General features: G+C 70.0%; 102 protein-coding genes, 1 other RNA gene and 3 pseudogenes (2 of these 106 running past the window's edge). 61 read left to right on the top strand and 45 right to left on the bottom strand.

What is annotated here, in order from left to right:
- The 3 genes in view from AB0B64_RS24835 to AB0B64_RS24845 are tightly spaced (at most 57 nt apart) and all read left to right on the top strand, a layout consistent with a single transcriptional unit that may run on beyond the window.
- On the top strand, positions 1 to 84 hold the final stretch of the coding sequence (locus tag AB0B64_RS24835) for a LysR substrate-binding domain-containing protein (RefSeq protein WP_358179878.1). 834 nt of this gene lie to the left of the window's left edge; only the last 84 of its 918 coding nucleotides appear in the window; the start codon falls outside the window, past its left edge; the stop codon is at positions 82 to 84.
- Positions 81 to 938 (top strand): serine hydrolase, encoded by an 858-nt coding sequence (locus AB0B64_RS24840; RefSeq protein ID WP_358179881.1) that lies wholly within the window; start codon positions 81 to 83, stop codon positions 936 to 938. Before AB0B64_RS24835 ends, AB0B64_RS24840 begins: the two co-directional genes overlap by 4 nt.
- Before the next feature lie 57 nt (positions 939 to 995).
- Positions 996 to 2957, top strand: a complete 1962-nt coding sequence (locus AB0B64_RS24845) for an acetoacetate--CoA ligase (RefSeq protein WP_357949154.1) — start codon at positions 996 to 998, stop codon at positions 2955 to 2957.
- Positions 2958 to 2982: 25 nt separating this feature from the next.
- Here the strand turns inward: AB0B64_RS24845 and AB0B64_RS24850 are convergent, their stop codons facing one another.
- Both AB0B64_RS24850 and AB0B64_RS24855 read right to left on the bottom strand, forming a co-directional pair.
- A complete protein-coding gene (locus AB0B64_RS24850; protein ID WP_357949156.1) occupies positions 2983 to 3543 on the bottom strand; it encodes an NAD(P)H-dependent oxidoreductase in 561 nt (186 codons plus the stop codon).
- Positions 3543 to 4460, bottom strand: a complete 918-nt coding sequence (locus AB0B64_RS24855) for an NADP-dependent oxidoreductase (protein WP_358179884.1) — start codon at positions 4458 to 4460, stop codon at positions 3543 to 3545. Before AB0B64_RS24855 ends, AB0B64_RS24850 begins: the two co-directional genes overlap by 1 nt.
- A gap of 90 nt (positions 4461 to 4550) precedes the next feature.
- Here AB0B64_RS24855 and AB0B64_RS24860 point away from each other — a divergent pair, with 90 nt between their 5' ends.
- The 3 genes from AB0B64_RS24860 (at position 4551) to AB0B64_RS24870 (ending at position 9247) form a co-directional block, all read left to right on the top strand.
- Positions 4551 to 5504, top strand: coding sequence for an AraC family transcriptional regulator (locus tag AB0B64_RS24860; protein WP_358179887.1), 954 nt, complete (start codon positions 4551 to 4553; stop codon positions 5502 to 5504).
- Between the two features lie 90 nt (positions 5505 to 5594).
- A complete protein-coding gene (locus tag AB0B64_RS24865) occupies positions 5595 to 7616 on the top strand; it encodes a hydantoinase/oxoprolinase family protein (RefSeq protein WP_358179890.1) in 2022 nt (673 codons plus the stop codon).
- Entirely contained in the window at positions 7613 to 9247 is a 1635-nt protein-coding gene (locus tag AB0B64_RS24870) for a hydantoinase B/oxoprolinase family protein (protein ID WP_358179893.1), read from the top strand. The genes AB0B64_RS24865 and AB0B64_RS24870 overlap by 4 nt, the downstream gene beginning before the upstream one ends.
- Here AB0B64_RS24870 and AB0B64_RS24875 read toward each other — a convergent pair.
- The 6 genes from AB0B64_RS24875 to AB0B64_RS24900 form a co-directional block, all read right to left on the bottom strand.
- Positions 9244 to 9873 carry a GNAT family protein gene (locus AB0B64_RS24875; RefSeq protein WP_357949170.1) on the bottom strand — a complete coding sequence of 210 codons (630 nt, stop codon included), beginning with the start codon at positions 9871 to 9873 and terminating at the stop codon, positions 9244 to 9246. The genes AB0B64_RS24870 and AB0B64_RS24875 overlap by 4 nt on opposite strands.
- A 42-nt stretch (positions 9874 to 9915) precedes the next feature.
- Positions 9916 to 11352 (bottom strand): FAD-binding oxidoreductase, encoded by a 1437-nt coding sequence (locus AB0B64_RS24880; protein ID WP_357949173.1) that lies wholly within the window; start codon positions 11350 to 11352, stop codon positions 9916 to 9918.
- A gap of 173 nt (positions 11353 to 11525) precedes the next feature.
- Positions 11526 to 13004, bottom strand: a complete 1479-nt coding sequence (locus AB0B64_RS24885) for a ferredoxin (RefSeq protein ID WP_357949175.1) — start codon at positions 13002 to 13004, stop codon at positions 11526 to 11528.
- Between the two features lie 55 nt (positions 13005 to 13059).
- Entirely contained in the window at positions 13060 to 13839 is a 780-nt protein-coding gene (locus AB0B64_RS24890) for a hypothetical protein (protein WP_357949178.1), read from the bottom strand.
- A 54-nt stretch (positions 13840 to 13893) separates the two neighbouring features.
- Complete coding sequence (locus tag AB0B64_RS24895; protein WP_358179896.1) at positions 13894 to 15345, bottom strand: DUF1996 domain-containing protein; 1452 nt, start codon at positions 15343 to 15345, stop codon at positions 13894 to 13896.
- 29 nt (positions 15346 to 15374) lie between these two features.
- Positions 15375 to 16016 carry a DUF4142 domain-containing protein gene (locus AB0B64_RS24900; protein WP_357949186.1) on the bottom strand — a complete coding sequence of 214 codons (642 nt, stop codon included), beginning with the start codon at positions 16014 to 16016 and terminating at the stop codon, positions 15375 to 15377.
- Positions 16017 to 16125: 109 nt separating this feature from the next.
- Between AB0B64_RS24900 and AB0B64_RS24905 the strand changes: the two genes are divergently transcribed.
- The 4 genes from AB0B64_RS24905 to AB0B64_RS24920 all read left to right on the top strand — a co-directional run bounded on the left by AB0B64_RS24905 (position 16126) and on the right by AB0B64_RS24920 (position 22675).
- Positions 16126 to 16680 carry a sigma-70 family RNA polymerase sigma factor gene (locus AB0B64_RS24905; protein ID WP_357949189.1) on the top strand — a complete coding sequence of 185 codons (555 nt, stop codon included), beginning with the start codon at positions 16126 to 16128 and terminating at the stop codon, positions 16678 to 16680.
- The gene (locus tag AB0B64_RS24910) at positions 16680 to 16877 is read left to right on the top strand and encodes a zf-HC2 domain-containing protein (RefSeq protein ID WP_225295840.1); all 198 of its coding nucleotides are present in this window, start codon (positions 16680 to 16682) and stop codon (positions 16875 to 16877) included. The genes AB0B64_RS24905 and AB0B64_RS24910 overlap by 1 nt, the downstream gene beginning before the upstream one ends.
- An 84-nt stretch (positions 16878 to 16961) precedes the next feature.
- Entirely contained in the window at positions 16962 to 17765 is an 804-nt protein-coding gene (locus AB0B64_RS24915) for a tryptophan 2,3-dioxygenase family protein (RefSeq protein WP_357949193.1), read from the top strand.
- A 38-nt stretch (positions 17766 to 17803) separates the two neighbouring features.
- Positions 17804 to 22675 (top strand): NAD-glutamate dehydrogenase, encoded by a 4872-nt coding sequence (locus AB0B64_RS24920; protein WP_358179899.1) that lies wholly within the window; start codon positions 17804 to 17806, stop codon positions 22673 to 22675.
- A gap of 287 nt (positions 22676 to 22962) precedes the next feature.
- Here the strand turns inward: AB0B64_RS24920 and AB0B64_RS24925 are convergent, their stop codons facing one another.
- On the bottom strand, positions 22963 to 23787 hold the full coding sequence (locus AB0B64_RS24925; protein WP_358179902.1) for an NAD(P)H-binding protein: 825 nt from the start codon (positions 23785 to 23787) through the stop codon (positions 22963 to 22965).
- Positions 23788 to 23885: 98 nt separating this feature from the next.
- Here AB0B64_RS24925 and AB0B64_RS24930 point away from each other — a divergent pair, with 98 nt between their 5' ends.
- On the top strand, positions 23886 to 24689 hold the full coding sequence (locus AB0B64_RS24930; RefSeq protein WP_357949201.1) for a helix-turn-helix transcriptional regulator: 804 nt from the start codon (positions 23886 to 23888) through the stop codon (positions 24687 to 24689).
- A gap of 238 nt (positions 24690 to 24927) precedes the next feature.
- Here the strand turns inward: AB0B64_RS24930 and AB0B64_RS24935 are convergent, their stop codons facing one another.
- Positions 24928 to 25956, bottom strand: coding sequence for a hypothetical protein (locus AB0B64_RS24935; RefSeq protein WP_358179905.1), 1029 nt, complete (start codon positions 25954 to 25956; stop codon positions 24928 to 24930).
- A gap of 47 nt (positions 25957 to 26003) precedes the next feature.
- Here AB0B64_RS24935 and prfB point away from each other — a divergent pair, with 47 nt between their 5' ends.
- Complete coding sequence (gene prfB / locus AB0B64_RS24940; RefSeq protein WP_357949206.1) at positions 26004 to 27119, top strand: peptide chain release factor 2; 1116 nt, start codon at positions 26004 to 26006, stop codon at positions 27117 to 27119.
- Here the strand turns inward: prfB and AB0B64_RS24945 are convergent.
- Positions 27105 to 27296 (bottom strand): hypothetical protein, encoded by a 192-nt coding sequence (locus tag AB0B64_RS24945; protein ID WP_225295827.1) that lies wholly within the window; start codon positions 27294 to 27296, stop codon positions 27105 to 27107. The genes prfB and AB0B64_RS24945 overlap by 15 nt on opposite strands.
- Positions 27297 to 27499: 203 nt before the next feature.
- Here AB0B64_RS24945 and ftsE point away from each other — a divergent pair, with 203 nt between their 5' ends.
- The 5 genes from ftsE to ssrA all read left to right on the top strand — a co-directional run bounded on the left by ftsE (position 27500) and on the right by ssrA (position 32142).
- Complete coding sequence (ftsE, locus tag AB0B64_RS24950; RefSeq protein ID WP_049564761.1) at positions 27500 to 28189, top strand: cell division ATP-binding protein FtsE; 690 nt, start codon at positions 27500 to 27502, stop codon at positions 28187 to 28189.
- 20 nt (positions 28190 to 28209) lie between these two features.
- Positions 28210 to 29115 (top strand): permease-like cell division protein FtsX, encoded by a 906-nt coding sequence (gene ftsX / locus AB0B64_RS24955; RefSeq protein WP_357949209.1) that lies wholly within the window; start codon positions 28210 to 28212, stop codon positions 29113 to 29115.
- A gap of 23 nt (positions 29116 to 29138) precedes the next feature.
- Positions 29139 to 29606: an SsrA-binding protein SmpB gene (gene smpB, locus AB0B64_RS24960; protein WP_357949212.1), complete on the top strand. Its 468-nt coding sequence runs from the start codon at positions 29139 to 29141 to the stop codon at positions 29604 to 29606.
- Positions 29603 to 31477: a penicillin-binding transpeptidase domain-containing protein gene (locus tag AB0B64_RS24965; RefSeq protein ID WP_357949215.1), complete on the top strand. Its 1875-nt coding sequence runs from the start codon at positions 29603 to 29605 to the stop codon at positions 31475 to 31477. Before smpB ends, AB0B64_RS24965 begins: the two co-directional genes overlap by 4 nt.
- A gap of 281 nt (positions 31478 to 31758) precedes the next feature.
- Positions 31759 to 32142: a transfer-messenger RNA gene (gene ssrA / locus AB0B64_RS24970) on the top strand.
- Between the two features lie 389 nt (positions 32143 to 32531).
- Here ssrA and AB0B64_RS24975 read toward each other — a convergent pair.
- The 3 genes from AB0B64_RS24975 to AB0B64_RS24985 all read right to left on the bottom strand — a co-directional run bounded on the left by AB0B64_RS24975 (position 32532) and on the right by AB0B64_RS24985 (position 34802).
- A complete protein-coding gene (locus AB0B64_RS24975) occupies positions 32532 to 33107 on the bottom strand; it encodes a hypothetical protein (protein ID WP_358179908.1) in 576 nt (191 codons plus the stop codon).
- Positions 33104 to 33478 (bottom strand): hypothetical protein, encoded by a 375-nt coding sequence (locus tag AB0B64_RS24980; RefSeq protein WP_358179911.1) that lies wholly within the window; start codon positions 33476 to 33478, stop codon positions 33104 to 33106. The genes AB0B64_RS24975 and AB0B64_RS24980 overlap by 4 nt, the downstream gene beginning before the upstream one ends.
- Before the next feature lie 235 nt (positions 33479 to 33713).
- Positions 33714 to 34802, bottom strand: coding sequence for an FAD-dependent monooxygenase (locus AB0B64_RS24985; RefSeq protein WP_358179914.1), 1089 nt, complete (start codon positions 34800 to 34802; stop codon positions 33714 to 33716).
- 55 nt (positions 34803 to 34857) lie between these two features.
- Here AB0B64_RS24985 and AB0B64_RS24990 point away from each other — a divergent pair, with 55 nt between their 5' ends.
- The gene (locus tag AB0B64_RS24990) at positions 34858 to 35376 is read left to right on the top strand and encodes a TetR family transcriptional regulator (protein WP_358179917.1); all 519 of its coding nucleotides are present in this window, start codon (positions 34858 to 34860) and stop codon (positions 35374 to 35376) included.
- 23 nt (positions 35377 to 35399) lie between these two features.
- On the opposite strand, the gene AB0B64_RS24995 is transcribed toward AB0B64_RS24990, so the two are convergent.
- Positions 35400 to 36014, bottom strand: coding sequence for a M55 family metallopeptidase (locus AB0B64_RS24995; RefSeq protein ID WP_358179920.1), 615 nt, complete (start codon positions 36012 to 36014; stop codon positions 35400 to 35402).
- Positions 36015 to 36177: 163 nt separating this feature from the next.
- Here AB0B64_RS24995 and AB0B64_RS25000 point away from each other — a divergent pair, with 163 nt between their 5' ends.
- Together AB0B64_RS25000 and AB0B64_RS25005 are read left to right on the top strand one after the other, a co-directional pair.
- A complete protein-coding gene (locus AB0B64_RS25000; protein ID WP_358179923.1) occupies positions 36178 to 36429 on the top strand; it encodes a hypothetical protein in 252 nt (83 codons plus the stop codon).
- Positions 36426 to 36854, top strand: coding sequence for a type II toxin-antitoxin system VapC family toxin (locus AB0B64_RS25005; protein WP_357949229.1), 429 nt, complete (start codon positions 36426 to 36428; stop codon positions 36852 to 36854). The genes AB0B64_RS25000 and AB0B64_RS25005 overlap by 4 nt, the downstream gene beginning before the upstream one ends.
- 189 nt (positions 36855 to 37043) lie before the next feature.
- Here AB0B64_RS25005 and AB0B64_RS25010 read toward each other — a convergent pair whose 3' ends face one another.
- Both AB0B64_RS25010 and AB0B64_RS25015 read right to left on the bottom strand, forming a co-directional pair.
- Entirely contained in the window at positions 37044 to 37178 is a 135-nt protein-coding gene (locus AB0B64_RS25010; protein ID WP_357949232.1) for a hypothetical protein, read from the bottom strand.
- 495 nt (positions 37179 to 37673) lie between these two features.
- Complete coding sequence (locus AB0B64_RS25015) at positions 37674 to 38204, bottom strand: alpha/beta hydrolase fold domain-containing protein (protein WP_358179925.1); 531 nt, start codon at positions 38202 to 38204, stop codon at positions 37674 to 37676.
- 85 nt (positions 38205 to 38289) lie between these two features.
- On the opposite strand from AB0B64_RS25015, the gene AB0B64_RS25020 reads away from it, so the two are divergent.
- On the top strand, positions 38290 to 38577 hold the full coding sequence (locus tag AB0B64_RS25020) for a TetR-like C-terminal domain-containing protein (protein WP_358180074.1): 288 nt from the start codon (positions 38290 to 38292) through the stop codon (positions 38575 to 38577).
- A gap of 10 nt (positions 38578 to 38587) precedes the next feature.
- On the opposite strand, the gene AB0B64_RS25025 is transcribed toward AB0B64_RS25020, so the two are convergent.
- Positions 38588 to 38839 carry a hypothetical protein gene (locus tag AB0B64_RS25025; protein ID WP_357949241.1) on the bottom strand — a complete coding sequence of 84 codons (252 nt, stop codon included), beginning with the start codon at positions 38837 to 38839 and terminating at the stop codon, positions 38588 to 38590.
- A 249-nt stretch (positions 38840 to 39088) separates the two neighbouring features.
- Here AB0B64_RS25025 and AB0B64_RS25030 point away from each other — a divergent pair.
- The 3 genes and pseudogenes from AB0B64_RS25030 to AB0B64_RS25040 all read left to right on the top strand — a co-directional run.
- Positions 39089 to 39451, top strand: a pseudogene (locus AB0B64_RS25030) (MOSC domain-containing protein); the annotation flags it as partial.
- 43 nt (positions 39452 to 39494) lie between these two features.
- Positions 39495 to 39563 (top strand): annotated as a pseudogene (locus AB0B64_RS25035) (hypothetical protein); the annotation flags it as partial.
- A gap of 39 nt (positions 39564 to 39602) precedes the next feature.
- Positions 39603 to 40859, top strand: a complete 1257-nt coding sequence (locus AB0B64_RS25040; protein WP_358180077.1) for a 2Fe-2S iron-sulfur cluster-binding protein — start codon at positions 39603 to 39605, stop codon at positions 40857 to 40859.
- Positions 40860 to 40885: 26 nt separating this feature from the next.
- Here AB0B64_RS25040 and AB0B64_RS25045 read toward each other — a convergent pair whose 3' ends face one another.
- Positions 40886 to 41404 (bottom strand): DUF4142 domain-containing protein, encoded by a 519-nt coding sequence (locus tag AB0B64_RS25045; protein WP_357949245.1) that lies wholly within the window; start codon positions 41402 to 41404, stop codon positions 40886 to 40888.
- Between the two features lie 218 nt (positions 41405 to 41622).
- Between AB0B64_RS25045 and AB0B64_RS25050 the strand changes: the two genes are divergently transcribed.
- Both AB0B64_RS25050 and AB0B64_RS25055 read left to right on the top strand, forming a co-directional pair.
- Positions 41623 to 42354: an ABC transporter ATP-binding protein gene (locus tag AB0B64_RS25050; protein ID WP_357949499.1), complete on the top strand. Its 732-nt coding sequence runs from the start codon at positions 41623 to 41625 to the stop codon at positions 42352 to 42354.
- On the top strand, positions 42348 to 44741 hold the full coding sequence (locus AB0B64_RS25055; RefSeq protein ID WP_358179928.1) for an ABC transporter permease: 2394 nt from the start codon (positions 42348 to 42350) through the stop codon (positions 44739 to 44741). The genes AB0B64_RS25050 and AB0B64_RS25055 overlap by 7 nt, the downstream gene beginning before the upstream one ends.
- Here the strand turns inward: AB0B64_RS25055 and AB0B64_RS25060 are convergent.
- Both AB0B64_RS25060 and AB0B64_RS25065 read right to left on the bottom strand, forming a co-directional pair.
- A complete protein-coding gene (locus AB0B64_RS25060) occupies positions 44727 to 47423 on the bottom strand; it encodes a LuxR family transcriptional regulator (RefSeq protein WP_358179931.1) in 2697 nt (898 codons plus the stop codon). The two genes, AB0B64_RS25055 and AB0B64_RS25060, sit on opposite strands and share 15 nt — an antisense overlap.
- Before the next feature lie 64 nt (positions 47424 to 47487).
- A complete protein-coding gene (locus AB0B64_RS25065) occupies positions 47488 to 48141 on the bottom strand; it encodes a DUF6069 family protein (RefSeq protein WP_357949252.1) in 654 nt (217 codons plus the stop codon).
- Between the two features lie 224 nt (positions 48142 to 48365).
- On the opposite strand from AB0B64_RS25065, the gene AB0B64_RS25070 reads away from it, so the two are divergent.
- Positions 48366 to 48629, top strand: coding sequence for a cell division protein CrgA (locus tag AB0B64_RS25070; RefSeq protein ID WP_358179934.1), 264 nt, complete (start codon positions 48366 to 48368; stop codon positions 48627 to 48629).
- A gap of 46 nt (positions 48630 to 48675) precedes the next feature.
- Here AB0B64_RS25070 and AB0B64_RS25075 read toward each other — a convergent pair whose 3' ends face one another.
- Positions 48676 to 50139: an alpha/beta hydrolase gene (locus tag AB0B64_RS25075; RefSeq protein WP_358179936.1), complete on the bottom strand. Its 1464-nt coding sequence runs from the start codon at positions 50137 to 50139 to the stop codon at positions 48676 to 48678.
- Between the two features lie 152 nt (positions 50140 to 50291).
- Here AB0B64_RS25075 and AB0B64_RS25080 point away from each other — a divergent pair, with 152 nt between their 5' ends.
- A complete protein-coding gene (locus AB0B64_RS25080; protein WP_358179939.1) occupies positions 50292 to 52424 on the top strand; it encodes a histidine kinase in 2133 nt (710 codons plus the stop codon).
- Here AB0B64_RS25080 and AB0B64_RS25085 read toward each other — a convergent pair.
- Positions 52421 to 53029, bottom strand: coding sequence for a response regulator transcription factor (locus tag AB0B64_RS25085; protein ID WP_357949262.1), 609 nt, complete (start codon positions 53027 to 53029; stop codon positions 52421 to 52423). The two genes, AB0B64_RS25080 and AB0B64_RS25085, sit on opposite strands and share 4 nt — an antisense overlap.
- Positions 53030 to 53127: 98 nt before the next feature.
- On the opposite strand from AB0B64_RS25085, the gene AB0B64_RS25090 reads away from it, so the two are divergent.
- Positions 53128 to 53862 (top strand): ABC transporter ATP-binding protein, encoded by a 735-nt coding sequence (locus tag AB0B64_RS25090; RefSeq protein WP_358179942.1) that lies wholly within the window; start codon positions 53128 to 53130, stop codon positions 53860 to 53862.
- A gap of 5 nt (positions 53863 to 53867) precedes the next feature.
- A complete protein-coding gene (locus tag AB0B64_RS25095; protein WP_358179945.1) occupies positions 53868 to 56291 on the top strand; it encodes an FtsX-like permease family protein in 2424 nt (807 codons plus the stop codon).
- 429 nt (positions 56292 to 56720) lie between these two features.
- Here the strand turns inward: AB0B64_RS25095 and fusA are convergent, their stop codons facing one another.
- A complete protein-coding gene (fusA, locus tag AB0B64_RS25100) occupies positions 56721 to 58778 on the bottom strand; it encodes an elongation factor G (protein WP_357949270.1) in 2058 nt (685 codons plus the stop codon).
- Between the two features lie 95 nt (positions 58779 to 58873).
- Positions 58874 to 58999 (bottom strand): hypothetical protein, encoded by a 126-nt coding sequence (locus AB0B64_RS25105; RefSeq protein WP_357949273.1) that lies wholly within the window; start codon positions 58997 to 58999, stop codon positions 58874 to 58876.
- Positions 59000 to 59089: 90 nt separating this feature from the next.
- Between AB0B64_RS25105 and AB0B64_RS25110 the strand changes: the two are divergent.
- From AB0B64_RS25110 to AB0B64_RS25145, 8 genes and pseudogenes are all read left to right on the top strand, one after another.
- A pseudogene (locus AB0B64_RS25110) lies at positions 59090 to 59605 on the top strand (protein kinase); the annotation flags it as partial.
- Positions 59606 to 59681: 76 nt separating this feature from the next.
- Positions 59682 to 60566, top strand: coding sequence for a hypothetical protein (locus tag AB0B64_RS25115; protein ID WP_357949510.1), 885 nt, complete (start codon positions 59682 to 59684; stop codon positions 60564 to 60566).
- 150 nt (positions 60567 to 60716) lie between these two features.
- The gene (locus AB0B64_RS25120; protein ID WP_357949276.1) at positions 60717 to 60857 is read left to right on the top strand and encodes a hypothetical protein; all 141 of its coding nucleotides are present in this window, start codon (positions 60717 to 60719) and stop codon (positions 60855 to 60857) included.
- A 60-nt stretch (positions 60858 to 60917) separates the two neighbouring features.
- A complete protein-coding gene (locus AB0B64_RS25125) occupies positions 60918 to 61316 on the top strand; it encodes a hypothetical protein (RefSeq protein WP_358179948.1) in 399 nt (132 codons plus the stop codon).
- Entirely contained in the window at positions 61313 to 61651 is a 339-nt protein-coding gene (locus tag AB0B64_RS25130; RefSeq protein WP_358179951.1) for a hypothetical protein, read from the top strand. Before AB0B64_RS25125 ends, AB0B64_RS25130 begins: the two co-directional genes overlap by 4 nt.
- Positions 61652 to 61729: 78 nt before the next feature.
- Positions 61730 to 64678: a BTAD domain-containing putative transcriptional regulator gene (locus tag AB0B64_RS25135; RefSeq protein WP_358180078.1), complete on the top strand. Its 2949-nt coding sequence runs from the start codon at positions 61730 to 61732 to the stop codon at positions 64676 to 64678.
- A gap of 80 nt (positions 64679 to 64758) precedes the next feature.
- The gene (locus tag AB0B64_RS25140; protein ID WP_358179954.1) at positions 64759 to 65349 is read left to right on the top strand and encodes a hypothetical protein; all 591 of its coding nucleotides are present in this window, start codon (positions 64759 to 64761) and stop codon (positions 65347 to 65349) included.
- A complete protein-coding gene (locus AB0B64_RS25145; protein WP_358179957.1) occupies positions 65333 to 65869 on the top strand; it encodes an OmpA family protein in 537 nt (178 codons plus the stop codon). The genes AB0B64_RS25140 and AB0B64_RS25145 overlap by 17 nt, the downstream gene beginning before the upstream one ends.
- A 55-nt stretch (positions 65870 to 65924) precedes the next feature.
- On the opposite strand, the gene AB0B64_RS25150 is transcribed toward AB0B64_RS25145, so the two are convergent.
- Genes AB0B64_RS25150 through AB0B64_RS25160 form a run of 3 tightly spaced genes read right to left on the bottom strand, consistent with a single transcriptional unit; the run spans position 65925 to position 69442 of the window.
- The gene (locus tag AB0B64_RS25150; protein WP_357949289.1) at positions 65925 to 66887 is read right to left on the bottom strand and encodes a winged helix-turn-helix domain-containing protein; all 963 of its coding nucleotides are present in this window, start codon (positions 66885 to 66887) and stop codon (positions 65925 to 65927) included.
- A 44-nt stretch (positions 66888 to 66931) separates the two neighbouring features.
- A complete protein-coding gene (locus AB0B64_RS25155; protein WP_357949291.1) occupies positions 66932 to 67996 on the bottom strand; it encodes a trypsin-like peptidase domain-containing protein in 1065 nt (354 codons plus the stop codon).
- Positions 67997 to 68014: 18 nt separating this feature from the next.
- Positions 68015 to 69442 carry an AMP-binding protein gene (locus AB0B64_RS25160; RefSeq protein WP_358179960.1) on the bottom strand — a complete coding sequence of 476 codons (1428 nt, stop codon included), beginning with the start codon at positions 69440 to 69442 and terminating at the stop codon, positions 68015 to 68017.
- Between the two features lie 79 nt (positions 69443 to 69521).
- Between AB0B64_RS25160 and AB0B64_RS25165 the strand changes: the two genes are divergently transcribed.
- Both AB0B64_RS25165 and AB0B64_RS25170 read left to right on the top strand, forming a co-directional pair.
- Positions 69522 to 70541: a hypothetical protein gene (locus AB0B64_RS25165; protein WP_358179963.1), complete on the top strand. Its 1020-nt coding sequence runs from the start codon at positions 69522 to 69524 to the stop codon at positions 70539 to 70541.
- Positions 70542 to 70603: 62 nt separating this feature from the next.
- Positions 70604 to 72781 (top strand): acyl-CoA dehydrogenase, encoded by a 2178-nt coding sequence (locus tag AB0B64_RS25170; protein ID WP_358179966.1) that lies wholly within the window; start codon positions 70604 to 70606, stop codon positions 72779 to 72781.
- 58 nt (positions 72782 to 72839) lie between these two features.
- On the opposite strand, the gene AB0B64_RS25175 is transcribed toward AB0B64_RS25170, so the two are convergent.
- Positions 72840 to 74684, bottom strand: coding sequence for a hypothetical protein (locus AB0B64_RS25175; RefSeq protein ID WP_358179969.1), 1845 nt, complete (start codon positions 74682 to 74684; stop codon positions 72840 to 72842).
- Positions 74685 to 74782: 98 nt separating this feature from the next.
- Between AB0B64_RS25175 and AB0B64_RS25180 the strand changes: the two genes are divergently transcribed.
- The 5 genes from AB0B64_RS25180 (at position 74783) to AB0B64_RS25200 (ending at position 82629) form a co-directional block, all read left to right on the top strand.
- On the top strand, positions 74783 to 76426 hold the full coding sequence (locus tag AB0B64_RS25180) for a hypothetical protein (protein ID WP_358179972.1): 1644 nt from the start codon (positions 74783 to 74785) through the stop codon (positions 76424 to 76426).
- Positions 76427 to 76527: 101 nt separating this feature from the next.
- Positions 76528 to 76662 (top strand): hypothetical protein, encoded by a 135-nt coding sequence (locus tag AB0B64_RS25185; protein ID WP_263655675.1) that lies wholly within the window; start codon positions 76528 to 76530, stop codon positions 76660 to 76662.
- 11 nt (positions 76663 to 76673) lie between these two features.
- On the top strand, positions 76674 to 77477 hold the full coding sequence (locus AB0B64_RS25190; RefSeq protein WP_357949306.1) for a glycosyltransferase: 804 nt from the start codon (positions 76674 to 76676) through the stop codon (positions 77475 to 77477).
- On the top strand, positions 77474 to 78577 hold the full coding sequence (locus AB0B64_RS25195; protein ID WP_358179975.1) for a glycosyltransferase family 4 protein: 1104 nt from the start codon (positions 77474 to 77476) through the stop codon (positions 78575 to 78577). Before AB0B64_RS25190 ends, AB0B64_RS25195 begins: the two co-directional genes overlap by 4 nt.
- Positions 78574 to 82629, top strand: a complete 4056-nt coding sequence (locus AB0B64_RS25200; RefSeq protein WP_358179978.1) for an alpha-(1->3)-arabinofuranosyltransferase family protein — start codon at positions 78574 to 78576, stop codon at positions 82627 to 82629. The genes AB0B64_RS25195 and AB0B64_RS25200 overlap by 4 nt, the downstream gene beginning before the upstream one ends.
- On the opposite strand, the gene AB0B64_RS25205 is transcribed toward AB0B64_RS25200, so the two are convergent.
- The gene (locus AB0B64_RS25205; protein WP_358179981.1) at positions 82547 to 83728 is read right to left on the bottom strand and encodes an acyltransferase; all 1182 of its coding nucleotides are present in this window, start codon (positions 83726 to 83728) and stop codon (positions 82547 to 82549) included. The two genes, AB0B64_RS25200 and AB0B64_RS25205, sit on opposite strands and share 83 nt — an antisense overlap.
- An 80-nt stretch (positions 83729 to 83808) precedes the next feature.
- On the bottom strand, positions 83809 to 84528 hold the full coding sequence (locus tag AB0B64_RS25210) for a class I SAM-dependent methyltransferase (protein ID WP_357949317.1): 720 nt from the start codon (positions 84526 to 84528) through the stop codon (positions 83809 to 83811).
- Positions 84529 to 84808: 280 nt separating this feature from the next.
- Between AB0B64_RS25210 and AB0B64_RS25215 the strand changes: the two genes are divergently transcribed.
- On the top strand, positions 84809 to 85726 hold the full coding sequence (locus tag AB0B64_RS25215; protein WP_357949320.1) for a DUF3068 domain-containing protein: 918 nt from the start codon (positions 84809 to 84811) through the stop codon (positions 85724 to 85726).
- Positions 85727 to 85863: 137 nt separating this feature from the next.
- On the top strand, positions 85864 to 86970 hold the full coding sequence (locus AB0B64_RS25220) for a nitronate monooxygenase family protein (protein WP_225295762.1): 1107 nt from the start codon (positions 85864 to 85866) through the stop codon (positions 86968 to 86970).
- A gap of 51 nt (positions 86971 to 87021) precedes the next feature.
- Here the strand turns inward: AB0B64_RS25220 and AB0B64_RS25225 are convergent, their stop codons facing one another.
- Entirely contained in the window at positions 87022 to 87831 is an 810-nt protein-coding gene (locus AB0B64_RS25225; protein ID WP_358179984.1) for a crotonase/enoyl-CoA hydratase family protein, read from the bottom strand.
- A 192-nt stretch (positions 87832 to 88023) separates the two neighbouring features.
- Between AB0B64_RS25225 and AB0B64_RS25230 the strand changes: the two genes are divergently transcribed.
- Genes AB0B64_RS25230 through AB0B64_RS25250 form a run of 5 tightly spaced genes read left to right on the top strand, consistent with a single transcriptional unit; the run spans position 88024 to position 94219 of the window.
- Entirely contained in the window at positions 88024 to 89574 is a 1551-nt protein-coding gene (locus AB0B64_RS25230; protein WP_357949326.1) for an acyl-CoA synthetase, read from the top strand.
- The gene (locus tag AB0B64_RS25235) at positions 89564 to 90460 is read left to right on the top strand and encodes an OB-fold domain-containing protein (RefSeq protein WP_358179987.1); all 897 of its coding nucleotides are present in this window, start codon (positions 89564 to 89566) and stop codon (positions 90458 to 90460) included. Before AB0B64_RS25230 ends, AB0B64_RS25235 begins: the two co-directional genes overlap by 11 nt.
- Positions 90460 to 91479 carry a thiolase domain-containing protein gene (locus tag AB0B64_RS25240; protein ID WP_357949332.1) on the top strand — a complete coding sequence of 340 codons (1020 nt, stop codon included), beginning with the start codon at positions 90460 to 90462 and terminating at the stop codon, positions 91477 to 91479. The genes AB0B64_RS25235 and AB0B64_RS25240 overlap by 1 nt, the downstream gene beginning before the upstream one ends.
- Positions 91480 to 91481: 2 nt before the next feature.
- Positions 91482 to 92630, top strand: coding sequence for a thiolase domain-containing protein (locus AB0B64_RS25245; RefSeq protein WP_357949334.1), 1149 nt, complete (start codon positions 91482 to 91484; stop codon positions 92628 to 92630).
- Entirely contained in the window at positions 92630 to 94219 is a 1590-nt protein-coding gene (locus AB0B64_RS25250; protein ID WP_358179990.1) for an acyl-CoA synthetase, read from the top strand. The genes AB0B64_RS25245 and AB0B64_RS25250 overlap by 1 nt, the downstream gene beginning before the upstream one ends.
- Here the strand turns inward: AB0B64_RS25250 and AB0B64_RS25255 are convergent.
- The 3 genes from AB0B64_RS25255 to AB0B64_RS25265 all read right to left on the bottom strand — a co-directional run bounded on the left by AB0B64_RS25255 (position 94177) and on the right by AB0B64_RS25265 (position 97994).
- On the bottom strand, positions 94177 to 96207 hold the full coding sequence (locus tag AB0B64_RS25255; RefSeq protein ID WP_358179993.1) for a hypothetical protein: 2031 nt from the start codon (positions 96205 to 96207) through the stop codon (positions 94177 to 94179). The two genes, AB0B64_RS25250 and AB0B64_RS25255, sit on opposite strands and share 43 nt — an antisense overlap.
- Before the next feature lie 173 nt (positions 96208 to 96380).
- Positions 96381 to 97013, bottom strand: a complete 633-nt coding sequence (locus AB0B64_RS25260) for a LysE family translocator (RefSeq protein ID WP_357949343.1) — start codon at positions 97011 to 97013, stop codon at positions 96381 to 96383.
- 120 nt (positions 97014 to 97133) lie between these two features.
- Positions 97134 to 97994 carry a LysR family transcriptional regulator gene (locus AB0B64_RS25265; protein WP_358179996.1) on the bottom strand — a complete coding sequence of 287 codons (861 nt, stop codon included), beginning with the start codon at positions 97992 to 97994 and terminating at the stop codon, positions 97134 to 97136.
- A gap of 92 nt (positions 97995 to 98086) precedes the next feature.
- On the opposite strand from AB0B64_RS25265, the gene AB0B64_RS25270 reads away from it, so the two are divergent.
- The 5 genes from AB0B64_RS25270 (at position 98087) to AB0B64_RS25290 (ending at position 101335) form a co-directional block, all read left to right on the top strand.
- The gene (locus tag AB0B64_RS25270) at positions 98087 to 98617 is read left to right on the top strand and encodes a cysteine dioxygenase family protein (protein WP_357949348.1); all 531 of its coding nucleotides are present in this window, start codon (positions 98087 to 98089) and stop codon (positions 98615 to 98617) included.
- 75 nt (positions 98618 to 98692) lie between these two features.
- On the top strand, positions 98693 to 99202 hold the full coding sequence (locus AB0B64_RS25275) for a pyridoxamine 5'-phosphate oxidase family protein (protein ID WP_357949350.1): 510 nt from the start codon (positions 98693 to 98695) through the stop codon (positions 99200 to 99202).
- Positions 99203 to 99243: 41 nt separating this feature from the next.
- On the top strand, positions 99244 to 99786 hold the full coding sequence (locus AB0B64_RS25280) for a helix-turn-helix domain-containing protein (RefSeq protein ID WP_357949353.1): 543 nt from the start codon (positions 99244 to 99246) through the stop codon (positions 99784 to 99786).
- A gap of 161 nt (positions 99787 to 99947) precedes the next feature.
- Complete coding sequence (locus AB0B64_RS25285) at positions 99948 to 100658, top strand: sulfotransferase family protein (RefSeq protein ID WP_357949356.1); 711 nt, start codon at positions 99948 to 99950, stop codon at positions 100656 to 100658.
- Positions 100659 to 100741: 83 nt separating this feature from the next.
- The gene (locus AB0B64_RS25290; RefSeq protein ID WP_357949358.1) at positions 100742 to 101335 is read left to right on the top strand and encodes a TetR family transcriptional regulator; all 594 of its coding nucleotides are present in this window, start codon (positions 100742 to 100744) and stop codon (positions 101333 to 101335) included.
- Positions 101336 to 101337: 2 nt separating this feature from the next.
- On the opposite strand, the gene AB0B64_RS25295 is transcribed toward AB0B64_RS25290, so the two are convergent.
- On the bottom strand, positions 101338 to 101931 hold the full coding sequence (locus AB0B64_RS25295) for a hypothetical protein (protein WP_357949362.1): 594 nt from the start codon (positions 101929 to 101931) through the stop codon (positions 101338 to 101340).
- A gap of 89 nt (positions 101932 to 102020) precedes the next feature.
- Entirely contained in the window at positions 102021 to 102845 is an 825-nt protein-coding gene (locus AB0B64_RS25300) for an NAD(P)H-binding protein (RefSeq protein WP_357949364.1), read from the bottom strand.
- 85 nt (positions 102846 to 102930) lie between these two features.
- Here AB0B64_RS25300 and AB0B64_RS25305 point away from each other — a divergent pair, with 85 nt between their 5' ends.
- The gene (locus AB0B64_RS25305) at positions 102931 to 103881 is read left to right on the top strand and encodes an Lrp/AsnC family transcriptional regulator (protein ID WP_357949367.1); all 951 of its coding nucleotides are present in this window, start codon (positions 102931 to 102933) and stop codon (positions 103879 to 103881) included.
- Positions 103882 to 103919: 38 nt separating this feature from the next.
- On the opposite strand, the gene AB0B64_RS25310 is transcribed toward AB0B64_RS25305, so the two are convergent.
- Positions 103920 to 105275, bottom strand: a complete 1356-nt coding sequence (locus AB0B64_RS25310) for a dipeptidase (RefSeq protein ID WP_357949370.1) — start codon at positions 105273 to 105275, stop codon at positions 103920 to 103922.
- A 231-nt stretch (positions 105276 to 105506) separates the two neighbouring features.
- Between AB0B64_RS25310 and AB0B64_RS25315 the strand changes: the two genes are divergently transcribed.
- Together AB0B64_RS25315 and ald are read left to right on the top strand one after the other, a co-directional pair.
- Complete coding sequence (locus AB0B64_RS25315) at positions 105507 to 106889, top strand: aspartate aminotransferase family protein (protein ID WP_357949373.1); 1383 nt, start codon at positions 105507 to 105509, stop codon at positions 106887 to 106889.
- 29 nt (positions 106890 to 106918) lie between these two features.
- Positions 106919 to 108034: an alanine dehydrogenase gene (gene ald / locus AB0B64_RS25320; protein WP_357949376.1), complete on the top strand. Its 1116-nt coding sequence runs from the start codon at positions 106919 to 106921 to the stop codon at positions 108032 to 108034.
- Positions 108035 to 108061: 27 nt separating this feature from the next.
- Here the strand turns inward: ald and AB0B64_RS25325 are convergent, their stop codons facing one another.
- From AB0B64_RS25325 to AB0B64_RS25355, 7 genes are all read right to left on the bottom strand, one after another.
- A complete protein-coding gene (locus tag AB0B64_RS25325) occupies positions 108062 to 109450 on the bottom strand; it encodes a tetratricopeptide repeat protein (RefSeq protein ID WP_357949378.1) in 1389 nt (462 codons plus the stop codon).
- A 52-nt stretch (positions 109451 to 109502) separates the two neighbouring features.
- Positions 109503 to 110525, bottom strand: coding sequence for a sulfite exporter TauE/SafE family protein (locus AB0B64_RS25330; RefSeq protein ID WP_358179999.1), 1023 nt, complete (start codon positions 110523 to 110525; stop codon positions 109503 to 109505).
- A gap of 2 nt (positions 110526 to 110527) precedes the next feature.
- Complete coding sequence (locus tag AB0B64_RS25335) at positions 110528 to 110728, bottom strand: hypothetical protein (protein ID WP_358180002.1); 201 nt, start codon at positions 110726 to 110728, stop codon at positions 110528 to 110530.
- Positions 110729 to 110842: 114 nt separating this feature from the next.
- Complete coding sequence (locus AB0B64_RS25340) at positions 110843 to 111082, bottom strand: hypothetical protein (protein WP_358180005.1); 240 nt, start codon at positions 111080 to 111082, stop codon at positions 110843 to 110845.
- Positions 111083 to 111223: 141 nt separating this feature from the next.
- Positions 111224 to 111973: a class I SAM-dependent methyltransferase gene (locus AB0B64_RS25345; protein WP_358180008.1), complete on the bottom strand. Its 750-nt coding sequence runs from the start codon at positions 111971 to 111973 to the stop codon at positions 111224 to 111226.
- Positions 111974 to 112143: 170 nt separating this feature from the next.
- Positions 112144 to 112611, bottom strand: a complete 468-nt coding sequence (locus AB0B64_RS25350) for a Clp protease N-terminal domain-containing protein (RefSeq protein ID WP_357949390.1) — start codon at positions 112609 to 112611, stop codon at positions 112144 to 112146.
- 27 nt (positions 112612 to 112638) lie between these two features.
- Positions 112639 to 112836 carry a hypothetical protein gene (locus tag AB0B64_RS25355; protein WP_358180081.1) on the bottom strand — a complete coding sequence of 66 codons (198 nt, stop codon included), beginning with the start codon at positions 112834 to 112836 and terminating at the stop codon, positions 112639 to 112641.
- A gap of 56 nt (positions 112837 to 112892) precedes the next feature.
- Between AB0B64_RS25355 and AB0B64_RS25360 the strand changes: the two genes are divergently transcribed.
- On the top strand, positions 112893 to 113166 hold the beginning of the coding sequence (locus AB0B64_RS25360; protein WP_358180011.1) for an FAD-dependent monooxygenase. 1205 nt of this gene lie beyond the right edge of the window; only the first 274 of its 1479 coding nucleotides appear in the window; its start codon is at positions 112893 to 112895; its stop codon lies off the right edge, out of view.

A 113166-nucleotide genomic window follows, 5' to 3' on the forward strand; every position in this document is an offset into this window, starting at 1 on the left:
ACGCTGAAAGAGAGCGCCGGGATGACGGACGAGGCCGCGACGCCCGTGCGGCACATCAGCCGCAGACCCGGGATGCTGGCATGAACGAGCCGGATCTGGCCGCGCTGTTCGGCGCGGCGGGCGTGACCGGGTGGCTGCACGCGACCGACCTGCGCTCGGGCCGGGAGTTCGGGCTCGGCTCCGACGTGCCGCTGCCGACCGCCTCGATGTTCAAGGTGCCGCTGATGGTGGAGTTCTGCCGCCAGGCCGACGCCGGGCTGCTCGATCCGGCGAGCCGGGTGACCGTGGGGGCCGCCGACCGGGTGACCGGGCCCACCGGCCTGTGCGCGATGCTCGACGACGTCACGATCTCCCTGCGCGACCTGGGCCACCTGATGATCACGCTGAGCGACAACACCGCCGCCGACGCGCTGCTGGCCAGGGTCGGGCGCGAGGAGGTCAACGCGATGCTCGACGGGTTCGGGCTGCCCGAGACGCGGGTGCGGCAGAGCTGCCGGGACATCTACGAGAGCATGGCCGAGGACGCCGGGCACGGCTGGCCGTACCTCGATCCTGAGGACGTCGCGCGGCTGCGGGTGCTCGACCCCCCGCGCGCCAACAGCGCCACGCCGCGCGAGACGGCCGCGCTGTTCGGCCTGATCTGGCGTGATCAGGCGGCCTCGCCGGAATCGTGCGCCTGGATGCGCAACGTCCTGAATCTGCAGGTCTGGCCGCACCGGCTGGCTTCCGGCTTCCCGTACGACGACGTGGAGGTCAGCGGGAAGACCGGGACGCTCCCGACACTCCGCAACGAGGCGGGCGTGGTCGAGTATCCCGACGGCGGCCAGTACGCGGTGGCGGTGTTCACCCGCTCGGTCAGCACCGCGCTCAACCAGCCGCGCGCCGACGCGGTGATCGGCACGGCCGCGCGTATGGCGGTGGACCACCTACGCCGGTAGCAAGTTATGTGGCGGTTCGGGTATGACATTGCCCCTACCGGCCGACAGGATGGGCACATGGTTGCTGAAGGCACACTTCTCTGGGAACCGACCGAAGACGTCATCGCGCGCGCCAGGCTGACTCACTATCTGGAGTGGCTGGGCCGGGCGGGGTCGGACTACGAGGAGGTGTGGCGCTGGTCGGTCGACAGTCCGGCGGAGTTCTGGACGTCGATCTGGGACTACTTCGAGGTCATCGGCGAACGTGGTGACGGGCCCGTCATGACCGGGACGATGCCGGGCGCCGAATGGTTCACCGGCAGCTCCGTCAATTACGCCGAGAACGCGCTGCGCGAACGTGACGGCACCGCGATCGTCTTCATATCGGAGGACGGCGCCCGCCAGGAGCTGACCTATGCCGAGCTGCGCGAGGAGGTCGCCCGGGTCCGGGCGGGCCTGGTCCGCCTCGGCGTCGGGCGCGGCGACCGCGTGGCCGGCTACCTGCCGAACATCCCGCAGGCCCTGGTCGCCTTCCTGGCCACCGCGTCCCTCGGCGCGATCTGGTCGGCCGGCTCCCCGGACTTCGGCGTGCCGAGCATCGTCGACCGGTTCAAGCAGATCGAGCCCAAGGTGCTGATCGCGGTCGACGGCTACCACTACAACGGCAAGAGCTACGACCGGTCGGCGGCCGTCAACGAGATCGCCGCCGAGCTGCCCACGCTCCGCGCGACCGTCTGGATCCCGTACCTTTCGGCGGCCGAGGAGGGGCAGCCGCCGCAGCAGGCCGAGCCCGGCGCCGCGCACACCGACTCCGTGCCGCACGGCGAGGTGATCGGCTGGGAGGGGCTGCGCGCGGAGGAGGGGCCGCTGGAGTTCGAGCGGGTGCCGTTCGGCCACCCGCTGTGGATCCTCTACTCCAGTGGTACGACCGGGCTGCCCAAGCCCATCGTGCACGGGCACGGGGGAGTGATCCTCGAACACCTCAAGTCGCTCTCCTTCCACCAGGATCTCGGAGAAGGGGACGTGTTCTTCTGGTACACCACCACGGGCTGGATGATGTGGAACTACCTCATCGGCGGCCTGCTGGTGGGCGCCACCCCGGTGCTGTACGACGGCTCGGCCGCCTACCCCTCCGCCGCGGTGCTGTGGCGGATCGCCGCCTCGGAAGGGGTGACCTACTTCGGGGTCGGCGCGCCGTACATCATGGCCTCGCTGAAGGCCGGGATCACGCCCGAGGGGCTGGAGGCGCTGCGCGGCATCGGCTCGACCGGGTCGCCGCTGCCGCCCGAAGGGTTCGCCTGGGTGGCCGCGCAGCTGCCGGGGATCCCGCTCGGGTCGTTCTCCGGCGGCACCGACGTGTGCACCGGGTTCGTCGGCGCGACCGTGCTGCATCCGATCCGGGCGGGCATCATCCCCTGCCGGTCGCTGGGGGCGCGGGTGGAGTCGTTCAACCCCCTGGGCGAGCCGGTCGTGGGGGAGGTGGGCGAGCTCGTGCTCACGCAGCCGATGCCGTCGATGCCGGTCATGTTCTGGAACGACCCCGACGGTGACCGCTACCGCGAGAGCTACTTCGACGTCTACCCGGGCGTGTGGCGGCACGGCGACTGGATCAAGCTGAACGAGGACGGCAGCTGCGTGATCTACGGCCGCTCCGACTCGACGCTGAACCGGGGTGGCGTCCGGATGGGCACCAGCGAGTTCTACCGGGTCGTCGAGCGGTTCGACGAGATCGTCGACAGCCTCGTGATCGACACCGGCCAGCTCGGGCAGGAGGGGCGGCTGCTGCTCTACCTCACGCTGGCCGAGGGCGTCACGCTGTCGGACTCGCTGGTCGAGGCCCTGCGTACGGCCCTGCGGCAGGAGCTGTCACCCCGGCACGTGCCCAACGAGATCCACGCGGTGCCCGGCATCCCGCGCACGCTGTCGGGCAAGAAGCTAGAGGTGCCGGTACGCAAGATCCTCCTCGGCACCCCGGTCGAGCAGGCGGCCAACCCCGACGCCATGGCCAACCCGGAGGTGCTGCGCCACTTCAAGCCTTGAGCCCGCTTCAAGCCTTGAGCCCGCTTCAGGCCGCCCTGAGCGGGCGCAGCGCGGTACCCCAGGAGACGATCTGGTCCAGCATCGTGGCGACCATCTCCTCGCGGTGCGCGGCGGGCTTGAAGTCGGTGAACCCCTCGAAGTCCGTGTGCAGCGAGAGCGTGACCTGAGCCGGTACGTCGGCGACCTTGACCCGGCCGAGCACCTGCCTGAGGTGCTCGGCCGCGCGGGCGCCGCCGTCGACTCCGTAGCTGACGAACCCGGCCGCCTTGTCCGCCCACTCGGCGTAGAGGAAGTCGATCGCGTTCTTCAGCACGCCCGAGGTGGAGCTGTTGTATTCCGGGGTCACGAACACAAAGCCGTCGAACGAGGCGATGCGCTCCGACCAGGCACGGGTGTGGGGGTGTTCGTACTGGCCATAGGCCGCCGGGAACGCCTCGTCCAGGTGCGGCAGGTCGAAGTCCCGCAGGTCCACCACCTCGAACTCGGCGTCGCCGCGCTTGGCGGCCAGGTCGTGCACCCACTCGGCCACGGTGTCCCCGTTGCGGCCCGGCCGGGTGCTGCCGATGATGATGCCAATCTTGATCATTATTTATCCCCTTGAATGATGATTTTTCCGCGTGTCTGCCCGGCCTCGGCCCGGCGATGAACCTCGTCGAGGCCGGTCAGTGGGTATGTCTCGGCGATCTCCACCACGAGCTCGCCCTTGTCGATCAGCGCCACCAGCCGGGCCAGGTGCGCCGGGTCGTTGCGGGCCACGAAGTGGGTGGCTCGGGGCGCGTCGATCGGGGTGGCGATGGTGACGATCACCTCGCCCAGCGTGGCCAGCGTCGCCGCCTGCTCCGGCCCGATGGCCGCCAGGTTGAGCACCACGTCCATGCCGCCGGGCAACGGGGTCGAAGTAAGTGCTGACAAAGTGGTGTAGTCGACGACCTCGTCGGCGCCGTAGCGTCGTACCGCTGCCGCGCTGCGCGGACCGGCCGTCGCGATCACGGTCGCGCCCGCCAGCTTGGCCAGTTGCACGGCGAACAACCCCACCCCGCCGCCCGCCCCGTTGATCAGCACCCGCTGCCCCGGTTCGACGCGGGCGTGCTCGTGGACCGCCTGCCAGGCGGTGAGCCCGGCGACCGGGATGGCGGCGGCGTCCGCCAGCGGGAGCCGCTCCGGCGCCCTGACCAGCGAACTCGCCGCCGCCACCGTGTACTCGGCCGCCGCCCCCTCCACGAGGCCGATGACCCGGTCGCCGACGGCGGGCCCTTGTACGTCCGCGCCCACCTCGACGACCGTGCCGGCGAGATCCAGGCCCAGCGTGTACGGCAGGGTGACCGGGAGCAGGTCCCGCAGGAACCCGGCCCGCAACCCCACCTCGGACGGGTTGAACGAGGTGGCGGCCACCTGGACCAGCACCTCCCCGGGCCCCGGCGAGGGCCGCGGGATCCGGTCGTAGCGGATCACGGACGCGTCGCCGTACTCGTGGATTCGGGCGGCGCTCATGGTTGGGCTCATGGGGAACAACGGTAGGAGCCCGGTGCGAGATGGCCAATGCTTGGGTATCTGCCTTTTATACGCGAGCGTCTCGCAGGCTAGACTTCGACCATGGACGTGCTCAGCGATGTGATCGCCATCATGCGCACCGGACAGCCCCGGTCCGCGCTCGTCGAATGGCACGCCCCCTGGGGCCAGTGGTTCCCCTCGGCTCCCGGCTCGGCGGGCTTCCAGGTGATCATCCAAGGCTCCCCGTGGCTCATCCCGCCGGACGGCGACCCCGTCCAGCTGAGCGTCGGCGACGTGGTCTTCTTCCCGCACGGCCACGGCTACGCGATGGCCGACAGCCCGGCCACCCCGCTGGCCGACCCTGACTGCGACCCGCTGGAGGAGCGGGACCTGTTCGCCTCGGCCTCCATGGAGGGGCCCGGCGCGGCCACGGTCCTGCTCTGCGGCGGCTACCGGCTCGACCCCAGCCGGGCCCATCCGATCCTGCGCGACCTGCCCGACATGGTCCACCTGCCCGCCCGCCTCGGCCACCATCCCGAGCTCCGCGCCGCCGTCGACCTGCTGGGCAGCGAGATCGGCAGTCCGCGCCTGGGCGCCGACACCGTCGTCACCTCACTGCTCGACATGCTGCTGCTGTACATCCTGCGCGCCTGGCTCGACACCGAGCCCGGACAGTGCGAGGTCGGCGGCTGGGCCACCGCCCTGGCCGACCCCTCGATCAGCGTGGCGCTCAACGCGATCCACCGCGATCCCGCGCATCCCTGGACGGTCGAGACGCTCGGCGGCAAGGCCGGGCTCTCCCGCGCGGCCTTCTCCCGCCGCTTCACCAGCTTGATCGGCCAGCCGCCGCTCAGCTACGTCACGTGGTGGCGCCTGGCCACGGCCGCCCGCCTGCTCCGCGAGTCGGAGGACTCACTGAGCGAGATCTCCGCGCGCGTCGGCTACACCTCCGAGTTCGCCTTCGCCAACGCCTTCAAGCGCGAGTACGGCACCGCGCCCGGCAGATACCGCCGCCACGCCTGCCCGCCACCCGCGTCTGTCGGGGTGGCGCCTTAGCCCGCGAAGGGGTGCGTCACGCATGAAGCAGGCGCGAAAGCCGTGCACCCGGCACACCTGCGGACGGCCGGGACCGCATACGGTGCGGCCATGACTTTTCGCGTCGCCATGGACATCGGCGGTACCTTCACCGACGTGGTCTGCTACGACGAGCAGACCAGTGCCGTGCTGGCCTCGAAGGCGCCGACCACCCCCGGAGATCTCGCCGAGGGCGTCTTCGCCGCGCTCGGCCGCGTGGTCGACGACCCGACCCTCATCTCCTTCTTCGTGCACGGCACCACCCAGGGTCTCAACGCCCTGCTCGAACGCAAGGGCGCCAAGGTCCTGCTGCTGACCAGCGCCGGCGCGCGCGACGTCTACCAGATCGCCCGCGGCAACCGCGACCGCATGTTCGACCTGCGCTACCGCAAACCGACGCCGTTGGTGCCCCGTGCCGACGTCATGGAGGCGGCGGGCCGGCTCGACTGGCGCGGCGCGGAGCTCCAGCCGCTCGACGAGCAGGCCGTACGACGGGCCGCCCACCGCGCGAAGGCCGAGGGCTTCGACGCCGTCGCGGTCACGCTGCTGTTCTCCTTCGCCAACCCGGCCCACGAGCTCCGCGCGGGCGAGATCCTCAGGCAGGAGCTCGGCGACGACGTCCTGATCGTGCTCAGCCACGAGGTGGCCAGGGAGTGGCGCGAGTACGAGCGCACCTCCTCCGCCGTTCTCGAGGCCTACGCCGGACCGGTCGTGCGCAGCTACCTGTCGCGGATCGAGCGGCGCTTCGCCGAGCGCGGCCTGGCCGTGCCCGTACACGTGATGCAGTCCTCCGGCGGCCTGGTCAACGCGGGTTTCGCGATGCGGCGGCCCCTGCAGACGCTGCTGTCTGGCCCCGTCGGCGGCACGATGGGCGGGGTCGCCGCGGCCCGCCTGCTCGGCCGCGAGAACGCCATCTGCGTGGACATGGGCGGCACCTCCTTCGACGTCTCCCTCGTCGTCAACGGCCGCCCGGACATCAGCGCCGAGGCGCACATCGAGGGCTTCCCCGTCCTGATGCCGATCGTGAACCTGCACACCATCGGCGCGGGCGGCGGCTCCATCGCCTACGCCGAGGCGGGCGCGCTGCGCGTCGGCCCCGAGTCGGCGGGGGCCGTGCCGGGGCCCGCCTGTTACGGCAGAGGCGGCGACCGGCCGACCGTGACCGACGCCAACGTCGTGCTGGGCCGCGTCGACCCCGCCTGGTTCGCCGGCGGTCTGATGGAGCTGGACGTCGAGGCGGCGGGGACGGCCGTCGCCACGCTCGCCGAGACCCTCGACATGGATCCGCTCCAGCTGGCCGAGGGCATCTGCGACGTCGCCAACGCCAAGATGGCCCAGGCCATCCGTACGCTCACGGTCGAGCACGGCGTGGAGCCGCGCGAGTTCGCCCTGGTCGCCTTCGGCGGCGCGGGCGCCATGCACGCCGTCTTCATCGCCCGCGAGCTCGGCATCGGCGAGGTGGTCGTGCCGCGCTTCCCCGGCGCCTTCTCCGCGTGGGGGATGCTGGAGGCCGACGTACGGCGCGACCTCACCCATCCGTACTTCCGCGCGCAGGACGACCTCGACGGCGAGCACCTGGCGGCGCGGCTGGCCGAGCTCGAACGCGACGCCATGGCCGCGCTCGACAGCCAGGGCGTCCCCCTCGACCGGCGGCGGGTCGAGCACGCACTGGACATGCGTTACGAGGGACAGGACTACACGCTCACGATCCCGCTCCTGGACGCCACAGAGCCCGCTGCGCCCGGCTTCCTCCAGGCCATCGCGCGGCGCTACGCCGAGGCCCACACCAGCAGATATGGCCATGCCACGCCCGAGGCGCCGGTCGAGTTCGTCATGCTGCGCAGCACCGGCTTCGGCACCTTCCCCAAGGCCGCCACCGCGGCTCCGGTACGCGAGACGCACCCGCCCGCCGTACGCGATGTGATCTTCGACGGGCAGGTGCACCGCACCGCCGTCCTGCGCAGAAGCGCCCTGGACGGCGAGGTTGAGGGGCCCGCCATCGTGGTGGAGGAGACGGCCACCACCGTCATCCCGCCCGGCTGCCTGGCCACCGTCGACGCCAACGGCTTCCTGATCATCAAGGTGACCTCATGATCGACCCCGTGACCACAGAGATCATCCGCTGCGCGCTCCTCCAGGCGGCGGAAGACATGAACACCACCCTCATCCGCTCCTCCTACACGCCGGTCATCTACGAGGCCAAGGACTGCGCCGTCGCGCTCATGGACCGCGACCACAACGTTCTCGGCCAGTCGAGCGGCCTGCCGATCTTCCTCGGCAACCTGGAGGTCTGCACCCGCGAGACCGAGCGGATGTTCGGCCGTGACGTCTGGCAGGAGGGCGACGTCTGGGTGCTCAACGACTCCTACATCGGCGGCACGCACCTCAACGACGTCACGGTCTACGGCCCGATCTTCGTCGGCGGCGAGCTCGTGGGGTTCGCCGCCTCGCGCGCCCACTGGCTCGACATGGGCTCCAAGGACCCCGGCGGCTCCATGGACTCCACCTCGATCTTCCAGGAGGGCCTGCGCATGGGCCCGATGAAGGTCTACGAGAACGGCGCGCCCTGCCGCGACCTGCACGAGGTCATCGCCCGGAACGTCCGCTTCCCCCACGCCACGCTCGGCGACATGCGTGCCCAGGTCGCCTGCGCGATGACCGGACAGCGCCGCCTGGCCGAGATCGTCGGGCGCTGGGGCGTGGCGACCGTGATGGCCGCCCGTGACGAGATCTTCGCCCAGACCGAGCGCCTCGAACTCCAGGCCGTCGCCGCCATCCCCGACGGCACCTACACCGCCGGCGGGTTCCTCGACAACGACGGCATCGACCTGGCCACCCCGCTGCCGGTCAACGTCACCGTGACCGTCGAGGGAGAGCGCGTCCACGTCGACCTCACCGACTGCGCCGACCAGGCGACCGGGCCGGTCAACTGCGGAGCGGCCCAGGCGGTCGCCGCCGTCCGCGTCGCGTACAAGCTGCTCATCAGCGCCGACGTGCCGCTCAACGGCGGCTCGTTCCGTCCCCTCGACGTGGCCACCAGGCCGGGCTCCATGCTGGCGGCCCAGTCGCCCGCCGCCTGCCAGTACTACTACTCCCACCTCGGCCTGCTCATCGACCTCGTCGTCAAGGCGCTGGCCCCGGTCGTGCCCGGCAAAGCCGCCGCGGCCTCCTACGGCGACTCCCTCATCGTCCAGTTCACCGGCACCGACCCGCGTACCGGCAAGCTGTACGTCTCGCAGGAGGCCACCGTCGGCGGCTGGGGCGCCTGGGAGGGTGGCGACGGCGAGACCTGCCTGATCAACAACGTGAACGGGTCGCTGCGCGACATGCCGATCGAGGTGCTCGAAACGCTCTTCCCGGTCCGCGTCACCCGCTACGAGGTCCGCCCCAACACCGGCGGCCAGGGACAGTGGCGCGGGGGCAACGGCGTGGTCCGCGAGTACGAGTTCATCGGCGACACCTCGTTGTCGCTGTGGTTCGAGCGCTCGGTCACTCCCGCGTGGGGTCTGGCCGGGGGCGCGGCCGGCGCGCCGCCGCGCGTCACGCTCAACCCCGGCACGCCGCGGCAGCGCGAGATGCTCAAGGTCAACGCGCTGCCGGTCAGTGCGGGGGACGTGCTGCGCTGCGAGTCGGGAGGCGGCGGTGGGTACGGGCAGGCGGACCTGCGCGATCCCGAGGCCGTCGCGGACGACCTCACCCAGGGAATGGTCACCGGCCCTTGCTAGAGACCGAAGAGGGGTAGGCAGGGGTCCAGGTTGTGGATTTCGATGCCGTTCATCGGCTTCCAGTCGGACCGGGGTAGGCGGAAGCGGCGGCCCGTTGCCACTGTGCCCTTGCGGTTGTGCAGGATGATGCCGTCCTCGTGGTAGCCGAGGCGGCGTGTCACCGCGAGTGAGGCGTGGTTGTCGTGGAAGGCCTCCGTCGTCGCGTACTCGGCGCCCAAACCCTCGAAGGCCAGGTGGAGTACGGCCGCGCGCATCTCCCTGCCGATGCCCCTGCCCTGGAAGCGTTTGCCGAGCCACGAGCCCGTGCCGGCCTCCCGCGTGACCAGGAAGTCGGAGGCCATCAGTGCCTGCACGCCGACCACCTGGCCCTCCGAGACCACCGCGAACTCCAGCGTCCACTTCTCCCGGCTGAACTCGGCCCAGGTGCGGAAGTGGTAGCGGACGGTGGCCTTGGCCCGCTCCTGCGGCTCGGCGTCGGACCACGGGAACAGGAACGGCATGTAGCCCGGCTCGTGTACGCCTTCGGCCGCTCGGTCTCCGAGCTCGTCGAGGTCCGCGAGCGACGGTATGCGGAGTTCGAGACGGGGGGTGGTCACGGATAGCCCGAAGAGCGGCCAGTTGCGCATGTTACCGATCTTCCCAGCTCACGGCCCGGTCCGGCGACCGATTTACACACCTTGGGGCAGGTGGAAGACCCGGCCGGGATCGTAGGCGGCCTTCACGGCGGCCAGGCGTGGCGCGTTGGCTCCGTAGTAGGCGGTCCGCCAGTCGGTCAGGTCCGGGTCGATGTAGTTCACGTACGCGTGATCGCCCAGATACGCCCGCATGTCGCCGTGGATGCCGCGCAGCCAGGCCCGGCCGGTGCCTTTCGAGTAGTACTGGACGCCGAACAGCGCCGCCCGGTGCGGGAAGGCGGTGGCGTCCGGGCGGACCCGGGCGACCGCGCCGCCCAGCGCGTCCAGTTGTACGGTGTGCTCTCCCGCTCGGGCCACCCCGGCGACCAGCGCCCTGATCCCGGCCGCCGACAGCTTCTGGTAGGCCAGATGCGACTTGGCGGCGAAGGTGTCCCTGCTGAGGCGGCCCGCGGCGGTCTGGCCAGGTAGGTGGCACTGCGCGACCGAGAGTGAGGAGCAGCCCGCCATGACCATCATGGCGTGCGTGTAGGACGTCGTGGAGGCGTAGCGGGAGGAGGGGCGGCCGATCTGGGCGACGAGTGGCGCCAGGAGGCGGTCGAGCGCCGCCTTCCCGCCCAGGTACGTACCGCCGATCTGCACGTCCAGCCCGTTGTTCCGAGTCAGGTGCAGCGTGGACCACAGCTCGTCCGGCGCGGTGGGCGCCCAGGACTGCCAGGCCTTGACCGCCGCCTCGGCCTTGGCCCACGGCCAGTGCAGGAAGAACACGGTGGTGTCGCGGGTCTTGTGCGTGCGGAAGGTGAAGGACACCGCCACGCCGAAGTTCCCGCCGCCACCGCCCCTGCACGCCCAGTAGAGGTCGGGGTGGTGGTCGGCGTCGCAGGTCAGGAGGCGGCCGTCGGCCGTGACGATCCGTACGGACTCGAGCGTGTCGCAGGTCAGGCCGTACTTCCTGGAGACCACGCCGATCCCGCCGCCCAGCGCCAGGCCACTCACTCCGACCGTGGGGCACGAACCGGCGGGGATGCTCACGCCGGCGCGGCCCAGCTTGTCGTAGACGTCGACCAGCTTGGCCCCGGCGCCCACGGTGGCGCGGCCGGCGGCGTGACTGACGGAGTTCATCCGGGAGACGTCGATCACCAGGCCGGTGCCGGTGGACCAGCCCGCGTAGGAGTGGCCGCCCGAGCGGGCGGTGACGGGCAGGCGGTTCGCGCGGACGAAGGACAGGCACGCGGAGACATCCGCGGGGGTCGCGCAATAGGCGACGCCGCCCGGCCTGATGCTGTCGAAGGCGGGATTGAACAGCCGCCGCGCCGCGCCGTACCCCGCGTCGGCCGGCAGGACGAGCCTGCCGGTGAGGCGGCGGCGTAACCCCGGCCAGTCGGGGGCGGAGGAGGCGAGCGCGGGCGGTACGGAGACCAGCCCCAGTACCGGTGCCAGCGTGGCGGCGCGGAGGAAGTCGCGGCGGTCCATGGTCGTCTCCTGGTGATCGTGGTGAACCGATCGGTGAGACGACCCCGGAAGCCGCCAGGTTGGTCACAAATGCGTAACCAGGCAAGCCCGGTGCCGGTGCCGGAGGGGCCCGGTCAGTACGAGAGGAGCCCGGTCCGTCCGCCTGAGCGCGCTCAGGCGGACGGACCGGGGGATTAACCCGCCGCCCGTACCGCTATGGACTCATTGAGGCGCAGGGCCAGCGCGGGGCACATGTCGACGGCCCGACGCGCCTCCTTCGCCATCCAGCCCGGCACGGTCTTGAAGGACGGGAAGCCGTATTCGTCCAGTTCCACGAATTCCGGCAGCAGGTGCGCGCACAGGCCGTGGCCCTCGCAACGGGTCCAGTCCACGTCCAGGCGGTACTCGGGCTCGTCCTCGTGCTCCGGGAGAGGCAGCACGCCGCGGACCGGCCGGCCGCAGGAGCCGTACTCCAGGTGAAGGGCGATGTCGCTCTCGAAGGCGTCCAGGGAGGAGAGGACGAACCTGGCGGTGCCGTCGGGGTGGAAGCAGGCGCCTCTTCGCTCGACGGCGCGTACGGTGCGGCGCACCGCGTCCGTGGACCCGGTGCCCTCGACCAGCGCGAGCAGGGCCCGGGCCACGTCGGGCAGCCCGAGGCGGCAGGGGCCGCACTGGCCCGAGGACTGGGCGGCGAGGTAGGCCGCCACCCGGGTGGTCTCGCCGAGTGGGCAGGTCGAGTCGCCGAGCGGGACGATGATCCCGGCACCCAGCTCGCTGCCCATCTTCTTCATGCCTTCGCGCGAGATCACCGCGGAGAGGGCGTTCTCGTAGCTCATCCAGGCGCCGTGGTAGCCGCCCATGAGGACGCCGTCGCCGATCTCCGCCTCGCACAGGTCGAGGACGTCGATCAGCGGGGTGCCCGTGGGCGCCTCCACGACGGCGGGGTTGGTGGCGCCGCCGCTCACGCTGAGCAGGACGGTGCCGGGTTCCTTGGCGGTGCCGTACTCGGCGTACCCTTCGGGGCCGAACTCGGCGAGCAGGGCGAGCTGGGCGAAGGTCTCCGTGTTCGACAGCAGCGTGGGCAGGCCGTCCACGCCGCTCTCGGCGGCGCGCTTCTTGCGGCCGTTGGGGATGGCCACGTCGCCGTTCACGCCGCGTACCAGCGCGCCGCCCTCGCCCGAGATGAACCGCTCCTCCAGGCCGACCACCCGGATCTTCACGTGGCTCTCCTGGCCGCCCGCCACATTGGCGGCGCGGCGCTCGGCCACGGCCGCGGAGACCGATGACTCGGCCACCTCGCCGCCGGATCCGATCGCCACGACGACCTCGCGCGCGTGCAGGGCCTCGGCGGCGAGGACCGCTCCGTCGAGCACGAGGTGCGGGTTGCGGATGAGCATCATGGTGTCCTTGAAGCTGGCCGGCTCGCCCTCCGAGCCGTTGACCAGCACGACACTCTCGCGTGCCCCGGCGGCGTCGGCGACGGCGCGCAGCTTGCGGCCGACGGGGAACGCCGCTCCGCCTCGGCCGCGCATGTCGACCTCGTTCACCTGGGCGATCAGCGTCTCGATATCGCGCAACACCGGCTCGCCGTGAAGCGTCCGGTGCGCCGGCAGATCGATCCGCCTGGTGTGCTCCAGCCCGGCGGTCAGCCGGGCCGGGCCCACGCGTAACACGCGTGGGACTCTATGCGGGATCACTCTGGCGCCTCCTGGGCATTCCTGTGCGGTCTCATCCCGCCTCCCGGTACTTCCTGCGCGCCGCGTCGAGGCTAACCGGCGCGTTGACGTCCACCGGCCGCTCGACCGGTGAGGTGTCGACCTCCATCGTCTTCACCCATTCCGGCTGGAGAGCCGGCCTGAGCGTGGTGGCGAGCACTCGGACGAGCAACGCCCCACCGACCGCCGCGAGGCAGGCGATGTAGGACCACGCCACCCAAGGCGCCGGAGGACGGCCCGCGGTCAGGCCATGCATGATGGCCACGGGCCAGGACAGGTACGCGGTGGCGTGGAGCGTCCGCCATATCCATGGCTTGGCCGTCACCGCGAACCGTCCTCGGACCATTCCCGACACAACGATGATCACCATCATGTCGAAGGCTACAGCGCCGAATCCCACATAGATACCGGCAATTGGGACCACTGTCGCGGCCAGTGGGGCATGCCCCAGACTGACCATGAGGGTGATGTGCGTGACCAGGTAGGCCATCCCGATCATCGCTGTGGCCCGGTGTGCCAGCTGTGCCCTGACCCTGTTGGACGGGGACAGGAAGACGCGTTCGGTGGTGAGCAGGCCGAGCCCGACCGTCGCACTCAGCAGCACCAGGGCGAACACGCCCGCGTAGAACTCGAGGAAAGCCACCCCTTGGCCGAGCACTGAGATCCCGCTGTCGGTCCTGGTCAGGGCGAACCCCGCCAGAACCAGCGCGGCCAGCACGGCGCTTACCCCGAACCGGACCCACCTGGAGTCCAGCTTGCTCGGAGCATGCCGGGGCAGTCTTCTGTGGAGCATCGATTCCCTCCATGGTCGTCGATTGAGGGTGCGACTCGGGAGGGCCGATCTACGTCAGCAACGACGTCCGCGGTTGATGCAGCTGACCACGAAGTTCATGAGCTGGTCAGACATCACGTTGGCGAAGTCTGCGTGATCGGTCACCGGATTGTGCTTCTGCTCAGGGAACGCGTCCACGGCGAAGGACGGTCCCTGTGGAACCGAGTACGTGAGGGACATACGCAGCTGTGGGACGGCCTTCGTTCCCTGCGGGCAGGCGCCACCCTGGCCCGGGAACACTATGTGCGTGCGGTGGTTGGCGCTGTCGGTGTTCTGTCCATCCCAGCAGCTTGGGAAATCTAGAATACGGACGACTTGGCTGCCGCGTGGGCAGAGTGGATATTTGTTATTAGTGATGCGGTTCTGGAAGCCGGTACACGTCCACGCGGCCTTCGCGTTCGCTCCGCCGTTCGTGGCCGCCTTCGCGTCACCGGTGATGATCCTCAGGAACCTCGGCATCGCGACCACCCTGGACGTGGCGTTGCCGCGGAACTGGAGGGTCACCTGGCGGGCCCGCAGGACCTGGCCGACGTTGCCGTCCTGGTCGTTGGTGTTGACGTCCACCTTGCGGTCGCGGAGCACTGGCCAGAAGTAGGCCGACTTGTCGCCGAACCGGCAGGTGGTGCCTCCCGCGGCGAGACTCTGGTCCGTCGAGAACCCGTCCGTCGTCAGGTTGCCCACGTAGTCGTGCAGGTGGTGAGCGCCGTTGCTCACGCCCGGAGCGACGATGAAGTTGTCAGGGTTGTTGTGCTTGTTGCCGTTCGTCCCACATGCGGAGACGAAGGTGCCCCTGGAGCCGTTCCTACCGAACTGGGGGTTGGCGAGCTGGCCGCGGCCGACCTGGCGGATGTCGACGAAGTCCTCGACGAACGGGCCGAGGTCGGCGCACTCGCCCTCGTCGTGGTCGCTCTCGGTGGGGGAGGGGGACGCGGACGGGCTCTTCGTCGGGTTCTGGTTGTTGTTGTTGCCCCGGCGGCGGAACTGCTGCTGCTGACCCTGGTCCTGTTGCTGCTGCTGGCCCTGGTCCTGCTGACCTTGCTGGTCCTGCTGCTGATCCTGGTTGTTGTTGTTCTGGTCCTGGTTGTTGTTCTGCTGGTCCTGGCCGTTGCCGGTGTCCTGCGGCTCCGGGGTCGGCGCGGCCAAGAGGGCTCCGCCGCCTTGCTGCTGCTGTTGCTGACCCTGGTCCTGCTGCTGGCCCTGCTGGTCCTGTTGCTGTTGCTGACCCTGGTCCTGCTGACCCTGCTGGTCCTGTTGCTGCTGATCCTGGTTGTTGTCCTGCTGCTGGCCCTGGTCCTGCTGCTGTTGCTGGTCCTGGTTGTCCGGGGCCTGCTGCTGTCGCCTTTGTTGCGTCGGTGATTGAGACGGCTTGCCCTGCTGTGCCGGATCGCAATGGTCCGCAAGCGCCGGACCGACGCCGATCACGGCCGCGGACACCAGGCCGCTGGCCATCACGGCCAGGGCGGACACGGCCGCGGCCGTGCGTCTGGATCTCCTCATTACTGTCTCCTCGTATCGACCGCCGTTGCGACGGGTGGAACCGGTGAGGGCGTGGGGGGCTCGGGAAGGTCGCCGAAGTCGACCAGGCCAGTGCCTTCCAGCAGCGTCATGTGCTTCAGCACCACCGTGTTGGCGGTGTTGGCGAACTTCCTGATCTCGGTGTTGCGAGTCCCCGCCCGCACATCTGCCACGACGGCGAAGACCTTGCCGTGCGCGGCTCGCAACAGGTTGGCGAAGTCCTTGTCGAAGGCGGGACCCTTCTCCGCGGACAGCTGGGCCATCCAGCTCTGCTGATCGGCATTGGCCACGTCTGGGATGGGCACGCCGAGTTTCGCGGCGAGCGCGCGAGTCGCCTCGTCCAGCTTCGTGTGATCTTCGACCAGGTGCCTCCCGGTCTCCTTCACGCTCGCTGACTCGGCCCGTGTCTGGGCCCATTGGCCAACAGGAATCTCCCAGAGGCCTGCCTGGCGTACTCTGACTAGCAGGTCGCGGTCTGCCGGCCCGAGAGGACCGGCGGCCGACTGCGTGTACTGAGTGGATCCTGCGGAGCTTCCTGGTGGCAGGACCAGCAGGATCGTGACCGTGGCAGCCACTGCGAAGCCGCCGAACATGAGCAGTTCGCCGCGCAAAAGCCTGTGCATGATCGGAGGTACGCGGGCCTTCGGGGACCGGTTCACTCAAGGGGTCCAAATAGTCAGAAATGACTGGAGTTATCGGAGTGACTACCGGAGTGATAACGAAGGTGTAAAGATGTGCCCCGTGCTAGGTCATCTCGCCGGCAGGTTAGAGAGTGCGGATGCCGAGGCGGAACACCGCATTGCGGTGCTCTACCAGGAGTTCGGCGGCCCTCTGCTGCGCCACGTACGCAAGTCGACCGGGAACGATCTTCAATGGGCCGAAGACGTCGTTCAAGAGACGATCGTTAGAGCCTGGCGTCACTCGGCAAGACTGCAATGGGAGCCCAGCCTCATCTGGGCATGGCTACTGACAGTGGCCCGCCGTATCGTCATCGACGGTCGCCGGCGTAAGAGTGTTCGGCCTCACGAGGTCGAGCCGCCGGAAGTCGACATGCTGGCGGTGCCTGACGGCTCGGAGCGGGCGCTCTCGGCCATGGTGGTCGCTGACGCGCTGCGGAGCCTGTCGGACGAACACCGGGAAGTCATTGAGCAGACCTACCTTCGGGACCGTACGATAAGTGAAGCGGCGGAGATTCTGGGGATTCCGCCGGGCACGGTGAAGTCCAGGCTCTACTACGGGATCCGGGCTCTCCGTGTGCTTCTGCAGGACAAGGGGGTAGCCGGGTAATGCATGAAGGGGTGGCCGCCTACGTCCTCGGTGTCCTCGACGAAGAGGAACTAGAGGAGTTCGAGCGCCACCTCGACACATGCGCAAGGTGCCAGGCGGAGCTCCAGGACATGGCCGAGATTCCGAGCCGACTCGACGAGCTCAAACACCTGCCCTCAGCTGCTGAGGACGACCCGCCGATGTCGATGTCACGTTGACCTTTTTCCCCTTTTCGGGTGATATCGGTACGGCGAGGCGCATACGCCCGGTCGAGCAGACCGGGCGGCTTGGGGAGGTGTTCGGTGGGCATCGACGGTGATGCGGCCGTTCCTCCCGACAGGCGATTCGGCGAGGAGGGCGGCCGGCTCTCCTATGGCGGCTACCTTCGCCTGCCCGAATTGCTCGACCAGCAACGGCCTCAGTCCGAGGCGCCTGACGAGCTGCTGTTCATCACCATCCACCAGGTCTACGAGCTCTGGTTCAAGCTGCTGCTGCACGAGCTGGAGGCCGGCCGCGAGGCCATGTTCCAGGGCGAGCTCTGGCAGGCCAGGCACGTGTTCAAGCGGGTGCACGCGGTGGAGCGGGTGCTGATCGAGCAGGTCGAGGTGCTGGAGACGATGACGCCCCAGGACTTTCTGGAGTTCCGGGCCAGGCTCGCCCCGGCGAGCGGTTTCCAGTCGGTGCAGTTTCGCGAGCTGGAGTTCCTGTCGGGGCTGAAGGATCCGAGCTACCTCGGCCGGCTCAGGGACGCCGACGACGCCGAGCTCACCAGGCTGCGCCGCCGGCTCGACGAGCCGACACTGTGGGATGCTTATCTCACCGCCCTTTCCCAGCGTGGGCTGCCGGTCTCCGACGACGAGATCATGGGCACGCTGCTGGCCGTGGCGAGGGACCGCGGGTCGCACGACGACCTGTGGCAACTGGCCGAAGATCTGCTGACCCACGACGAGACCGCCGCCCAGTGGCGGACCCGCCACGTGCAGATGGTCGAACGGCAGATCGGCACCAAATCGGGCACCGGCGGCTCGACGGGAGCCCCCTACCTGCGAGGCAGGACCCGCCTGCACTACTTCCCACTGTTGTGGGAACTAAGGGCCTGGCTATGACAAGCCATGGCGAACCCTCACAAAGGAGTGAGAGCGAAATGCCGCTCGACGAGGCCAAGGATGAGTTGCTCCAGCGAGCCGCGCAACGATGCGCGGCGGGCAGCGACCATGTGAGCCCCGAGGACGCGCTGGCCTTCCTGCGCGTCTACTACCGGCACATCGCGCCGGAGGACCTGCTCGACCGCAGCCCCGTTGACGTGTACGGCCCGGCGATGTCGCAGAAGCAGCTGGCCGAGGTACGCCCCCAGGGCCGGGCCATGGTCCGCGTCTACACGCCGACCCTCGAGGAGAACGGCTGGGACCCGGGTCACTCCGTGGTGGAGGTGGTCACCGACGACATGTCCTTCCTGGTCGACTCGGTGACGATGGAGCTCGCCAGGCATGACATCAACACCTACCTGGTGGTCCACCCGCAGATGCGGGTACGCCGTGACATGACCGGCAAGATGCTCGGCCGGGGCCAGGAGGACGTCACCGGCCAGATGCTGGTCGAGTCCTGGATGCACTTCGAGATCGACCGGCAGACCGACCCCGAGGTGCTCGGGCAGCTGGAGGCCGACCTTCAGCGGGTCCTGTCCGACGTACGGCAGGCGGTCGAGGACTTCAGGAAGATGCGGGGGGTGGCCGTACAGACCGCCGAGGACCTCACGCTGAACCCGCCGCCGCTGGAGCCCGCGGAGGTCGAGGACAGTCTCGACCTGCTGCGCTGGCTCGCCGACGGGCACTTCACCTTCCTCGGCTACCGCGAATACCGCCTGGAGCAGACCGACGAGGGCGACGCGCTGCGCGCGCTGCCCGGCGCGGCGCTGGGCATCCTGCGGGACGACAAGATCGGCTCGGAGAGCTTCTCCGTACTGCCCCCCGAGGTACGCGCCAAGGCGCGCGAGAAGCAACTGCTGATCATCACCAAGGCAAACTCCCGGGCGACCGTGCACCGCGCGGCCTACCTCGACTACATCGGGGTGAAGCTGTTCTCGCCGGAGGGCGAGGTGATCGGCGAGCGCCGGTTCCTCGGCCTGTTCACGCACGTGGCCTACAGCGAGTCGATCTCCAGGATCCCGGTGCTCAGGCGCAAGCTCGCCGACGTGCTGGAGCAGGCCGGGCTGGCTCCCGACAGCCACGACGGCAAGGACCTGATCGAGATCCTGGAGACCTTCCCGCGCGACGAGCTCTTCCAGACCTCGCTCGACCAGCTGCTGCCGATCGCGCTCGGCGTGCTGCGGCTGCGCGAGCGCAAGCAGGTCAAGCTGTTCCTGCGCCGCGACGACTACGGCCGCTACATCTCCTGCCTGATCTACCTGCCGCGCGACCGCTACACCACCCAGGTGCGCTACAAGATGCAGGAGCTCCTGCTCAAGGCGCTGGGCGGCAAGACGCTCGACTACAGCGCGATGATCGGCGAGTCCGCCCTGGCCCGGCTGCATGTGGTCATCCGCGGCGAGCGCGGCAGGCAGCTGCCGCCGCCGGGCGTCGACGTGCAGGAGCTGGAGTCGCGGCTGGCCGCGATCACCCGGTCGTGGGAGGACGACCTGGCCACGGCGCTGGCGGAGCAGACCTCCGAGGCGGAGGCCCCCAAGCTGACCAGGCGCTACCAGTCGGCCTTCCCCGAGGGCTACAAGGCCGACTTCCCTCCGGAGATGGCCGTGGTGGACCTGCGCCGCCTGGAGGAGCTGGTCGGCGCCGACGAGAACGAGATCGGCCTCAACCTCTACGAGCCGTACGACGCGGCCGAGGGCGAGCGGCGGCTGAAGATCTACAAGCTGGGCTCGCCCATCTCACTGTCGCGGGCGCTCCCGCTGATCCAGCGGCTCGGCGTCGAGGTCGTGGACGAGCGGCCGTACGAGATCGACAGGGACAACGACCCCGCCACCAAGAACGCCTGGATCTACGACTTCGGCCTGCGCTACACGCCGAACGACGAGGTCGACAGGAAGGACTTCAAGCGGCTCTTCCAGGACGGCCTCATCGCGCTGTGGAAGGGCGAGGTCCAGGCCGACAACTTCAACGCCCTCGTCCTGCGGGCCGGACTGACCTGGGAGCAGGTCGAGATCCTGCGCGTCTACGCCCAATACCTGCGCCAGGCGGGCTCCGCCTTCTCCCAGCGCTACATGGAGCGGGTGCTGACGGGCAACGTACGGCTGGCCCGGCTGCTGGTGCGGCTGTTCGAGGCGCGGCTCGACCCCCGGCGCGGCGACGACGTGCGGACCGACCTGGCCGACGCGCTCAACGAGGAGATCCTGGGCGCGCTCGACGAGGTCGCCTCGCTCGACGAGGACCGGATCCTGCGGGCGTACCTGGAGATGATCCAGGCGACGCTGCGTACCAACTACTTCCAGACCGTCGGCGGGCGCCGCAAGCCGTACATCTCGCTGAAGTTCGACCCGCAGGCGATCAGCGTGCTGCCGCTGCCGCGGCCGAAGTACGAGATCTTCGTCTACTCGGCCCGGGTCGAGGGCGTGCACCTGCGCTTCGGCAAGGTGGCCAGAGGCGGGTTGCGGTGGTCGGACCGGATGGAGGACTTCCGGACCGAGATCCTCGGGCTGGTCAAAGCCCAGATGGTGAAAAATACCGTTATCGTGCCCACTGGGTCCAAGGGCGGATTTGTCGTGAAGCGTCCGCCTGCGGGCGGAGGGCGCGAAGAGATGCTCGCCGAGGGCGTGGCGTGCTACCGGATGTTCATCTCCGGACTGCTCGACGTCACCGACAACCTGGTCGACGGCAAGGTCGTGCCCCCGCCGGACGTCGTCAGGCACGACGGCGACGACCCCTACCTGGTGGTCGCCGCCGACAAGGGCACCGCGACCTTCTCCGACATCGCCAACGGCGTGGCCAAGGAGTACGGCTTCTGGCTCGGTGACGCCTTCGCCTCCGGCGGCTCGATCGGCTACGACCACAAGGCGATGGGCATCACCGCGCGCGGCGCCTGGGAGTCGGTCAAGTACCACTTCCGCACGATCGGGACCGACATACAGACCACCGACTTCACCGTGGCCGGCATCGGCGACATGTCGGGCGACGTGTTCGGCAACGGCATGCTGCTGTCGCGGCACATACGGCTGGTGGCCGCCTTCGACCACCGGCACATCTTCATCGACCCCGACCCCGACACCGCCCGCAGCTTCGCCGAGCGGCAACGGCTCTTCGACCTGCCACGCAGCTCCTGGGCGGACTACAACACCGAGCTGATCTCGGCGGGCGGCGGCGTCTACCCGCGTACGGCCAAGTCCATCAAGATCACGCCGCAGATCCGCGAGGCGCTCTCCATCCCCGCGGCGGTCACCTCGATGGCGCCGAACGACCTGATCAGCGCCATCCTCCGGGCCCCCGTGGACCTGCTGTGGAACGGCGGCATCGGCACCTACGTCAAGGCGGGCACCGAGTCCAACGCCGACGTGGGCGACAAGGCCAACGACCCGCTGCGGGTCGACGCCGGAGACCTGCGCTGCAAGGTCATCGGCGAGGGCGGCAACCTGGGGTTCACCCAGCTGGCCCGCATCGAGTTCGCGCGCGGCGGCGGGCTGGTCAACACCGACTTCATCGACAACTCGGCCGGGGTCGACACCTCCGACCACGAGGTGAACATCAAGATCCTGCTCGACCAGGTCGTCCGCGACGGCGAGCTGACCGACAAGCAGCGCAACCAGGTCTTCACCTCGATGACCGACGAGGTCGCCGACCTGGTGCTGCGTGACAACTACGCCCAGAACGTGGTGCTGGCCGCGACCCGTGCCCAGGCCCCCGAGATGCTCCACATCCACTCCCGCTACCTGCGGCGCCTGGAGCGTGACGGGCTGGTCAACCGGGAGCTGGAGTTCCTGCCCTCCGACAAGATCCTGGCCGAACGCCGCCAGGCCCGGCTGGGTCTGACGGCGCCCGAGTTCTCGGTGCTGCTGGCCTACACCAAGCTGGTGGCCGACGCCGAACTGCTCGCCTCCGACCTGCCCGACGACCCCTACCTGGCCTCGTGGCTGGTGTCGTACTTCCCGTCGGCGCTGCGCGAACGGTTCCGGCCGTACATGGACGCCCACCCGCTGCGCCGCGAGATCATCACCACCACGGTGGTGAACGAGCTGGTCAACTCGATGGGCACCACGTTCATGTTCCGCTTCAGCGAGGAGACCGGCGCCTCGACGCCCGACATCGTCCGCGCCTACCTCGTCGCCCGCGAGGTGTTCGACCTGGCCAGCTTCCACCGCGCGGTGGAAGCGCTGGACAACAAGGCCGACACCTCGATCCAGATCGCGATGCTGCTGGAGGCCAGGAAACTGGCCGAGCGTGGCACGCGCTGGCTGCTCGGCAACCGCCGCCCGCCGCTCGACCTGGCCGGCTCGGTGAGCTTCTTCGTCAAGGGCGTGAACGGCCTGCTCGCCCACATCCCGAAGCTGCTCGCCGGACCCGACCTGGTGGCCTTCGAGGAGCGCCGCGACTCCTTCGCGGCCCGCGGCGTGCCGCTGGACCTGGCGGAGCGGGTGGCGGCCATGGTGCCCGCCTATTCGACGTTCGACCTGGTGGAGATCTCGTCGCTCACGGGGCGTCCGGTCAACGAGGCGGCGGAGGTGTACTTCGACCTCGCCGACCGCCTCCAGCTGGCCCTCCTCAGGGAGCGGGTGATCGCGCTGCCGCGTGACAACCGCTGGAACTCGATGGCGCGGGCGGCACTCAGGGACGACCTGTACGCGGCCCACGCCTCGCTGACCCGGGATGTGCTGGCCCACAGCACGCCTGGGCTGTCTCCGGAGGAGCGCCTGGCCCGCTGGACGGAGGCGAACTCGGCGGCGGTCCACAGGGCCCGTCAGACGCTCTCGGAGATCTGGGAAAGCGACAACTTCGACCTGGCGACGCTTTCCGTGGCCCTCCGCGCGATCCGCACGCTAGTCGCCTCAAGCAGCCTCCCCCACACCGAAGGCTGATCGCTTTTACAACCTTTTCGATCTTTTACGGCAGGCCCGGTGGGCCCCAGTCGCCGTACGGCGCTGGGGCCTGTCCAGGGGCACGCTCCTCCGGTGGAGGTGGCTGGGCGCCGTGACGTGCGTCTTCTTGGCCCCGGCCGCGGGCAGCCCCCACCCGCCGCGCAAAGCTGGCCCCCGTCCAGGGGCGCGCCTCTCCGGTGGAGGTGGCTGAGCGCCGTGACGTGCGTGTTCTTGACCCCGGCCATGATCGCGTCTTGCGCCCCGTCGGGGGCCTTCTCGGCCCCTGGTTAGTTCGTGGTCGTGAAGGCGTGCTTGTGGTCTTCTGTCCACTGGGCAAAGGTTCTTGGGGGTTTGCCGGTTAGGTCGGTGAATGTGGTTGATGGCGTTTCTGGGGTGTTTATGGCCGCTATGGAGTTTTGGACGAGTGAATCCACTACTTCCGGTGAGCCCCAGCGGGACAGAGTCTGGCGGTGGGCTTCCAAGTCCTGTAGGCGCCACTCGATCGGCTTGCCGATCACTCGCGCGATCGTGTTCATCTGGTCGCGTTGGGTGAGGGAATCGGGGCCGGTCAACTTGTAGACGGCGTTCTCGTGGCCATCTTCTGTCAGGGCTTTCAGTGCGATTTCGGCTATGTCGGCTTCGTGGATGGGGGCCGAGTGGGTGTCAGGGAATGGACTGGTGACCTTGCCTTCCGCGATGATCTCCGGCGCCCATCCGAGGGTGTTGGTGGCGAAGGCGCCGGGCCGCAGGACGGTCCAGGAGAGCCCTGAGGCGGTCACCGACTCTTCCGCCACGCCGTGCATGCGGGCGATCGCGTCCGTGGCCGCAGGGTCCGCCAGAGCGGCCGACAGGAGGACGACGTGGCGCACTCCGGCCTCGCGGGCCTTCGCCAGGAAGGCGTCCAGCCCCTGCCGGTCGGCGTAGAGGAACATCCGGTCGACGCCGGCCAGCGCGAGTGCCGCACTGCCCGCGTCGACCACGTCCACGCCGGCGGGCAGGTGGGTGGCGGCGGGATCTTTGCTGGCGGCGCGGACCTGCCGGCCGGCCGCCAGGAGCTGCCGTATGAGACTCCGGGCCACGTGTCCGCGGGCCCCGGTTACCAGGATCGTCATGCGGACATGCTGGTCCGGGGCCGTATCGAGAGGGTAGGCACCGCCAGGGCTGGGACTCGCGGTACCAGCCCTGGGCGGGCTGGGTCATCATGGTTGGGATGAACAGGGAGGAACTCGGCGGCTTTCTGCGTAGCCGGAGGAGCCGGATCCAGCCCGCGGAGGTGGGGCTGGCGCCCGGCCCGCGCCGGCAGACCCCTGGGCTGCGCCGCGAGGAGGTCGCGCTGCTGGCGGGCATCTCCGTCGACTACTACATCAGGCTGGAACAGGGCCGCGGCCCGCACCCGTCGGACCAGGTTCTCACCGCGCTCGGCCGGGTGTTGCGGCTGACGGGCGACGAGCACGACTACCTGCTTCGGTTGGCCGACCACTCCCCGGCCCGCCCCGAGCCCGCGCGCGAGGTGCCCGCCAACGTCCGGCGCCTGCTGGACCGCCTCACTGACGTCCCGGCCATGGTGATCAACGCCGGCTATGACGTACTCGCCTGGAACCGCATGCTGGTCGCCCTGATCGGCGACCTGTCAGAGACGCCATCCCGAGAACGCAACACGCTGCGCTGGCTCTTCGGCAATCAGGCCACGCCGGCCGACAAGCTCCAACTCGCCCGCAAATGCGTGGCCGACCTCCGAGCCACCGGCCGCTACCCAGGGGACGCCGACATCAGATCCCTGGTCGACGACCTGAAAGAGCGCAGCCCTCTTTTCGCCGAGCTGTGGGCGACCCGTGACATCGAGGTCCAGCGCACCCTGACGAAGCACATGACCCACCCCATCGCAGGCCCGATCGAACTCGACTGCGACTTCCTCCCCATAGCCGGCGCGGACCAACGCCTGGTCCTCTACACCGCCGCCCCCGGAACCCCCTCCCACAAGGCCCTCCAACGCCTACGAGAGACCGACGCGTAGCCATCACCACTGTGGCAGGCCATTGCCAAGAAAACGCACGTCACGGCGCTCGGCCATCTCCGCCGGAGCAGCGTGGCCCGGCTCTGTGCGGTGGGTCAGGGACGACCACGGCCGGGGCCAAGAATGCGCACGTAACGGCGCTCAACCGCCTCCACCGGAGGAGCGTGCCCCTGGACAGGGCCCAGCCCCGTACGGCGGGTGGTGCCCACCGTGCCTGCCGTAAAAGAAAGAAATGGGTTTAGGGGTCGCCGCCCACGGCCTTGGTGAGGGCGCCGGTGTGGGCGATGATGGTGGCCGGGGTCGGGGTGCCGGACGGTGGGACGACCGTCGCGTACTGGTTGATCTCCGTCGTCTTCAGGAAGCGGCGCGCCCTGTCGTTGTGATAGAGCCAGCGGGCCGACTCAGGCACCGGGACGAAATCCGCCTTGTCCGTCTCCACCGTGGTCGTCGTCGTGCGCGTCATCGCGTATTGGATCAGCGCCCCGCCGCCCACCATGCGCAGCGCGTAGACCGGGTAGTCGCCGGCGCTGAAGATCGAGTCGTAGCTGAACCCGCCGATCTTGGCGCGTTCCCGGTCGGTGGTGATCTGCTCCGCCACGTCCGTGGTGTAGGGGCCCCGTTCGAGCAGGCCGGCCGCCACGCCCGTCTCGCCCGCCTCCGCCACCGTGGCGTGCAGCGGGCCCATGAACTGCGGACTGATGGTGATGCTCTTGTCGTCGGGCGCCAGCACCGTCGCGTAGCCCTCCGCGTCGAGCTGGATGCGGGGCGGGTCCTGCCCCGGCAGCAGCTGCGTCGCCGAGCTGAGCCGCCAGTCGTCGCTCTTGGCGTCGGCATTGGCGAACGTCAGCAGCGTCGGATGGCCGTTGCGCGTGGCCAGCACCGTGAACCAGACCGCCGTCTCACTCTGCTTGAACCGCGGGACGAACAGCGTCGGCGCGCCCCACGTGTAGCGCGGCGGCCGGTTGCCCGTCGACAGGAACGCGGACGAGGTGAGCTGCGCCTCCGCGTCGCGGGTCAGCTCCATTGCCAGCCGCAGGTCGCCCCCGGCGCGCAGCAGGTCGTCCGTGGCGGTGAACGTGGCGAACGCCTTGGCCGCGTCGGCCGGCGTGATCAGCGGGGTCTCCGCCGAGGGCGTCGGGGTCACGGACTTCGCCGTGGTCGCCGCCACCTGACTGGGCTCGGGTTGTGGCGCGGCCGAGCAGCCGACCGCCGCGGCCAGCAGGCCGGCGGCGAGCGCCAGCACCTTCCGCCGACCGTAACTACGCACGTGGCCATGTTATTCGGGCCCGCGAGGGTCGCGTACCCTAAGGAAACGTGGCAGGTATCGATCCAGCAGAAGAGATCAACGAGCTCGCGGGCACCCTGCGGAGCATCCAGGACGTGCTCGACCTCGGCGCCATGCGCAAGCAGATCGAGGAGCTGGAGGGGCAGGTAGCCGCGCCCGACCTGTGGGATGACCCTGAGCAGGCCCAGAAGGTCACCAGCAAGCTCTCGCACATGCAGGGTGAGCTCAACCGCGTCGAAGGGCTGGTGCGCCGCCTCGACGACCTCAGCGTCCTCTACGAGCTGGCCGCCGAGGAGGGCGACGAGGACACCAGGACCGAGGCCGACAAGGAGCTGGCCTCGCTCCGGTCCGACATCGGCGCGCTGGAGGTCCGCACCCTCCTGTCCGGCCCCTACGACGCGCGCGAGGCGCTGCTCACCATCAACTCGCAGGCCGGTGGCGTCGACGCCGCCGACTGGGCGGAGATGCTGCTGCGGATGTACTTGCGGTGGGCCGAGCGCAAGGGCTTCCCGACCGAGGTCTACGACACCTCCTACGCGGAAGAGGCCGGCATCAAGTCGGCCACCTTCACGATCAAGTCCCCCTACGCCTACGGCACGCTCCGTGGCGAGCACGGCACCCACCGTCTGGTCCGCATCAGCCCGTTCGACAACCAGGGCCGCCGCCAGACCTCGTTCGCCGGGGTCGACATCGTGCCGGTCGTCGAGCAGACCGACCACATCGACATCAACGAGGACGAGCTCCGCATCGACGTCTACCGCTCGTCGGGACCCGGCGGCCAGGGCGTCAACACGACCGACTCGGCGGTTCGCATCACCCACCTGCCGACCGGCATCGTGGTCTCCTGCCAGAACGAGCGCTCGCAGCTCCAGAACCGCGCCTCGGCGATGAACGTGCTGCAGGCCAAGCTGCTGGAGCGCAAGCGGCAGGAGGAGGCTGAGCGCATGTCCGAGCTGCGGGGCGCCTCGACCACGTCATGGGGCACGCAGATCCGCAACTATGTGCTGCACCCCTACCAGATCGTGAAGGATCTGCGCACGGGCACGGAGGCGGGCAACCCGACCGCCGTTCTCGACGGCGACATCGATGAGTTCATCGAGTCGGAGATCCGCTGGATGCGCCGGCAGGAATCAGAGCCCGCTTAGGTGCTTGAGCACCAGGGCCAGGAAGAGCAGCACGACCAGCAGTAGCAGGATAAGGGCGGGTGACAGCCCGGCGAAGCCGTGGTTGTGCATCCGCTCGCGGTTGGCACGGCACAGGGGGCAGCGGCCCTCGATCACGGGGTGGGCGCACTGCGCGCATACGAGGTGTTGGCAACTCATGTCAGCCCCAAGTCTAGCCGCACAATCGTTTTGTTTCCGTTATGGACGTTCCATGCCAGTCTTCCCCCTAGACTGTGCTCTGGCCAATCGGAACGTCGATCATCAGTAAAGAAAGCCGTCCCCGATAGGCGTGTGGCGGGAAGTGGGCATGTGCCACCCTCGCTTCCGTCCTGACCCCTAGACTGGCATGCCGTGATGCTCTCGTGATCCATTTCGATAATGTCACCAAGGTCTACACGAACCAGAACCGGCCCGCTCTCGACCATGTCTCCGTTGACGTGGACAAGGGCGAGTTCGTGTTCCTCGTCGGTCCTTCGGGATCAGGCAAGTCCACCTTCCTGCGTCTGGTTCTGAAGGAGGAGCGGCCCAACTCCGGGGCGATTCACGTCGCCGGCAAGGATCTGGCCCGCCTGTCCAACTTCAAGGTGCCGCACCTGCGCCGCCGCATCGGCTGCGTGTTCCAGGACTTCAGGCTGCTCCCGAACAAGAACGTCTACGAGAATGTGGCGTTCGCGCTCGAGGTCATCGGTAAACCACGGCGGTTCATCCGCAAGGTGGTGCCCGAGGTCATCGAGCTGGTCGGCCTGGAAGGCAAGGCCCACCGGATGCCCGACGAGCTGTCAGGCGGCGAGCAGCAGCGCGTCGCCATGGCCCGCGCCTTCGTCAACCGGCCCATGATCCTGCTGGCCGACGAGCCGACGGGCAACATCGACCCCGCGACGAGCATCGGCATCATGAAGGTGCTCGACCGGATCAACAGGACTGGCACTACGGTCGTCATGGCCACGCACGACGCGGCCATCGTCGACTCCATGCGCAAGCGTGTCGTGGAGCTGGAGGACGGCAAGATCGTCCGCGACCAGTCGCGTGGCGTGTACGGCCAGGCGTACTGACAGGGAGCAGTAGACAGAACATGCGGGCGAACTTCATCTTCTCCGAGGTCTGGATCGGCCTCCGTCGCAACCTCACCATGACGATCGCGGTGGTCATCACCGTGGCCGTCGGCATGGCGATGCTGGGCATCGGCCTGATGATCAACGCCCAGGTCACGATGATGCAGGGCTTCTGGTACGACAAGGTCGAGGTATCGGTCTTCTTGTGCGGCAAGAACCCCACCATGCCCAGCTGCAAGGGCAAGCCGATCAGCGCCCAGCAGACCAAGGAACTCCAGGGCGAGATCCAGGGCATGGCCGGCGTCGAACAGGTCATCTACGAGAACCAGGCCGACGCCTACGCCAACTTCCAGAAGTCCTATGCCGCCAACAAGCTGCTCGTCGAAGCGACCAAGGTCGACGACATGCCCACGTCCTTCCGCGTCAAGCTGAAGGACCCCAACAACTATCAACCGATAGTGCAGGCGCTGCAGGGCAAGCCCGGCGTGTCGCAGGTGACGAACCAGAAGGACCTGGTCAACCAGTTCTTCGGGCTGCTCGACAAGCTCAGATCCGGTGCGCTGGCGGTGGCCATCGTCCTTGTGCTGGCGGCGGCGTTGCTGATCGGCAACACCGTCCGGCTGTCGGCCTTCAACCGCCGTCGAGAAACCGGGATCATGCGGCTGGTGGGGGCGTCGAACCTCTATATCCAGCTGCCCTTCGTCATGGAGGGCGTGATCTCCGGGCTGATGGGCGGGGTGATCGCCGCCGTGATGCTGATCGTCGCGAAGGTCTTCCTGTTCGAGGAGATCGCGCGTTATTTCGCGTTCGGCAGTCAGCTCGGCTGGGACTCGGTGGCCTCGGTGATCACGCTGACCATGGTGATCGGTGTGTTCATCTGTGTGCTGGCATCGTTCGTCACGCTCCGCCGCTACCTCAGGGTCTGACGAATCGCCGGTAAGGTCGGAGCATGCCACGTGAGACCGGGCGGAAGGTCGTCGCCCAGAACAAACGTGCCCGGCACGACTACCACGTCGAGGACACCTTCGAGGCGGGACTCGTGCTGCAGGGCACCGAGGTGAAATCGTTGCGCGAGGGACGGGCGTCCCTCACCGACGGCTACGCCTCCATCGATGATGGCGAAGCGTGGTTGCTGAACGTCCACATCCCCGAATACACCCAGGGGACGTGGACGAACCACGCCGCCCGTCGCAAGCGCAAGCTCCTGCTCCACCGCAAGGAGATCGACAAGCTCGCCGCCAAGACCAAGGAGGGCGGGCTGACGATCGTGCCGCTGTCGCTCTACTTCAAGGACGGCCGGGCCAAGATCGAGATCGGCATCGCCCGCGGTAAGAAGGACTGGGACAAGCGGCAGACGCTGGCGGAGCAGCAGGCCAAGCGCGAGATGGCCCGGGCAGTGCGGCACCGCAACCGATGAGCCGTCCCGTACGCCTGGGCCGCGTACGCCGCGGCCTGGCCGCGACCGTCACGCTGGCCGTCGCGAGCATGTCGCTGACCGCCTGCTTCGAGGAGTCCTCCCCGCACGATGCCGTGCGGGACTTCCTGGTGGGCTGGCAGTCGGAGGACTACGACCTGGCCGCCGGCCGTACCGACGGTGACCGGGCGACCGTACGCAAGGCGCTGTCGGACGCGAAAGCGGAGCTCGACGCGGCCTCGTTCCGATTCAAGATCAAAAGCATCAGCCTGGCCGGCGACCAGACGCGGGCCGACTTCCGCGCCGAGGTCGACCTGGGGGAGAACAACCCCCTCTGGGGCTACGACGGCGTACTCCCGCTGCACCTGGTGAACGGCCGGTGGAAGGTGCGCTGGTCGCCTTCCGTGCTGCACCCGCAGTTGAAGGACGGCCAGCGGTTCGCCGTGTCCACCGACCCGAACCCCCGCCAATCGGTCGTCGACCGCAACGGCACGCCGCTGCAGCGCCCCCAGTTCCTCTACGTGGTCCGCGTCACCCCGTCGCAGCTCGGTGACCAGGCGGAGGAGGTTGTTGAGCAGCTCTCGGCGATCACCGGGTTCGCCCAGGACCGGCTGCTGAGCCGGATCAGGTCGTCGCCGCCGAAGCAGTTCGTCCAGCTCGCCAACTTCGGCGCCGTACGCTACCGCGAGCTGAAGGACAAGCTCGACAAGATCCCGCAGCTCTCCATCCAGCAGCAGAAGCAGCCTGTCGCGCCCGACGACCCCAAGGACATCGTCGGAAAGGTCAGCGCGCTGACCCCGGAGACCGAGCAGAAACTCGGCGGCCCGCAGCGGGCGGGCGACTCCTACGGACAGAGCGGGCTCCAGCGGGCCTATCAGGACTATCTCACCGGATCCACGCAGACCAGGGTGATCATCCTCGACATCAAGACCGACAACGAGGTCGCGCAGCTCAAGGAGTGGCCCGGCCGCAAGAACGTACCCGTACGCACCACGATCGACAGCGCCAAGCAGCGCGCCGCCGAAGCCGCCGTGGCGCAGGCGGAGACCAGCGCGCTGGTAGCGGTCGACCGGTCGACCGGCGAGATCCTGGCGGTGGGCACGAAGGGCCTCAACCAGGAGAAGGACGCCCTCGCCGGCAAGTTCCCGGCCGGCACCGCCTTCTCGATCGTGGCCGCCGACGCGCTGCTCACAGCCGGGATGAAGACCAAGCAGAAGCTCGCCTGCCCGGCCGAGCGCACGGTGGGCGGCGCGCACTTCGTGACGGCGAGCCAGGTCATCGGCGCCTCCCCGACGTTCAAGGACAACTTCGCCAAGGGCTGCGTCACCGCCCTGGCCTCGCTCGCCCGGCGCGTCGACGCCACGGCCCTGAAAAAGAGTGCCGAGGCACTCGGCATCGGAAAGGACTGGCGGCTGCCGCTCAAGTCGTTCAGCGGCTCGCTGCCCGAGTTGACCAGCGACGCCGATAAGGCCAGGGCCATCGCGGGCCAGAACGTCGAGGTCAGCCCGCTCAGCATGGCCCTCGTCGCTGGGGCGATCGCCTCGGGCACCTGGCACCCGCCGGTGCTGGTGACCGATCCCAAGACGCCCGACCCCTCGACGGAGACGGTCGCGGTCAAGCCGCCGCAACCTGTGGCCGTCGACCCCAAGGTGCGCACGGCACTGACCGGCATGATGCTCGCCGGCGCCACCGGCTCGCCCGCCCAGGCCGGCCGCGGCCAGGTCTACGGCGTGACGGCCGCGGGCGACCAGGAGAAGCGGATGGGCTGGTTCGTGGGCTGGCAGGGTGACGTGGCGATAGCCGTCATGGCCAAGAACTACGACCCCGCGGCCGTCGCGGGCGACTTCTTCTCCGGCCTGCGCGACGCTAAGTGATTTCTTGTCACTCTAGGCAACCGTTCGGGCGGCCGGCTGCGTCTTACTCAGTGACTGCCCCGCTCGGGGGGTTGCGGGTGCAGTCGCCGTGATGAGTTCAGGACTTCATCTCGGGGGAAGTCCTGCCGTCCGGACCGGCTCGACCCTGCCGGTCGGCCCCCGGGAACGCCTACGCGTTTCCGGGGGTTTCGGCGTCTAGGGAATCAAGTTGACGCCGCAGGTGTTGGAGCATGTAAGGTCATGTTGCTCGGCTCTTCGGGGCCGTGTTGACAACTGCACATGGGGGTGACTGGCTTCGACTTCGACTTTGCAAGTCAGGTGAAGCGGGCCGAGGACTGCGGACATAACCTCGTTAACACTGTGACCGCAAACAACAAGTGCCAATTCTAAGCGCACTGTGGTCGGCCAGGGTTCCCTGGCCCTCGCTGCCTAAGTAGCGTAGCCACTGTCAGCCCGGGAGTGCCTTCGGCCCGGGATCTGGCATCGTTAGAAGGCTCAACCGCTCAACCCGGCCACGGGGGAGAGCGGGAAATCAAACAGTGGCTGAGCCCGTCGGCGACACGCCTGCGTGATTGCCGGGGCTGAGAAAAGCACAGCAGGCTGCGCCCGGAGAAGCCCTGTCTTGGGGTTGAAGGACGCGGGTTCGATTCCCGCCACCTCCACTGTTGATCATGATGCGGCGGCACCCGATGTGGGTGCCGCCGTTTTCGCGTCAAAGGGCTTCATCGGGGCGCTTCGCGCTTGAGGGCTTCAGGCGCTGTCTCCGGTCGCGCCGGAGCCGCGACCCCTGAAGGGCCTCCGCTTCGCTCCGGGCGTTTGTCTTTGGCGCGGGCTCCGCCCGCGCGTCCCCATTGACTGATTGAGCAGTCCAGGAGTCCAGCATTGGGCCGTTGATCATTGGTGATCCATGGAGGAAGGGCTCGATGGTTAGAGGTTCAGCCGATGCACCTCCAATTGGTAGAGGCGTGGAACGCCACGATCGCTGAGCCTGAGGTGGCAGTGGGCTGGGTTTCCGCAGCTCGCCGGCGGAACCCGGAAGGAGCACATCTGGTGATCAGCGTCGGCGGCGGGACCGGCCTGCCGGGGTAAGCCCGGGGACGCCACCGAGGGCGAGCAGGCAGAACATGTCGAATTGATGAAGGTCGGCCTTGTCCATACGCTTGATGGCCTCGATGCCGGAGCGAGCCGTATTGATGTGACCGAGTGTGTCCAGGCGGGTTGCATCGAAGGCAGGGTCGTGGTCCGCGCCATGTCTGGCTTCCAGAAGCTCGTTGAACGCGCTGGCCAGCACTTCCAGATCCACCGGAACGCGCCAGGAAGCGGAATCAACCAGAAGAAGCCGAACCGGACTCGGTGGCGTACGGCCGGCCGCGATGTCCTCCACCCATCGGGCGACCTTCTTGAAGTTGCCATGGGCATACCAGCGGCCGATGGCTTGCTGATGCTCGACCGGCCCATTCCTGGCCGCGCGCCTCGCGCCATGCTGTACGAGCTCGTGGAAGAGCGCATAGTAGGCCGTTGAGGTAGCACGCCTCAAGTAGGCGGTCCAAGGACGTCCGCACCCGGCGGTACGGCCTGCGAGGGTGTCGGCCAGATGGAGGTAGTCGTCTGCCTTGAAGTCTCGCCTCACGGCCAGTCCTGCTGGTCCCTGGTCAGGGCCTGGTCAATAACGCCTGTGCTGTTGTCTTCGAGCGGCTCGTCGACGTCTTCCCGGGCTTGGAATTCTTCCGGGGTGAACAGCTTGACGTAGACGTGCTCATCGATCTGGCGTTGAGCGGCAAGCTTGTTCACCTCCCTACGCAACGCATGGGTAAATTCGGCTGGCCACCCGTTCTCGTCGGGCGTGTCCATAATGATCACAGCTCGGAGTGCTGCCTCGCCATCGGCATCAAGGTACGGCTCAACCGAAGCCTCCTGGATGTGCGGCGCGTCTGGAATTCGCATGTCGCGGATCGCCATGGCCAGTTCGTTCAAGACTTCGCCCTGCCGCTTCATGCTCATGATGACCATCTTCGCATTTCCCGACTTCGACCAGAGGGTAGGCGAGGGTGCGTCACCAGAGGATCCTGTTCCGACCGAACTTCTTCGTGGTCAAGCCGACACCCAGCGTTGCGGCCCTGGTGGCCCAGGGACGGTGAAACCGTCGTGGTAGCGGCGTTCGTGAGTTCGCCCCGCCTGTCCTTGATGTGGACGACGCCGCCGGTCAGAGCTTGAGTCGTCGGCAGACGGGGGCGGTTTAAGTTGTGTGCGGTTCGGAGCCCGCCGAGGTGGCGTGCCCTCCGAACATTGCCGCGGCTTGCCGGCCTTTCACCTGGTTCTCCGTGACATAAGGCCGCAGTTCCGCCTCGTACGCGGCGAAGGCGGTCGTGTGGTCGCCGTCCGCCTCGGCCAGGCCGCGGGCCAGCGTCCATGCTCCGATCAGTGCCTGCGAGGTGCCCATGCCGCTGGTGGGCGCGGCGCAGTAGCCCGCGTCGCCGACCAGCGTGACCCGGCCGTGGGACCAGTGGTCCAGGTGGACCTGACAGGAGGAACCGAAGTAGAAGTCGTCGGCTTCGCTCATCGCCTTCAGCAGCCGGGGCGCCTCCCAGCCGTGCTCGGCGAAGGCGGCCCGCACGGCCTGTTCCTGTTCCTGGCGGTCGCGGCGGTCCAGCGCGGGGGAGGTGGTGGCGAAGGAAAGACTGACCGTGAGAGGGGCCGCCGCGTCGAGGCCGAACAGGTAAATCGCCGTGTTCGGGGTCTGCTGGAGCAGTCCGGTGCGGTCGAGCCCGAGGTAGTTGGGTGTGCTGAACCCGGCTCCGGAAAGGCCCAGGTGCCGCAGCGCGTCGGCGTGCGGGCCGAAGGTCAGCCGTCGGACCTTGGAGTAGACGCCGTCGGCGCCGATCACAAGGTCGAAGTCGCGGGTGGTGTCGCGCTCGAACTCGACCGTGACGCCGGACTCGTGCTGAGTCAGCGCGCTGATGGAGTCGTCGAACACGTACGTCACGTTGTCCGCGGTGATGCGGTGCAGGATCCGGGTCAGCTCCTGCTTGGGCACCTCCAGCTCGCCGGCGAACGCCTCCGCGGGCAGTTGCCCGACCTCGGCGCCGGTCTCGCCCACCAGCGTGGTGCCGCGCATCTTCGTGTCGTGCGCCCGGACCTCGGCGAGGATGCCCATCTCCTCCAGCACGCCGAGTGCCTGGCCGCGGAAGTCCACCGCGTAGCCGCTGTCGCGCAGGTGCGGGGCGCGCTCGATCACGGTCACCTCGTACCCGTCGCGGTGCAGGAAGTAGGCGAGGGCGGGCCCGGCCACGCTGGCGCCCGAGATCAGAACCGTCGTCTTGGTCATGGAGATGACCGTAAACGCGTCTTGCCCATTTGGTCAAACCAAATGGATAGACCGTTTGGGCAAGTTCTTCGGTATGCTGAGCCGTATGGGAAACCGAGAGGATCTGCTGGCCGGCGCCAAGCGATGCCTGATCGAACGCGGCTGGGCTCGCACGACCGTCCGGGACATCGCCTCGGCCGCTGGAGTGAGTCACGCCGCCATCGGCTACCACTTCGGCTCCAAAGATGCCCTGCTCACCCAGGCCCTGGTGGAGGCGGTTGACGAACTCGGCGCCGAACTCGCCCGTCGCACCCCGTCCGACGAGCCGGAAGAGCGCTGGCAGACGCTGATCGACAGCTTCACCACTCATCGGGCGTTGTGGGTGGCCCAACTCGAGGCCGTAGTGCAGGCCGAGCGATCACCAGAGGTACGTGAACACCTCGCCAAAGGGCAACGCCAGGGACGCGAAGGGCTCGGCGGTTCCGTGCCGCTCGCGTTGCTGACCGGTCTGATGCTGCAGTGGCTGGTGGACCCGGATCACGCGCCCACCGGCGCAGATGTGATCAGCGAGCTCCGATCACTCCGCAACCTCTGAATATTCATCGGCTCGGATCGATATCAGACGGCGCCGAGCGTGGCGATGAGTTCAATGACCTGGTACGCGGTCGGGAAGTCCGGTGCCGCGTAGCGCAGCGTGCAGCCGTCTTCGAGCTCCATTCCCGGCACCAGCAGCGCGTGCTCGGTCATCCGCGGCCGGTGCACCCGTACTTCCAACCGCACCGGGCCGTCGAAACGCAGCGGACGGACGGTGCCGCGGCCGGCCAATGCCTCGGGTATCGCCTGTTCGATCCTGTCGCATGCCTCGTCGGGGTGCAGCAGCGCGACCGCGTCGATACTGTCCGCCAGTCCAGCCATCATTCCGCCGGGTTTGGGCGCGCCACGCAGTAATTCGGCACGCCGGTCCAGCAGTTCGGGGAGAAGATTGCGGAAACGCGCGTGGGCCTCGGTGACCAGCACCTGGGCGCCTGCCTCGTAGGGGTGGACGCCGCGGACGGCTGCGCTGGCCTCCGCCGTAAGCAGTTTGCGGTTGCGCTCGTATTCGCTGTGGCCGGGAATGACATCATCGCCATCGACCACCCCGGCGATTCCCTCCATGTCCACCGAGACGAGCACCCGCATCTCGATCACGCCTTTCCAGGTCATTCGCACGTACGCCTGCGGCTGAAGCGTCATGGTATCTAGCGCTTTGCGGTCTCTCGGGGGTGTGGACGGCTGGCATGTGGATCGTGTCCGACTGGATCCCGGTTACCTGTACATATAATCCGTAGTACGCCGTGGTACGTAGGGGTACAATTGAGCCATGGATGCTCCGATGCCTCGACCGACCGAGGTGAGCGTGCGCCAGTTCGTCAATGACTCTGGAAGCGTCACGCGCGGCCTTCGCGAGGGAAAGCGATACATACTGACGATCAACGGCGAGCCGCTGGCCGAAGTGAAGCCGATCAAGCGCCGCCGGTTCGTTCCCACAGCTGAGGCGCAGGCCGTTTTCGCCACCGCCCCGGCTATTGACTGGGACGAGGTACGGGCTGATCTGGACACGATGATCGATGACGAGCTACGCGATCCGTTCGGCGGGACCGGCCTGTGACCCGGCATGAGCGGGGCGTTCTCGACACCAGCATCGTGGCCGCCTTCAAGCTCTTTGATCCCGCCGAACTGCCCGCGGAGTCAGCGATCACCGCCGTCACGCTTGGCGAGCTGTCGCGTGGCCCATACGCCACGGATGATCCGGTCAGGCGCGCGGGAAGGGTCGCGGTGCTCCAGTATGCCGAAGCGGCATTTGGTGACCCACTGCCGTACGACGCCGACGCCGCCCGCATGTTCGGGCAGATCTGTGCTGTCGTGTACGCGCAGGGCCGACAGCCACGAAGCCGGACCGCCGACTTGATGATCGCCGCGACAGCCGCCAGTAACGAGCTGCCCTTGTTCACCGCGAACCCCAAGGACTTTGACGGCCTGGAACGGCTCGTGAGTGTGGTCGCCGTGACGCGACCTGATGGCGCGACGGGTTAGCCTCAGGAGCGGAATGAACATGATCGACAGCCTCGTCAGGCCGACCGGGGAAGATGACACATATCCCACCGCCTCCAGCGCCGCGAAGGAACATCCGTAGCTCACTGGGACACCCGCAGCTTCCGTGGCATGCAGACGCCCCCACACCCATTTGGCGGGCGCGGGGGAGTTGAGCTTCCTAGCTGTGGGTCAGACCCGGAATGGCAGGTCGGCCATGTCTACACCGAGCGTCACCGCAATGATGATCACGATCATGATCACGAGAACCCCCACATGCTTGCCCCATTCACTAGGGACCTGCACAAACAAGGAGAAATTGCTCACCAGCGCCTCCAAAGCCGATCGAATGGATGACGCCGGACCTGAGGGAGGGAAGTCTCCAGCCCCATCAGTCGGTACGCTGGAACCAGAGAAAACAGGTACCTGGTGATGGGCTCAGGCCCGGCTGGGCATCGAGGGCCCGGTCCCCTTCGCGAGAGGGGGCTGGGCCCTTTTTTAATGCCCACGCATAACGGTAGTAGCTCCCTCAGCGCGCCCACACGTATTGGCAAAGAATTGACCAAGAGCAGGCGCCCCATCGAGTCTACGAGCGATATATCCGCAGGTCAGGGCGTTGCAACTCGCTCCAAAAATTTGACTATAACTTTACCCGTGGGCGAGGTGGTCCCGAAGACGAACCTCTGGCAATTAGCTGAAAGGCACCTATATACGTTTTGCCGGAGAGGCGGCGCGCTTGCGTTCTTTGCGGCGGCGGCGGCGACGACCGGGCGCGGGCCGAGGAGGCGTACGAGCGGCTGCTGCCGGTCTCAGCCGAGCCCGTCACCCGGCGAAGGCATCGCGGAGGAACTCGACGATCTCCGCCCGCGCGGCCTTGGCCTGCGGCACCACGCCCGGCATGCTGAGGAACGCGTGCGTCGCTCCCGGATATTCGGTGAGCCGCGCGGGCGTCCCGGCCGCCCGCAGTCGCTCGGCGTAGCAGCGGCCGTGATCGGCCACCGGATCGATGGTCGGCACCACCACGAGCGCTGGGGCCAGCCCGCTCAGGTCGTCGGCGTACAGCGGCGACAACGCGCGAGGATCCGTTCCCGGCGGAACGGCGAGCTGCTGGAAGAACCGCATCTGCGTCAGGGTGAGGGCCGGGCTGTTGGCGTACTGGCGCATCGAGGCGTGGTCGAACCCTGCCGAGGTCAGGTCGACCGGGGAGTTGGCCAGCACCTGCGCCCGCAAGGGCAGGCCGGACTTCCTGGCCCGGATCGCGGCCAGGGCGGTGACCATCGAGCCGGTGCTCTCACCGAAGACGGCGGTCCGCCAGGTCCGCGTGCGGCTCCCCGTGTCGCGGAGGGCGACCACATCCGCCAGGCCACCCGGTCGGCCGCGCCGGCCTCAATGACGTGGTCTTCGCCGCGACGCCGGCCATTCACTGGATCGCGGCAAGATCGGCGAGCCCGGGGTGGGCGACGCGTTCGCGGGCGTGTTCAGTGACGCCGTCAGTGATCCGGCCGTACGCGAGACGCTGTCCGCGCGGTTGCAGGACCCGTACCGGCTCGCGCTCCAGAAAGCGCTGGGCGAGCCGGAGAATCGGGTCCTGTTCTTCATTGACGTCGTCGTCGGGACCTTGCTCCACCGGATGGGCATGACCGGCGAGCCGATGGTCGACGCCGACGTGGCCGCACTGGTCGAGATGGTTCTGGCGCACTTCGCTGACGGTGCCGATCCGGCCTAGAGCTGCTGTTTTAGTACTGCACCCACAGGTAGTAAAGGCCCGGGGCGTTCCAGTTGGTCGGGATGACGGTTTCGCAGTAGTACTGGCGCCAGGTGTGGTTGGTCTGACCGTTGTAGCCGATCCCGGCGCATTGGTCGGGCCAGCCGTAGGTGCCCTGCTTGACATAGCCGGGTATTTCGGCCTGTGCGGGCGAGGCGAAACTGAATGCGGTGATGAGGGTGGCCGCGGCCAATGTGAGCGCGGCTAGGGGGCGCGACTTCATAAAGGAAAGTTAACTAATAATTTAATGGTAGGCAATGCACCGCCCTCCGTTCCGGCGAACAGTACCTGACCGTTTTATTGCTATTCGTTCTGTATGTTCGGTAGTCCACGCCCCCTGCACGGACCCTGACGCGAGGAGGGACGCATGGCGCGGCTGGTATCGGTCAACGTGGGTCTTCCGCAGGACGTCGCCTGGCAGGGCAAGACGGTGCATACCGGCGTGTGGAAGTACGCCGTCGCCGGCCCGCGGATGGTGCGGCGGCTCAACGTCGACGGGGACGGCCAGGGGGATCTGGCCGGGCATGGCGGTGAGTACCGTGCCGTCCTGGTCTACCAGCTCGACTCCTACCGCCACTGGCAGGAGCACCTCGGCCGCGACGACTTCGCCTACGGGCAGTTCGGGGAGAACTTCACCGTCGATGGGCTGCCGGACGACGAGGTTTGTATCGGAGACCGGTTCCAGGTGGGCGAGGCGCTGTTCGAGGTCACCCAGCCGCGGGTCACCTGCTACCGGGTGGGGTTGCGGATGGGCGAGCCCCAGATGGCCGCGTTGCTGGTGTCCCACCGGCGGCCGGGGTTCTACCTGAAAGTCCTCGTCGAGGGCCGGGTGGAGGCGGGGCAGGAGTTCGTCAAGGTCGCCTCCGGTCCCGAGGGGGGTGACGGTCGCCGACATCGACGCGCTGCTGTACCTGCCGGGCCACTCCCGTCGGCAGCTCGCGCGGGCGCTGCGCATTCCCGCTCTCAGCCCCGGCTGGAGAACGTCGTTGCAGGCGCTGCTCGACCAGGCCGACGGCGCTTCCGGCGCGGCGGGCGGCAACGCGGGGCTGGCCCCCGCCGTCTCTCCGCCGCCGGCCTGGCCGGGGTTCCGGCCGCTCCGGGTGAGGCGGATCGAGGCGGAGAGCGCCAGCGTGTTCTCCGTGACGCTGGCCGCACTCGGCGGTGACCCGCGTTCTGCCGCGCTCGGCGGTGACCTGCGTCCTGCCGCCTCCGACGGAGCGCCGCTCCCTGCCGCCTCCGACGGCGACCCGAGTTCTGGCGCGCCCGGCGGCGGCCTGCTTCCTGCCGCGTTGCCGGGCCAGTTCCTCACCGTTCGGGTGCCATCCGAGGGCGGCGGGCCGTCGCTCATCCGCAGTTACTCGCTGTCCGGCCCGCCGGGCGGCGGGGAGTATCGCCTCAGCATCAAGCAGGAGCCGCACGGGGCGGCCAGCGGATACCTGCGTGCCCATCTGCGTACCGGAGATGTTCTCGAGTGCGCGGCCCCGCGAGGCGCCTTCACCCTCGTGGCCGGTGACGGTCCCGTTGTCCTCATCTCGGCGGGCATCGGCGCCACCCCCGTGATGGCCATGCTGCACACGCTCGCCGCCGAGCGATCCCCTCGTGAGGTCTGGTGGCTGTACGGCGCTCGAGACGGCACCGAGCACCCTTTCGCCGACGAGAGCCGCGACCTGCTCGGCCGGCTGGCGAACGCGCACCGGCACGTCTGCTACAGCCGCCCGGCCCCCGGCGACCGGCAGGGCGTCGACTACCACTCCAGGGGCCGGCTCTCCCTCGACCTGCTCTGCGGTCTCGGCCTGCCACGCGGCGCCGACACGTACGTGTGCGGCCCTCCCGCGCTCATGCGGGACTTCCCGGTCGCGCTCGCCGCCTCCGCGCTCGCTCCCTCCCATGTCCGTACGGAGATCTTCGGCGCCGGCCCGTCCCTGACGCCCGGTGTCACGGGCGCCTCGGTGACTCCCGTGCACCCGCCCGCGGGTCCGCCAGGCGACGGGCCCGCGGTCTCCTTCGCGCGCAGCGGGCTGACGGTGAGCTGGAGTACCGCGTACACGAGCCTGCTGGAGCTCGCCGAAGCCTGTGACGTGCCCACCCGCTGGTCATGCCGCACCGGCGTCTGCCACAACTGTGAGAGCGGCCTGCTGGCCGGAAGCGTCGACTACTCGCCCGAGCCACTCGACGCACCCGCCGAAGGCGACGCGCTCATCTGCTGCTCCCGGCCACGTGAGGACGTCATCCTGGACCTTTGACGCGCTCGGACCTACAGCTGATCGCCTCAGGTGCCGCCCTTGGCTTCCATCAGCAGGTCCAGGTGTGTCTGGACGATGGGCTTGGCATCGGTGGCGAGCTGCTTCACCTCCGGCGAGGATCCCTTCCGCAGTTCCTTGGCGCCGTTGGCGAGACTCTGGCGGTGTCCGGCGATCTGCGCGGCCAGCCATGCTCGGTCGAATGCTTCGCCGCTCTTGGCGGCCAGCTCCCCGAGCTGGCGGCGCTGGACCTCGCTCGGCTTGTCGGGCAGGTCCACCCCTACCTGCTTGGCGACCCGGCTCACGTCGTCGTCCATCTTGGTGTGATCGCTGACCAGTTTGGCGCCCAGCTCCCGGACCGCCTTGCCGGCGCCCATGTCCTGGGCGGCCTGTCCGGCCTGGATCTCGGCCAGGTTGCCTTGGTGTGCCTGCCGGAGGAAGGTCCGGTCCTGTTCGTTCACGTCCAGGTGCGTGCGTGCGCCGGCCGCCGCGGGAGGCATCACGGTAATCGCAAGGGCGAACACGATGGGGATGATCGCTTTGGGCATTGAATGTCCCCTTTGGTCGGTTTGTTCGTTCCGACTTGGTGCCCTCCGTTGGCTCCAGATGAACTCATGTGTGATCAAAATGAACGCATGGGTCGCACCCAATCGGCCGCCAAGCACCTGCTCCTGGCGAAGGGAACAACGCGGCGGAGGTCTGGTCCTAGTCACTTGTCCGATACCGCGGGCGGGCCGGCGTCCCTAGCGTTCTGATCGTGAAATTCATGGAAGCCTTGGACTCCGCGGTTGAGTTGACGGCGGTCACGAAGCACTACGCGCACGGTGTCACCGCGCTCGACAACGTGAGCGTCGGGTTCGGCCGGGGCACCTTCACCGCCGTGATGGGGCCGTCCGGCTCGGGCAAGTCCACGTTGTTGCAGTGTGCGGCCGGCCTGGACAAGCCCACGTCGGGGCGGATCATGGTGGACGGCAGGGACCTGACCCGGCTGACGGAGCGGAAGCTGACCTTGCTGCGCCGCGACCGCATCGGATTCGTGTTCCAGTCGTTCAATCTGCTGCCCTCCCTGACCGCGGAGCAGAACGTGGCGCTGCCGTTGAAGCTGGCGGGCCGCAGGGTGGACCGTGAGCTGGTACGGCAGAGCCTGGACGCGGTCGGTCTGGCGGAGCGGGCCGGGCACCGGCCCGCCGAGCTGTCCGGCGGCCAGCAGCAGCGCGTGGCCATCGCCAGGGCGCTGGTCGCCAGGCCCGCCGTGCTCTTCGGCGACGAGCCGACCGGCGCGCTGGACACCAACACCAGCCGGGACGTGCTGAGGCTGCTGCGCTCGCTGGTGGACCGGCATGCGCAGACGGTCGTGATGGTCACCCACGACCCGGCCGCGGCGGCGTACGCGGACCGGGTCCTGTTCCTCGCGGACGGCCGGATCTGCGGCCAGCTGCTCGACCCCACGGCTGAGGCCGTCTCGGCCCGCATGCTGATGCTGGAGGAGTCGTGCTGAACATCGCGTGGCACACCCTGCGTACTCGCCTGGTCTCCTTCGTCGGCACATTCCTCGCACTCGCGCTCGGCACCGCCCTGATCGCCGCGATGGGTCAGGTGCTGGCCACCACTGTGGACTCTCCCGACCGCGCCCCGCAGCGTTACGCCGCCGCGCCGTACGTGGTCGTGCCCGACGAGCGGCTGCGGGTGGACACGTGGCAGGGAGAGCAGAGCCGGCCGCTGGCGGAGAGGCACGGCCTGACCGCCGAGCTGGCCGCCCGCTTTCCTGACGCGGTCGTCGACCGGATCTTCCCCGCGCAGGTCGCGAGCGGCCAGGGGCAGGGTGAGGGGGGACAGGACGCGGTGGGCCGGCCCTGGTCGGCGTCCCGTACGGCGCCGCAGCGCCTGGTCGAAGGCCGGGCGCCGCGGACCGCGCGGGAAATCGTGGTGAGCGCGGGAGCCCGGGTGGGCGACAAGGTGAGTGTGATCACGCGGTCGGGGACGAAGCCGTACACCGTGGTGGGTGTGACGGACGGCCCGCCCACCGTGTTCTTCACCGACGACCAGGCCGCCAGGCTGTCTCCGCGCATCGACGCGCTCGCCCTGTGGACGAGGCCGAGCGGCGTACCCGTGCTCACCGGGCAGGAGCGGGCGCTGATGGACCCCAACCGCGAGGGTGACGAGCGGGCCCGTAACAACGCCAATACGATCGTCGGCATCGCCGCCGGATTCGCCGTGTTCATCGCCGTCTTCGTGGTGTCGTCGACGTTCGCGTTCGCGGTGGCGCAGCGGCGGCGCGAGTTCGCGCTGTTGCGGACCGTCGGCGCGACCCGCCGCCAGGTGCGGCGCATGGTGTACGCAGAGGCCGGATTCGTCGCCGTGGCCGCCTCCGCGCTGGGGGCGCTGGCCGGGCCGTACGCCGCGGGGCCGATTCTGGATTGGCTGGTCGGCCTCGGGATGGCGCCTGCCTGGCTGGTGCCGAGCAGGCAGACCTGGCCGGCGGTCACGGCCTTCGCCGTGAGCGTGGTGGTCGCGCTGGCAGGCGTGAGCGTCGCGGCCAGGCGGGCCGGTCGGGTGCACCCGGCGGAGGCCATGCGCGAGGCCGCGATCGAGCCTCGGGTGATGACCTGGGGGCGCCTGCTCGTCGGCGTGGGGCTGTTCACCGCCGCGCTGATCAGCATGGCGGTGAACGCCGTGAGCGATCCGCAGGGCGCCACCAACAACAAGTCGTTCATGCCGATCCTTATGCTGCTCGTGGCGGGCGTCGGCCTGCTCGCCCCGGTCGTCGTGCGACCGGTCGCCAGGCTGCTCGCCGTACCGCTGAGCCGCCTTCGTGGCGCGGGCGCCACCTTGGTGCCCGCCGCCGCGGCCACCTCCGTCAGGCAGACCGCGGCGACGGCGGCACCGGTCCTGGTGGCGGTGGGACTGGCCGCCGCGCTGCTCGGCGCGGCCGCGATGACCGACGCGGCCAAGACCGCGATGCAGGCGGCACCCGTACGGGCCGACTACCTGGTGCTCCCCGAAGGATCCGTAGGACTGGATCGGCAACTCGTCGAGCGGCTGCGGGCCATCCGCGAGGTGGAGATCGCGACCACGGCCCCGACCAGTATGTACACCCTTGAGGGCAAGACCGCGCTGATCCAGCGGCCTACCGAGGCCGTGGACCCGGCCCGGTTCGGGAGCATGCTCGACATCCCGGTGACCAAGGGCTCCCTGGCTCAGCTGAACGACCGGACCATCGCGGTCTCGGAGACGTGGGAACTCGAACTCGGCGAGAGCGCGAAGCTGTGGCGGGCCGACGGCAGCGAGATCTCGCTCAAGGTGGTCGCGCTGCTCGCCCCGAACGCGCCGTCCGACTCCTACGTCACCACGGCACACGCCTTCTCCGCGCCGGTGACCACGGCCTATGTGAAGCTGCGGCCAGGAGCCTCGGCGCGGGATGTGGAGTCCGCTCTGCGGCGGTCCACGCAGGGGCACAACGCGCGGGCGCTCACCAAGGACGCCTGGGTGAGCGAGACGGGCGACCGGCGCGGCTCCGCCAGCCGCCTCGGGCTCCTGGTGGTGCTCGGCATCATCCTCGCCTACACCGCGATCTCGCTGGTCAACATCCTGCTGATGGCGGCTTCCGATCGGACTTCGGAGCGGGCGTCGCTGCGACTGCTCGGCGCGACTCGTGGTCAGGTGGTGAGGTACGTCGCCGGCGAGGCGCTCCTGGTCGTGGCCATCGGCGTGCTGCTGGCCGCCGCCGTCGCGGCGATCAGCCTGGGCGGGCTCTGGAGCTCGCTGGTGCAGATCGCCGGGCCGATCGCGATCAGTGTGCCCTGGCCGGCGGTCGGCGCGGTGATCGCCGGATGCGTGGCGCTCGCGGTCGCCGCCGCCGTGGCGCCCGCGCTACGCCGCTCCTAGGTCCAGCCTGGCCAGCTCCACCCGGGAGGAGACGCCGAGCTTGGGGAAGGCCCGGTAAAGGTGGTAGCTGACGGTCTTGGGGCTGACGAAGAGCCGGGCGCCGATCTCCCGGTTCGTCAGGCCCGTCATGGCCAGCCGGACGATCTGCAGCTCCTGCGGCGACAGGTCGGCCAGCTTGTCGAAGGCGGCGGGAGCGGCGATGACCTCCCCGGCGGCGCGGAGTTCGGCCGCGGCCCGCTCGGCCCACGGGGCGGCGCCGAGCCGCTGGAACGTCTCCAGCGCGGCACGCAGTTTGGTACGCGCGTCGCGCTTGCGCCGCTCGCGGCGGAGCCATTCGCCGTACACCAGTTCGGTCCTGGCGTGTTCCAAGGGCCGGCCGTGTGGCTTCAGCGCGGCGGAGAAAAGCTCGTCGCCCGGCTCGACGAGCGCGTGGCAGCGGGCCAGCACCGCGTCGGCCCAGTCGAGCCGGGCCGCGCCGGCCCATTCCGCCAGCCGTTCGAGCGGCTCCTTCGCCCGGTCCGGCAGTCCCGCGCGTACGGCCGCCTCGACCTGGTCGGCAGCGAAGTAGACGGCCTGGATCTGGTGGCGTACCGGCCCGGCGAGGGCGGACTCCAGCCGGTCCAGCGCCTGCGTGTGGCGGCCACGGCTCAGATCGAGCATCGCCTGGGCCCACTCCGACCAGGCCACGCCGTTGGCGATGCCGGTCACGGCGAAATGCTCGGCACAGCGCGCGGCCAGCTCCGCGCACCTGGCGTCGTCGCCCTCGACGGCGGCGATCCAGGCCAGCATGCCCTCCAGGTAGCCGGTCCGGTGCGGCTGGCCGAAGTCCCTGGCGATCCGCAGCCCCTCCGCGGCATCGGCCTTGGCGTCGGTGAACCGGCCGAGATAGACCGCGGACGCGGCCAGCGTCACGTGCGCGAGCGGCAGCCAGCCGGTCATGCCGAGCGCACCGCACTCCTCGACCAGCGCCGCCGAGATCTCCCGCTGCGCCTCGAACTCGCCCACCAGCCCGGCCACGAACGCGCCGTTGACCCGCAGACCGTAGGAGCCGCGCTCGATACCGCGCGCGTCGAGCACCAGCGGGCGCATGCCGGGCAGCGCTCTGGCCGGACCGTGGCCGAGCGACTCGGCGGCCGCCTCGACCGCGTCCACGGCGGAGTCCAGACCGTCCTCCTCGCGCAGCGGCAGGCGGCGGAGCCGTACGGCGGCCTCCTCGACCCGCCGCGGGTCGCTGAGCTGCCAGGCGTTGCGTCCCGCGTCGATGAGCATGAGACCGGCGGCGACCGGGTCCAGCTCCGCGACCCGGCTCGCGCCGGCGAGCAGAATGTCGTGGGCGGTGTGGACGGAGCCGCGTTCGAAGGCGACCCTGGCGCGGAGCCCGGCGAGCCTGGCGATGGAGCGCGGGTCGTCGACGAGGCGGGCGGCCCTTTCCGCCAGTGCCTGGGTCCGGTCGGGCAACCCCGCGTCCGCGGCGGCCACAGCCGCCTCCGTCAGCCGTCTGGCCAGCGATCCCGGGTCGGTGGTGAGTTCGGCGGCGCGTTCGAGCGCGGCCGCCGCCGCCGCGTGGCCGTGCCGTGTCCTGGCCCGTTCCGCGGCGCGTTCCAGCGCGATGGCCACCTGCTCGTCGGGCCCCAGGGCGACCGCGGCCAGGTGCCAGGCCCGCCTGTCGTCCTGGTCGTCCAGTACGTCGGCCAGCGCCCGGTGCGCGACCAGCCGCCGGTCGAAGGCGGCCGAATGGACGGCGGCGGCCCGCATGAGCGGGTGCGCGAAAGTGACGCCGCCAGCGTCGGCGAAGGTGCGGCCGCCGCCGGCCGTGAGGAAGCCGGCCCGCTCGGCCGTACCGAGAGACTCGGCGCCGATCCCGAGCCGTTCGGCCGCCCGGAGTACGGTGCCCAGGTCGCCGGTGTCCTCGACGGCGGCGAGCAGGATCATCAGCTGGGCTCCGTCCGGCAGTCGCGCGATGCGGGTCGCGTACGCCTCCTGGATCCGGCGCGGCAGCGGCATCGGAGTGAACGGGTCGGCGGTGCGCGGCAGCTCGATCAACGCCAGCGGATTGCCGCAGCTCTCGGCCAGGACCCGGTTTCTGAGGCCCTCCGCCAGGTGTGGGTCGCGTTCGGTCAGCAGCTCGGCCGCCGACTCCGCGTCGAGCGGGCCGAGCCGGCGCTCCGGCAGGCCCTGCGCGTTGAACCCGTCACGTGCGGCGAAGAGCAGGACGACTCCCTCGGCGTCGAGCCGCCTGGCCGCGAAGACCAGCGCGTCCGCGGAGGCCCGGTCCAGCCAGTGCGCGTCGTCCACCAGGCAGAGCAGCGGGCCGTCCTCGGCGATCTCCGACAACAGGGACAGCGTCCCGAGTCCGATGAGGAAACGGTCCTCGCCCGCGGCCGCACCGAGGCCGAGCGCGCCTTTCAGCGCGAGCGCCTGGCGCTCGGGCAGCGCCTCCGCGCGAGCCAGCTCCGGCCGCAGCAACTGGTGCAGCGCCGCGAACGGGAGCTCGGCCTCGGTCTCCACCCCGACGCTGCGGAGCACGCGCAGATCGGTGGCCCGTTCGGAGGCGCTTCTCAGCAGAGCGCTCTTGCCGATGCCCGGATCACCGTAGATCACGAGAGCGCCGCTGCGCCCCGCTCGCGCGCTCTCCAGCAGCCCGTCGACGACCGCCTGGTCCTCGCGTCTGCCCTTAAGCATGCTCGGTCAGCCCCGAGAGGTGATGCCACATCACCGGAAAAGAGTACGGGCTGGCAAAAGCCGATCAGTTGTACGGGTCGCGGCTTCGGCGCTGCTCGTATTCGCGCTGTTCATATTCGCGGGTGCGCTCGTACCTGCGCTGCTCGTGGCCTCGGGGCTCGTATCCCCGCTGGTCGTATCCGCGGGGCTCGTAACCTTGCGGCTCATACCCCCGGGGCTGCTCGTACGGGTACGGGTCGGGGTCCGATACGTGCTCGAAGTCCATGGCCGTGCGCCCGATCGAGGCCAGGAGCGAGAAGATGGCGATGCCGACGACGAGGTTGATGGCGGCCGTGGCGACCTGCCTGATGAGGTCGACGGAGTACATGAACGGCAGGATCGTGATGATCACGGTGAAGAGCCCGGCGATCCAGCCGAAGAACTTGGTCGGCTCCGGCGTCGACAGCATGAGGACATAGAGCAGCAGCGTCGCGACGAGCGCGGCCGTGGCGGCCGAGATCGCGTATCCCGTGATCGCCGTGCTGCCGTAAGCGGAGTTCCCGTACGGAGTCAGCGCGCGGATGCCCAGGAGCCGGTTGCTGATCATAGCTCCGACGACCACGATCAGTGCGGCCACCACGGCGGCGGCCACGCCGCCTCCCCACACTCGCGCCGGATTGACTCTCGGACGGGCCGACCCCGGATGGCGATCATGGCGGTCATGGGAGGGATATGACATGCGAATCACCTTTGTCGCGAATGCTGATCAAGCACTTACGGAACCCTACACGCGCTGTCAAGAGCGGATGACGCGCCGTGCGCGTGGTGGGTCCCGTAGATCGCCTCGCTTCTCGGTCCCCAGCTCATAGGAATCGGTCCCCGAATGGCCAAGGGGTTTAATGGCCGCCCCTTCTCCGATAGCGTCATCGGCGCGATTCCCGGCCGACGGCAGGAGCGAAATCGGTGTCTGAGCCCTATCCCCGTGAAGGAGCGCCCGCCCCGCCGCGGTCCACACGCTGGCTGCGACGCTGGGCCGTGGCGATGCTTGCCGCATGGATCGTCGGCATCCTGTGGATCGTCATGTACTACGTGGATCCCGCCTTCCCGGTTCTCGGTGAGTTCGGGAATTGGAATCTGTTGATCGGGTTCGGGCTGCTCTTGCTGGGTGCGGTGTTCGGGGTGTTCCTGCTGGTGGCCTTGATCATGTCGGCGCGCCGCCGCCCCTGAGAAGGGCCTATGTGGCCGTACGGAGGAGCCTTCACGGCGAGGCCGGTCAGCAGGCCTTGTCGCGGGTCGGCAGCCGGCCGGTGGTCAGGAAGCCGGTGACGGTCTGGTCGCCGCAGGCGTTGCCGTTCGCGAGGTAGGCGCCGTGGCCACCGGAGTCGACGCTGACCATGCGGGCCCGCTGCCCGAACGCCTGCCGCATCTTCAGCGCGCCGCTGTACGGCGTGGCCGGGTCACGCAGGTTCTGGATGAGCAGCACGTTGGCCGGGCCGCGCGAGCCGACCCGTACGGGCGGCTCGGCGGGCTTGACGGGCCAGTACGCGCACGGCCCCATGTTGACCGGCATGCCCCCGGTGAGCGGGTGGGCGATCCGGTCACGCGCCACCTGCCGCTGGAACGTGGCGACCGAGTCCGTCCACTCGACGTCGTTGCACATGGTGGCGCCGGCGTGGGCGGCGGTGTTCTGCAGGACGGCCGCCGGTGGCGTGTTCGGCGGAGGCAGTTCGGCGGTGGTCAGGGCGGCGTGCATGAGCCCGGCCAGCATGGGGAAGTTCGCGTCGGAGTAGAGCGCGTTGAGCATGGTCTCCCGGAGGAGGTTGCCGTTCAGCTCCTCGGGGTTGGCGCCCGGCCACGGCAAGGGCTTGCGGTCCAGCTCGGCCGTGAGCTCCAGGAACGTACGGCGGACCGCCGCCGCGGAAGTGCCGAGGCCGTAGTCGGCGTCACGGGCCGCGGCCCAGGCGGCGAAGTCGGGGAAGCGGTCCTCCACGCCGACGGAGTAGTTGGCCAGCCACTGCCGTGCCACCCGGCTCGGATCGGGATCGTCGTTGCTGTCCAGGACGACCCGGTCGGTGCGCTCGGGGAACATGGTGGCGTAGACCGCGCCCGCGTAGGTGCCGTAGGAGACGCCCCAGTAGGAGAGCTTCTTCTCGCCCAGCGCCCGGCGGATGGCGTCGATGTCCCTGGCCTCGTTGCGGGTGCTGATGTGCCGGATGAGCGGCCCGCCGTTGCGGGCGCAGGCCTCGGCGATCCTGCGCGACCAGGCGGCGTTCTCCGCGATGCCGCCGTCGGCGTCGGGGTACGGCTTGAGCTTGGTGAGCGAGAGATCACCGGTCGCCAGCCCGCAGGAGACGGGGGAGCTCTGGCCCACGCCACGCGGGTCGAACCCGATGATGTCGTAGCGGTCGAGCACGTCCTGCGGCAGCCGCTTGACCTGGACGCTGGGCCGGTTCAGGCCCGGGCTGCCCGGCCCGCCGGGGATGATCAGCAGTACGCCACGACGCGACGCGGGTTTGGCGGTCCTGATCCGCGACACCGCCAGCGAGATCGTCGGCCCACCGGGCGCCTGATAGTCCAGGGGCACCTTCAGCGTGGCGCATTCCTGTCGCGCGTCGACACCGGGCCCGGCGGGGCAGGCGCTCCACGAGACGGCCGCCGCCTGCGCGGGGGTCACGAGGGCGGTGGCAAGGATGGCGGTGGCCGCTCCGGCGGCGGACAGTATCGCGAGGTTTCGCATCAGGGGTCCTCTTCAGTGATCGTTCGGCTTGCGTCAACGACTCTGCCGAGTCGCGGATCTCCGAACCAGAGACCGTGTCACCGAAGACCCATGACCTCCTCATAAAACGGACAACCCGTAGGCTTGCCCCCGGTCTGACACGGGGGAGTGAGTTGTCGCAGGTTCCGGTGCCGCGCCTGGCGCGGGGGATCGTGGTCGTGGTGCTCGCCGGGTTCGCGTCCGTCTATGTGCTGGCGGGGTCACCCCTCGCGATCGTGGCGTTCGGGCTGCAGCTCGTCTACGTACTGCGCTCCCTGCGGCGGTTCAGGGGGCCGTGGCTGCTGGTCGTACAGGCGCTGGTCGGTTACGCGGCCACGCTAGGCTTCGGCACCTCCGTCGGGATCCTCGGCTTTCTGGGCGGGTCGCTGCTGCTGACCCCGGCCTGGCCGTTGGCCCCGCTGGTGGCGGTCAGCGCCGCCGTCGTCGGTCCGGCGGACCCCGCGATCAGCATGGTGCTGATCGCCCTGGTGATCTACGGCCTCACCCGGCTCATCGATCGGGTGGACGAGATGTACGCCGCCCGGCTCGCGCTGGCGCTGGCGGCGGCGGCCGAGGAGCGGCTGCGCATCGCCACCGGGCTGAGCGACGGCCTCGGCAGAGGGCTCGCGGCGATCGCCGACGGCGTCCGGTCTGTTGTGGATCGACCCGAACGCACCTCCGTTGTGGATCAAGCCGTGGATCGACCGGAACGCACCTCTGTTGTGGATCAAGCCGTGGATCGACCCGAACGCGTCGCGGAGACGCTCGGCGAGGTCGTCGCCACCGCCCGCCGCTCCCTGGCCGACGCCAGGAACGCCGCCGCGGGCTACCGCGCCACGTCACTCGCGCCCGAGATGACGACCGCCCGCGCGATGCTGACGGCCGCGGCGATCGAGACCGAGACGCGGGTCGGGCACTCCGAGCCGCTCGGCCCCGCGGGCGCGCTGCTCGCGGCGGTGCTGCGCGAGGTGGTGACCGAGGCCGTACGCCAGAACACGGCCACGACCTGCGTCATCGAGACCACCACCGCCGACGGGACGGTACGCCTGCGCGTCACCCACGACGGCGCCCGCACGGCCGAGGACGAGGGTCTGGCCGACCTGACCCGGCAGCTGGGCGCGGCGGGCGGCAGCCTGACCACAGGTCTGTCCGCCGAGGGTCGGCTGACCGTGGACGCCGTCCTGCCCGAGGGACCGGCGGAGGCGGCCGAGGACCCGGGCGCCTACCGGCTGTCGGTCACGCTGCTGGCCGCGGTGCTGGTCGGGTTCTCGATCAAGGCACTGCTGTTCGTACCCGCGAGCCTGATGGTGCCCGCCGCGGCCTGTCTCGCCGTGATCGTCGTCATGCAGCTCCGTTCGATCAACGGGCGTCACATGCTCGCGCTCGCGTTGCTGGCGCTGCTGGTCTATCTGCCGATTCCGGTGTTCGGGCGGGCCTGGCTGGGCGCGGCCGGGTTCCTCGCCGGTCCGATCCTGCTCGCGTTCCCATGGAGCGTGGCCTGGCCGCTGGTCGGGTGCGTGATGGCGAGCGTCGCGGTGAGCGCGGTGCTGCTCGGCCTGCCGGTCCCGCTGATGGTCAACTTCACCGCGAGCACGCTTGTGACCGGCCTGGTCGTGTACGGGCTGCTCAAGCTCGCTCAGCTGGTACGGGAGTTGCAGGAGGCCAGGCAGGCGCTGGCCCGCGCCGCCGTGGTCGAGGAGCGCCTGCGCGCCGCGCGCGACCTGCACGACCTGCTCGGCCACAGCCTGGCCGCGATCCTGCTCAAGTGCGAGCTGGCCAGACGCCTGGACCCCGCGCGGGCCCGGGCCGAGTTGGTGGACGTACTGGCGATGACCGAGAAGGCGGAGGGGGATCTGCGCGTCATCTCCGGTGCGCGGCCGGCGCTGTCGCTGGCCGCCGAGGCCGAGTCGGCACGGTCGGTGCTGGCCGCCGCGGGCATCCAGGTGGAGCTCGGCCTCGCGCACGCGGAGCTGTCCGCCGAGGTGGAGAACGTCCTGGGCACCGTGCTCCGGGAAGCGGTGACCAACGTGCTCAGGCACAGCTCCGCCCGGCATTGTGCGATCACGACGGTGGTGGAGGACGGGGTGGTACGGCTCCGCGTACGCAACGACGGCGTGCGCTCGTCGGAGGGGCGGCCCGGTTCGGCCGGGATCGGTAACCTGACCACCCGCCTGGCGGCCCTGGACGGGCGGCTCGGCACGGAGCGCGACGACGACTGGTTCGAGCTGACGGCCCAGGCGCCGAGCTCCATGCACATGGTCGGTTAGATCCAGCCCGCCTCGGTGGCGATGCGGACGGCGTCCGTACGGTTGCGGGCGTTGAGCTTGGCGACGATGGCGGTCAGGTAGTTGCGTACCGTGCCCGCGCCGAGAAAGAGTTTGGTCGCTATCTCGGCCGCGTCGGCGCCGCCCGCCGCCAGCCGCAGCACGTCGGCCTCTCGCGGAGTCAGCGGGTTGTCGGCCAGGTCCCAGGCGGTGACCGCCAGTGAGGGGTCGAGGACCCGCTTGCCCGCCGCGACGTCGCGGATCGCCGCCACCAGGTCCTCCGGCGGCGCGGTCTTCAGCAGGAACCCGTCCACCTGCGCCCCGAGCGCCCGGCGCAGGTGCCCCGGCTTGCCGTGCCCGGTCAGCATGAGCGTGCGGCACGACGGCAGCTTCGCGCGTATTTCGGCCGCGGCGGCCAGGCCGTCGAGCGTGCCGGGCATGTCGATGTCGAGCACCGCGACGTCCGGCCGGTGGACCAGGGCCGACGGAACGGCGGCGTCGCCCGACTCGACCGCCGCCACGATCTCCAGGTCCGGTTCGAGGCCGAGCAGGGCCACCAGGGCGCCCCTGATGACGTGCTGGTCCTCGGCCAGAAGCACGCGAATCACAGGGATATGTCTACCAGTGTCCGGATCATGATGAGGTCATGGTGCAGGCGTGATCGCGTCTCTGGTCCACGCCGTACCTGGTCAGCAGGCTGAGAGTCATGACAGACGTGCTGCGCTTGGACGCGGTGAGCAAGGTGTACGGCAAGGGGCAGGGCGCGGTCGCGGCCCTGCGCGAGGTGTCGATAGGCATTCCGCGCGGGAGTTTCACCGCGGTCATGGGCCCTTCGGGCTCGGGCAAGAGCACGTTCCTGCACTGCGCGGCGGGGTTGGACGTGCCGTCCTCGGGCTCGGTACGGCTCGGCGGCACCGAACTGGCCGGGATGGACGAGACCGCGCTGACCGAGCTGCGCAGGCAGCGGATCGGCTTCGTGTTCCAGGCGTTCAACCTGGTCTCGGCGCTCACCGTGATCGAGAACATCACCCTGCCGCTGCGCCTGGCGGGCGTACGGGTGGACCGGGCATGGCTCGACGAGGTCGTGTCCAAGGTGGGCCTGACGGGACGGACGGGCCACCGGCCCGCGCAGCTGTCCGGTGGCCAGCAGCAGCGGGTGGCCATCGCCAGGGCGCTGGTCACCCGGCCGGAGGTCGTGTTCGGTGACGAGCCGACCGGCGCGCTGGACACGATGACCGCCCGTGACGTGCTGACGCTGCTGCGGGAGATCGTGGACGGGACGGGACAGACGGTGGTGATGGTCACCCACGACCCGGTGGCCGCCTCGTACGCCGACGCGGTGCTGTTCCTGGCCGACGGCAGGATCGTGGACTCCGTCGCGGCGCCCACCTCGGAGCAGGTCGCCGAGCGGATGACCAGGCTGGGAGCGTGGGTGCGTTGAGCTCCATGATCTTTGTGGCTCTGAAGACGCTCCGGCACCGCAAGGCCGCCTTCGCCGGGGCGTTCGTCGCCCTGTTCTGCGCCGCCGCGCTGGTCTGCGCCTGCGGCATGCTGCTGGAGACGGGACTGCGCGGCAGCGTGGCGCCCGAACGTTACGCGGGCGCCCCGGTGATCGTCAGCGGGGACCGGTTCGCCCGCCAGACGGTCCGCGCCTCCGAGACTAAGACCAAGACCAAGGCCAAGCAGCTGTCGGAGCGGGCCTGGGTGCCCGCGGCCCTGGCCGACCGGTTGCGCCGGATCCCCGGGGTGTCGCGGGTGGTCGCCGAGGTGACCTTCCCCGCCTACGTCGCGGGCCGCCGGTTCCAGGGGCACGGCTGGGAGTCGGCGGCGCTCACTCCGTACACGTTGCGCACGGGACGTGAGCCCAGGGCGGCGGGAGAGGTGGTCGTGGAGGCCGCGTCAGGGCTCTCCGTGGGCGCGCGCGTGCCCGTGCGGACGGCGGCCGGGGACAGGACGTACCTGGTCACCGGTGTCACCGCCCAGGACCTGCCGAGCCAGGACACGCTGTTCTTCGCCACCGCCGAGGCGCGGCGCCTGGCGGGACGGCCGGGGCAGGTGGCCGCGATCGGCGTCTTTCCCCAGGCGGACGTGTCCGGGGTGGTCAAGGGCGCGCTCGCCTACACCGGGGACGAGCGCGGTGCCGTGGAGTTCCTGGACGCCGAGCAGTCGCGGGTGAAGCTGATCAGCCTGGGCGGCGCGCTCGGCGGGACCTCGCTGCTGGTGGCGATCCTCGTCGTGGTCGGCACGTTCGCGCTGTCCACCCAGCAACGCCAGCGGGAGATCGCCCTGCTCAGGGCCGTCGCCGCCACTCCCCGCCAGGTGCGCGGGATGCTCGGTGGCGAGGCGCTGCTGGTCGGCGTGGTGGCCGGGACACTCGGCTCGGCGGCCGGGGTCGGGCTGGGATTCTGGTTGCGGTCCAGGTTCGTCGCGCTGGGCGCGATGCCGGACAACCTGCGGCTGATGGTCAGTCCGTTTCCGCTGCTCGCCGCGCTGGGCGCGGCCGTGGTGGCGGCCTGGGCGGCGGCTTACCTCTCGGCTCGGCGTGCCGTACGGATCCGCCCGGTGGAGGCACTCGGCGAGGCGGAGTTGCCGACGGCGCGCATCCCCTTGGGCAGAATGATCGCCGGTTTGTTGTGCGGGGCAGGCGGCGTTGTGCTGACGCTGGTGCTGTCGGCCCTGTCGAGCGAGGCGGCCTCCGGCCCGGTCACCCTGCTCACCGCGCTGGTGTGGACGGTCACCGTGGCCCTGCTCGGCCCGGTGCTCGCGCAGGTGGCGACCGCCCTGCTCGGGGTGCCGCTGCGCGCGGCCCGGACGAGCGGGTACCTGGCCGCCGCCGGCCTGCGGGCCACGTCCAAGCGGCTGAGCTCGGTCGTCACGCCGCTCAGCCTGATGGTGGCGATGACCTGCACGATCCTGTTCGTACAGACGACCATGGGGTACGCGGCCCAGGAGCAGGCGACGGCGGGCACCAGAGCGGAGCACGTCCTCGGCCCACACGTACCCTCCGGCACGGCGGCGGTCGTCCGGCGGCTTCCGGGCGTCGAGGCGGTCACCGAAGTGCTGCGTACCTCCGTACGGGTGGGCCTGGACAAGTACGGCGCCCAAGCCGTGACCGCCGATGGGCTCGGCAGGACCATGGACCTGGGAGTGGTCTCCGGTTCGCTCGACGACTTCGACGACGACTCCGTCGCGGTCAGCCGGACGGCGGCCGAGCGGCTCGGCGTCTCGGCGGGCGCGAAGATCAACCTGACACTGGGTGACGGCACCCCCGTCGAGCTGCGCGTCGTCGCGATCTACTCGCGCGGGCTGGGATTCGGCGAACTCACGCTCTCCCACGCGCTGGTGGCCGGGCACGTGGACGACCCGCTCGGGACCGTGCTGGTCGCGGCCCCATCGGTGACGCGGGCGGATCTGGAACGGGCCGTGCCGGGGGTCGGCGTACTGGACCGGGCCCAGGCGGCAGAGGCGGGCGGGGCCAACAGTGAGGTGAATTACGTGGCGATGGGGCTGATCATCGCGTTCACGGCGATCGCCGTGGTCAACACCATCGCCATGTCCACGTCGTCGAGGTCGCGGGAACTCGCCCTGCTACGCCTGGTCGGCACCACGCGGCGGCAGGCGCTGCGGATGCTGAGGCTGGAGACTCTGGCGGCGGTCGTCGTCGCGGTGACCATCGGGACGGCGATCGCGCTGGTCACGCTGTCGGCGTTCAGCATGGGCATGACCGGTTCGGTGGTGCCGCACATCCCGCCGCTCACCTACCTCGCGGTGATCGCCGCCGCGGCCGGCCTCGCCCTTCTGGCCACGGCGCTGCCCGGCCGTCTCGTCCTCGGGAGGCGGCCGGTCGAGCTGATCGGCGCGCGCGACTAGCCTTCCAACCAAGCTGGCGGTGAGATCACTTCCTGGATTCATCGGTACAACGAGGCCGCCGGACGGGCGGTGACAGGACGTGGAGACTTGCCGGTAGGCGGGTCAGTGAAGCGTCAAGCATCCTGTTCCACAGCTCGTGCTGCTTATGCGGCATGGACTGCTGCGTAAGCAGCACGGGAATCCCCGCCTCTCCAGGGCGAGGAGCACGTCAAAGCATCTGGCATCCGCCGATGCGCCCCCGGGCATCTCATCGCCGGATCCGCGAGATTTCCGGTCTTCGAACGCCTCGGACTGATCACGCCGGACACCGTGCCGCACTCGGTCCTGGCCCAGGCACGGCTGAGCTTCGACATCCACACCCCGCCGCGCCGCTTCCGCCCGGGAACGTAGGTCCTGATGGCCCCGTCCGAATGCGGACGGGGCCATCGTCTACCGGGACGGCCTCGGGGCCGGGGCGTAGCCGGCGGCCCGGGTGGTGAAGGTGCCCCGGCCCTGGGTCCGGCTACGCAGCCGGGTCGCGTACCCGAACACCTCGGCCAGGGGTACGGTCGCGGTGATCACCACGGTGCCCGCCCGCGCGGTCGAGCCCGAGATCCGGCCGCGCCGGGCCGCCAGGTCGCCGAGCACCCCGCCGGCCGCGTCGTCCGGCACCGTGGCCGTGACCTCGACCACCGGCTCCAGCAGCACCAGGAGGCTGGCGCGCAGTGCCTCGCGCAGCCCGAGCCGGCCGGCCGTACGGAACGCCATCTCCGAGGAGTCCTTGGGATGGGTGGCCCCGTCGGTCAGGGTGATCCGCAGGCCGGTCACCGGGTGGCCGCCGAGCGGTCCGTCTGCCAGGGCGTCCCGGCAGCCGGCCTCCACCGCCCGGACGTACTCGCGCGGCACCCGCCCGCCGACGACGGTCGAGCGGAACACCACGCCGTCGGCGACGTCCAGCGGATCCACATCGAGGACGATGTGCGCGAACTGCCCCGCCCCGCCGTCCTGCTTGACGTGCCGGTACAGGAACCCGGAAACTCCGCGCTCGACCGTCTCCCGGTGAGCCACCTGAGGCCGGCCGATGGCGACCTCCAGCCCGTGGGCGCGCCGGATCTTCTCTGCCGCGACCTCCAGATGCAGCTCGCCCAGCCCCGACAGCACCGTCTGACCGGTCTCGGCGTCGCTGCGTACCACCAGCGAAGGGTCCTCCTCCACCAGCCGGGCCAGCGCCGACGTCAACCGGTCGGTCTCGGTGCTCCTGCGGGCCTCGACCGCCACCGAGACCACCGGATCGGCCACGGTCGGCGGTTCGAGGAGCAGCGGCGCCGCAGGCGCGCACAGCGTGGCGCCGGTGCGGGCCGCCTTCAGCCCGACCACCGCGACGATGTCCCCGGCCGCCGCCCGGTCCACCTCGGTGTGCCGGTCGGCCTGCACCCGTAGGATCCGGCCGATCCGCTCGGTGCGCCCCGCGCCGGTGTCCAGCACGGCGTCTCCTCTCCGCATCGTTCCCGAGTACACCCGCAGGTACGTCAGCCGGCCGGTGGCGGTCGACTGCACCTTGAACACCAGCGCGGCGAACGGCGCCGCCGGGTCGGCGGCACGCTCCTGCTCGGTGCCGTCATGCGTGCCGCGTACCGCCGGCACGTCCAGCGGCGAGGGCAGGTAGGCCACGGCGGCGTCGAGGAGCGGTTCGATGCCGCGGTTGCGGTACGCCGATCCGCACAACACCACCACCCCCTCACCGGTACGGGTCAGGTCGCGCAGCGCGGCGGCGAGAGTCCGCTCGGAGATCGCCGACTCCGCGCAGAACTCCTCCAACGCGAATGGATGCAGCTCGGCCACCGCCTCCTCGAGCAGCCGACGGCGCCGGTGCGCCTCTTCCCGCAGGCCGTCCGGAATCGGGCCCTCCTCGACCGGGTCACCACTGCCGGGCCAGGCCAGTGCCCGCATGCTCAGCAGATCGACCACTCCGGTGAAGCCGTCCTCCCGCCCGATCGGCAGGTGGAGCACCAGCGGGACCACGCGCAACCGCTCGCGGATCGACTCGACCGCCGTGTCGAGGTCGGCACCGGCACGGTCCAGCTTGTTGACGAAGGCGATGCGCGGCACCCCGTACCGGTCGGCCTGCCGCCACACCGACTCGCTCTGCGGTTCGACGCCCGCTACGCCGTCGAACACCGCGATCGCGCCGTCGAGCACCCGCAGCGAGCGCTCGACCTCGTCGGAGAAGTCGACGTGTCCCGGGGTGTCGATCAGATTGATCCGATGGCCGTCCCAGGAGCAGCTCACGGCCGCGGCGAAGATGGTGATGCCACGGTCGCGCTCCTGGGAGTCGAAGTCGGTGATGGTCGTGCCGTCGTGTACCTCGCCGCGTTTGTAGGTGGCGCCGGTGAGGTACAGGATCCGCTCGGTGATGGTGGTCTTGCCGGCGTCGACGTGGGCGAGGATGCCCAGGTTGCGGACGGCGTTCAGCGAGTCGGTGTGATGACGGTGCAGTTCGGTACGCACGGCCTCATGGCCCTTCGGGACGCTTCAGACAGGACAGCGCGATTCCCGGACGAACACCGCCCGATGTTTGTTCGATTCCGAAAGGAAAGGGCTGATCAGGTGTTCGTCAGAGACGTCCAGTGCCGGCCGCGCAGCCGACGCCGGGCGGACGAAGACACCAGGATCACCTCGTAGCGAGACGTGGGGATGACCGAGGCGGTGCTGTTGCTGGTGCTGTGCACGGTCGGCTCCCCTCACTCGTCAATGCGCGCCACGTTTCCGGGCGAGTGTACTGAAATGGTGGTAAGCGGAAAACCGATTTAAAGCGGGAAATGTCGGTGTTCTCCGACGCCGGTGTGAGGGCGGACGTTACCCTGGGCGCGGCTTTGGGGGATCATCCGATCTTAGCGGGGTGGACGGTGACGGTTCCTCGTGCGCTGGGTTTCAAGGAGCCGGAACGCATCGGTGACCATCGGATCTCGGCGGTGCTGGGGGAGGGTGGCCAGGGCACGGTCTATCTCGGGCAGTCACCGGGGCAGGCGCCGGTGGCCATCAAGGTGCTGCACTCCCGGCTGGCGGCCGATCCCGAGATCCGGCGCCGGTTCCTGCGCGAGGCGGAGGTGGCGGCGAGCGTCGCCGCCTTCTGTACGGCCCGGGTCATCGGCACGGGGATGGTGGACGAACGGCCGTACATCATCAGCGAGTACGTACCTGGGCCCTCGCTCGACGCGCTGGTCAAGAACGACGGGCCGCGTACCGGCAGCGGGCTGGAGCGGCTGGCGGTCAGTACGCTGACCGCGCTGGCCTCGATCCACCGGGCCGGGATCGTGCACCGTGACTTCAAACCGGGCAACGTGATCCTCGCGCCGGAGGGGCCGGTGGTGATCGACTTCGGCATCGCCCGCGGCCGCGCAGGCGGGTCCGATGGGCGCCGTCCAGGCGGGCCCGATGGGCGGAGCGGCGTTCCGGCCCGTCGGCGGGGGCCAGGAGCATGGACCGGCCTCGCTGTCCAGCGGGGACCCGGAGCGCGGGCCGACTTCGCCGTCGGGCAGGGCCGTACATCCCAGGTCATCCCGGAAGCGTCCGCGAGGGGCGGTGATCGCGGTGGCCGCCGTGCTCACGGCGGCGGCCGTGACGGCTGCGGTGCTGGTCGTGCCGCACTGGCTCAGCGGCTCGGGCGGCGGACAGCCGACTGGGCCCTTCGACCTCGCGACGTTCTCGCACCTCGATGTCGCCGACCAGTTCGGCAAGGACACCTCCCAGCAGTACGCCACTTTCCAGCCGAACAACAACGAGGCCATGCCCGCGATCAGGGCCGGGGGCGGCCGGTTCACCGGGACCGGATCGGCGCCGTTCTTCGGCCTGGTCGCCGGGGAGAGCGGTCTGCCACCCGCCGGTGCGGCCGTCAGCGTGCTGACGGCGGGCACGTTCGCGAACACCGGGCAGCCGGAGGACAGCCTTTTCGTGGGGTGGGTGAAAAACGGCAATAGCTATGTGACCGCCTGGTACAACAACACCCGCAAGGAATCGGGGCTCGAAGTCCAGATGGACGGCGCCTTCGTCAGCGTCCCGGGCTCGACGCCACTGACTCTCAAGCAGGGCGACCGCTTCGCCCTGATGCTGTCCGGCGACAGAATCACCTCCTATGCCGAGAGCGGCGGGAAATGGCGCCGGCTGGGCACCGGCTCCATCGGTGACATGCTCGCGACGCCGCAGGCGCGGCAGCAGTATCGGTACGGCTTCGGCCTGCGCGGCTCGACCGGCTCGATCGCCATCGCCCGTACGGAAGGCCGCAGCGCCCAGGACTAGGTCGGCTGTCATTCCGAACGGTTCATTCTTTTGCGCTGAATGCTTTAGAGAAAGCTGAATTCGGTAAAGAAACTCGCCATTCTTGGTTTGGCCGCCTGAGCTGCCTGACATTATTTGTCACCATCGCTGTCAGGTGTTAGTTTGTCGGCCGTGGAAAGGGATTCGGAACGCTCGGGGGAACGGCCCGACCCGCCGAAACGGCTGCTGGCCGTCGGCCTGGTGCTGGTCGGGGTGGTGTTCCTCATACTCACCGCATTGACGACATTTCTCATGGTCGCGGGCCCGGACTGAGCTGGCCTTGGAGGTGGGCGACCTCGGGAATGTGCGCTGACCCTGGCTAGTGTGTCTGCGATGAGTGGCGAGCGGGTCATAGGCGGGTACACGCTGCGGCGGGTGCTCGGCCGGGGTGGCATGGGTGAGGTGCATCTCGCCGGCACGCCCACCGGTGGACTGGCCGCCATCAAAGTGATCCATCCCGAGCTGGCCCGCGATCCCGCGTTCCGGCGGCGGTTCGAGCGCGAGGTGGCCGCGGCTCGCCGGGTGGCCAGATTCTGTACGGCTCCGGTGCTGGATGCCGGGATGGATGGGGATGTCGCCTATCTCGTCACCGAATACGTAAAAGGGCCGGATCTGGCGAAGGCCGTACGGGAACAGGGGCCCTTGTCCGGGTCCGACCTGGAAGCGCTGGCGGTGGGCATCGCGACCGCGCTCGGTGCGATTCATGGCGCCGGGGTCGTGAGTTCGGGGTGAGCGGCTCGGGGCGGGTCACGATCGTCAAGCGCCGTAGCGGGCAGAAGGGCACGACTCTGTACGGTCCAGCGGCCGTGAGTGGTGCGGCGGCTCTGAGTGGTGCGGCGGCCAGGGGCGGCCGGATCGTCGCCGAGTGTGCCGGTCCCAGCGGCACCGACCCTGGTGGGGGCTTGGTGCGGTTGCGGATGTGGGTGAACGAGAAACTCGTCGCCGAGGCGTCCGATGCGAGTGATCCGTTGGGGCCGGGGGCGGCCGGGGTCCAGGTGGCTCCGGACGCCGGGGAGGCGCTGCGCGTACGCTTCGAGTCGTTCGCCATCGACCGCACGAAGGACTAAGCCCCACAAATGCCGAAATTCCCGGCGCTGCCCGGCGAAGAGGGGCGCGGTCCCCTCCGGTTCCGGCTGCTGGGACCACTGCGACTCGAAAGCGACCCGGACCCGGAGCCGGGACCACCGTCTGTACCGGGCGCTGGGCCGGGGCCGGCGAAGCATCGGGCGGTGTTGGCCGCGCTGTTGGTCTCCGCCGGGCGGGTGGTGCCGATCGAGCGGCTGATGGTCGTGGTCTGGGACGACCGGCCGCCGGCCTCTGCGGAGTCGGTGATACGGGTGTACATCAGCGCGCTGCGCAAGCTCGTCGACGGCATCAGGACCGTGCCCGGTGGCTACCTGATCGAGGTGGATCCGGATGCGGTCGACTGCCATCGGTTCGAGCGGCTCGTCAGTGAGGCCAGGCGGGCGAGGGAGGCGGGCAGGGTCGAAGCGGCGGCCGAGGGGTTCCGGGCGGCGCTGGCGCTGTGGCGAGGGGACGCCATGGCCGATATCGAGTCCTCATACTTGCGCAGAACGCACGCCGTACCCCTGGAAGAGCTCCGCCTGACCGCGCTCGAAGAACGTGTGGAGCTGGACCTGCGGCTGGGCAGGGGCGGTGAGGTGGTCGGCGAGCTGCGGGCGCTCGTCGGCGCGTACCCGCTGCGCGAGCGGGTCTGGGCGCGCCTGCTCGACGCGCTGCGCCAGGCCGGGCGGCGGGCGGAGGCGCTGGCGGCCTACCAGGAGGCGCGCCGGATGCTGGTGGACGAGCTCGGCTTGGAACCGGGCACCGAACTGGTCGAGGCACATCGGCGCGCGCTGTCGAGCGAGGGACCGCAGCAGCGTGTACCGGTGAAGAGCGAAGCACCGCCGGATATTTCGGACTTCACAGGGCGCCGGGCTGTTCTCGACTGGATCGTCGCCCGGGTGCCTGCGCCAGGAGGCGCCCCCGTGCACCTCGTCCTACATGGGCCGCCGGGGTGCGGTAAGTCCGCCGTGGCTGTTCGCGCCGCGACCATGATCGACCTCCCGGACGGTCGTCTCTACGCGTCACTCCGCGACCGGCCGCCCGGCGCCGTGCTGGAGGACCTGCTCCGGTCCCTGGAGTGTCCCGACGGGGCCGTGCCTGCCGCGTTCGAGGAGCGTGTGCGGCTATATCGCGGCATGACGGCGACCCGCAGCCTGCTCGTGGTGCTCGACGACGCCACGGAGGAGGCCCAGGTACGCCCGCTGCTCCCCACCGGTCCGGGCAGCCTGACGCTGGTGACCAGCCGTTCCCCGTTGGCGGGGCTGGAGGCGGCCAGGGCGTACGAGCTGGGGGTGTTCGAACCCGGCGAGGCCGTGGCCATGCTCGCCGAGGTGGTGGGGCGCGAACGGGTCGGCGCCGAGCCTGAGGCCGCAGACCGGATTGTGCGGCTCTGCGGTGGTCTGCCGCTAGCCCTGCGTATCGCCGGATCCCGCCTGGCCAGGAAGCCGGGCTGGACCCTCGACCATCTGGCCGGACGGCTGGGCGATGAGCGGCGCCGACTGGACGAGCTGAGCGCGGGCGACCTGGCCGTACGCGGCAGCCTGGCGCTCGGCTACCACGGGCTTGCCGACTCCGAACGGCGACTGCTGCGCAGGCTGGGCGCGCTGTCCGCGCCCGACTTCGCGTCCTGGGCGCTCGGTGCCGAGCTGGAACCGCTGGCCGAGGCGGGGCTGCTCCAGTCGCTCGGCTTGGATGAGTCCGGCGGTGAGCGGTACGGCTGGCACGACCTGACCCGGCTGTACGCCGCCGAACGCCTGACCGTCGAGGACGGAGGCCCCGCAGCGGTACTGGCTGGGATCGCGGGCGAGATCCTCGACCGCACCCGCCACGCGAGGACGGCCCTCCTCCCCGCCGAACCCGGCTCAGGCCGCACCCTGACCCACACCGACCACCAGGCGCAGGCGACCGGTCCGGGGTGGCTGGGCGAGCAGGCGCTGGGGTCCGGTTCGGGTAGGGCAATAGACCGAGGGCTGGATGCCCATCCGCGTGGGCTGGATGTTGGTTCGGGTTGGGCGGGTGAGCCGGGTCTCGGGGTGGCGGGTGGGTGGGGGCTGACAGGTGGGTGGGCGTTGGAGACCGGGCGGTTGCGGGCCGACGCTCGGTGGCTGAGTGCCGAACGTCGATTCCTCGTGGCGACCGTGGGCGACTTCTACCGGGCCGGTCTGTACGAGGCGGCCTGGCGGCTGGCCTTCTATCTGACTCCGCTGTTCGAGCTGGGCGCGCATCACGACGACTGGCACGTCACCACTGCCACCGGCCTGGACGCGGCGCGGGCGGCCGGGCATCGGGAGGGTGAGGCGCTGCTGTTGCGTGCTCTGGCCGATCTGCATCGGGTGGAAGGCCGTCCTGAGTCGGCCGCCGCCGCGCTGAGGGCCGCTCAGCCGCTGGTCGAGGGCCTGGAGCTGGCTCGGATCATGCTGCGGCTCGGTCTGGTGGAGCGGCGGCCGGCCGAGGCGGAACGCGCGCTGGCCAGGTGCCTGCACGTCTTCGAGGAGGCCGGTGACCGGCGCGGCACCGCCGACGCGCTCCGGGCGTTGGGCGTCGTACGCGGAGATCTGGGGTTGGTGGATCGCAGCCTGGAGGCGTACGAGGAGTTGGGCGACCCGCGCGGCGCCGCCGAAGCCCTGCTCGACCTGGCCCGGCTGCACCTCGGCGCCCATCGCTACGCGCGGGCCCGCGACTGTGCCGAGCGGCGGATAAGGATCAACCGGCGCCTGGGCGACCGGCTGCCGGAGGCGGCCGGGCTGCTCGTGCTGGCCGACATCGCCAGTGCCGAGGGAGACCCGGAGGCGGCGGCCAGGCTGGCGAGCCAGGCCGAGGTGATGTTCACGGCTCACGGTGACCAGAGAAACGCGTCAAGAGCCCTGATTGTCCTTATAAAAGCGCACCTGGACCTTGATGAGGTCGATGCTGCTGTTGATGGGCTTGCGCGTGTTATGGGAGAGTCTGACAGCTTCGGTGAGCCCCCGAGTGCCGAGGTCGAGCTTCTGGCGCAAGAGCTGCACAGGCGTCGTGGCCTGGGGATTTAGCCCACTATGCGGATTCTGAAGGTCGCCCGGCTACCTTCGGGGCCACGAGTTCCACCCCTACCGGCGAAGGTGATCAGAACATGCGGAAGACGATCGCGCTGGCTGTCGCGGCCGTCGCGTTGACCGGCTGCGGGATGCTCCCTGGCCAGCAGGGCGGCGGCGGCGAGGAGCAGACGGGGCAGACCGCGCAGCCCGAGCGGGCCGCCACCACGGGGAGCGCACCGGCCGAAGCCCAGCCGACCGCGCCCGCGCAGGAGGCCAAGGTGATCGCGAGCCGGGAGGTCAAGGTCGGGGCGGGCGGTCAGTACGGCAAGGCTCGCGTCGACATCACCGCGCTCAAGCGGCAGGGCAGGACGATCAGCCTCAACTGGACCGTCACCGCCACCGATGGCAAGGTCAACCTGCACAACGGCATGGGCGGCGGCACGCTCGATTTCACGGTGTCGGCCGTCTCCCTGATCGATCCGGTCAACGCCAAGCGCTACCGCGTCGCCCGCAACGGTACGGGCGAAGACGCGAAGTGCGTCTGCTCGGGCACCCAGGGGCAGTTCCTGGACAGCGGCGACGCCTCCACGCTCTACGCGGTGTTCGCCGCCCCGCCCCCGGACGTCACGAAGATCAATGTCGAGATGCCGATGATGGGCGTGTTCACCGATGTTCCGATCTCTTAGCGTCGCGCTGGCCCTGTTGCTTTCGCCGACCCCCGCTCCGCCCGCCGACGCCACCGGCCCGGTGGAGGATCTGGTGCTTCCCGTTGAGGACATCATCGGCGAGGTCGAGTCGCTCGACGGCACCGAGAGCGAGACCAAGCAGGGCGAGCAGGTCACGGTCGCGCTCACCAGCGATGTGCTGTTCGCGGTGGACAAGTGGGTGCTGACCGCCGCGGCGAAACAGCGGCTCAGGGAAGTGGCGCGCAAGATCGACGCGGAGGGCGCCGGGGGCGTCGTGAAGGTCGAGGGGCACACCGACGACCAGGGCTCCGACGCCTACAACGTCAGGCTGTCGCAGCGCCGGGCGCAGGCCGTACAGCAGGCCATGCGCGCCATGCTGACCGGCGGCAACGCGAACCTCAAGGCGAAGGGGTACGGCGAGAGCCGCCCGAAGGTGCCCAACATCGTCGACGGCAAGCCCGTCGCCCAGAACCGGGCGAAAAACCGCCGCGTCGAGCTCGTCTTCAACGTCAAGCAGTGAGCCCGGCCAAGCCCATGCGGTCAGCCCGGTCAAAGCAAGTGAGCTCGGCCAAAGATCAGGTGGTGAGCTGGGCCAGGCCGTCCCCCATCGAGGTGCGGCTGTAGAGGACCGACCGGCCGCTGCGCGTACGCGAGACCAGGCCCGCCCGGCGCAACACGGCCAGATGACCGCCCACCCCGCCAAGCGTCATCGACAGCTGGGCGACCAGCTGGCTGGTGCTGGCCGGGCTGTCGAGCGCCGTCAGCACCGCCGCCCGGCCCCGCCCGAGCAGCGCGACCAGGCCGTCGGCGGCGGGTGAGCCCCGCTCCCAGAGTGCGGCGACGCCATGCGCGGGGTAGGTCAGGCCGTACGCGCGCGGTGGATCGAGGTAGACGTACCTGGCGCCGAACGCGTTCGGCATCAGCACCACGCCCACCCCACCGAGCCGGTGGGAGGCGCCGCGGACCTTGCCGAGCAGGATGCGCTCCTCTTTCAGCTCCATGTCGATGCCGAGGCGGCCGAACACCTCCATCCAGCCGTACACCACGAGCCGCCCGGCCCGTTGCACGATGTCGCGCTCCAGCAGGGCGCGCAGCCGGGGCCAGTCGGGGGCGAGCAGCTCGGTCCAGAGCGCTTCGAGTGCGTCGGCGACCCGCGCGGCGGCGTCGGGAACGTCCAGCGCCGGATCGACCGGCCGGTCCCGGTGGCTGAGCCGGAAGTCGGCGGCGACCCGGTCGGCGGGCATGCGCCGGACGGCGGCCACCTCCCGCTCGAACGTGGTGTCCACGCCGTCGGGCGGCACGCAGTAGAAGTCGGGGGCGTAGTCGGTCACCCGGTGCAGCCGGATCAGCGCGCGCAGCACCGGGCTGGCCGCCAGCAGCCGCTGGTAGCGGTCGCGTACGCGGGCCGTCCAGATGGGCAGGCCGGGCGGCACGTTCTGGCCGCTCAGCACGTTGAGCGCGCCGACGACCTGGCTCATGGGCGACAGACCGAACCTGACCTTCGCCAGATCCTCGGGCGTGCACTCCAGATGAGCCATCCGTCCCACCTCCCGATGAAAAGAACGGTCATCTTAATGCGGTGTCAGTCGCCCGGCAGGACGCCCAAGGTCACCGTGATCGTCGTGGTCGAGCCATTGAGCCTGACGACTCCCACCTTGGCCTGCTTCCCCGGCTGGAGCGTGCTCAGCGCCTCGGCCAGCGTGGCCATCGACAACGTCTCCCGGCCGTTGAGGGAGATGATCACGTCCCCCGGCTTGATGCCCGCCTTGGCGGCCGCGCTGCCCTTGTCGACCTTGACCACGGCGACCCCGGCGGCCTGGCCGTCCTCTATGGCCGTAGTGCCCCTGATGCCGAGCGCGGCCCGGTGGCTGTTGGTGACCTTGCCGTTGCGGATGATCTGAGTGGCTATGTCCTTGGCGGTGTTGCTCGGGATCGCGAACCCGATGCCGGGCGCGGCCCCGCCGCCGAGGTCCGGGTCCGTCGCGGCGAGTGTCGGGATGCCGATGACCTGCCCGGACAGGTCGATGAGGCCGCCGCCGCTGTTGCCGGGGTTGATCGCGGCCGACGTCTGGATGGCGCCGGTGATCGTGGCGCCGGGCGAGTCGGGATCCTGCGGCTCGGTCACGGTACGGCCCAGCGCCGAGATGATCCCCTGGGTGACGCTGCCCGACAGCCCCAGCGGGTTGCCCATGGCGAGCACCACCTGGCCGACCCGGAGCTTCGACGAGTCGCCGAACCTGGCCGGTGTCAGCCCCTTCGGGTCGTCCACCTTGATGACCGCCAGGTCGCCGCCGCCGAAGCTCTTGACGAGCCGGGCGCTGTGCGACTTGCTGCCCGTGGCCAGTGTCACGGTCATCTGTTTCGCGCCGCCCACGACGTGCGCGTTGGTCAGGATGTGTCCCGCTGAGTCGTACACGATGCCCGAGCCGAGCACCTCATCGGTGGTGATCTGCACGATCGACGGGAGCGCCTGCTTGATGACGCGCTCGTAGGACGCTTCCAATGGCGGCGCGGACTCCTGGGCGGCGGGTGTCTGGGAAGACGGCCAGGCCGTGGGCGTCGTCGAGCGGGCCGCATGGATGGCCGACGGTCCTGAGCAGGCGACCAGCAGCGTGGCGGCGACGATCGCGACGACGGCCTTGCTCATGCAGAGCTACTGCCCCGGTCAACTGGAAAGATACGCCTCGCGGACGTTTCGTCTGCTCAGCTTGCCGGTGGGCGTACGCGGCAGCGCGTCGCGGAACTCGATGACGCGCGGATGCTTGAGTTTGGCCAGTCGCGGCGCGCAGTGCCGCATCAGCTCGGCGGTGAGCTTGCCGGTGTCGGCTCCCTCGGCGGGCTGGACGAGCGCGACGACCCGCTGACCCCACTCGGGGTCGGGCACGCCGATCACCGCGACGTCGGTCACGGAGGGGTGTTCGAGCAGCACCGCCTCGATCTCGGCGGGGTAGATGTTGACGCCGCCGGAGATGATCAGGTCGGTCCTGCGGTCGAGCAGGAACAGGTAGCCCTCATCGTCCAGGTAGCCGATGTCGCCGGGCGTGTACGCGGGTCCGCGCATGGCGGCGGCCGTCTTGCCGGGGTCGCCGTGGTACTCGAAGCGGTTCACGCCGCCGATGTAGACCAGGCCCGGCTCCCCGGGCGCCACCTCCTCGCCCTCGTCGCTCACGATCGTGAACGTCATGCCGTCGAGCGCCCTGCCGACCGTGCCTGGCCTGGCCAGCCACTCCCGCGACGACACCATGGTGGCCACGGCCGCCTCGGTGGAGCCGTAGTACTCCCACAGCACCGGCCCGAGCCAGTCGATCATGGCCTGCTTGGTCGCGGGCGGGCACGGCGCCGCGCCGTGGTAGAGGTGCGTCAGCGATGAGAGGTCGTACTTCTCCCGATCCGGTACGGCCAGCAGCCGGTGGAACATCGTGGGCACCATGAACGCGTTCGTCACCCGATGCCGCTCCACCAGCCGCAGGGTCTCGGCGGCGTCGAACCGCTCCGGCGCCACGATCGAGTGCCCGAGCTGCAGCGCCATCATCGCCTGCCCGTACGGCGCCGAGTGGTACAGCTGCGAGCACACCAGATGCACCCCGCCGACCGGCAGCCCGAAATGCCGCCAGCTCTTGCGCATGAGGATCGGGTACAGCTCCTCGGGCGTCAGGGGGAGCAGCCGCCGGCGCACGCCCTTGGGCCGCCCCGTCGTGCCGGAGGTGTAGAGCATCATCGACCCGGCCCGCCGGTGCTCCGGCGCGGTGTCCGGCTGACCGGCCACCAACTCGCCGACGGTGAGCGCGGTGGGGGAGACCACGACCTTCGCGCCGCAGTCGGCCACGATGTAGGCGATCTCCTCGTCGGTGAAATGCCAGTTGACCGGTACGAGGTAGACGCCGATCTGGTACGTCGCGAGCATCATGGTCAGGGCGTCCAGCCCGTTCCTGAGCACGGTCACCACCGAGTCGCCCGACGCCACTCCGCGCGCGGTCAGGCCGTGGGAGACCTGGTTGGCGCGGGCCAGCAACTCCCCGTACGTCGCGCCGTCCGGGCCCAGCAGGGCGGGACGCTCGGCGTCGGCGGCGGCTATCTCGTAAAAACCCCTCATGCTCGCGACGATACAGAACTAGATTCTGGCGAGCGAATAGCGGAATTATCCCGCTCCTTCGTAACGTAACCTGAAAGCCATGGCGGACGTCGGCGACCAGATACCTACCTCGGACTCTCCCACCACCCCGTTCAGGAAGATCGTCCTGCCCGCCGATGAGACGGTCATGGTCCCCCGGCCGTTAGAGCGGCCACAGCCGCCCGACCATTCACCGAGCCAGCCGGCCCAGCCCGGCCAGAGTCAGCACGGCCAGGTCCAGCCCGGCCAGGGCCTGTCGGCCCAGCCTGGTCAAGGTCAGCCGGTCCAGCCGCTGCCGCCCATCCCACCGCCGCCCCCACCCCTCAAGGGTGGGCTGGTCGCCCGGGTCGGCGACATCCCGATCAAGGTCATCTACCTCTTCGGCGCCATCATCGCGACCGTGCTGGCCGTGCTGCTGGTGTTCGTGATCTTCTCCGGTGACGTGCCGAAGGACACGCAGCAGCCCCCGCGGCAGGTGGTCCCGGTCTCGCCCGTGCCGGGTGGCTCCGCCTCGCCCAAGCCGTCGGCGGCCGGGATCGTGCTCCCCGAGGTGCCGAAGAGCCTCGCGTACCCCGACCAGGCCGGTACGGCGACCGTCACCATCGGCACCATCTCCGACCTGGCCACCGGCATCAGCTACCCGCGCCTGGGCCTGCCGTGGACGGCCAAGTCGTTCGCGCCGTTCGCCATCGCCCAGCGCGTCGGCAAGGTCGCCGTCCCGCACACGGTGATCGGCTCGGCGATGCTCCCCGGCGCCACCCCGAAGCCCAAGCCGGCCAAGAACGCCGACTACCGCGACCTCGCCGTCAGGGCCGTCAATTGGACGCTGCGCACGCAGTATCCGGCGGGCGCCACGATCGCCTGGACCGGATCGCAGAAGGTGCCGGTGGGCAAGGGCTGGATGGTCGGCTACAAGGTGACCTATACGGTCTCGGGCAAGCAGAAGACCTCGCAGGCCATCGTCTCGATCCACGACGTGGAGAAGGCCAAGCCGGCGATGCTGTTCGCCTCGATCCCCCAGAGCGGCAAGTCGCACTACCGTGACCTGAACACGATCGCCCTCAACATACGGACCCTCTAGGCCAGAAGCATGCTCTAGAATATGGTTCTGGCATATGACGGGGCCTGGCTGGAGGATGTGCGATGGCGATCGGGTTGAGCGAGGAACACGAGGCGCTCCGCGAGTCGGTGAGCGGCTGGGCGGCGCGGAACATCCCCGCCGAGCTGCTGCGATCCGGGACGGACGGGCGTCCCGCGTTCTGGTCGGGGCTCGCCGAGCAGGGCCTGCTCGGCCTGCACCTGCCCGAGGAGTTCGGCGGGTCCGGCTACGGGCTGCTGGAGGCCGCGGTCGCCGTCGAGGCGCTGGCCGAGCGGATGGCGCCGGGGCCGTACGTGCCGACGGTGCTGGCCAGCGCGGTGATCAACGCCTCCAAGCGGCCCGAGCACCTGGAGTCGTTCGCCGACGGCTCGCTCACCGCCGCGGTCGCGCTGACCGGCACGCTGACCGGAACCTTCACCGAGGACGGCGGCCTGATCGTCTCCGGCACGGCCGAGAACGTGCTCGGCGCCTCGCTGGCCGACGCGCTGGTGCTGCCGGTCGCCACGGACGAGGGCGAGGAGTGGGTCATCATCGACGCCTCGTCGGCCACCATCACGGAGATCAAGTCCCTCGACCTCACCAGGCCGGTGGCCAAGGTGGAGCTGTCGGAGGTGCCGGTGCCCGACCTGGGCATCCTGGGTGGCGTCCAGAGCTCCGACGTACGCAATCTCGCCGCGATCCTGCTCGGCGCCGAGGCCGCGGGCCTGGCCTCCTGGTGCGTGACGGCCGCCGCCGATTACGCGAAGGTCCGCGTCCAGTTCGGCCGCCCGATCGGCCAGTTCCAGGGCATCAAGCACAAGCTGTCCCGCATGCTCGTGGCACTCGAGCAGGCGCGCGCCACCGTCTGGGACGCCACCCGCGCCGACGGCAAGGAGCTGGACTACGCCGCCGCCATCGCCGCCGTGATGGCGCCCGACGCGGCCGTGCAGTGCGCCAAGGACGCCATCCAGACCTTCGGCGGCATCGGCTACACCTTCGAGCACGACGTCCACCTCTACTACCGCCGCGCGCTCACGATCCGCGCGCTGCTCGGCTCGTCGGCCGAGTGGGCGGCCACCGTCACCGCGCTCGCGCTGCAGGGCGTCACGCGCGAGATGGAGCTCGACCTGCCCGAGGACGCCGAAGAGCTGCGCGAGTCGATCCGCGCGGAGATCGCCTCGCTGAAGGAGCTGGAGGGCACGGAGCAGAAGCGGGCGCTGGCCGCGCGCGGCCTGGTCATGCCGCACCTGCCCAAGCCGTGGGGCCGCGGCGCCAAGCCGCTGGAGCAGGTGCTGATCGCCCAGGAGCTCAAGGCCGCGCGGGTGAAGCTGCCCGCGATGATCATCGGCGCGTGGGTGGTGCCGTCGATCGTCTCGTACGGCACCCCCGAGCAGCAGGAACGCTTCCTGCTCAAGACGCTCGGCGGCGAGATGATCTGGTGTCAGCTCTTCTCCGAGCCCGGCGCCGGATCCGACCTGGCCTCGCTGCAGATGAAGGCGGACAAGGTCGAGGGCGGCTGGAAGCTCAACGGCCAGAAGGTCTGGACCTCGGTCGCGCACGTCGCCGAGTGGGGCATCTGCATCGCCCGCAACTCCTCCGAGGGCTCCAAGCACGAGGGCATCACCTACTTCCTGGTCGACATGAAGGCGCCGGGGGTCACGGTCCGGCCGCTGACGGAGATGACCGGCGAGAACCTGTTCAACGAGGTGTTCCTGGACGACGTGTTCGTGCCGGACGAGCTGGTCGTGGGCGAGGTCGGGCAGGGCTGGAAGGTCGCCCGCAACACACTGTCGAACGAGCGGGTCTCGCTCTCGTCCGGGTCGGGCGGTACGGGCGCGTCCGTGCCGGACCTGCTCGGGCTGGCAGGCCGGCTCGGGCGGGAGCTGTCGCCGGTCGAGGCGTACCAGGTCGCGCAGGTGATCTGCGAGGGGCACTCGATCAACGCGCTGTCGTTGCGGGTGACGCTCAAGCAGTTGGCTGGGGCCGAGCCCGGCGCGGACGCCTCGGTACGCAAGCTGCTGTCCACCGCGCACGCCCAGCACGTCTCGGAGTCGGCGGTGGAGCTGCTGGGGTCGGCGGCCGTGGTGGCCGCCGACATGAAACTCGGCGACGCCGGCTACTGGAACCGGGCGGTGCTCGCCACCCGGGCGATGACCATCTACGGCGGCACCACCGAGGTGCAGCTGAACATCATCGGGGAGCGCATGCTCGGCCTGCCGAGGGACCCTGAGCCGGGTAAATGACGGCGGGGGCCGGGCTCGGGGGCCCGGCCCTCCACGGGCATCGAACCCTTGAGGGAGCTCAGGGGGTGACCGGCTGGAGCGGGCTCGGCGTCCCGTCGGCCCACGGTCTCGGGATGCCGATCTTGATCTCGCCGAGACAGGCGTCCGGGCCGTTCGCCGTACGGATGACGAGCTCGGTCCCGCCGCCCTTGACCGCGGCGAACGTCCAGCCGAACCCCTTCTCCGCGACCACCTCGTCCCGCCCGGTGCCGAGCCGTACCGACAACCGGGTGGCGGCCGGGTTGAGGTAGCCGACCTGGACCGTCCACTCGCCCTCGGGCAGCCGCGCCGGCAGCCGGAAGCGGACCTCGCGCGCGCCGACCGGCTTGCAGCCGGCGGGCTGGGGGATCGTCAGCCCGTCGATGCTCACCGGGCGCAGACGGCCCTGCGGGTCGAAGGTCAGCGGGTTGCGTACCGGGCCGCTGAGGCGCCTGGTCCAGGTCACCGGGTGCGGCGCGATCGGGCCGAGCACCTTCGAGGCCAGCGCGTAGTCGTAGAAGAAGATCGGGTAGACGACCTTGGCGGGCACGTGCGTGTCCAGCACGACCGCGTGCTCCGGGGCGCGCTTGAGCGCCAGCCTGCCGGTCTCGACGTAGCTCTTGACGTCCGCGCCGAACGGCAGCCGGGCGTAGGCCGCGACCGACCAGACCGAGCCGAGCGTGACCGCGGCGGCCAGCGGGAGCCAGGCGAACCTGAGGCGCGGCCAGGCGCGCAGCCAGGGGCGTTCCTCACCGGCGAGCGGGATGAACGCCAGGCCGATGGCGATCGCCACGACCGTGGCCGTGGACGACACGTAGCGCAGCTCGGCCCCGCTCAGGTCCGGCCCGAGCTGCTGGATCCGGCCGATCATGACGGGCACGACGTCGGCCAGCGCGAAGTAGGCGAGCAGCACCAGCCACGCCAGCCAGGCCCGCCGCCGGAAGAGCACCGAGACCGCCAGCACGACCACCGCGACGCCGAGCCCGGCCCAGACCAGCGATGGCGGCGTCCCCGCCATCGCGTAGTCCTCGCCGATCGGGCGCCACTGCCAGGGCCCGCCCAGCGACGTCGGCACCAGTGAGCTGGACAGCAGCGTCCAGGCGAACTTCGCCGCGAGCCCCGCGTCCGGCAGGCTGGGCTGGATCGTGTCGTTGGTGAGCTGCACCGAGGTGAGCAGCTGGCGGAAGAAGACGGCCGCGTAGCCGGCGAGCAGGCCCGCGTACAGCAGCAGGGCCGGCCACTGCCGCCGCCGGCTCCAGCCGAGCCAGCCCATGCTCAGCGCGACGGCCAGCAGCAGGATGAACGGCGCCTTGACGAAGAACGCCATCGCGAACAGCGTCCAGCCCGCCGCGGCCAGCGCGTGCCTGAAGCGCCCCGTCCTGGTGTAGAGGACGTGCGAGCACAACGCCATCGGCAGCGCGATCTGGAACGGCAGCGTCTCGATCACCACCGCCCACCACGACAGCGAGGAGATCGTCATCGGCGTCAGCAGGTAGAACCCCAGCGGCACCAGGATGGCCGGGCGCGCCCCGAACAGCAGGCGCAGCAGCCGCAGCAGGGCCAGGCCCGCCGCGCCTAACAGGGTGACCGTCACGACGTGCGCGAGGACGTCGTTGTAGACGCCCAGGCGGCCCATCGCCCACTGGATCGCGAACGGGCCGGGGACCAGGTGGCCGTAGTCGACCCGCATGAGGTAGTCCCACGTCAGGTCGTGCTCCAGGCCGCGGGCGATGAAGGTGAAGTCGTCCTGGCGGAAGTACGTACGCCGGACGAGGCCGGACTTCCAGACGAGCTGGACGGCGATCATCGCCAGGGCGGTGGCCATCACGGCGTCCCCGCCGCGCAGCCAATGACGGGCCCCCACCGTCGTCTCGCTCGTCGCCACCCCGCCCCCTCCAGGCCCCCTCAAGCCTCCAGCGGGAAGCGTAGTCATTGGGTGATTTACGGGGAATGGCCGTTGTTCGGTTGTGATGTCATAGCGGGATGCCGCACACGACCCGAGCCGGACCGCTGTCGGCCGTGCTCGGGCTCGTCCTCGGCTGCCTCGCCCTCGGACCCGCTCTGGGCTGGGGTTTCATCCTGGTGCAGGACATGGTCTTCGTGCCGGACCCGGCTTTCTCACGCTTCACGTTCGGGCTGGCCGACGGGGCGCCACGGGTGGTGCCCAGTGACGCGGTGGTCACCGCTCTGGCCACCGTCGTCCCGGCCGAGCTGGTGCAGAAGGCGATCCTGCTGGGGATCTTCGTGCTGGGCTGTTCGGGTGCCGCGCTGCTCGTGCCCTCGGGCCTTCTCGGGGCTCGGCTGATGGCCGGGGCGTACTACGTGTGGAATCCGTACGTGGCCGAGCGGCTGCTGATGGGGCAGTGGGCCCTGTTGTTGGGGTACGCGGGGCTGCCGTGGGTGGTGCGCGCGGTCCTCGCCCGGCGCGGACTGCTGCTCGCCGTGCTGCCCGCCGCCGTCGGGGGGTTCGCGGCCATGACCGTCACAGCCCTCACGGCGCTGCCCGTCGCCGGGCGGCGGGTCCGGGTGGGCGCGGTGCTGCTGGCCGTCAGCCTGCCGTGGTTGCTGCTCGCGCTGCTGCGGCCGGGCGGGCTGAGCGGGGATCCGGTGGGTGTGGACGCGTTCGCGGCCAGGGCGGACGGGCCGTTCGGGGCGGTGGGCAGCCTGCTGTCGCTGGGCGGGATCTGGAACGCCAATGCCGTCCCGGCCGGGTACGAGACCGTGGTGGGTTCGGTGGCCCGGTTGGCGCTGGCCGTGGCGGGGATCGTGGGGTTCGTCCTGATGAGGGACCGGCCGAGGGGGCTGGGCGCTGCGGCGGCCATCGGGTTCGGGATCGCCTGCCTGGGGGTGACGGAGCCGGGGCGCGCGGTGTTCAGGTGGTTGGTGGAGGTGTGGGGCGGGTTCGCGGTGTTCAGGGACGCCCAGCAGTTCGTGGCGCCGCTGGCCCTGCTGGCCGCGGTCGGCCTGGGCGCCCTGACAAGAGAAGCCCTGACAAGAGAAGCCCTGACAAGAGAAGCCCTGACAAGAGAAGCCCTGACAAGAGAAGTTCTGACACGGGAGGCGCCGAAGCGAGAGGCGCTGACAAAAGAGGCGGGGAAGGCCGGGCGGTGGGCGGTCCTGATGGTGCTCGTGCCTGTGGCCGTGCTGCCGACCCTGGCCTGGGGCGGGGCGGGGGCGCTGCGGGCCGTGAGCTATCCGGAGAGCTGGAGCCAGGCCCGTGAGGTGATGCGGCGTGATCCGGAGCCGGGCGACGTGCTGGTGCTGCCGTTCGAGTCCTACCGGAGGTTCCCGTGGAACGGGGACCGGGCGGTGCTCGATCCGGCGCAGCGCTACTTCGCCGTGCCGGGCCGGGAGGTGGTCGCAAACGACTCGGTACGCGTCGGTAGCATGGTCGTCCAGGCTGAGGACAAGAGGGTACGCGAGCTAGAACGCGTACTAGTAGGGCCCTCGCCAGACCTGGCCGCAGCGGGTTTCCGGTACGTCGTGGTCGACGCGGGGACACCGGAGGAGCGGCAGCGGTTCGCGGGCTGGCTCAGCGGAGCGAGCCTGCTAGTGGACACAGATGAGCTGAGACTGTACCGAACCGACCGCCGGTTTGTACGTTTTTTACAACACTCGGTCCGCTGATCAGCGTATTTATTAAGATTTCGTAGAGCTACTTCCGAGTAGCAAGAATTGGTTCTAAGTTTGGGACGCCCGTTCATTAGCCGCTCGAGGAGGAACCCCCCGTGATCAAGATCCTCTTAGCAGCGATCATCGGTGTCGCCGTCGCCGCGCTCGTCGCGACGGTCACCACCGTGTCCTTCACCGGGGCCACCGCGACGCCCGTCAACCGCCCGCTCTACAACTACGGCGACCGGTAGTCCGAGCCGTTATGCCGCCCTCCCCCCAAGGGGACGAGAGGACGAGCCGACCACCACTGCTCGAGATCGTCGTTCCCGCCTTCAACGAGGAACGGCGACTCCCGGGGGGGCTCCTGCAGCTGTGCGCGAAGCTTGCCCGCATGCCGTTCCCGACCGCCGTCATCGTCGTCGACAACAACAGCACGGACAGCACCGCTGAGATCGTCAGGACCTGGCCGCGGGGACCGGTTCCGGTTCGGCTCGTCGAGTGCGCGACTCCCGGCAAGGGTGCCGCCGTCCGCGCGGGGTTGCTCGACACCAGCGCTCCTTTCGTAGGGTTCTGCGACGCCGACATGGCCACCGATCTGGCCGCCATCGATGTCGCGTTCGGCCTGCTGCTCTCCGGTGAGCGCGTGGTCGTGGGCTCTCGGGCGCACGCCTTCTCCGACGTCGAGAACCGGCACAGCCGGGTGCGCGAGCTGGGCGCCGTCGGTTTCCGCGCGCTGGCCCGCGTACTGGTGCGCGGGGTGAGCGACACGCAGTGCGGCTTCAAGTTCTTCGACGGCGCGCTCGTCCGCGAGGCCGTCGCCGGGCTGCGTACCTACGGCTTCGCCTTCGACGTCGAGCTGCTGGCCCGCTGCGTCGCGTTCGGCTCCACGGTGCTGGAGATCCCCGTCAACTGGCGGGACATGCCCGGCTCCCGCTTCTCCCCGGCCAGGCACAGCGTCGGCATCCTGCTGGAGCTGGGCCGGATCTGGCTCAGACTGCGCGCCGTGCCGAGCCCCGGTGTCACTCCGAGGTGGGAGCAGCCGCTCGACCCCGTCGGATCTCCGTGAACGTCGCCTTCGTCAACTGGCGTGATCCGTGGCACCCGGCCGCCGGTGGCGCCGAGACGTACGCCTGGGAGATGGCCCGCCGCTTCGCGCGGGCCGGCGACCAGGTGTGCTTCGTCACCGCGCGGGCGCCGGGCCAGCTCAGGAAGGAGACCGTCGAGGGGGTACGGCTGGCCCGCATGGGCGGGCCGTTCACCGTCTACCCCTTGGTCCTGGTCTGGCTGGTGCTCCGCCGGGGCGTGTTCGACGCGGTGCTCGACTGCCAGAACGGCATCCCGTTCTTCACGCCGCTGGTGCTGCCGCGCCGTACCAAGGTCATGTGCGTGGTCCATCACGTGCACGACCGGCAGTTCGACGTGCACCTGCCCCGGTGGCTGGCGGTGTTCGGGCGCTTCCTGGAGGGGCCCGCGTCGCGGTGGACGTACAAGGGGCGCGACAGCGTGGCCGTCTCCCCCTCGACCGTGAGCGCCATGCGCGAGCGGCTCGGCTGGGTCGGCCCCATCCACATCGTGCCCAACGGGGTGAACGTCTCCACGGACGGAGACTTCCCCAGAAGCCGGACACCGCGGCTGGTCTGCGTCGGCAGGCTGGTCGCGCACAAGCGCGTCGACCTGCTGCTCGACGCGGTGGGCCAGCTCAGGAAGCAGTGGCCGGACCTCACCGTGGACGTGATCGGCAGGGGCCCGGAGGAGGCGCGGCTGCGCGCCCGGCTCCCGGAGGGCGTCACCATGCACGGCTACCTGCCCGAGGACGAGAAGGAGCGGCTGATCGCCGCCGCCTGGCTGCAGGTCAACGCCTCGCAGGGCGAGGGCTGGGGGCTGTGCGTGCTGGAGGCCGCCGCGCTCGGCGTGCCGACCGTCGCGTACGACGTGGACGGCCTCAGGGACGCGGTACGCCACGGCGAGACGGGCTGGCTGGTGCCCGAGGGCGTCGGGAGCACCGGCCTGGCCAAAGGCATCGCCGCGGCCCTCGACGAACTCAACGACACCTATCGCATGAAATGTCGGGAATGGGCGGGGAAGTTTTGCTGGGACCGGAGCGCGGAACGGCTGGCCGCGCTGGTGCATGGCCGTCCGACGGGACCTGGCTGGGAGGAGCCGTGATCGACAGGGTCCGGCACAGGCTCTGGCTGGCGCTCTGCTGCCTGGGCTTCGCCGTGCTGACGTTCACCACCAAGCCGGGCAGCATCATCTCCGACACCAAACTCGACCTGGCGCTCAACCCGGTCGGCTGGCTGGAGCGCGCCGCCCACCTCTGGGACCCGCAGCACTTCGGCCAGCTGCAGAACCAGGTGGCCGGCTACCTGTTCCCGATGGGCCCGTTCTTCGCGCTCGGCGACCTGGTCAACCTGGCGCCCTGGGTGACCCAGCGGCTCTGGATGACGGTGCTGCTGTGCGTGGCCTTCCTCGGTGTGGAGCGGCTGGGCAGGCAGCTCGGCGTCGGCACGCCGGGCACCCGGATCGTGGCCGCGCTGGCGTACGCGCTGGCGCCGCGCACACTGTCGATCATCGGCGAGATCTCGATCGAGTGGCTGCCCGCCGCGATGCTGCCGTGGATCCTGATCCCGCTGCTCACCGCCTCGGAGACGGGCCAGCGGGCCAGGGCGGCGGTCAGGTCGGGACTGGCCGTGGCGTTGTGCGGCGGCGTGAACGCGGTCGCGGTGCTGGCCGTCCTCGTCGCCCCCGTGCTCTACATCCTGACCCGGCCCAGCCCGGTGCCCCGCTGGCGGATGCTCGGCTGGTGGACGGGCGCGGTCGCCGTGGCCACCCTGTTCTGGTGGCTGCCGCTGCTGCTCGTGGGCCGCTACGCCTTCTCCTTCCTGCCCTACACCGAGACGGCCTCGACGACCACGCAGGTCACCTCGCTGACGAACGTGCTGCGCGGCGCCTCCGACTGGGTGCGCTACCTGACCGTCGGCGGCGTCACCGACCAGCCCGCCGGCTACGCGATCGCCACCTCGGCCGTGCTGGTCGCGATCACCGGCCTGCTGGCCGCGCTCGGCCTGGCCGGGCTGGCCCGGCGCGACCTGCCCGCGAAGGGCTTCCTGCTCGTGCTGTTCGTCGTGGGCGTGGCCGCGCTGGTCGCCGGGCACGTGAGCGCGCTGGAGCCGGTGGTCGCCGAGCCGGTGCGCTGGCTGCTGGACGGGCCGCTCGCGCCGCTGCGCAACCTGCGGAAGTTCGATCCGCTGGTACGGCTGCCGCTCGCGTTCGGCCTGGCGCACCTGCTGGCCGGGGCCCGGCTGCGGCTGCGCTCGGTGGCCCTGGTGGCCTTGGCCGGACTCGTGCTCCCCGTCTTCAACCAGGGACTGAGCGCTCCGGGCGACTTCAAGGAGGTGCCGCTCTACTGGAAGCAGGCGGCGGCCTGGGTGAACGAGAACGCCGGGGACGACGGCGTGCTGGTCGTGCCGGGCGCCAAGTTCGGCGAATACCTCTGGGGCCGGCCGATGGACGATCCCATGCAGCCGCTGTTCACCGCCCGCTGGACCACCCGGCAGGTCGCGGCGGCCGGCTCGGTGGGACTGACCCGGCTGCTCGACGTCATCGACCAGCGGCTCACGGCCGGTTACGGCTCGGTGGGGCTGACCGACGTGCTGCGCAGGATGGGCGTGCGTTACCTGGTCGTCAGGAACGACCTGATGCGGGCGAACCTGCAGGGCGCCTGGCCGTCCAGGGTCTACGAGGCGCTGCGCGAGTCGCCGGGCATCACGAAGGTGCGCTCGTTCGGCGGGGAGGTCGGCGACACCGTCACGGACGACGTGATCGAGTCGGTGGACTGGCCGTTCCCCGCGCTGGAGATCTACGAGGTGTCGGGCAGCTCCGACCTGCTCAGCGTGCAGTCGGCGGGCGATGCCGTACAGGTGCGCGGCGGCCCGGACTCCCTGCTCGCGATGGGCGATCTCGGGCTGCTCGGCGACGGTCCCGTACTGGTGAACGACGACGCCGGCAAGCGCGAGGCGCCGGTCGTGGCCAGCGACGCGCTGCGGCTGCGCGAGCGGCAGTTCGGTGAGATCCGGTCGAACTGGACGCCCACGCTGACGGCCGACAGACGCGACGACTTCTCCGGCGTCAAGACGCTCGACCTGCTCGAGAACGGCTGGCTGCGCGACACCGCCACCGCCGAGTACGACGGCATCTCCAGCATCACCGCCTCCTCCTCGGTGGCCGACGCCGAGGCGGTGCCCGGCCTCAGCGCCACCGGGCGCAGCCCGTGGGCCGCCATGGACGGCGACTACGAGACCGGCTGGGAGAGCGGCGGCTGGCACCGGCCCCAGGGCGAATGGCTGCGCGTGGACCTGCCCAGGCCGCGGGTGATCCCGCGCTTCCAGGCCACGTTCACCAACAACGTGCTGCTCGGGCAGTCGGTCAAGCGCGTGGCCGTGGAGACCGAGGGCGGCCGGATCGAGCAGGACGTCCAGCAGACCAACAGCCCCCAATGGCTACGCGTCCCGCCCGGCGCGACGAGCTGGCTGCGCGTCAAGATCCTGGCCACGTACAACCGGAACTGGAGCTTCGTGCAGCGGGTGGGCATCACCGAGCTGACGATCCCCGGCATCCTGCCGGGCCGGACGATCCGGCTGCCCGGCGAGGGCGGCGACGCCTTCGTCATGGACCGGGGGCTCGACTCCCGCCCCTGGTGCATGCGGAACCAGAGCCGCTGGATCTGCAACCCGCTGCTGGCCAGACCGGGCGAAGAAGGCGCCGGATTCGACCGTACTTTCACCGTTGAGGCGGGGCGGAAGGCCGCGGTGCGCGGCTCCGCCGTCCTGCGCGACGCCAAGCTCGTCGACCGCTTCACCCGGCTGGGCGGGGACCTGACCACGGTGACCGGCTCGTCGCAGGCGACCAAGGACGCGGTGGTCGCGCCCCGGTCGGCGTTCGACGCCGACGCGGCCACCACCTGGCTCCCGGCCGCCGACGACCCCGAGCCCACGCTCACACTCGGCTGGCGGGCCAAGCGCGTCCTGTCGCGGATCCAGATCGCCCGGCCCGGCGGCGACAAGCAGCCGCTCGACGTGGCCGTGACCGGCGACAAGGGCGCCGTCCGCAGCGGCCGGGTGGACGCCAACGGCTACCTGACGTTCAAGCCCCTCACCACGACCCGGCTCAAGCTGCGCTTCTATCCCGCCTCCAAGCGGCTGCAGGTCACCGAGCTGGTGATCCCCGGCGTCGCGCCGGCCAGCAGGCCGGAGGGTGTGCCGTTCCGGCTGCCCTGCGGACAGGGACCGCGCCTACAGGTCAACGGCGCGACCGTGGCGACCAAGGTGAGCGGCACCTTCGCCGACCTGCTCGAACAGCGGCCGGTGAAGTTCACCGGCTGCTCCAAGGCCGCGTTGGCGGCCGGCGACAACCGGGTCAGGGCCGCCGGCTGGGACCCCTTCGCGGTGGAGAACCTGGTGATCGGCGCGCTCCCTGCCGGGCCCCCGGCCGTGGAGGGCGCGGCGGTCCCGAGCACGTGGTCGTCGTCGGTGCGCGAGGCGCGGGTGACGGCGCCGAAGGACGCCTTCCTCGTCGTCAACGAGAACTACAACGCGGGCTGGCGCGCCGAGCTCGACGGCAAGGCGCTGCGACCGGTCCGGATCGACGGCTGGAAGCAGGCATGGGAGCTGCCCGCCGGCACGACGGGGACCGTGCGCATGGAGTACCTGCCCGACCGGCCCTACTGGCTCGCCCTCGCCGTGGGGCTGGCCGGGATCGCCCTGCTCACGCTGCTCGCCCTGGCGCTGCGCGGGCCGCGCCCCGAACACGTCATGGCGACCGCCGCCGCCGCCGACTCGCGGCTGTCGCGTTGGCGGGTGCCGTACGTGATCGTGCTGGGGCTGGCGTTCGGCGGCTGGGTGGCGGACTGGCCCGGCATGCTGGCGGTCCTGGCCGCCGTCGTGGCGGTGCTGCTGCTACGCGTACGGCGGGCGGTGGCCGTGCACTGGGTGGCCGGCTGGCTGTTCGGCGGGGCCACGGCGGCGCTGGCGGCGGCCATGGCGCTGCGCGACTACGGGGTGGACGTCGGGCTGCTGATGGACCAGGTGCCGCAGCTCATCGCCTGCGCGGCCATGGGCGTGCTCTTCGGGCAGCTGGTCACGGAGCCGGAACCACCGGCGGCTGAGCCCGAGCCGGCGGCGGTGGAGGAACAGGAGCTGGCCGGCGCCCGGCCAGCCTGAGCGCGCTCTCCTCAACCAGGTGGTAGCTGGTGGCGCTGATCAGCAGCGAGGCGATGAAGGTCAGGATCGCGACCTTGACGAAGTCACCGGTGAACGGCTGGTCACCGGTGATCTTGTAGTACAGGGTGATCACTGGGGCGTGCCAGAGGAAGAAGCTGTAGGAGATGCGGCCCAGGTACGCCGTGACGGGATTGCCCAGCACGCGGTGCCTCAGCGAGTCGTGCCTGGAGGCGAGCGCGAACGGCGCGACCACCAGGACGGCCACCGACGTCTCCAGGATCATCCGCCAGAGCGACTGCGACAGCGTGGGCAGGGTGAGCGTGCGCGGCCCGGCCAACTCGGTGCTCAGCACCGCGTACAGCAGGAGGGCCAGCACCAGCAGCTGGGGCGCGAGCGCGTCCACGATCTGGCTCTGTTTGATCCACACCGACAGGACGGCCATGGCCATGCCGGCGGCGAAGTAGATCAGGTGATGCGGCAGCCAGAGCGCCAGCTGCGGCTGGTCGAAGACGTGCGAGACGACCACGCTGGCCAGGGAGACCACCGGCAGCACGGCGATGCCCGCGAGCAGCCTGACCGGCCGGTTGCCGCCGCGCGCCCAGGCGTGCAGGGCCCAGGCGAGCACCGGCAGCGCCAGGTAGAACGCCATCTCGATCGGCATCGTCCACATCTGGTAGAGGCCGTCGGGGGCGCGGTTCTGCTCGGTGTAGTTCTGCAGCAGCAATAGCCACTTCACCCAGCCGGTCCAGTCGAGCGAGCTCCACGCCCACAGGGCCAGCGCCGTGACCAGCCAGTAGGCGGGCATGACACGGACCACGCGGCGCCACAGGTAGCGTCCCGGCCGGGGGCGAGGCGTGTCCTCGATGACCGCGCGGGCCCACGGGCGGTAGAGCAGCAGGCCCGACAGCAGGAAGAAGATCGGCACGGCGATGCCCAGCCGGGTGGTCATCCAGGCGAACATGCCCTCGCGGTACATGATCCCGGTGTTGCCGCCGACGTGCAGCACCCAGACGCCGAGCGCGGCCAGGGCGCGGATGCCGTCGAGCGCGGCATCCCGGCCCGCCGGCGGGTCCGTCGCGGGCGCCAGCGGGTCCTTCACGGGCGCTTCCGGCGGACTCACGGGCGCTTGCGGAGGGCTTGGGGGCGTCTGCGGAGGGCTTGCGGGCGTCTGTGAGGCACTCATGGGCGCTTCCTGAGCACGAGGACGAGATTCCACGTGGCGAACTCCCTGACGATCGGCACCTTCAGCATCGGCCGCCACCACCAGGGCAGGTAGCGGGGCAGCACGTCGACCAGGTCGGCGTCCGTACGGGTCCGCGCCCAGCGCAGCCCGTCGGCCACCGAGACCGGATAGAGGCTCTGGCCGTAACGATTTTTAGGCGGCTTCCCGTTTTTATCCTCATATTTCCGCGCGGCCCGGTCGCCCCCCAGGTAGTGCCAGGGCGAGGTCTCGTGGCCGCCCCAGGGGGAGAGCCAGTTCGTGTACGCGAGAAAGATCAGGCCGCCGGGCCGGGTGACGCGCGTCATCTCGGCCGCCATCCGCCACGGGTCTGGAACGTGTTCCAGGACGTTGGACGAGAAGCAGACGTCGAAGGAGGCGTCGGCGAGCGGCAGATCGAGCGCGCTGCCGAGCACACCCCCGCTGGGGGCGCCCTGTCCGGCCAGCTCGCCGGCGTCGACGTCCACGCACAGGCAGCGGGCGCCGTCGCGTCTGAAGGCGTCGGCGAAGTATCCAGGCCCGCCCCCCACGTCGAGCACCGTCTTGCCGGTCAACGTGACGTAATGCCGCAGCTGCGCGGCGGTGTCGGCGGCGAGCGTGGTGTAGTAGTCGCTCGGCGTGGTCTGCTCGGACCTGAACGCGCGGAAGAGGCGGATGGATCTGGCCAGATCGGCGCGCATACTCGCGGCTCCCGGATGCTTGACGGGCTCCCACAATAGAACGAAGCTCTGGCGGAGGCGATACCGCTGCGGGACAGGCGCGATAACATCCCGCTCGGACCGGCTTCATCGTAGAACCTGTTCCGATTCGTTATGCGGATGTAGCTGCAGCGATCTGTGATCGAATGCTACTTTCCAGTAGCGATCATGTTGCGGGTTCATCACACCCGCGATCTTGATGTCCGGGGGGACAAGTAAGCCGGCCTTCGTCGTATCCCTCGACCGCCAGGAGGATCCCAGAATGCGACGCACACCTGTACTCATTCTCGTCGCCGTCGGCGCGTTCCTGGTCGTACTGGCGGGAATGATCCGTTTCTGGGCGGCGGAAAGGATCATCGCGGCTCCGGCGGCCCAATACAGCGTCACCAAGCTGCAGGCCCCGGGAGCGCAATACTTCTCCATCGCCGACGGCAAGGTGCTGACCGCGGACCTCAGCATGCTCGTCACCACCCGTGGCGACGTCAAAGAGGCCACGGACAACCGGGTGGTCTGGGACGAGTTCACCGTGGTGGACGACGTCACCAACAGCAAGCCGCAGATCAGCCTCTCGGAGCGGCGCAGCGCCTTCGACCGGCGTACCGGGGTGGGCGTCAACTGCTGCGGGGTCAGCGTCAACAAGGAGCCGGTGAAGCTGGAGGGGCAGATCTACCTGTTCCCGTTCGGCGTGGAGAAGAAGACGTACAAGGTCTTCAACCAGACGGCCAAGAAGGCGTTCGACACGACCTTCGTCGGTGAGGACACCGTCAACGGGCTGCCGGTCTACAAGTTCCAGCAGGTCGTCCCGGCTACGAAGGTCGCCACGCTGACCGCCCCCGGCTCGCTCTTCGGCGTGACCCAGTCGGGCGACATCCAGCTCGACCGCTGGTACGAGGGCACCGACACCTACTGGGTCGAGCCCAACAGCGGCGCCCCGGTCAAGGAGGAAGTGCGCCGCAACGAGACGCTCAAGACCCAGGACGGCGTCGAGCGCGCCAAGGCCCTGGTCGCCACCGCCTCGTTCACTCCGCAGACCATCACCGAGATGGTGCGCACGGCCACGGACGCCAAGAACCAGATCACGCTGCTGAAGACCACGATCCCGATCGTCCTGCTCGTGCTCGGCCTGCTCGCGCTGGCCGTCGCGGTCCTCCTCGGCCGCCGCCGCCGCGAAGGCGAGTAACTCGTACGGCTGGTACAGGGCGCCCGCGACTCGTTCCGGGCGCCCTGTCCGTTTGTGTGGTTATTTGTCGGACCGACGAAAAGTTCTAGTACTAGAACACGTTGCAGTTTCTTCGCCGCCGGTCGTATTGTCGGCCCATGCGGACACGTGTCACGGACATGTTCGGAATCGAGCTACCGATCTTCGCCTTCAGCCACTGCCGCGACGTGGTCGCCGCGGTCAGCCGGGCCGGCGGGATGGGCGTTCTCGGTGCCCTCTACTTCACCCCAGAAGAGCTCGAAATGGAGCTCAAGTGGATCGACGACCACGTCGACGGCCACCCGTACGGCGTCGACGTGGTCATGCCCGCCTCCTACGAGGGCGCCGACTTCGCGCCCGAGGAGCTGGTGGGCCGCCTGCAGACGATGGTCCCGGCGGGCCACCGGCAGTTCGTCGAGAACCTCCTGGCCGCCCACGGCGTGCCGCCCCTGTCCTCGGACGCCGACGCGGGCAAGGTGCTGCTCGGCTGGACGGACGTCACCGCCCGCCCGCAGGTGGAGACGGCGCTGCGGCACCCGATCGCGCTGCTGGCCAACGCGCTCGGCCCGCCGCCCGCGGACGTGGTCGAGCTCGCCCACTCGCACGGGGTCAAGGTCGCCGCCCTCGCCTCCACCCCGCGCCACGCGCTCAAGCAGGTAGAGGTCGGCGTGGACGTGGTGGTGGCGCAGGGCACGGAGGCCGGCGGGCACACCGGCGAGATCTCCACCATGGTCCTGATCCCTCAGGTGGTGGACGCGGTGGACGTACCGGTCCTGGCGGCGGGCGGCATCGGCAACGGCCGCCAGATGGCCGCCGGCATGGCCCTGGGCGCCGAGGGAGTCTGGACCGGCTCGCTCTGGCTCACGGTCGAGGAGGCCGACACTCCCGAGATGGCCAAGAAGCGCATCCTGGAGGCCACCTCCCGCGACACGGTCCGCTCGCGCAGCTGGACGGGCAAGCCGGCCCGCCTGCTCAAGAACGAGTGGACGGACGCCTGGGAGTCGCAGGAGTCGCCCGGGACGCTGCCGATGCCCCTGCAGTTCATGCTGGTATCGGACGCGCTGCGCCGCATCGGCCGCTCGGACGCCGCCGAACTGGCCACCTTCCCGGCCGGCCAGATCATCGGCATCACCAACCAGGTCCGGTCGACGCGCGACGTCATGTACTCACTGATGGAGGAGTACGCGGAGGCCACGGAACGCCTGGGCCGCATCACCGGCGACTGATCCGCCGTCAGAGGTAGCGGGGGAGTCCCCGCTACCTCGGCGCCGTCGTGCTCAGTGGCCCTTGTAGGTGGCCGCCCGCTTCTCCTTGAAGGCCCTGGCGCCCTCGCGGGCGTCCTGGGAGCCGATCACCGGCCAGCCGATCTCGTCCGAGACCTTGAGGGCCTCCGGCTCCGGCATGCCCAGCGTGTCCCGGTACGTGCGCAGGATCGCCTGCACCGCGAGCGGCCCCGAGGTGGCGATGTCGTCCGCGATCTCCCGCGCCACCGCCAGCGCCTGCCCGTCCGGTACGACCCGGTTGACCAGGCCCATGGACAGGGCCTCCGCCGCGGTGATGGAGCGGCCGGTGAGCAGTAGGTCCATGGCGTGGCAGTACGGGATCTGCCGGGGCAGGCGGATCGCGCTGCCGCCCATCGGGAACAGCGCCCGCTTGGCCTCGAACAGGCCGAGCGTGGCCGACTCCGCCACCACCCGCAGGTCGGTTCCGACCAGCAGTTCGGTGCCGCCCGCCACCGCGTAGCCCTCGACCGCCGAGACGATCGGCTTGGTCGGGAGGTCTTCGCGGAGCAGGCCCTTCCAGTGGAAGTTGGGGATCTGGGCGGCCCGCGCCTGGACGTCGGCGTCCGTCGAGGGCTGCCCCATGGCCTTGAGGTCGGCTCCGGCGCAGAAGGTGCCCTCCGCGCCCGTGAGGATGGCGGCCCTGACCTCCGACTCAGCCGACACGTACGCCCAGGCCGAGGCCAGGCCGATCAGCATGTCGGAGGAGAGCGCGTTGCGCGCCTCCGGCCGGTTCATGGTGACGATGACGACGTGGCCGTCGCGTTCGACTCGGCAGTGGGGGGTGCTGATCGGCAGGAGCTCCACGGACGCCTCCAGGTAACGAATCAAGCGCTTGTTAGGCAGCGATCCTACCCTGTGGCGAGCCCGCGGACGATGATGGCGGCACGACCTCGATCAAGCGCTTGCTACGACTCCGGTGCCGGGATACGCTGCCCAGGCAAAACGAGAACAAGTTCTTGTTTATCGGGGCCTCGGACCACCTGAAGAGGAGTTTCGATGGGCACGCTCGGTTTCTGGAGACTGGCGCAGGCGGATCCGGACTGGATCGCGTGCGTGGACCCAGACGGTACGGAGCACCGCGCGGGCGACCTCCTCGCCCGGTCGAACCAGTTGGTGCACGGCCTGCGCGAGCTCGGGCTGAAGCCGGGAGACGGCGTCTGCGGCCTGGTGCCGAACGGCGTGGACGGGCTCGTCCTCTACCTGGCCGCGTTACAGGCCGGCTGGTACTACACGCCGATCAACTGGCACCTGACCGGGCCCGAGATCGCCTACATCGTGGCCGACAGTGAGGCCCAGGCGTTCTTCGTGCACCCCAGGTACGCGGCCGAAGGAGCCAGGGGCGCCGAGGCCATCGCGCCTGAGCGGCGCTTCGCCGTAGATGATGGCGATATTTCGGGGTTCCGGCGGATCAGTGAGCTGACCGACGGGCAGCCGGACACCGCGCCCCCCGACCGTACGGCCGGGTTGACCATGCACTACACCTCCGGCACGACCGGCAAGCCCAAGGGCGTCCGGCGGCCACTGAACGGGCTCGACCCCGACGACGCCGCCGAGATGCTGTCGTTCCTGCCGGGCCTGTTCGGCATCACCCGGGGCCGGCCGAACGCGCACCTGATCACCTCGCCGAACTACCACACCGCCGTCACCCAGTTCGGCGGCACGGCCCTGCACATGGGCCACACCCTCGTCTACATGGACAAGTGGGACGCCGAGGAGATGCTCCGCCTCTGCGAGAAGTACCAGGTCACGAACTCGCACATGGTGCCCACCCACTTCAAGCGCCTCCTGGCACTGCCCGAGGAGACCCGCCACAAGTACGACCTGTCCTCGCTCAAGTGGATGATCCACGCGGCCGCCCCCTGCCCGGTGCCGGTGAAATGGGCGATGTTCGAGTGGTGGGGCGACTGCGTCTACGAGTACTACGCGGCCACCGAGGGCGGCGGCACCCTGGCCACGCCGGAGGGCTGGAAGGCACACCCGGGCACGGTCGGCTCCGCCTGGCCGATCAGCGAGCTGCTCATCGTGGACGACGCGGGCGAACCCCAGCCGACCGGAACACCCGGGACGATCTACATGAAGATGCTCGGCGCCCGGTTCGAGTACAAGGGCGACCCCGCCAAGACCGCCGAGAACCAGCTCAAGGACTACTTCACCGTCGGCGACATCGGCTACCTGGACGAGGACGGCTTCCTCTACCTGTGCGACCGCAAGGCCGACATGATCATCTCGGGCGGGGCGAACATCTACCCCGCCGAGATCGAGAACGAGATCATGATCCACCCCAAGGTCGCGGACGTGGCGGTGTTCGGCATCCCGGACGAGGAGTGGGGCGAGCAGATCAAGGCCATCGTCGAGCCCGCGCCGGGCTCGGCGCCGGGTCCCGAGCTCGCGGCCGAGATCCTCGCCTCGCTGGAAGGCCGCCTGGCCAGGATGAAGTGGCCCAGATCGATCGACTTCATCGAAGAGATGCCCCGCGAGCCCAACGGCAAGCTGCTCAAACGCAAACTCCGCGCACCTTACTGGGAGGGACACGACCGTGCCATCTGAACCGCTGGTGGCGGAGCACGTACTGGAGTTCCCCGGCGGCTACGCGCGCACGACCGGGCCGGTGATCGGACGCTTCCTGACCGAGCTGCGCGGCGGCCGGATCGTCGGCGTGCAGACCGCCGAGGGCAAGGTGCTGGTGCCGCCGCTGGAGTACGACCCCGCGAGCGGCGAGGCCGTCACGGAAGAGTTCGTCGAGGTCGGGCCCGCGGGGACGGTGACCGCGTGGGCATGGGTGGCCGAGCCGCGCGAGAGCCACCCGCTCGACCGGCCGTTCGCCTGGGCGACGATCAAACTCGACGGCGCCGACACCGCGCTGGTGCACGCCGTCGACGCGGGCAACGCCAAGGCGCTGCGGATCGGCAGCCGGGTCTGGCCCGTCTGGCGGAGCGAGCGTACCGGTCACATCACCGACATCTCCTACTTCGCGCCGGAGGTCACGAAGATCGTGTCCCCCGTGCGGGCCGAGTACCGGCTGCAGGTGGGCGGATCGCTGCTGACCTTCCTGGAAGGCGTCGAGCGCGGCGTGTTCCTCGGCGGCCGGTGCCCCAGCTGCGAGAAGGTGTACGTCCCGTACCGCGTCTTCTGCCCGGCCTGCGGTGGCCCGATCGCCGACCAGCTCGAATTACCCGACACCGGCACGATCACCACGTACGCCATCAACAACCTGCCCGACCCGCGCGCCCCCGAGGTGCCCTTCGTCTCCGCCTACATCCTGCTCGACGGGGCGGACATTCCCATGATCGCTTTGGTCGGTGGCGTCCCGGCGCACGAGGTGCGGCAGGGCATGCGGGTCAGGGCCGAATGGGTGCCCGAGGGTGAGCGGACGAAGTCCATGGCCAACGTCCGATGGTTCGCCCCCACCGGCGAGCCGGATGTGGAGCTCTGATGCGTGAGGTAGCCGTCGTCGCGTTCGCCCAGACCCGCCACACCGACCATGACGGCGGCCTGAGCGAGCCCGAGCTGATCCTGCCCGTCATCAACGAGGTCAAGGAGTCGACCGGGCTGAAGCGGTTCGGCTTCACCTGCTCCGGCAGCTGCGACTACCTCGCGGGCGCGCCGTTCTCGTTCGTCTCCGCGCTCGACGCGCTCGGCGCGTGGCCGCCGATCTCCGAGAGCCACGTGGAGATGGACGCGGCCTGGGCGCTGTACGAGGCGTGGGTACGCCTGCAGCACGGCGACATCGACTCCGCCCTGGTGTACGGCTTCGGCAAGTCGTCGCTCGGCGACCTGCGCGAGATCATGACGCTCCAGCTGGACCCGTACTATCTGGCGCCGCTCGGCCTCGACCAGCTCTCCTTCGCCGCCCTCCAGGCCAGCGCCGCCGGCGCCGAACGCAAGGAGCTCGACGAGATCGTCCGGCGCAGCCGGGCCGACGGCCGGAGCAACCCGTACGCGCTCGACCTGCCCGAGGACGTCGGCGACGAGTACGCGGTCGAGCCGATCAGGAAGTCGGACGTCGCCCCCATCACGGACGGCGCGGCGGCGATCGTCCTGGCGGCCGGCGACCTGGCCAGGGAGCTGTGCGCCAAACCCGCGTACATCAGGGGCATCGCGCACCGCATCGAGCCGCACTATCTGGGCACCCGCGACCTGGCCCGGTCGGTCTCCGCGGCCGACGCCGCACGGGCCGCGGGGGTCGGCAAGGGGCCCGTCGAGGTGGCGGAGCTGCACACGCAGTTCGCCCACGAGGAGCCGATCCTGCGCCGGGCGCTGGAGCTGCCCGACGGCACGGTGATCAACCCGTCCGGCGGCCCGCTCGCCGCCAATCCGGTCATGGCCACCGGCCTCATCCGCATCGGCGAGGCGGCCCGGCGCATCCACGACGGCACGGCCGCCCGCACGCTCGGCCACGCCGCCGGCGGCCCCTGCCTGCAGCACAACCTTGTGACCGTCCTGGAGGCATGAAAATGGGCAACAGGTGTGCTGTGATCGGCGTCGGTCAGACGCACTACACGACCAAGCGCAGGGACGTGTCGATCGCCGGGCTGGTCCGCGAGGCGGCCGTCCGGGCCCTGGAGGACGCCGGGCTGACGTTCAAGGACATCGACGCGGTCGTCGTCGGCAAGGCGCCCGACCTGTTCGAGGGCGTGATGATGCCCGAGGCGTACCTGGCCGACGCGCTCGGCGCGGCCGGGAAGCCGATGATGCGCGTGCACACCGCGGGCAGCGTCGGCGGCTCCACCGCACTGGTCGGCGCGAGCCTCATCCAGGGCGGGGTGCACGACCGGGTGCTGGTCGTGGCGTTCGAGAAGCAGTCGGAGTCCAACGCCACCTGGGCCCTGTCCACCCACCTGCCGTTCAGCGCGTCGCTGGTGGTCGGGGCCGGCGGCTACTTCGCGCCGCACATCAGGGAGTACATCCGCAGGACCGGCGCGCCCGAGCACGTCGGCCACCTGGTGGCGGTCAAGGACCGGCTGAACGCACTCAAGAACCCCTACGCCCACCTGAAGATCCCCGGCATCGACCTGAAGATGGTCGAGTCGACGCCCATGCTGTGGGAGCCGATCCGCTACCTGGACACCTGCCCGTCCAGCGACGGCGCCTGCGCCATGGTCCTGTCGTCGGAGTCGGCGGTCACCGGCACGCCCGCGTGGCTGCACGGCACGGCCATGCGCTCCGAGCCGATCTTCCGCGCCGACCGCGACACGGTCAGCCCGCAGGCGGGCAAGGACTGCGCGGCCGACGTCTACCGGCAGGCGGGCGTCACCGACCCGCGCCGCCAGATCGACGTGGCCGAGGTGTACGTACCGTTCTCCTGGTACGAGCCGATGTGGCTGGAGAACCTGGGATTCGCGGCCGACGGCGAGGGCTGGAAGCTCACCGAATCCGGCGCCACCGCCCTCGACGGCGACACCCCGTGGAACGCCTCCGGCGGCGTGCTGTCGAGCAACCCGATCGGGGCGTCGGGGCTGATCAGGTTCGCCGAGGCCGCGCTCCAGGTACGCGGGATGGCGGGGGAGCACCAGGTGGACGGCGCCCGGCTGGCGCTCGGCCACGCGTACGGCGGGGGAGCCCAGTTCTTCGCGATGTGGATCGTCGGACGGGAGAAGCCCTGATGGAGTTCAACCACGCCGACCTGTTCGAAGGGATCGTGGACGCGGTCGGCGACCGGACGGCCGTCGTCTGCGACGACGAGCGCCGCACCTTCGCCGAACTGGACGCCGAGGCGAACCGGATCGCCCACTACCTCCAGGACCTCGGTATCAAGCCCGGCCAGCACGTCGGGCTGCACCTGTACAACAGCATCGAATACGTCGCCGGGATGCTCGCCGCGCTGAAGATCCGGGCGGTGCCGATCAACGTCAACTACCGCTACGTCGAGGCCGAGCTGCTCTACCTCTACCGCGACTCCGACATCCGGGCGCTGATCTACGACGTGGAGTTCGAGCCGCGGGTGGCGGCGGTCATGGGGGAGGCGCCCCTGCTGGAGCACCTGATCTCGGTCGGCGGCCAGTCGTCCGTCGCGACCGCGGTGCCGTACACCGAGGTGCTGGAACGCGGCGCGCCCACGCGCGGCTTCGAACCGCGATCCACGCAGGACGTCTACATCATCTACACCGGCGGTACGACCGGCATGCCCAAGGGCGCGATGTGGCACGTCGAGGACCTGTTCGTGGCCTTCGGCGGCGGCAACCCGTACGGCGCGCCGCTCCCGACCCCGCAGGCGGTGATCGATCAGGCGGCCGCCGCGAACCCGCCCATGGTGATGATGGCCGCCGCGCCGCTGATGCACGGGGCCGCGCAGATGGGCACGTTCGTCAGCTGGTGGATGGGCTCGACCGTGGTCTACGTGCGCAAGTTCAGCGCCGACGCGGTGCTGCGGGCGCTCGCCCGCGAAAAGGTGGCCACGCTGAGCATCACCGGCGACGCCATGGCCAGGCCGCTGGCGGAGGCGTTGGAGAGCGGCGACTACGACACGTCCTCACTCATCGCGCTCAGTTCGACCGGGGCCATCCTCACCGGATCCGTACGCGACCGGCTGCAGCGGGCCCTGCCCAACGTCATGATCCTCGACAGCTTCGGCTCCACGGAGTCCGGCTACACCGCCTCCGGGGTGGCGGGCTCCTCACCCGAGGCGGGGCTGCGCTACCAGCCGAACGCCACGTCCGGACTCGCCGTGCTCGACGAGAAGCTGCGGCCCGTCGAGCCGGGCTCGGGCGAGCTGGGCACGGTGGCCAAGTCGGGGCCGATCTCGTTCGGCTACTACAACGACGCGGAGAAGACCGCCCGTACGGTCGTCACCGACGCCGAGGGCACCCGATGGCTGCTGACCGGCGACCTGGCCAGTGTCGACGCCGACGGCACCGTGAACGTCTTCGGGCGCGGCTCCCAGTGCATCAACACCGGCGGGGAGAAGGTCTTCCCCGAAGAGGTGGAGGCGGTGCTCAAGGGGCATGACGCGGTCTTCGACGCGGTGGTGACCGGGATACCGGACGAGCGGTGGGGCAACCGGGTGGCGGCCGTGGTCGAGGCGCGCGAGGGGGTGGCGGTGACGGCGGACGAACTGGACGCGCACTGCAGGCAGCGGTTGTCGGGGTACAAGGTGCCTCGTACGTACGTGTTCGTGGACGAGATGGTCCGGTCACCGGCGGGCAAGGCCGACTACCGGTGGGCTCGGCGACAAGCGGAGTCCGGCGGCTCGTAAGCCCCGGGTTCAGCGGCTCGCGCCTCTTCCGCCTCCTCGCGGCGGCTCAGCTCGGCCTGGCAGAAGTCGAGCCGGGCCTGGGCCACGGCGCCGAGCAGGTCGTCCTCGATCACCTGGGTGCCCCGGTGCAGCACGACGCTGGCCTCCAGCACCCGCCCCGCCTCGATCAGGGCGTCTCCGAGCATGAGCAGCCCGTTGGCCAGATGCCCCATGAGGACCGGATCGCCGGACGCGAAGCGCTCCAACGCCGCCACCGCCTCACCCAGCGGCCGCACCGCGTCGGCGTGCCTGCCCTGGCGCATGAGCGCGGTGGCTTCGGCCTGGGACCAGGCGATGGCCTCCAGCGCGTCGTGCGGCCGGTGGAGAGCGGCCAGCGTCGCGCCCAGGACCGCGTACGTCATGGCCGCGCCGACCGGCTCGTCCAGCTCGTCGCAGAGATCGGCGGCCCGCTCGACCTGCGCCAGCGCCTCCACGGCCCGCTGCCGTCCGAGCAACGACCTCGCGTAGACGCACAGGCAGCGCACCAGCGTGCCGCGTTCCACGTCCCCATCCGTGTCCCCCAGCAGCGGCCGGAGTGCGACCTCGACCTGGTCGCCGAGTCGCGCGGACGGCTCGGCCGCCGCCTCCTCCAGCAGCCCGTCGAGCCGGGCGGTGAGCAGCGACCGCAGCGCCGACCGTACGGCGGGCCGCTCGCTCGACCGCCGCAGGACGTCCAGCATCCGCAGGAGGTGCTCGCCCGTCCTGGCCGGATGGTCGTGTACGGCCAGCACGAGCGCGTCCAGACCTTCGGTCTCGGCCAGGAACTGCTCAGCCACGACCTCCGGACCCAGAGGCGCCAGTCTCCCCTGCGGACCAGACCGGCCCGGGAAGAGCCGGGCCAGCCAGTCGCCCAACGCCAGACCGCGGTCGTACGTCTGGGATCCGGGCACCGCCGACAGCAGTTCCCGCAGCTCTTGGCGGGTGGGTGTGGTGAGCGTGACCAGGGCCACCGCCTGCCGGGCCGTCACGGCGTCCACCGGCTCGTGCCCGTCGGGCCATACCGTCATCCACTGCTGCTGCTCGTACATCAGGAACCGGCTCAGCAACTCCCCACCCTCGACGTCGTCCCCGCGCAGCCGCATCAAGGCGGCCAGGTGCACGCGCAGCGGATCGCCGTACCCCGGATCGTCGACAGCGGGCAGGACGGCGCGGGGCGACGCGAACGCCCGCATGGCCGCCGCCGCGTGCCCGACCCGCTCGGCGGGCGTCAACGGACGGTCATCAAGCCGGACGGTGACGCTGCCCAGCTCATTCAGCTCCTTCGGCAGGCCACCGACACCAGGCAGGCTGCTCAGGTCACCCATGCCACTCACGCCAGGTCCGCCACTCAGGCTAGGCCCGCCAGGCCCGTCGGGCGCGCCTGGTAAGCCGCCGACACTGGGCATGCCACTCGCGTCAGGCGCGGCGTTGGCGCGGTGCTCTGTACGGTCGGCGGCGGCCAGGACCAGGCGACGCCACCACTCGCCGTCGGCGGGCTCGCGGGTGAGCAGCAGGATCCTGACCCGGCGACGGCGTCGCTGACCGGCGCCGAGGTGTCCGATGAGTTCGCCGATCGCCGCCGCCCACGGTTCCGGGTGGTCGACGGCGAGGAGGGTGGGGCGGAGTACGTCGAGGCGGGTGGCGCAGGGGTAAGGGGTGGTGAGGAAACCGGCGTCCCAGCCGACCTCGGCGAGCTCCGTGCACAGCTCGCCCGCCAGCCGGGTCTTACCCGTGCCGCCCCGGCCCGTCAGCACCGCGATCGACAGCGGTGCCGGGTCGTCGGCCCAGGCGCGTAGCGTCGCCAGCTCCTCGCGGCGCCCCAGGAAGGGTACGACGGCGTGCTCCGGCACCAGCAGCGGCCAGTCCGGGCAGTCGGGCGGCAGCGGTTCGCGGGCGCGCCGCAGGAGGCTCGGCAGAGAGTGGACCTCGACGACGCGCTTGACCCCGAGGCGGTGCGGTGGCCTGTCCATGGGGCCCGCCTAGTCGCTACGTCCCGATGTGTCGTCCCCCGACGAGGGTGCCACCATTATCCCATCCGGGCTCGCCCCCAGGCAGGAAATTGCCCCGCTTACTATGTCTCCGCACCCGTGACCAGGGCGGCCAGGTGCTACGGCTTCTTGCCTGTGACCAGGGCGGTCAGGTGCTACGCCTTCTCACCCGTGAGCAGGGCGGCCAGGCCGAGGTAGACGAGGCCGCTGCCGATGTCGAGGCGGCGCCGCGCCCGCGTGGAGCGGCGGACCCGGCCGGCCAGGGCCGAGGAGAGCAGCGCGTACGTGCCGTCGGTGGTCATCCCGAGCCCCATCCAGACCAGCCCGAGCACCAGGATCTGCGGCGCGACCGGCCCCGCCGCCGGATCCGTGAACTGCGGCAGGAAGGCCAGGAAGAAGATGGCGGTCTTGGGGTTGAGCACGTTGACCACGAAGCCCTCCCAGAACATCCGCCGCTTGGAATGCGTCTCCACCTCGACCGCTTCCTCGGCCGAGGCGGAGGTCCGGTTCATCAGCTTGCGCACCCCGAGCCAGACGAGGTAGGCGACGCCCGCGTACTTGATCACGGTGAACGCCGTGGCGGAGGCGGCCACCAGCGCGCTGATGCCAAGGGCGGCGGCGACCACGTGCACCACCGAGCCCGTGTGGACGCCGAGCACCGAGACCAGGCCCGCCGACCTGCCTTGCGCGACGCTCCTGGTGACGATGAACAGAACCGCGGGACCCGGCACCAGGAGAAGGGCCAGGGTGGCCGCGCAGAAGAGAGCGAGCGTCGCGAAATCCGGCATGTCGCTCATGGTAGGCGTGCGCCCCTCGCTGCAGTCAACGGGATTCCGCGCCGTCACGCCGTCACGACACGATGGATGGCAGGCGCCCTCGCTGCTGCCAACCGATTTCCGCGCGATGGGTCAGACGCTCTCCACCAGGGCCGACAGCAGCGCCTCTGTGGCCGGCGGGTGGGGCGGGTCGCCGTAGACCGCCGCGTACACGTGCCTGATGGAACCCGGGATCGGGGCCACCTCCACGTCCGGATGCCGGTGCGCGCTGAGCGCCAGTCCGGGCAGCACAGTGGGCCCCATGCCCGCCGCCACCAGCGCCTGTACGGCCACGATGTCGTCGCTGGTGAAGGAGATCCGCGGCTCGAACCCCGCCTTGGCGCAGATGTCGAGCAGATGGCTACGGCACCGGTCACACCCGGCGATCCAGGGGTCCCCGGCGTGTGCCCCCAAATTCCCCGAGCCGCCAGAGAACACCAGGTAGCTCGGGTCGTCGAGCAGGTGGATCATCTGGATCCCCGGGTCCTCCGGCGCCGTGTCGTCGTAGCGGAACATCACCGCCACATCCACCCGCCCGCTCCGCAGCAGCCGGAGCGCCTCCGGCGGCTCGGTCTCCGTGAGGTGCAGCCGCAGCCCGGGATGCGAACCCGCCAGCCGGGTCGCCGTCCTGGGGATGAAGGTGCCCAGCGCCGAGGGGAACGCGGCCAGCCGGGCCCGCCCCGAGCGCAGCCCCACGTGCGCGGCGAGCTCGTCGGCGGTGGCGTCGAGGCGGCCGATGATGTCGTCGGCCCGCGTGGTGAGCAGCTTGCCGGCCTCCGTGAGCCGGATGCCCCGCCCGACGCGCTGCACGAGCTTGGCGCCGGTCTCGGCTTCGAGACGGGCGAGGTGGTGGCTGACCGACGGCTGCGAGTAGTGCAGCTCCTTGGCGGCGGCGGTCAGCGAGCCCGTACGCGCGACGGCGACAAGGACGCGGAGCCGTACGACATCCAGCATTCATCAACCATATCTATTGATGAGCCACAAAACTTCTGTTGGACCTATGGATCTCGACGTAGCACTGTAAGAGGGGAGAGAGGGAGGCAAACATGGACACGGTGCTGATTCGGCCGGGGCTCGACGCCCTCGTGTCGGACATCGGCGACATCACCGCCCGCCGTCTCGCCCCGAGGGAGACCGCGTTCGCGGTGGCGGATCTGCTCCGCCCGCGGCTGCCCGGGCTCGACCTGCTCACGGCGGAGGAACGAGCGGGATCGCCCGAGACGTACGTGTCCCAGGCGCTGTACGCGTGTGACGATTTCTCGATCGTGACGGTCGTATGGCGGCCGGGCCAGTACACGGTGATCCACGACCACGTGTCGTGGTGCGCGTTCGGCGTGATCAGCGGGATCGAACACGAGACGCTCTACCGGGACATGGGGGACCACCTGCTGGAGATCGGACAGGCCGCCAACCTGCCGGGAGAGGCCAGCGGGTTCGCGCCGCCCGGCGACATCCACAAGGTGATCAATGTGAGTGACGAGGTCGGGGTGTCGGTGCACGTGTACGGGGCCGACGTGAGCAGGCTCGGCAGCAGCGTGCGCCGGGTCTACGACCTGCCCGTCAGGACGCCGGCCTAGTCACCGGCTCTCACCGATGAGTTTCCACCTGCGGAGCGGTCAGTACCCGGGTAGGCCCATCGAGGAGAAGCCATCATGGAACCGATCACCGAGCTGGACGCCAGATACAGCGCCGAGGGCGCCACCGCGACCGAGTGGGCACGGGCGCGCGACACCCTGGAACACGCCCAGACATTCTGGCTGGCCACCGTACGCTCCGACGGCAGCCCGCACGTCACGACCCTGCTGGCCGTCTGGCAGGACGGCACGCTCTACTTCTGTACCGGCGCGGGCGAGCAGAAGGCCCGCAACCTGGAGTCCAACCAGCACTGCACGCTCACGACCGGCACCAACTCTCTGCAGGAGGGCCTCGACGTGGTCGTGGAAGGCGTCGCGGAGCGGGTCACCGACACCGGCCGGCTCAAGCGGCTCGCCGACGCCTACGGGGACAAGTACGGCAGCGACTGGCGCTTCGAGGTGGACGACGACGCCTTCCTGAACTCGGGCGGCGACCGGGCGCTGGTGTTCGCGGTGGCCCCGGCCAAGGCGTTCGGCTTCCGCAAGGGCGACTTCAGCCAAACCCGCTGGCGCTTCCAGCGCCGCTAGCCTTCCGCAAGGGTGCTTCCAGCGCGGCTAGGCTGAGCCGTATGCCGGCAGAGCGCCCCAGGCGGGCGGACGCGCGCCGCAACCACGACGCGGTCCTGGCCGCGGCCAGGAAGCTGTTCGCCGAGCGCGGCGTGGACGTGCCGCTCGACGACGTCGCCCGCCATGCCGGGGTCGGCAACGCGACGATGTACCGGCACTTCCCGACCCGCCAGGATCTGATCATCGCCGTCTACGCCGACGAGGTGACCGAGCTGTGCGAGAGCGGTGACGCCCTCCTGACGGCCGGTTCGCCGGGCGACGCGTTGCACGAGTGGCTGGGCGCCTTCGTCGCGCACGTCGCCGGCAAGCGCGACCTGGCGCTGGAACTCCCGCGCGACGGCTCGGCGCTGTTCGGCGAGTGGCACGAGAAGATGCTGGCCACCGCCTCTGCCCTGCTCATCAGGGCCCAGGACGCGGGCGAGGTCCGCGCCGACCTGACCGTCCGCGAGCTGATGACCCTCGCCAACGCGATAGCGCTGACCGGCTCGGACCAGTCCGCGCGGCTGCTCGACCTGCTCAGGTACGGGACGGCCGGCAGGCGCTGACCCGCCCAAAAGCGCGACCAAAAGCGCGACCAAAAGCGCGGCCAAAAGCGGCACCGACCCGGCCATAATGGGAAAAAATGTACAAGCGTTGAGATCTGTGGGCTAGTCCTTTACTCTCAGCCAGAGGCGCGCGTCAGCCGCTGGAAACGGGAGGCACAGCAATGCTGAAAGTGATCGGCGCGGGGTTCCCGCGTACCGGAACCAGCTCGATGAAGGCCGCGCTGGAGCGGCTCGGCTTCGGCCCCTGCTACCACATGTTCGAGATCCTGACCAAGCCCGAGCACGCCGACCGGTGGGTGAAAGTCACCTCCGGAGAGCCGGTGGACTGGGACCAGGTGTTCGACGGCTACCAGTCGGCCCAGGACTGGCCGGCCAGCGGGTTCTGGCGCGAGCAGGCGGCGGCCTACCCCGACGCCAAGGTCATCCTGACCGTCCGCGACCCCGCTCGCTGGTACGTCAGCATGCAGAATCTCTTCTCCAACGGCCCCGGCCGGACCATGTCCATGGACCCGTCGACGCTGCCACCCGCCGCGGCGAAGATCTTCGAGGGTATGCAGAAGATGCAGCCGGTGCTGAGCGCGATCGGGGAGGACACCTTCGGCCAGGGCTGGACCCCCATGGGCGGCATGCCCGACGAGAAGGTCGCCATCGAGGCGTTCGAGCGCCACCGGGCCACCGTCGAGGCGAGCCTGCCCGCGAGCCGGCTCCTGGTATTCGACGTGCGCCAGGGGTGGGAGCCGTTGTGCGAGTTCCTGGACGTCGAGGTTCCCGATGAGCCGTTCCCGCATCTCAACGACTCCGAGTCGCTGCAGCGCAGGATGGGCGAGCTGATGGCGGGGCAGTTCCCTTCGTCCATCGAGGAGGTCCGCTAGATCCGCTCGACCCGACGCCCTGCCCGGCCTCTGGTGGTGCCTGAGCCCGTTACCATCGGAGGCCAGCAGGAGGTGGTGGGCCCATGTCGACCGATGAGATCGCCGGCCAGGCGTGGGAGAACGAGAGCAAGGGCCAGCGCACTCGCCGCCGGATCCTGGAGGCCGCCCGCCGCACCTTCGGCGAGGTCGGCTACGAACGCGCCACCATCCGCGCGATCGCGGCCGAGGCGGACGTCGACAAGTCCTCGGTCATCCAATACTTCGGCACCAAGCAGCAACTGTTCCGGGAGTCGCTCGACCTTTGCCTCGACGTCGACTCCCTGACCACCGACGACCCGGGCCGCTCCGCCGAAAACTACCTGCGCGCCATGCTCGAGCGCTGGGCCGCCGTCCCCGACAGCCCGATGGCCGTACTCCTGCGCACCAGCATGACCAGCCAGGAAGCCGCCCAGCTGCTCCGCGAACACGTGACCTCGGAGGCGATCGACCGGATCGCGGCCGGGGTCCACGGTCCCGACGCGCGCCTGCGGGCGGCGCTGGCGGGCGCGATGATGTTCGGCATCACCGTCCACCGCCACCTGGTGCGCATGCCCGACCTGGCCGAGGCCGACCTCGACGATGTCCTCCGCCTGGCCGTACCGCTCATCCGCACGTTGCTCGAGGACGCCGACGCCTGATCTCAGAGCCTTCCGTCGCCTCCCACGCTGACCCGGAGCTGATCGCCGGCCAGCAGATCGGGCCGGTGGTGGCGGACCCGATCGCCCATCGGCCCGTGTTCCCACAGTGGGTCGACCACGCCAAGGGGAATGCTCAGTTTCTGTAATCCCGTCGCCGGGTCGACCGGCATCCGTTCCAGATGGCACAACAACCAGCCAGGAGCGCTGGGAGAAACCTCATATTCCCCCCAGCCGACCACGCCGATGCATTTCCTGGTTCCGGTCCGGACATAAATCCGGTCCGCCTCGGCGATGGTGCGCGGGCTCGGCACTCGACTTTCCACGACATCGACGCGCTCAATGTGCCGCCATGCCAGGCGTACGCGTGACCCGTACGCGTCTTCCATCTCCACGCCTTGAGCGGAGAAACGTACGACCGTGTCGGCGGCCATCTGTCGGTGCCAGGCCAGCCGTACGCCAATGGCGAGCATCGCCATTACCGCGGCGGTCAACCCCCATGCGACATGAGAGCCCGGGAGCATCAGGCATACCGGGACCAACAGGATGAGCGGGCTGAATAATCGGGCAGCGGTCGCGAGCGAGAATTCGCGCACCATGCGAAACTCCTCCATAAATCAAAACTGACGTCCGGTGACATAGGTGTCAATCCGGTGCGCCCGCCCCCCGCTCACCCTGTCAGCCCCCGTCAGCTGAAGTCGGCCGCGTGGTCCATGGCCCATTGGCGCAGGGATCGTGCCGGGGCCCCGGTGACGTCATTGACGGTGGCGGTCAGCACTGGGGGCGGCCCGGCGAGCATGGCGGCGTAGCCGTCGAGCAGCACGTCGACGAAGGAGTCGGGGAAGCTCTCGTCGGCCAGCAGCCGCTCTCGGGCCTGCTCGCGGGTGAGCTCCCGCCAGCGCAGCGGCCGGCCCAGTGCCTCGCCGATGACGCGGACCTGCTCGGCCTGTGTGAGTACCTCCGGGCCGGTCAAGGTGTAGGTGGCGCCGTCGTGCCCCGGCTCGGTGAGGGCGCGGACCGCGACGGCCGCCATGTCGGCCTCATGGATCAGGGACATCGGCAGCTCGCCGTAAGCCCCCTCGACGACGTCACCGGCCCGGATCTGGTCGGCCCACCACAACGTGTTCACCGCGAAGGTGCTCGGCCTGATCATGGTGGACTCGATCCCGCAGCCGTGGACCAGCTTCTCCTGCTCCTCGAAGCTGAGATCGGGAACACCGCCCGTACCCAGGAAGACCACCCGGCGGGCCCGCCGGGCGATCACGTCGAGCACGGCGGGCAGCTGTTCGCCGGTGTGCAGCGGCCAGAGCAGGAACACCGCGTCGATGCCGTCCAGGCAGGCCGCGATGGTGTCCGGCGCGGACAGGTCGCCGCGCGTCACCTCGACCTCGGCGGGGAAGCGAGCGGTGCGCGGATCACGGGTGACCGCCCGTACGGCGTGGCCGCTCTCGCGCAGCTGGGTGATGATCTGGCCGCCGACGTTTCCGGTGGCGGCGAGGACGAGGATGTTCATGCGACGAGCGTCGCGCACGACCGTCCAACCGTCCCATTCAGGCGGCTAGGATCGCCGGAAACCGTCACCGCACAGGGATGTCTGGATGGATACCGTCGACAGGGGCCTGGTTCACGCGTTGCAGATCGACGGCCGGGCCCCGTTCAGGACGATCGCCGACGTGCTCGGGGTCTCGGAGAACACCGTGGCCCGGCGCTACCGGCGGCTGCGCGGCCAGGGTGTCCTGCGGGTGGCGGGCCTGGTCAACGGCGCTCGGCTGGGGCACACCCAGTGGACCATCCGGCTGCGCTGCACCCCGGACGCGGCCGTGCCGGTCGCCAAGGCGCTGGCCGCCCGTGACGATACGTCCTTCGTGTACCTGATGTCCGGCGGCACCGAGATCTCCTGCACCGTACGGACGCGCGGCACCCGCGACCAGGACGCCCTGTTGCTGGACAAACTGCCCCGCACCAGCCGGGTCGTCTCGGTCTCCGCTCACCTGCTGCTGCGCAATTTCGTCCTGCCGGACGGCTGGCAGGGGCTGGCCTGGCTGTCACCCGAACAGGCCGACCGGCTGCGCCCACCTCCGGTCGAGGCCGGAGACGGCCCGATCGACCTCGACGAGGGCGACAAGGCGCTGCTGCGGGCGCTCAATCTGGACGGCCGCGCGTCCTACGCCGAGCTGGCCGCCGCCACCGGCTGGTCGGAGACCACGGTGAAACGCCGCCTGTACGCGCTACGCGGCCAGGGAATCCTGAGCTACCAGCTCGACGTACCGCCTTCGGCGCTCGGATTCGGCACCGAGGCCCGGCTGTGGATCGCCGCCCCGCCGGCCAAGGCGGTCGAGGTCGGTGCGGCGCTGGCGCGGCATCCCGAGATCGCCTTCGCCGCCCTCACCACCGGCCCCACCAATCTGGTCGCGGCCCTGAACTGCCGCGACCCACTGGACCTCGGCCGTTACCTCACCGAACGGCTCGCCGCCCTGGAGGCCGTCACCACCATGGAGACGGCCCCCATCATCCGCACCGTCAAGCGCGGCGGATCGCTGAGGTTGTAGCGGGGAGCAGCGGCGGATCGCTGAGGTTGTAGGGGGAATCAGACGCCGAGCGCGGAGGGCAGGCTGAGCTCCCGCAGGAACAGCGCCTCGGCGGTGGCGACGCGGCGCAGCTCCTCCAGGTCCACCCGCTCGTTGGGCGCGTGGATGGCCGCCTCCTCGTCCTCGGCCCCGAACAGCAGGATCTCCGCCGCGGGGAACTGCTTCAGCAGCGTGTTCACCAGCGGAATCGACCCGCCCGCCCCAACGTCGCGCGGCGGCCGACCGAAGGCGCGCTCCATCGCCCGGTTGAGCGCCGTGCGGGCCTTGCCGCCCGAGTCGGCCTGGAAGCCCGACCCCACGGTGTAGTCGCCGAACGAGACCTGCGCGCCCCACGGCGTGACCTGCCGCAGGAACTCGACCACCGCGTTCACGGTCGTCTTGGGATCGCCGGACGGAGGGATGCGGACCGTGACGCGGGCGCGGGCCGCGGGCTGGACCGCGTTGATGGCGCCCGACACCGTGGGCGCGTCGATGCCGGTCACGGTGATGGCGTACGACGCCCACAGGCGGTCCGCCAAGGAGCCGGAGCCGACCAGCGACACGCCGTCCAGCACACCGGCGGTCTTGCGGAACTCCTCCTCCGACGGTCCCTGGCCGAGGAAGGTCCCGCGGGGCAGGCCCGGCACTCGGATGTCGCCGTTGTCGTCGTGCAGCGAGGTCAGCATGCGCATGAGCGCCGAGAGCGCGTCGGGGGCGGCGCCGCCGAACTGGCCGCTGTGCACCGGCTCGCGCAGGGTGCGGACCTCGATGGTGAACGCGGCCATGCCGCGCAGCGAGGTGGTGACCGCGGGGTCGCCGAGGCGCGGGTTGCCGCAGTCGGCCACCACGATGGCGTCGGCCCGCAGCAGGTCGGGATTGCGCTCGACGAACGCCTCCAGGCGCTCCCCGGCGTACTCCTCCTGGCCCTCGATGAGGACCTTCACCCCGACGGGGAACTGCCCCTGGAACGCGCGCAGGGCGGTGACGTGCGAGATGATGCCCGACTTGTCGTCCGCGGTGCCCCGGCCGTACAGCTGGCCGTCGATCAGGGTCGGCTCGAACGGCGAGGTGCGCCAGGCGGCCGGGTCACCGGCGGGCTGCACGTCATAGTGCGCGTAGAGCAGCACCGTGGGCGCGCCGGGCGGCGCGGCCACCTCGCCGTACACCGCGGGGAAGCTGCCCTCGACCGCGACCCGCTGCACGTGCGTCAGCCCCGTGCTACGCAGGAGCTCCTCGGTCATGGCGGCGGCGGCGAGCACGGGCTCCTCGGGATGCCCGGGGAAGGCCACCGACGGGATGGCGGCGAGCCGCTTGAGGTCCTCGACGGACTGCGGCATCGCGGCCGCGACGGCGCTCTCGATCTGGTCAGGAGTCACGGACGGTCCCCCGGGGTCGTTCTCGATGGTTAACGCCTCATTGCATCACAAAGCCTTCACAAACCGTGAAACGGGCATGACATGCGCACTCATCTACCTGCGGATTTCGCAGCTGTTACATACCGTTCCTGCGGATCTCGGTTTTCTTGCACACTGCTGCGACGCTTTCGCTTGGCAAACCCGAGGTGAACATGCAGACTGTGGGGAGATCAGACACGAGGGAAGATAATCATGACGCAGCCGGAAAACGAGATTCTCAAGGCCGCGCAGGATCACCTGTGGTTGCACTTCACGAGGCACAGCGCCTACCAGCAGGCGGAGATCCCGACCATCGTTCGCGGTGAGGGCTCCTACATCTACGACATCCACGGCAAACGCTACCTGGACGGCCTGGCGGGACTCTTCGTGGTCCAAGCCGGTCACGGCCGGAGCGAGCTGGCCGAGGCGGCCGCCAAGCAGGCACAGGAACTCGCCTTCTTCCCGCTGTGGTCCTACGCGCACCCGAAGGCGGCCGAGCTGGCACAGCGGCTCGCGAGCCTGGCCCCCGGCGATCTCAACAGGGTCTTCTTCACCACCGGCGGCGGCGAGGCGGTCGAGTCCGCCTGGAAGCTGGCCAAGCAGTACTACAAGCTCATCGGCAAGCCGCTCAAGCACAAGGTCATCAGCCGCCAGATCGCCTACCACGGCACCCCGCAGGGCGCCCTGTCGATCACCGGCATCCCGGCGTTCAAGCAGATGTTCGAGCCGCTCGTGCCCGGTTCGGTGCGGGTACCGAACACGAACTACTACCGCGCCGACGAGATCAGCGGCATCAAGGGGATGAGCCCGGAGGAGTACGGCATCTGGGCCGCCGACCGCGTCGCCCGCGCGATCGAGATGGAGGGCCCCGACACGGTGGCCGCCGTCTTCGCCGAGCCGGTGCAGAACGCCGGCGGCTGCTTCCCGCCGCCGGCCGGCTACTGGCAGCGGTTGCGCGAGATCTGCGACGAGTACGACGTGCTGCTCGTCTCCGACGAGGTCATCTGCGCCTTCGGCCGGCTCGGCACGATGTTCGGCGGCCAGAAGTTCGACTACGTGCCCGACATCATCACCTGTGCCAAGGGCCTGACCAGCGGCTACTCGCCCATCGGGGCCATGATCGCGCACGACCGGCTGTTCGAGCCGTTCAAGAGCGGCGACCAGATGTTCGCCCACGGCTACACCTTCGGCGGGCACCCGGTCTCCGCGGCCGTGGCGCTGGCCAATCTCGACATCTTCGAGCGCGAGGACCTGCTCGGCCACGTCACCAAGAACGAGCCGCTCTTCCAGGCCACCCTCGACGGGCTCAAGGACCTGCCGATCGTCGGCGACGTCCGGGGCTCCGGCTACTTCTGGGGCATCGAGCTGGTCAAGGACAAGACCACCAAGGCGACGTTCACCGACGAGGAGTCGGAGCGGCTGCTGCGTGGGTTCCTGTCGAAGGCGCTGTTCGAGGCCGGGCTCTACTGCCGCGCCGACGACCGTGGCGACCCCGTCATCCAGCTCGCGCCGCCGCTGATCGCGGGGCCGAAGGAGTTCGACGAAATCGGGTCGATCCTCCGCAACGTGCTCACGGAAGCGTGGGCTCGCCTCTAACGACTGTTCAAGGAACGAAAGGATCAGCCATGAAGATCGGCGTGCCCGCCGAGGTCAAGAACCACGAATACCGAGTCGCCGCAACCCCGGCAGGCGTGCACGAGCTGGTCCGTCACGGCCACGACGTCACCGTTCAGCGCGGCGCGGGCCTGGGCTCGCACATCCCGGACGAGGAATACCTGGCGGCGGGCGCGAAGATCGTCGAAAGCGCCGACGCCGTGTGGGGCGAGGCGGAGATGGTGCTCAAGGTCAAGGAGCCCATCGCGGAGGAGTACCACCGGCTGCGCGAGGGCCTGGTGCTGTTCACCTACCTGCACCTGGCCGCCTCCCGGCCGTGCACCGACGCGCTGCTCGGCGCGAAGACGACGGGCATCGCCTACGAGACCGTGCAGGTCGGCAACAGCCTGCCGCTGCTCGCCCCGATGTCGGAGGTCGCGGGCCGCCTGGCTCCGCAGGTGGGGGCGTACAACCTGATGCGCTTCAACGGCGGACGCGGCGTGCTGCCGGGCGGGGTGCCCGGTGTGGCCCCGGCCAAGGTGGTCGTGATCGGCGGCGGCGTCTCCGGGCTGAACGCCGCCCAGATCGCCGTCGGCATGGGCGCCGAGGTCACCGTCCTCGACACGAACGTCGACCGCCTGCGCTTCATCGACGCCATCTATCAGGGCCGGCTCAAGACGCTGGTCTCCACCTCGTACGCGATCGAGCGGGAGGTGCTGAACGCCGACCTGGTCATCGGCGCGGTCCTGATCCCCGGAGCCAAGGCCCCGACGCTGGTCTCGAACGACCTGGTCTCGCGCATGAAGAAGGGCTCGGTGCTCGTCGACATCGCCATCGACCAGGGCGGCTGCTTCGAGGACTCCCGCCCGACCACGCACGCCGAGCCGACCTACACCGTGCACGGATCGATCTTCTACTGCGTGGCGAACATGCCGGGCTCGGTGGCCAACACCTCCACCTACGCCCTGACCAACGCGACGCTCCCGTACGCCGTCAAGCTGGCCGACCTGGGCTGGCGGGACGCGCTCAAGGCGGACGCGGGCCTGGCGGGCGGGCTCAACACCTACGACGGGCTGCTCACCAACGGGCCGGTCGCGCAGGCGCTCGAACTCCCGGTCACGCCGGTGACCGAGGTCCTCGCCGCCTGACCAACTGTTTGGAGCACAGCGGCTTGGCTAACGGACGCCGAGCCGCTGTCGCAGGTCGCGGGCCGTGGCGAGGACGTGGTCGATCTCGCCGGGGCTGGGCCAGGGCGCGCTGCCCGGACGCAGCAACGTGCCGCGCACCGACGCCAGGTGCTCGATCGCGCTGGCGTGCAGGCCGCTGCGCCGGGCCAGCCAGCCCAGCACGTCCGCGTGGTCGTGCAGCGGTCTGGTCGCCAGGTCCCAGGTGCCGAGAATCTCGGCCAGCTCGCGTACGGCCAGCGGGACGCCGCCCCTGCGGCCCGTGGCGGACGCCGCCAGCTCGGCCCGCGCGGCCAGTTCGGGCTCGGCCGGCCGGTCCCATGACGGAGGCGGCGGGTCGGCCAGCCACCGCGCGGCCTCCTCCGTCTCCCCTGCCGCCGACAGCAGCCCGGCCAGCTCGATGGCCGCCTGGTGATGTCCGGCCAGCGCGGCCTGCCGGAACCAGTGCCGACCGGCCGCCAGGTCGTTGAACTCGGCGATGAGCAGCAGCCCGAAGTGGAAGGCGGACTCGGCGTCGCCGCTGGCCGCCGCCCGGCCGAACCAGTGGCCGGCTCCGGCGGTGTCGCCCAGCTCGACGCAGACGAACCCGGCCATCCGCTGGTCCGCCAGCCGGCCGGCGCTCGCGGCCCGCTCGAACCAGGCGCGGGCCGTGCGCAGGTCTCCGTGGGCCAGCGCGCTGCCGCCGAGCTGCGAGGCGGCGCCCGGATGGTCGCTCTTGGCGGCCAGCCGGAAGTAGGCGCCGGCGCCCTCGGGGTCACGGCTGGCCTGGAGGAGCAGGCCGAGGCAGTAGGCCGACTCGGCGTGGCCGCCGCGCGCGGCGCACTCCCACCAGTGCAGGGTCTCCTCGTCCTCGCCCGCCGCGTACGCCAGGAAGCCCAGGTCGTGCGCGGAGGCCGCGTCGCCGTCGGCGGCCGCTCTGCGGTGCCACTCGCGCGCGGCCGCGACCTCGCCCGCGTCCTCGCAGATCAGCGCCAGTCGCCGGGCGGCCGTCCGGGAGCCCTCGCGGGCCGCGATCTCGAACCAGCGCCGGGCGGCCGGCACGTCTCCGCGCTGCTCCAGCAGCAACGTGGCCAGGTTGACCGCGGCCTCGACGTCGCCGGTGGCGGCGGCCAGTTTGTACCAGGAGACGGACTCCTCCAGGCTGCCGTGCTTCTCGTGCCAGACGCCGAGGTTGTAGGCACTGTCGATGTTGCCGCCCGCCGCCGCCCGTTCCCACCACTCCTTGGCCGCCGAGCGGTCGCCTCGCTGGGCGCAGAGCCGGCCGAGCCGGTGCGCCGCCTGCGGGTCACCGGCCCGAGCGGCCATCAGCAGTTCGGGCTCGTCTCCCACCCGTGGCGCCGGAATCGCCGGTGCCGCCACCTCCTCTTGCCACCACGCCATGGCCACAGGGTGCCAGGTAATCGCGCGAATGCGAACAGTAATCGCCGAGGGACTAGGAGAAGTTGATGTAGCCGCTGTACATCCCCATCCCGCATACGTAACGAAGCGACCCCGGGCGCTGCGGCGGCAGGTGCACCGTCGCGGGAAGGGCGACGTCGCGCCCGGCGATCGTGACCGTGCTCGTACAGCCCTGGTCGGCCAGCTTGAAGACGATCTCGATGGGGACTCCGGCACGGGCGGTCACGATCTGCGGCCGGTAGCCGTCGCGGGTCGCCCAGACGGTGACCGTATGGGCACCCTGCCCGGCGCTGTCCCCGCCTGACGCCGCCGAACCTGCCGAACCTGCTGGACCCGCCCAACCTGTCGAGCCCGCCGGACCCGCCAAGCCCGTAGGACCCACCAGTCCCGCCAGCCCCGCCAAACCTGCCAGTCCCGCCGAACCTGCCGGAGCCGCGAGCCAGCCGCCCAGGCTGACACCCGAGCCGACCGTCCACAGGCCGGCCGCGAGCGCCGCCACCCCGGCCAGCCGGGCGAGCCTGGTCCGCGAGACGCGCCGCAGGACCCAGCCGAGCAACGCGAAGGCGGGCGCGGTGCCGAGCACGAATCCGGTCATCACCGCCGCGCCGCCCAGCGGCGAGCCACTGGAGACCGCGACCATCTCCATGCCGAGTGTCACCCCGCAGGGGATGAGGATGGTGGCCGCGCCCAGCAGCGGCGCGCTCCGGGGCGCCCGCCTGGGGGCCTCGCAGCCGGGTTGCCGCCGGCGGAGCAGTCTGATCGCGTACGTGATGACCGCGATGCCCGCCGCCACGAGCAGCAGCGCCCGCGCCTGCGGAGGCAGGCTGACGGCCGAACCCGCCAGGCCGAGCAGTGCCCCGGCGGCCGCGTAGGAGAGCAGCCGACCCGCCAGGAACCACCCCACGAGCACGGGATCGCGCGACGGCCCCCGCTCGTCGCCATCGCAGCCGCCCGAGGTGAGGCCCACGAGCAGCCCGCCCTGCACCGCGGTGCAGGACGCGGTCCCCGCCACCAGCCCGGCGGCGAGCCCGCTGGCGAGCAGGGTGATGGCCTGCACGGTCAGCCGCGGAGCGCCAGGTCGTCCAGCGCTCCGCTCTTGGCCGCCTCGACGATCGAGCCGAACTGGTCGAGGCTCATCTCCACCCGCTGCCCGAAGTCGTCGGTGATCAGCACCTGACGCTCTTCCGGCGCCGAACGGTCGACGAACAACTCGGGGCAGCCACAGTTGCATTGGCCGCAGAATCGGGCGATCGACTGCATAAGGGCCCCCACTTCTCGACAGTCTCTAGAGGCAACTTAACGTCGCGAACGGGATGCGGCCAGTCACAGTTGTTTTACTCGCGTGACGGTTTAGGTTTTGCCGTGGTGGGTGGGTCAGCTCTTGAGCACTGATATCCGCTGGAAGTACTCGTCGTCGCTCATCTCGCCGCGCGCGTACCGCTCCGCGAGGATCCGCTCCGCGGACGTGGTCGCTCCGGCTTCGGTACGGTGCCAGCGACCTTTCTGCCAGGTCCGAACGGCCAGGGCGACGACGGCCACCCAGAACAGGCCCCAGAGAACCGGGATGATCGGCCAGAATCCAGCGCCCCAGCCCCAATGCGTCATTGTGTTCATACGTTGAGGATCGCCACCGTGCGGCCCCGGCGCATCGGACCGTGGGCTCGTCGTGCGCTCCACCCAGGGGAGTGTCCGGCCTCTTTCGTCGTACGCCCGCGGAGGTAGTCGGATGTCCAGCCGCAGGGGCCGGGCGACGCGTCAGGCTCTGGCCTCGATCAGGAAACGGGTGGAATGGGCGATGAACGGCCCGTCTTCCTGGATGCGTTCGTGCAGCTCGCGCAGCTCTTTCCGGTAGCGGTCGACCGAGAAGTCCGGCACGGTCCAGATCACCTTGCGCAGGAAATAGATCACCGCGCCGATGTCCCGGAACTCCATCCGCAACGACTCGGCCCGCAGATCGACCACGGTGAGCCCGGCCTGCACGGCCGCCGCCCTGGCCTTCTCGGGGTCGCGGCTGGAGCCGTCCTGCGGGCCCATGAAGAATTCGGTCAGCTCGGCGACGCTGCGTGCGCCCACCTGCTGGGAGAAGTAGGTGCCACCCGGCCTGAGTACGCGGGCGATCTCGGCCCACCAGGTGCGCACCGGGTGACGGCTGACGACCAGGTCGAAGGCCGCCGTGCGGAACGGCAGGCGGGGCAGCTCGTCGTCGGCCACCACCGCGGCGCCGCGGGCGCGCAGCCGCTTGGCGGCCAGGGCGAGGTTGGGCGGCCACGACTCGGTGGCGACGGTGACCGGCGGGAGCTTCGGGACCCCGGCCAGGATCTCGCCGCCGCCGGTCTCGATGTCGAGCGCGGCCTCGGCGGTGGCCATCCGGCCGGCCAGCCGGCGGGAGTATCCCCAGGAGGGGCGGGCCTCCGTCGCCCGGCCGTCGAGCCAGGAGAAGTCCCAGCCGTCCACGGAGACCGACTCGGCCTCTGCGACTAGTTCGTCGAACGTGCGGTGGTCCATCGTTCGAGCCTGCCAGTGGGGTGAGGCACGATCAACCCGATTTCGGCCGGTCAGCCGGTCGGTCGGTTGTCGGTGGGCCAGTCACCGGTCGGTCAGTTAGGCGGCCGGTCGGCCGGTCACCGGTGGTCGGTCGGTTGTCGGTTGTCGTGGGCAGGGCACCGGCCGGTCGGTTAGGCGGCCAGGCGGGCGCGGACCTCGGCGCGGTCGATGCCGAGCTGGTCGATCAGCTCGGCCACCGGATCGGGCCGTCCCTGCGCGAGCAGGGCCAGCAGCAGCTGGGCCGGCGCGGCGGTGTTCCTGACCTTGCGGGTGGTCGTCTTGATCGTCTGGTTGATCGCCGCCCGGGCGCTGGACGTCAGCGCGGTGCCCGGCACGGCCGGATGCTTGCGCGGCCGTGCCCGCGGTACATCGCCGACGTCGATCCCGAGCGCCCGCAGCGACGCCCGGTCGAGCTCTTCGAGTGCCGCCCGCGCCCGTTCCAGATCCACGCCGAGCGCTCGGGCGGGGGCCAGATCCGGCTGGCGCAGCAACCCGAGCAGCAGATGCTCGGTCCCCAGCCGCCGGTCGCCGCGCTGCCTGGCCTCTTCCAGCGCCGCGGTCACGACCACCGCGAACGGGCTCTTCTCCTTGCCGAACATGCCACTCCTAACCTGCCGTAATTAGCGTCACTTTCCGTACTTCGCGTGTACCGACTGCCGCGACATGCCGAGCGCGTCGCCGATCTGCTCCCACGTCCACCCCTGCTCCCTGGCCACGGCCACGGAGACGGCTTCGACCTGCTCGGCCAGCCGGTGCAGGGCGCCGACCGCGCGCAGTCCCATGGCGGGGTCGTTCGACTTGATGCGTTCAGAGAGTTCTCCCATGTCCACGTCGTCAGGCTAGATTGACAGGCGAAGTTTGTCAATCTAGCCTGACAGGCATGGAAGAAGTAGTGATCATAGGAGCGGGCCCCACGGGGCTCATGCTGGCCTGCGAGCTGCGCCTGGCCGGTGTCCGTACGACCGTGCTGGAGAAGAGAGCCGAGCCTGGCGACCTCCCCAAGGCCAACGGCCTGGGCGGGCAGATCATCCAGCTGCTCGACCATCGGGGTCTGCTCGAACGGTTCAGCGCGGGCAGCCCGTTCGCCGGACGCGCGCCGGGCTTCCCGTTCGGCTCGGTGCCCTTGAAGTTCGCCGAACTGGGCGGCGAGTCCC

It is taken from the genome of Nonomuraea sp. NPDC049129, assembly GCF_040648495.1.
Classification (GTDB): domain Bacteria; phylum Actinomycetota; class Actinomycetes; order Streptosporangiales; family Streptosporangiaceae; genus Nonomuraea.

What these genes read in the sequence shown, in the direction of transcription:
- ald (WP_357949376.1), top strand. Translation starts at nt 106,919, where the DNA reads ATGAAGATCGGCGTGCCCGCCGAGGTCAAGAACCACGAATACCGAGTC.
- AB0B64_RS24910 (WP_225295840.1), top strand. Translation starts at nt 16,680, where the DNA reads ATGCATGAAGGGGTGGCCGCCTACGTCCTCGGTGTCCTCGACGAAGAG.
- AB0B64_RS24840 (WP_358179881.1), top strand. Translation starts at nt 81, where the DNA reads ATGAACGAGCCGGATCTGGCCGCGCTGTTCGGCGCGGCGGGCGTGACC.
- AB0B64_RS25335 (WP_358180002.1), bottom strand. Translation starts at nt 110,728, where the DNA reads ATGCAGTCGATCGCCCGATTCTGCGGCCAATGCAACTGTGGCTGCCCC.
- AB0B64_RS24965 (WP_357949215.1), top strand. Translation starts at nt 29,603, where the DNA reads ATGAGCCGTCCCGTACGCCTGGGCCGCGTACGCCGCGGCCTGGCCGCG.
- AB0B64_RS25160 (WP_358179960.1), bottom strand. Translation starts at nt 69,442, where the DNA reads ATGAGGGGTTTTTACGAGATAGCCGCCGCCGACGCCGAGCGTCCCGCC.
- AB0B64_RS25165 (WP_358179963.1), top strand. Translation starts at nt 69,522, where the DNA reads ATGGCGGACGTCGGCGACCAGATACCTACCTCGGACTCTCCCACCACC.
- AB0B64_RS25315 (WP_357949373.1), top strand. Translation starts at nt 105,507, where the DNA reads ATGACGCAGCCGGAAAACGAGATTCTCAAGGCCGCGCAGGATCACCTG.
- AB0B64_RS24980 (WP_358179911.1), bottom strand. Translation starts at nt 33,478, where the DNA reads ATGAGCATGAAGCGGCAGGGCGAAGTCTTGAACGAACTGGCCATGGCG.
- AB0B64_RS25295 (WP_357949362.1), bottom strand. Translation starts at nt 101,931, where the DNA reads ATGGTGCGCGAATTCTCGCTCGCGACCGCTGCCCGATTATTCAGCCCG.
- AB0B64_RS25140 (WP_358179954.1), top strand. Translation starts at nt 64,759, where the DNA reads ATGCGGAAGACGATCGCGCTGGCTGTCGCGGCCGTCGCGTTGACCGGC.
- AB0B64_RS24905 (WP_357949189.1), top strand. Translation starts at nt 16,126, where the DNA reads ATGTGCCCCGTGCTAGGTCATCTCGCCGGCAGGTTAGAGAGTGCGGAT.
- AB0B64_RS25125 (WP_358179948.1), top strand. Translation starts at nt 60,918, where the DNA reads ATGAGTGGCGAGCGGGTCATAGGCGGGTACACGCTGCGGCGGGTGCTC.
- AB0B64_RS25260 (WP_357949343.1), bottom strand. Translation starts at nt 97,013, where the DNA reads ATGCCGGATTTCGCGACGCTCGCTCTCTTCTGCGCGGCCACCCTGGCC.
- AB0B64_RS24870 (WP_358179893.1), top strand. Translation starts at nt 7,613, where the DNA reads ATGATCGACCCCGTGACCACAGAGATCATCCGCTGCGCGCTCCTCCAG.
- AB0B64_RS25090 (WP_358179942.1), top strand. Translation starts at nt 53,128, where the DNA reads ATGACAGACGTGCTGCGCTTGGACGCGGTGAGCAAGGTGTACGGCAAG.
- AB0B64_RS25220 (WP_225295762.1), top strand. Translation starts at nt 85,864, where the DNA reads ATGCGGACACGTGTCACGGACATGTTCGGAATCGAGCTACCGATCTTC.
- AB0B64_RS25025 (WP_357949241.1), bottom strand. Translation starts at nt 38,839, where the DNA reads ATGAAGTCGCGCCCCCTAGCCGCGCTCACATTGGCCGCGGCCACCCTC.
- AB0B64_RS25155 (WP_357949291.1), bottom strand. Translation starts at nt 67,996, where the DNA reads ATGAGCAAGGCCGTCGTCGCGATCGTCGCCGCCACGCTGCTGGTCGCC.
- AB0B64_RS24945 (WP_225295827.1), bottom strand. Translation starts at nt 27,296, where the DNA reads ATGAGTTGCCAACACCTCGTATGCGCGCAGTGCGCCCACCCCGTGATC.
- AB0B64_RS24875 (WP_357949170.1), bottom strand. Translation starts at nt 9,873, where the DNA reads ATGCGCAACTGGCCGCTCTTCGGGCTATCCGTGACCACCCCCCGTCTC.
- ftsX (WP_357949209.1), top strand. Translation starts at nt 28,210, where the DNA reads ATGCGGGCGAACTTCATCTTCTCCGAGGTCTGGATCGGCCTCCGTCGC.
- AB0B64_RS25305 (WP_357949367.1), top strand. Translation starts at nt 102,931, where the DNA reads ATGGATACCGTCGACAGGGGCCTGGTTCACGCGTTGCAGATCGACGGC.
- AB0B64_RS25095 (WP_358179945.1), top strand. Translation starts at nt 53,868, where the DNA reads ATGATCTTTGTGGCTCTGAAGACGCTCCGGCACCGCAAGGCCGCCTTC.
- AB0B64_RS24855 (WP_358179884.1), bottom strand. Translation starts at nt 4,460, where the DNA reads ATGAGCCCAACCATGAGCGCCGCCCGAATCCACGAGTACGGCGACGCG.
- AB0B64_RS25265 (WP_358179996.1), bottom strand. Translation starts at nt 97,994, where the DNA reads ATGCTGGATGTCGTACGGCTCCGCGTCCTTGTCGCCGTCGCGCGTACG.
- AB0B64_RS25285 (WP_357949356.1), top strand. Translation starts at nt 99,948, where the DNA reads ATGCTGAAAGTGATCGGCGCGGGGTTCCCGCGTACCGGAACCAGCTCG.
- AB0B64_RS25300 (WP_357949364.1), bottom strand. Translation starts at nt 102,845, where the DNA reads ATGAACATCCTCGTCCTCGCCGCCACCGGAAACGTCGGCGGCCAGATC.
- AB0B64_RS25340 (WP_358180005.1), bottom strand. Translation starts at nt 111,082, where the DNA reads ATGAACACAATGACGCATTGGGGCTGGGGCGCTGGATTCTGGCCGATC.
- AB0B64_RS25350 (WP_357949390.1), bottom strand. Translation starts at nt 112,611, where the DNA reads ATGTTCGGCAAGGAGAAGAGCCCGTTCGCGGTGGTCGTGACCGCGGCG.
- AB0B64_RS24985 (WP_358179914.1), bottom strand. Translation starts at nt 34,802, where the DNA reads ATGACCAAGACGACGGTTCTGATCTCGGGCGCCAGCGTGGCCGGGCCC.
- AB0B64_RS24845 (WP_357949154.1), top strand. Translation starts at nt 996, where the DNA reads ATGGTTGCTGAAGGCACACTTCTCTGGGAACCGACCGAAGACGTCATC.
- AB0B64_RS25355 (WP_358180081.1), bottom strand. Translation starts at nt 112,836, where the DNA reads ATGGGAGAACTCTCTGAACGCATCAAGTCGAACGACCCCGCCATGGGA.
- AB0B64_RS25240 (WP_357949332.1), top strand. Translation starts at nt 90,460, where the DNA reads ATGCGTGAGGTAGCCGTCGTCGCGTTCGCCCAGACCCGCCACACCGAC.
- AB0B64_RS25210 (WP_357949317.1), bottom strand. Translation starts at nt 84,528, where the DNA reads ATGCGCGCCGATCTGGCCAGATCCATCCGCCTCTTCCGCGCGTTCAGG.
- AB0B64_RS25250 (WP_358179990.1), top strand. Translation starts at nt 92,630, where the DNA reads ATGGAGTTCAACCACGCCGACCTGTTCGAAGGGATCGTGGACGCGGTC.
- AB0B64_RS24930 (WP_357949201.1), top strand. Translation starts at nt 23,886, where the DNA reads ATGAACAGGGAGGAACTCGGCGGCTTTCTGCGTAGCCGGAGGAGCCGG.
- AB0B64_RS25170 (WP_358179966.1), top strand. Translation starts at nt 70,604, where the DNA reads ATGGCGATCGGGTTGAGCGAGGAACACGAGGCGCTCCGCGAGTCGGTG.
- AB0B64_RS24865 (WP_358179890.1), top strand. Translation starts at nt 5,595, where the DNA reads ATGACTTTTCGCGTCGCCATGGACATCGGCGGTACCTTCACCGACGTG.
- AB0B64_RS24880 (WP_357949173.1), bottom strand. Translation starts at nt 11,352, where the DNA reads ATGGACCGCCGCGACTTCCTCCGCGCCGCCACGCTGGCACCGGTACTG.
- AB0B64_RS25115 (WP_357949510.1), top strand. Translation starts at nt 59,682, where the DNA reads ATGGGCGCCGTCCAGGCGGGCCCGATGGGCGGAGCGGCGTTCCGGCCC.
- AB0B64_RS25075 (WP_358179936.1), bottom strand. Translation starts at nt 50,139, where the DNA reads ATGCGAAACCTCGCGATACTGTCCGCCGCCGGAGCGGCCACCGCCATC.
- AB0B64_RS25245 (WP_357949334.1), top strand. Translation starts at nt 91,482, where the DNA reads ATGGGCAACAGGTGTGCTGTGATCGGCGTCGGTCAGACGCACTACACG.
- AB0B64_RS25230 (WP_357949326.1), top strand. Translation starts at nt 88,024, where the DNA reads ATGGGCACGCTCGGTTTCTGGAGACTGGCGCAGGCGGATCCGGACTGG.
- AB0B64_RS25290 (WP_357949358.1), top strand. Translation starts at nt 100,742, where the DNA reads ATGTCGACCGATGAGATCGCCGGCCAGGCGTGGGAGAACGAGAGCAAG.
- AB0B64_RS24890 (WP_357949178.1), bottom strand. Translation starts at nt 13,839, where the DNA reads ATGCTCCACAGAAGACTGCCCCGGCATGCTCCGAGCAAGCTGGACTCC.
- AB0B64_RS25060 (WP_358179931.1), bottom strand. Translation starts at nt 47,423, where the DNA reads ATGCTTAAGGGCAGACGCGAGGACCAGGCGGTCGTCGACGGGCTGCTG.
- AB0B64_RS25190 (WP_357949306.1), top strand. Translation starts at nt 76,674, where the DNA reads ATGCCGCCCTCCCCCCAAGGGGACGAGAGGACGAGCCGACCACCACTG.
- AB0B64_RS25145 (WP_358179957.1), top strand. Translation starts at nt 65,333, where the DNA reads ATGTTCCGATCTCTTAGCGTCGCGCTGGCCCTGTTGCTTTCGCCGACC.
- AB0B64_RS24995 (WP_358179920.1), bottom strand. Translation starts at nt 36,014, where the DNA reads ATGACGCTTCAGCCGCAGGCGTACGTGCGAATGACCTGGAAAGGCGTG.
- AB0B64_RS24900 (WP_357949186.1), bottom strand. Translation starts at nt 16,016, where the DNA reads ATGCACAGGCTTTTGCGCGGCGAACTGCTCATGTTCGGCGGCTTCGCA.
- AB0B64_RS25270 (WP_357949348.1), top strand. Translation starts at nt 98,087, where the DNA reads ATGGACACGGTGCTGATTCGGCCGGGGCTCGACGCCCTCGTGTCGGAC.
- AB0B64_RS24860 (WP_358179887.1), top strand. Translation starts at nt 4,551, where the DNA reads ATGGACGTGCTCAGCGATGTGATCGCCATCATGCGCACCGGACAGCCC.
- AB0B64_RS24850 (WP_357949156.1), bottom strand. Translation starts at nt 3,543, where the DNA reads ATGATCAAGATTGGCATCATCATCGGCAGCACCCGGCCGGGCCGCAAC.
- AB0B64_RS24920 (WP_358179899.1), top strand. Translation starts at nt 17,804, where the DNA reads ATGCCGCTCGACGAGGCCAAGGATGAGTTGCTCCAGCGAGCCGCGCAA.
- AB0B64_RS25215 (WP_357949320.1), top strand. Translation starts at nt 84,809, where the DNA reads ATGCGACGCACACCTGTACTCATTCTCGTCGCCGTCGGCGCGTTCCTG.
- AB0B64_RS25150 (WP_357949289.1), bottom strand. Translation starts at nt 66,887, where the DNA reads ATGGCTCATCTGGAGTGCACGCCCGAGGATCTGGCGAAGGTCAGGTTC.
- smpB (WP_357949212.1), top strand. Translation starts at nt 29,139, where the DNA reads ATGCCACGTGAGACCGGGCGGAAGGTCGTCGCCCAGAACAAACGTGCC.
- AB0B64_RS25045 (WP_357949245.1), bottom strand. Translation starts at nt 41,404, where the DNA reads ATGCCCAAAGCGATCATCCCCATCGTGTTCGCCCTTGCGATTACCGTG.
- AB0B64_RS25275 (WP_357949350.1), top strand. Translation starts at nt 98,693, where the DNA reads ATGGAACCGATCACCGAGCTGGACGCCAGATACAGCGCCGAGGGCGCC.
- AB0B64_RS24925 (WP_358179902.1), bottom strand. Translation starts at nt 23,787, where the DNA reads ATGACGATCCTGGTAACCGGGGCCCGCGGACACGTGGCCCGGAGTCTC.
- AB0B64_RS25050 (WP_357949499.1), top strand. Translation starts at nt 41,623, where the DNA reads ATGGAAGCCTTGGACTCCGCGGTTGAGTTGACGGCGGTCACGAAGCAC.
- AB0B64_RS25345 (WP_358180008.1), bottom strand. Translation starts at nt 111,973, where the DNA reads ATGGACCACCGCACGTTCGACGAACTAGTCGCAGAGGCCGAGTCGGTC.
- AB0B64_RS25065 (WP_357949252.1), bottom strand. Translation starts at nt 48,141, where the DNA reads ATGTCATATCCCTCCCATGACCGCCATGATCGCCATCCGGGGTCGGCC.
- AB0B64_RS25255 (WP_358179993.1), bottom strand. Translation starts at nt 96,207, where the DNA reads ATGGACAGGCCACCGCACCGCCTCGGGGTCAAGCGCGTCGTCGAGGTC.
- AB0B64_RS25325 (WP_357949378.1), bottom strand. Translation starts at nt 109,450, where the DNA reads ATGGCGTGGTGGCAAGAGGAGGTGGCGGCACCGGCGATTCCGGCGCCA.
- AB0B64_RS25180 (WP_358179972.1), top strand. Translation starts at nt 74,783, where the DNA reads ATGCCGCACACGACCCGAGCCGGACCGCTGTCGGCCGTGCTCGGGCTC.
- AB0B64_RS25280 (WP_357949353.1), top strand. Translation starts at nt 99,244, where the DNA reads ATGCCGGCAGAGCGCCCCAGGCGGGCGGACGCGCGCCGCAACCACGAC.